Origin of the sequence: Nostoc sp. S13 (assembly GCF_029379315.1) — a bacterium.
Lineage (GTDB): Bacteria > Cyanobacteriota > Cyanobacteriia > Cyanobacteriales > Nostocaceae > Nostoc.
In genome coordinates this window covers 1-86,281 of sequence record NZ_JAQYWQ010000013.1, presented here as the reverse complement: position 1 = coordinate 86,281, position 86,281 = coordinate 1, and the positions used below count along the sequence as shown (strand labels likewise).

The 86,281-nt window shown below is 41.7% G+C and carries 71 protein-coding genes, 1 tRNA gene and 3 pseudogenes; 39 read left to right on the top strand and 36 right to left on the bottom strand.

What is annotated here, in order from left to right; translation table 11 throughout:
* Nucleotides 1-84: 84 nt before the first annotated feature.
* The 9 genes from PUQ00_RS07070 (at nt 85) to ureC (ending at nt 7,045) form a co-directional block, all read left to right on the top strand.
* Nucleotides 85-555 carry a hypothetical protein gene (locus PUQ00_RS07070; RefSeq protein ID WP_300414551.1) on the top strand — a complete coding sequence of 157 codons (471 nt, stop codon included), beginning with the start codon at nt 85-87 and terminating at the stop codon, nt 553-555.
* Nucleotides 556-825: 270 nt separating this feature from the next.
* Nucleotides 826-1,119 (top strand): hypothetical protein, encoded by a 294-nt coding sequence (locus PUQ00_RS07065; protein WP_300414549.1) that lies wholly within the window; start codon nt 826-828, stop codon nt 1,117-1,119.
* A gap of 77 nt (nt 1,120-1,196) precedes the next feature.
* A complete protein-coding gene (locus PUQ00_RS07060; protein WP_300414546.1) occupies nt 1,197-2,036 on the top strand; it encodes an urease accessory protein UreD in 840 nt (279 codons plus the stop codon).
* A 51-nt stretch (nt 2,037-2,087) separates the two neighbouring features.
* On the top strand, nt 2,088-2,390 hold the full coding sequence (gene ureA / locus PUQ00_RS07055) for an urease subunit gamma (protein WP_300414544.1): 303 nt from the start codon (nt 2,088-2,090) through the stop codon (nt 2,388-2,390).
* Between the two features lie 55 nt (nt 2,391-2,445).
* The gene (locus PUQ00_RS07050; protein WP_300414542.1) at nt 2,446-3,627 is read left to right on the top strand and encodes an AAA family ATPase; all 1,182 of its coding nucleotides are present in this window, start codon (nt 2,446-2,448) and stop codon (nt 3,625-3,627) included.
* Nucleotides 3,624-4,280 (top strand): DUF4276 family protein, encoded by a 657-nt coding sequence (locus PUQ00_RS07045; protein WP_300414540.1) that lies wholly within the window; start codon nt 3,624-3,626, stop codon nt 4,278-4,280. The genes PUQ00_RS07050 and PUQ00_RS07045 overlap by 4 nt, the downstream gene beginning before the upstream one ends.
* Before the next feature lie 17 nt (nt 4,281-4,297).
* Nucleotides 4,298-4,612, top strand: coding sequence for an urease subunit beta (locus PUQ00_RS07040; protein WP_300414538.1), 315 nt, complete (start codon nt 4,298-4,300; stop codon nt 4,610-4,612).
* Nucleotides 4,613-4,643: 31 nt separating this feature from the next.
* The gene (locus PUQ00_RS07035) at nt 4,644-5,174 is read left to right on the top strand and encodes a Coq4 family protein (RefSeq protein ID WP_300414536.1); all 531 of its coding nucleotides are present in this window, start codon (nt 4,644-4,646) and stop codon (nt 5,172-5,174) included.
* A gap of 155 nt (nt 5,175-5,329) precedes the next feature.
* Nucleotides 5,330-7,045: an urease subunit alpha gene (gene ureC, locus PUQ00_RS07030; RefSeq protein ID WP_300414534.1), complete on the top strand. Its 1,716-nt coding sequence runs from the start codon at nt 5,330-5,332 to the stop codon at nt 7,043-7,045.
* A 387-nt stretch (nt 7,046-7,432) separates the two neighbouring features.
* Here the strand turns inward: ureC and PUQ00_RS07025 are convergent, their stop codons facing one another.
* Nucleotides 7,433-8,440: an ABC transporter substrate-binding protein gene (locus PUQ00_RS07025; RefSeq protein ID WP_300414532.1), complete on the bottom strand. Its 1,008-nt coding sequence runs from the start codon at nt 8,438-8,440 to the stop codon at nt 7,433-7,435.
* Entirely contained in the window at nt 8,416-9,729 is a 1,314-nt protein-coding gene (locus PUQ00_RS07020; RefSeq protein WP_300414531.1) for an AAA-like domain-containing protein, read from the bottom strand. The genes PUQ00_RS07025 and PUQ00_RS07020 overlap by 25 nt, the downstream gene beginning before the upstream one ends.
* Before the next feature lie 339 nt (nt 9,730-10,068).
* Between PUQ00_RS07020 and PUQ00_RS07015 the strand changes: the two genes are divergently transcribed.
* Both PUQ00_RS07015 and PUQ00_RS07010 read left to right on the top strand, forming a co-directional pair.
* Entirely contained in the window at nt 10,069-11,214 is a 1,146-nt protein-coding gene (locus PUQ00_RS07015; RefSeq protein WP_300414529.1) for a hybrid sensor histidine kinase/response regulator, read from the top strand.
* Between the two features lie 184 nt (nt 11,215-11,398).
* Nucleotides 11,399-12,781 carry an aldehyde dehydrogenase gene (locus PUQ00_RS07010; protein ID WP_300414527.1) on the top strand — a complete coding sequence of 461 codons (1,383 nt, stop codon included), beginning with the start codon at nt 11,399-11,401 and terminating at the stop codon, nt 12,779-12,781.
* 87 nt (nt 12,782-12,868) lie between these two features.
* On the opposite strand, the gene PUQ00_RS07005 is transcribed toward PUQ00_RS07010, so the two are convergent.
* The 3 genes from PUQ00_RS07005 to PUQ00_RS06995 form a co-directional block, all read right to left on the bottom strand.
* Nucleotides 12,869-13,474, bottom strand: coding sequence for a sulfite oxidase-like oxidoreductase (locus tag PUQ00_RS07005; RefSeq protein WP_300414525.1), 606 nt, complete (start codon nt 13,472-13,474; stop codon nt 12,869-12,871).
* A gap of 468 nt (nt 13,475-13,942) precedes the next feature.
* Nucleotides 13,943-14,116 carry a 50S ribosomal protein L32 gene (rpmF, locus tag PUQ00_RS07000; protein WP_094328804.1) on the bottom strand — a complete coding sequence of 58 codons (174 nt, stop codon included), beginning with the start codon at nt 14,114-14,116 and terminating at the stop codon, nt 13,943-13,945.
* 183 nt (nt 14,117-14,299) lie between these two features.
* Entirely contained in the window at nt 14,300-14,800 is a 501-nt protein-coding gene (locus tag PUQ00_RS06995; RefSeq protein WP_300414524.1) for a hypothetical protein, read from the bottom strand.
* A gap of 199 nt (nt 14,801-14,999) precedes the next feature.
* On the opposite strand from PUQ00_RS06995, the gene PUQ00_RS06990 reads away from it, so the two are divergent.
* On the top strand, nt 15,000-16,892 hold the full coding sequence (locus PUQ00_RS06990) for a caspase family protein (protein ID WP_300414522.1): 1,893 nt from the start codon (nt 15,000-15,002) through the stop codon (nt 16,890-16,892).
* Nucleotides 16,893-17,019: 127 nt separating this feature from the next.
* Here the strand turns inward: PUQ00_RS06990 and PUQ00_RS06985 are convergent, their stop codons facing one another.
* From PUQ00_RS06985 to PUQ00_RS06965, 5 genes are all read right to left on the bottom strand, one after another.
* Complete coding sequence (locus tag PUQ00_RS06985; RefSeq protein ID WP_300414521.1) at nt 17,020-17,397, bottom strand: Mo-dependent nitrogenase C-terminal domain-containing protein; 378 nt, start codon at nt 17,395-17,397, stop codon at nt 17,020-17,022.
* Nucleotides 17,398-18,081: 684 nt separating this feature from the next.
* Nucleotides 18,082-18,642: a Uma2 family endonuclease gene (locus tag PUQ00_RS06980; RefSeq protein WP_300414519.1), complete on the bottom strand. Its 561-nt coding sequence runs from the start codon at nt 18,640-18,642 to the stop codon at nt 18,082-18,084.
* Between the two features lie 159 nt (nt 18,643-18,801).
* The gene (locus PUQ00_RS06975) at nt 18,802-20,574 is read right to left on the bottom strand and encodes a ribonuclease J (RefSeq protein ID WP_300414517.1); all 1,773 of its coding nucleotides are present in this window, start codon (nt 20,572-20,574) and stop codon (nt 18,802-18,804) included.
* Nucleotides 20,575-20,853: 279 nt separating this feature from the next.
* A complete protein-coding gene (dapA, locus tag PUQ00_RS06970) occupies nt 20,854-21,738 on the bottom strand; it encodes a 4-hydroxy-tetrahydrodipicolinate synthase (RefSeq protein ID WP_300414515.1) in 885 nt (294 codons plus the stop codon).
* Nucleotides 21,739-21,823: 85 nt separating this feature from the next.
* Nucleotides 21,824-22,876, bottom strand: a complete 1,053-nt coding sequence (locus PUQ00_RS06965) for an aspartate-semialdehyde dehydrogenase (RefSeq protein ID WP_300414513.1) — start codon at nt 22,874-22,876, stop codon at nt 21,824-21,826.
* Between the two features lie 562 nt (nt 22,877-23,438).
* Between PUQ00_RS06965 and PUQ00_RS06960 the strand changes: the two genes are divergently transcribed.
* The 5 genes from PUQ00_RS06960 to PUQ00_RS06940 all read left to right on the top strand — a co-directional run bounded on the left by PUQ00_RS06960 (nt 23,439) and on the right by PUQ00_RS06940 (nt 28,683).
* Nucleotides 23,439-23,678, top strand: coding sequence for a hypothetical protein (locus PUQ00_RS06960; protein ID WP_300414511.1), 240 nt, complete (start codon nt 23,439-23,441; stop codon nt 23,676-23,678).
* Between the two features lie 9 nt (nt 23,679-23,687).
* Nucleotides 23,688-25,127 carry a trigger factor gene (tig, locus tag PUQ00_RS06955; protein WP_300414509.1) on the top strand — a complete coding sequence of 480 codons (1,440 nt, stop codon included), beginning with the start codon at nt 23,688-23,690 and terminating at the stop codon, nt 25,125-25,127.
* 376 nt (nt 25,128-25,503) lie between these two features.
* Nucleotides 25,504-26,202 carry an ATP-dependent Clp endopeptidase proteolytic subunit ClpP gene (gene clpP / locus PUQ00_RS06950; RefSeq protein ID WP_300414507.1) on the top strand — a complete coding sequence of 233 codons (699 nt, stop codon included), beginning with the start codon at nt 25,504-25,506 and terminating at the stop codon, nt 26,200-26,202.
* Nucleotides 26,203-26,211: 9 nt separating this feature from the next.
* Nucleotides 26,212-27,552 (top strand): ATP-dependent protease ATP-binding subunit ClpX, encoded by a 1,341-nt coding sequence (clpX, locus tag PUQ00_RS06945; protein ID WP_300414506.1) that lies wholly within the window; start codon nt 26,212-26,214, stop codon nt 27,550-27,552.
* A 210-nt stretch (nt 27,553-27,762) separates the two neighbouring features.
* Complete coding sequence (locus PUQ00_RS06940) at nt 27,763-28,683, top strand: alpha/beta hydrolase (protein WP_300414504.1); 921 nt, start codon at nt 27,763-27,765, stop codon at nt 28,681-28,683.
* Between the two features lie 916 nt (nt 28,684-29,599).
* On the opposite strand, the gene PUQ00_RS06935 is transcribed toward PUQ00_RS06940, so the two are convergent.
* Complete coding sequence (locus tag PUQ00_RS06935) at nt 29,600-30,187, bottom strand: Uma2 family endonuclease (RefSeq protein ID WP_300414502.1); 588 nt, start codon at nt 30,185-30,187, stop codon at nt 29,600-29,602.
* A gap of 145 nt (nt 30,188-30,332) precedes the next feature.
* The gene (locus PUQ00_RS06930) at nt 30,333-31,316 is read right to left on the bottom strand and encodes a GntR family transcriptional regulator (protein WP_300414500.1); all 984 of its coding nucleotides are present in this window, start codon (nt 31,314-31,316) and stop codon (nt 30,333-30,335) included.
* A 342-nt stretch (nt 31,317-31,658) separates the two neighbouring features.
* Between PUQ00_RS06930 and PUQ00_RS06925 the strand changes: the two genes are divergently transcribed.
* The 3 genes from PUQ00_RS06925 (at nt 31,659) to PUQ00_RS06915 (ending at nt 34,594) form a co-directional block, all read left to right on the top strand.
* Nucleotides 31,659-32,399 carry a dienelactone hydrolase family protein gene (locus PUQ00_RS06925; protein ID WP_300414498.1) on the top strand — a complete coding sequence of 247 codons (741 nt, stop codon included), beginning with the start codon at nt 31,659-31,661 and terminating at the stop codon, nt 32,397-32,399.
* A 262-nt stretch (nt 32,400-32,661) separates the two neighbouring features.
* Nucleotides 32,662-33,564: a S1 RNA-binding domain-containing protein gene (locus tag PUQ00_RS06920; protein ID WP_300414496.1), complete on the top strand. Its 903-nt coding sequence runs from the start codon at nt 32,662-32,664 to the stop codon at nt 33,562-33,564.
* A 379-nt stretch (nt 33,565-33,943) separates the two neighbouring features.
* A complete protein-coding gene (locus PUQ00_RS06915) occupies nt 33,944-34,594 on the top strand; it encodes a transposase (protein ID WP_300414558.1) in 651 nt (216 codons plus the stop codon).
* 52 nt (nt 34,595-34,646) lie between these two features.
* Here PUQ00_RS06915 and PUQ00_RS06910 read toward each other — a convergent pair whose 3' ends face one another.
* Nucleotides 34,647-35,582, bottom strand: coding sequence for a GUN4 domain-containing protein (locus PUQ00_RS06910; protein WP_300414494.1), 936 nt, complete (start codon nt 35,580-35,582; stop codon nt 34,647-34,649).
* 832 nt (nt 35,583-36,414) lie between these two features.
* On the opposite strand from PUQ00_RS06910, the gene PUQ00_RS06905 reads away from it, so the two are divergent.
* From PUQ00_RS06905 to PUQ00_RS06890, 4 genes are all read left to right on the top strand, one after another.
* Entirely contained in the window at nt 36,415-36,570 is a 156-nt protein-coding gene (locus PUQ00_RS06905; RefSeq protein ID WP_300414492.1) for a hypothetical protein, read from the top strand.
* 275 nt (nt 36,571-36,845) lie between these two features.
* Nucleotides 36,846-37,721 (top strand): SDR family oxidoreductase, encoded by an 876-nt coding sequence (locus PUQ00_RS06900; RefSeq protein ID WP_300414490.1) that lies wholly within the window; start codon nt 36,846-36,848, stop codon nt 37,719-37,721.
* A gap of 8 nt (nt 37,722-37,729) precedes the next feature.
* Complete coding sequence (locus PUQ00_RS06895; RefSeq protein ID WP_300414488.1) at nt 37,730-37,915, top strand: hypothetical protein; 186 nt, start codon at nt 37,730-37,732, stop codon at nt 37,913-37,915.
* 6 nt (nt 37,916-37,921) lie between these two features.
* On the top strand, nt 37,922-39,418 hold the full coding sequence (locus tag PUQ00_RS06890; RefSeq protein WP_300414486.1) for an HlyD family efflux transporter periplasmic adaptor subunit: 1,497 nt from the start codon (nt 37,922-37,924) through the stop codon (nt 39,416-39,418).
* 88 nt (nt 39,419-39,506) lie between these two features.
* On the opposite strand, the gene PUQ00_RS06885 is transcribed toward PUQ00_RS06890, so the two are convergent.
* The 5 genes from PUQ00_RS06885 to fbp form a co-directional block, all read right to left on the bottom strand.
* A complete protein-coding gene (locus PUQ00_RS06885) occupies nt 39,507-39,665 on the bottom strand; it encodes a hypothetical protein (protein ID WP_300414485.1) in 159 nt (52 codons plus the stop codon).
* Nucleotides 39,666-39,982: 317 nt separating this feature from the next.
* Nucleotides 39,983-41,359, bottom strand: a complete 1,377-nt coding sequence (opcA, locus tag PUQ00_RS06880; protein ID WP_300414483.1) for a glucose-6-phosphate dehydrogenase assembly protein OpcA — start codon at nt 41,357-41,359, stop codon at nt 39,983-39,985.
* A 161-nt stretch (nt 41,360-41,520) separates the two neighbouring features.
* The gene (gene zwf / locus PUQ00_RS06875) at nt 41,521-43,050 is read right to left on the bottom strand and encodes a glucose-6-phosphate dehydrogenase (protein WP_300414481.1); all 1,530 of its coding nucleotides are present in this window, start codon (nt 43,048-43,050) and stop codon (nt 41,521-41,523) included.
* Between the two features lie 195 nt (nt 43,051-43,245).
* Entirely contained in the window at nt 43,246-44,391 is a 1,146-nt protein-coding gene (gene tal, locus PUQ00_RS06870; protein ID WP_300414479.1) for a transaldolase, read from the bottom strand.
* Between the two features lie 337 nt (nt 44,392-44,728).
* A complete protein-coding gene (fbp, locus tag PUQ00_RS06865; protein WP_300414477.1) occupies nt 44,729-45,778 on the bottom strand; it encodes a class 1 fructose-bisphosphatase in 1,050 nt (349 codons plus the stop codon).
* A 312-nt stretch (nt 45,779-46,090) separates the two neighbouring features.
* On the opposite strand from fbp, the gene PUQ00_RS06860 reads away from it, so the two are divergent.
* The 4 genes and pseudogenes from PUQ00_RS06860 to PUQ00_RS06845 form a co-directional block, all read left to right on the top strand.
* Nucleotides 46,091-46,162 (top strand) — tRNA-Val (locus PUQ00_RS06860).
* A 64-nt stretch (nt 46,163-46,226) separates the two neighbouring features.
* Nucleotides 46,227-46,865, top strand: a complete 639-nt coding sequence (locus PUQ00_RS06855) for a hypothetical protein (RefSeq protein WP_300414475.1) — start codon at nt 46,227-46,229, stop codon at nt 46,863-46,865.
* Between the two features lie 671 nt (nt 46,866-47,536).
* Nucleotides 47,537-49,705, top strand: coding sequence for a filamentous hemagglutinin N-terminal domain-containing protein (locus PUQ00_RS06850; protein ID WP_300414473.1), 2,169 nt, complete (start codon nt 47,537-47,539; stop codon nt 49,703-49,705).
* Between the two features lie 122 nt (nt 49,706-49,827).
* A pseudogene (locus PUQ00_RS06845) lies at nt 49,828-49,953 on the top strand (Uma2 family endonuclease); the annotation flags it as partial.
* 741 nt (nt 49,954-50,694) lie between these two features.
* Here the strand turns inward: PUQ00_RS06845 and PUQ00_RS06840 are convergent.
* Both PUQ00_RS06840 and PUQ00_RS06835 read right to left on the bottom strand, forming a co-directional pair.
* Nucleotides 50,695-53,451, bottom strand: coding sequence for a CHAT domain-containing protein (locus PUQ00_RS06840; RefSeq protein WP_300414471.1), 2,757 nt, complete (start codon nt 53,449-53,451; stop codon nt 50,695-50,697).
* A 1,206-nt stretch (nt 53,452-54,657) separates the two neighbouring features.
* Nucleotides 54,658-54,927: pseudogene (locus PUQ00_RS06835) on the bottom strand (aldo/keto reductase); the annotation flags it as partial.
* Nucleotides 54,928-55,006: 79 nt separating this feature from the next.
* Between PUQ00_RS06835 and PUQ00_RS06830 the strand changes: the two are divergent.
* On the top strand, nt 55,007-55,606 hold the full coding sequence (locus PUQ00_RS06830; RefSeq protein WP_300414469.1) for a DUF1802 family protein: 600 nt from the start codon (nt 55,007-55,009) through the stop codon (nt 55,604-55,606).
* A 96-nt stretch (nt 55,607-55,702) separates the two neighbouring features.
* On the opposite strand, the gene PUQ00_RS06825 is transcribed toward PUQ00_RS06830, so the two are convergent.
* From PUQ00_RS06825 to PUQ00_RS32730, 3 genes are all read right to left on the bottom strand, one after another.
* Entirely contained in the window at nt 55,703-56,899 is a 1,197-nt protein-coding gene (locus PUQ00_RS06825; RefSeq protein WP_300414467.1) for a glycosyltransferase, read from the bottom strand.
* 162 nt (nt 56,900-57,061) lie between these two features.
* Nucleotides 57,062-57,418 carry a hypothetical protein gene (locus PUQ00_RS32735; RefSeq protein ID WP_335029559.1) on the bottom strand — a complete coding sequence of 119 codons (357 nt, stop codon included), beginning with the start codon at nt 57,416-57,418 and terminating at the stop codon, nt 57,062-57,064.
* 376 nt (nt 57,419-57,794) lie between these two features.
* On the bottom strand, nt 57,795-57,995 hold the full coding sequence (locus PUQ00_RS32730; RefSeq protein ID WP_334741774.1) for a hypothetical protein: 201 nt from the start codon (nt 57,993-57,995) through the stop codon (nt 57,795-57,797).
* An 850-nt stretch (nt 57,996-58,845) separates the two neighbouring features.
* Here PUQ00_RS32730 and PUQ00_RS06815 point away from each other — a divergent pair.
* Entirely contained in the window at nt 58,846-59,109 is a 264-nt protein-coding gene (locus PUQ00_RS06815) for a hypothetical protein (protein ID WP_300414465.1), read from the top strand.
* Between the two features lie 69 nt (nt 59,110-59,178).
* On the opposite strand, the gene ggt is transcribed toward PUQ00_RS06815, so the two are convergent.
* On the bottom strand, nt 59,179-60,990 hold the full coding sequence (gene ggt, locus PUQ00_RS06810) for a gamma-glutamyltransferase (protein WP_300414463.1): 1,812 nt from the start codon (nt 60,988-60,990) through the stop codon (nt 59,179-59,181).
* 353 nt (nt 60,991-61,343) lie between these two features.
* A complete protein-coding gene (locus PUQ00_RS06805) occupies nt 61,344-62,741 on the bottom strand; it encodes a hypothetical protein (RefSeq protein ID WP_300414462.1) in 1,398 nt (465 codons plus the stop codon).
* A gap of 1,268 nt (nt 62,742-64,009) precedes the next feature.
* Between PUQ00_RS06805 and PUQ00_RS06795 the strand changes: the two genes are divergently transcribed.
* On the top strand, nt 64,010-64,783 hold the full coding sequence (locus PUQ00_RS06795; protein ID WP_300414458.1) for an MlaE family lipid ABC transporter permease subunit: 774 nt from the start codon (nt 64,010-64,012) through the stop codon (nt 64,781-64,783).
* A gap of 412 nt (nt 64,784-65,195) precedes the next feature.
* Here PUQ00_RS06795 and PUQ00_RS06790 read toward each other — a convergent pair whose 3' ends face one another.
* Both PUQ00_RS06790 and PUQ00_RS06785 read right to left on the bottom strand, forming a co-directional pair.
* On the bottom strand, nt 65,196-65,642 hold the full coding sequence (locus PUQ00_RS06790) for a hypothetical protein (protein WP_300414456.1): 447 nt from the start codon (nt 65,640-65,642) through the stop codon (nt 65,196-65,198).
* A gap of 318 nt (nt 65,643-65,960) precedes the next feature.
* Nucleotides 65,961-67,088, bottom strand: coding sequence for an ABC transporter ATP-binding protein (locus tag PUQ00_RS06785; RefSeq protein ID WP_300414453.1), 1,128 nt, complete (start codon nt 67,086-67,088; stop codon nt 65,961-65,963).
* A gap of 298 nt (nt 67,089-67,386) precedes the next feature.
* Between PUQ00_RS06785 and mrdA the strand changes: the two genes are divergently transcribed.
* The 3 genes from mrdA (at nt 67,387) to PUQ00_RS06770 (ending at nt 71,711) form a co-directional block, all read left to right on the top strand.
* Nucleotides 67,387-69,228 carry a penicillin-binding protein 2 gene (gene mrdA, locus PUQ00_RS06780; protein WP_300414451.1) on the top strand — a complete coding sequence of 614 codons (1,842 nt, stop codon included), beginning with the start codon at nt 67,387-67,389 and terminating at the stop codon, nt 69,226-69,228.
* Nucleotides 69,229-69,459: 231 nt separating this feature from the next.
* Nucleotides 69,460-70,002, top strand: a complete 543-nt coding sequence (locus PUQ00_RS06775) for a hypothetical protein (RefSeq protein ID WP_300414449.1) — start codon at nt 69,460-69,462, stop codon at nt 70,000-70,002.
* A gap of 659 nt (nt 70,003-70,661) precedes the next feature.
* A complete protein-coding gene (locus PUQ00_RS06770) occupies nt 70,662-71,711 on the top strand; it encodes a serine hydrolase domain-containing protein (RefSeq protein ID WP_300414446.1) in 1,050 nt (349 codons plus the stop codon).
* Nucleotides 71,712-71,925: 214 nt separating this feature from the next.
* Here the strand turns inward: PUQ00_RS06770 and PUQ00_RS06765 are convergent, their stop codons facing one another.
* The gene (locus PUQ00_RS06765; RefSeq protein WP_300414444.1) at nt 71,926-72,729 is read right to left on the bottom strand and encodes a D-alanyl-D-alanine carboxypeptidase family protein; all 804 of its coding nucleotides are present in this window, start codon (nt 72,727-72,729) and stop codon (nt 71,926-71,928) included.
* Nucleotides 72,730-72,831: 102 nt separating this feature from the next.
* On the opposite strand from PUQ00_RS06765, the gene PUQ00_RS06760 reads away from it, so the two are divergent.
* Nucleotides 72,832-73,827, top strand: a complete 996-nt coding sequence (locus PUQ00_RS06760; protein WP_300414556.1) for an AEC family transporter — start codon at nt 72,832-72,834, stop codon at nt 73,825-73,827.
* 114 nt (nt 73,828-73,941) lie between these two features.
* Here PUQ00_RS06760 and tsaB read toward each other — a convergent pair whose 3' ends face one another.
* Nucleotides 73,942-74,601, bottom strand: a complete 660-nt coding sequence (gene tsaB, locus PUQ00_RS06755) for a tRNA (adenosine(37)-N6)-threonylcarbamoyltransferase complex dimerization subunit type 1 TsaB (protein WP_300414441.1) — start codon at nt 74,599-74,601, stop codon at nt 73,942-73,944.
* 134 nt (nt 74,602-74,735) lie between these two features.
* Nucleotides 74,736-75,023 carry a hypothetical protein gene (locus PUQ00_RS06750; protein WP_300414439.1) on the bottom strand — a complete coding sequence of 96 codons (288 nt, stop codon included), beginning with the start codon at nt 75,021-75,023 and terminating at the stop codon, nt 74,736-74,738.
* A 1,484-nt stretch (nt 75,024-76,507) separates the two neighbouring features.
* Here PUQ00_RS06750 and PUQ00_RS06740 point away from each other — a divergent pair.
* Nucleotides 76,508-77,131 carry a hypothetical protein gene (locus PUQ00_RS06740; protein ID WP_300414433.1) on the top strand — a complete coding sequence of 208 codons (624 nt, stop codon included), beginning with the start codon at nt 76,508-76,510 and terminating at the stop codon, nt 77,129-77,131.
* A gap of 238 nt (nt 77,132-77,369) precedes the next feature.
* Nucleotides 77,370-77,594 (top strand): hypothetical protein, encoded by a 225-nt coding sequence (locus tag PUQ00_RS06735; RefSeq protein ID WP_300414430.1) that lies wholly within the window; start codon nt 77,370-77,372, stop codon nt 77,592-77,594.
* Nucleotides 77,595-77,668: 74 nt separating this feature from the next.
* Here the strand turns inward: PUQ00_RS06735 and PUQ00_RS06730 are convergent.
* From PUQ00_RS06730 to PUQ00_RS06720, 3 genes and pseudogenes are all read right to left on the bottom strand, one after another.
* A pseudogene (locus PUQ00_RS06730) lies at nt 77,669-78,265 on the bottom strand (Uma2 family endonuclease).
* Between the two features lie 155 nt (nt 78,266-78,420).
* Nucleotides 78,421-78,681 (bottom strand): hypothetical protein, encoded by a 261-nt coding sequence (locus tag PUQ00_RS06725; protein WP_300414554.1) that lies wholly within the window; start codon nt 78,679-78,681, stop codon nt 78,421-78,423.
* Nucleotides 78,682-78,736: 55 nt separating this feature from the next.
* Nucleotides 78,737-78,901 carry a hypothetical protein gene (locus PUQ00_RS06720; RefSeq protein WP_300414427.1) on the bottom strand — a complete coding sequence of 55 codons (165 nt, stop codon included), beginning with the start codon at nt 78,899-78,901 and terminating at the stop codon, nt 78,737-78,739.
* 36 nt (nt 78,902-78,937) lie between these two features.
* Here PUQ00_RS06720 and PUQ00_RS06715 point away from each other — a divergent pair, with 36 nt between their 5' ends.
* On the top strand, nt 78,938-79,081 hold the full coding sequence (locus PUQ00_RS06715) for a hypothetical protein (RefSeq protein WP_300414423.1): 144 nt from the start codon (nt 78,938-78,940) through the stop codon (nt 79,079-79,081).
* A gap of 171 nt (nt 79,082-79,252) precedes the next feature.
* The gene (locus PUQ00_RS06710; protein WP_300414421.1) at nt 79,253-79,468 is read left to right on the top strand and encodes a hypothetical protein; all 216 of its coding nucleotides are present in this window, start codon (nt 79,253-79,255) and stop codon (nt 79,466-79,468) included.
* Nucleotides 79,469-79,634: 166 nt separating this feature from the next.
* Here PUQ00_RS06710 and PUQ00_RS06705 read toward each other — a convergent pair whose 3' ends face one another.
* From PUQ00_RS06705 to PUQ00_RS06695, 3 genes are read right to left on the bottom strand one after another with little or no spacing between them, the layout of a single operon-like run.
* Entirely contained in the window at nt 79,635-80,474 is an 840-nt protein-coding gene (locus PUQ00_RS06705; protein ID WP_300414419.1) for a TdeIII family type II restriction endonuclease, read from the bottom strand.
* Between the two features lie 12 nt (nt 80,475-80,486).
* Nucleotides 80,487-81,923: a DNA cytosine methyltransferase gene (locus PUQ00_RS06700; protein ID WP_300414417.1), complete on the bottom strand. Its 1,437-nt coding sequence runs from the start codon at nt 81,921-81,923 to the stop codon at nt 80,487-80,489.
* Between the two features lie 19 nt (nt 81,924-81,942).
* Complete coding sequence (locus tag PUQ00_RS06695) at nt 81,943-85,929, bottom strand: magnesium chelatase subunit H (protein ID WP_300414415.1); 3,987 nt, start codon at nt 85,927-85,929, stop codon at nt 81,943-81,945.
* Nucleotides 85,930-86,281 lie beyond the last annotated feature (352 nt).

The window sequence follows — 86,281 nt, the reverse complement described above, 5'->3', positions numbered from 1 at the left end:
TATCTTCTTCGATTTGTCAAGTTTTATTTATACCAAATTAGATGAGCTTACCCTGCATCCCAGGAAAAAGCTAATCTAATATTAATGCCAGATGAGGAATTCGTTAAATATATCTATAAAGTTTTTAATTTAATACAACACGATCAATATAAACTGCAATCTACTGGTATTGATGAACGGATATTTGATGATTTTGAATCAAGGCTAGTTGAATATCTCAAAGAAGAATTTAGTAAGATTCCTGATAAACAGTTATTTATTAAGCTAGAAGACGCTTTTGATGATATTAATAACTTAAAAATTGGACACGATCCAGACTATCGTTTTAGTCTAACTCCTCATGTCTACTTTATGAAGTATTTTTTAGAAAATGTATATTGCATATATTTAGCTTGGTTTCTGATTTACCAAGATGCTTTATTACCAAGTAAGGTTAATATCCTTGATATTGCAGCAGGGCCAGGAACAGTTGCTTATGGTTTAGCTTTATTTCTCCAAAGTAGTAGCGGTTTTTTTCATATTCCGCAAATGCACATATCTTACTACTCTTTATAAAAACAAGATGCTTTTCAGTTTCGTGGACTTCAGTTTTGGCGACGATATATAGAGTCGCGTCTAAGCACAGTAAATGCTTACTTCCGCTTTGTTACTACTGATATTTTTACTTGGGAAACTCAATCAAATAATCTACCCAAAGACTTTTTTGACTTTATCGTAATTTCCCACTGCTTATTCGCAGATCCAGCTAAGAGGGTTGAAGCTAATAATACTTACAAGCAAATATTCACCACTAGCTTAAAAAATTCAGGTTATGTTCTACTAATTGTGCAAGATAAAAAATTATTCAAAATTTATGATGTTCACCAAGTTGAAAACCAAGAACAAGAAAAAAATGTAGTGCATAAATTTCTGGCAGAACTGGGATTAGAGTTAGTCTGGTATAAATATCTAACTTCAACAGGTTCAAGAACACCTTTGTCCGGTGCTAATTTTGCTAAGTTTGCTCAAGATAAATTACCTAAAAAACTGTATATGACTCCAATACTCCAACAGTATTTTGGTCAGAAGCATCAGTCAAACTATACATTAGATGATTATGTAATCCTGGCGAAAAAATAATGATAAGTTGTAGGTAAAGTAGCAGAGAATGTATTAAATAAATACAAGGGTTCTGAACTTTACTTTTGAATTTATAAATGACTTGCAACTCAGAAACAGCAGAAGGTTGGCATGGCAAACTTAAATTAGTCTATGCCGATCGCCAGGGTAAAACCCAATTAATTTACAATCACCAACAAGCACCCCTGAAGGTACAACGCCCATTTTACCCAGAAGGTGAAAAAGTTTGTCATAGCGTCATTTTACATACAGCCGGGGGAGTTGTGGGAGGCGATCGCTTATCCTCTAACATCCACCTCCAACCCCAAGCCCAAGCCTTAATCACCACAGCTGCTGCAAGCAAGATATATCGTAGTAATGGCTTACAAGCTAGGCAAACTATCCAAATGCAAGTTGATGCTGGTGGTTGTTTAGAATGGTTGCCGCAAGAGACAATTTTATTTAACGGTGCAATTTATCGGCAAGATTTACGGGTAGAATTAGCAACCGAGGGCAGTTGGTTAGGCTGGGAAATTACCCGATTTGGTCGCAGTGCTAAAGGAGAAAAATTTTACCTTGGAGAATGGCGATCGCACACAGAAATTTGGCAGCAAGGTGTTCCTTTATGGATTGATCGGCAATGGTTACGGGGTAGCGAAGACATTTTCCACAGTCCCCACGGCTTGGCTGGAAAACCAATTGTAGGTAGTCTAGTTTGGGTTGGTAGTGCAGTTTCCGCAGAAATTGTCGAAAAAACCCGAAATTTATGGAATGGGGAAGGAGAAGCGGGTGTTAGCCGATTACAACATGGATTATTGTGTCGATATCGCGGTTCTTCCACATCTGAGGTGAGAAACTGGTTTATTAATGTTTGGCAATTGCTGCGAGTTTCTTCTTTGAATCGTGGTAATTGTATACCAAGAGTGTGGCAGGTTTGAACGTAGACGAGTAGCGGCTTGCCGCAGGCTACCACAGAGGAGGAAGTACGAATGCAACTTACGCCGCAGGAAAAAGATAAGCTATTAATTTTTACTGCTGCTTTATTAGCAGAAAGACGTAAAGGAAGGGGATTGAAACTGAATTATCCCGAAGCGATCGCTTATATTTCTGCTGCCATTTTAGAAGGTGCAAGAGATGGGCAAACTGTAGCTGAATTAATGAGTTATGGTACAACTCTATTGACGCGGAATGATGTCATGGAAGGGATACCTGAAATGGTGCATGAAGTACAGGTAGAAGCTACTTTTCCTGATGGCACAAAGTTAGTAACAGTACATAATCCAATTCGTTAAAGAAAAAGAACTTAATATAGGAGAAAGAGAAAATTAGGGAAATAAAGGTAACGAGATGCTATCACCATACCGATTAACATCAGTCAAAATTCAGGGTTATCGACCTTTTAGAAATTTTGAAGCGCCATTACAACCATTAGAAATTATTGTTGGTGCTAATGGTGCTGGAAAATCTAGTTTGTTTGAATTTCTGAGATTTTTACGAGAAAGTTTATCTCAAGATATACCAGCAGAAATAGTTCCTGATTCTATTGGTCAACAGATTTTTCATATTCCAGGCCCAGCTAAGTTTCAATGGGATATAGAAATTGATACAGGTCGTCCAGTTGGGATTAGATATTTAGGGGAACTCATGGGGCCTGTTGGTCGAACTCAAGTTTCCTATGAACGTGTAGAATCATCTAAACCTTTTAGTGATAAATACACTAATCCATATATATATATGGATATTAAAGGTAATAAAGGTGTTGTTCAAGACCCTGACACCAAAAAATTTGCACAGCAAGAGATTGCGCTAAAGCGGCCTAATCAGCTTGCTTTAAGTGTAATGACAAATCCATCACTTGAGGATTTATATAACTTACGTGAATATATTCGTGATTGGAAGTTTTACAGTTCTTTTAATATAGCAAATCAGAAAATTAGTAAATCAGTTCTGATTGAACAAGAACCTGTTTTACGTGAAGATGCAGGCAATTTAAGTTCAATTTTGTTTTTCTTAAAAAATGAACATGAATCAGCCTTTTATGAGCTACAACAACACTTGCGTTCTGTAATTCCTGGTTTTAAAGAATTGACAGTAAAAGCGCGTGGTGGTCCAGGAGAAGTAATAGCTTTTTGGCAGGAATCAGGAATTGATCAAGACCTTAGCCTTGCTGATTTATCAGACGGTATTCTACGTCTAATTTGTTGGATTTGTCTTTGTGTGCAGCCAAATCCACCCTCTTTAATTTGCATCGACGAACCAGATCAAGGCGTTCATCCTCGAACGCTTCCTGTTCTTGCTGGTTTATTTGAAAAAGCTTCTGAACGCACCCAAATTTTCTTGGCTACTCATGCTTCTTATTTCTTAACTCAATTTGACATATCTCAAATTGCTGTACTCAGAAAAGAAAATGGGGAAGCAAAGTTTATTAAACCTGGAAATTCTCAAGTTTTAATAGATATGCTTAATGATTTTGGCTCAGATGAAATAGAACAGTTACACCGTAGTGATGAATTAGAGCGACTTCCATGAAAGTTGAGATTTATGTAGAAGGCACATCTGATAAGAATGCAATGGAAGCATTATTATCACATTTGATTGAGGAAAAATTAGAACAGGGTATCAGGATCGAATTTTTTCCTGTTAAGGGAAGTAACAATGATAGAGGAGGGAATGCTAAGAAAGATTTACTGACAAAGACACCAACTAAAGCAGTAGATATTATTCGGAATAATCCAACTACAATTGTGGTGATAATGCCAGACTTATATCCTCAAAATGTAGGATTTGACCATGAAACTATTCAAGAATTAGAAAATGGGATATTAGATAATTTTAATCAAGTATTACAATCTAAAAGAATTACTGATAATCGCTTAATAGAGCGTTTTAGAGTTTTTTGCTTTAAATATGATTTAGAAGCATTAATTTTAGCTGCCGAATCCCAATTAATCAGCGTACTTGGTGTTAATTCTCTGGCTAGAACATGGACAAGACCAGTTGAAGAGCAAAATCATAATATTCCACCTAAAAACATTGTAGAGGAAATTTTTAGAAGATGTGGCAAGAAATATAAAGGCACTCTAGATGCAGCAAGAATATTAGGAAATGCTAGATATGAAGACATTGCAGAACAATGTCCTCAAGCTTTTGGACTTTTCGTCCAGTTCTTAGAAAATATTTAAATTTGGAAAAATAAATTATGATTCCTGGAGAAATTGTCACACCAGCAGGTGAAATCGAACTAAATGTTGGTCGTCCGACTGTAAAATTACAAGTGTCAAATACAGGCGATCGCCCCATACAAGTCGGTTCCCACTATCACTTTTATGAAGTCAACACCGCCTTAAATTTTGACAGAGAACAAGCGCGAGGAATGCGTCTAGATATCCCCGCAGGAACCGCAGTCCGCTTTGAACCAGGCGACGAAAAAGAAGTGACTTTAGTCCCCTTAGTCGGTAGCCGCCAAGTCTACGGCTTCAACGCTAAAATTAACGGAAACTTGCCACTAATCTAAAATAGAGTCAGACATTCATTGAGGATTTTATATGTTAATACCAGAACAGCGACGCATCAGCCGTGATTTTAAAACTATATTGAAATCAATGGTGTGTCTGTTTAGAGAACCAACTAATCTAGACTATATTTACAATCTGGAAGATGAGTTGCGTTACACTCAGGCGAGTTTACTAGCTGTTGAGTGGTTAAAAACTAAACCGGAAGTATTATTGTTGATTCAAGAACGTTATATTGCACCAAATCCTAATATCGAAGTATTGCTGCAATATCCTGAAGACTCATTAGGATATGCTTACGCGTTTTATATTAAAAAATCTGGTTTTGACCCCAGTTTTTATCGTCAAATACAAGTAGAAGACGATGTGAGTTATGTGCTGTTACGCAGCCGTCAAACTCATGATATTTGGCATGTAGTTACAGGTTTTAAGACTGATGGACTGGGAGAATTAGGTCTTAAAGCTTTTAAATTAGCTCAAACCCGCAGAAATTTAGCTGTTTTTTTGGTAGGAGGCGGGTTATTATTTATCCATTCTCGTCAAATCGCCAGATGTTCTCCCTAATTTATTAGAACAGATAGCTGTCGGCTACACAATGGGTTCAAAAGCAAAACCATTATTAGCACAAAAGTGGGAAGAACATTGGGATAAACCTTTATTAGAATGGAGAACTGAATTAGGAATTGATTTAGATATTTTAAATTAAGAGGAATGAGATAATGAGTTACAGAATGAATCGCCGCGCCTATGCCGAAACATACGGGCCGACAGTAGGCGATCGCATCCGACTTGCAGACACAGAATTATTTATTGAAGTTGAACAAGATTTCACCACTTACGGCGATGAAGTGAAATTCGGCGGCGGTAAAGTCATTCGAGACGGAATGGGACAATCTCCCATTTCTAATGCCGATGGTGCTGTTGATTTAGTCATTACTAATGCCTTAATTCTCGATTGGTGGGGTATTGTCAAAGCGGATATCGGCATTAAAGATGGCAAAATTTTCAAAATTGGTAAAGCCGGAAATCCTTATATTCAAAATAATGTAGATATTATTATTGGCCCCGGAACCGAAGCTTTAGCTGGTGAAGGAATGATTCTTACTGCTGGCGGTATCGATGCCCATATTCATTTTATTTGTCCCCAACAAATTGAAGTGGCGATCGCTTCTGGAATTACCACTATGATTGGTGGCGGTACTGGCCCAGCTACGGGTACAAATGCCACTACCTGCACCCCCGGTCCTTGGAACATTTACCGAATGCTGCAAGCTGCTGATGCTTTTCCCGTCAACTTAGGATTTTTGGGTAAAGGTAATGCCAGTCAACCCCAAGGACTTGTAGAACAAGTAGCCGCCGGTGCAATGGGGTTAAAACTTCATGAAGACTGGGGAACTACACCCGCAGCAATTGATACTTGCCTCAGTGTTGCCGATGAATATGATGTGCAAGTAGCGATTCATACTGATACCCTGAACGAAGCTGGATTTGTGGAAGATACGATCGCTGCTTTTAAGAACCGTACCATCCACACCTACCACACTGAAGGCGCAGGCGGCGGACACGCACCAGATATCATCAAAGTTTGCAGCCAAGCCAATGTTCTACCATCTTCCACCAATCCCACACGTCCTTACACTGTCAACACTTTAGATGAACACCTAGATATGTTGATGGTATGCCATCACCTCGACCCAGCGATCGCTGAAGATGTTGCTTTTGCCGAATCTCGCATCCGTCGGGAAACCATTGCTGCTGAAGACATTTTGCACGACTTAGGCGCATTTAGCATGATTTCTTCCGATTCTCAGGCAATGGGAAGGGTAGGCGAAGTGATAATTCGCACCTGGCAGACATCTCACAAAATGAAGGTACAACGGGGAACTCTTAACCCACAAGGAACAGAGCAAAAAGCAGATAACTTTAGGGCAAAAAGATATGTTGCTAAGTATACTATTAACCCGGCGATCGCTCACGGAATTGCTCAATATGTGGGTTCAGTAGAAGAGGGAAAATTAGCAGATTTATGTTTGTGGCGATCGGCATTTTTTGGGGTGAAACCAGAGATAGTGATTAAAGGCGGAATGATTGCATGGTCGCAAATGGGCGATGCTAACGCCAGTATTCCCACACCGCAACCAGTGCATATGCGACCGATGTTTGGTAGTTTTGCTGGTGCCCGTCATGCCACATCATTAACTTTTGTTTCGCAAGCAGCTTTAGAGAAAGAAATTCCTAGCCAGCTAGGTTTACAAAAGGTAGCAGTTGCAGTTTCTGGGACACGCCAATTGAGTAAGCGGGATATGAAGCTGAATGATGCACTACCCCACATTGAAGTAGATCCAGAAACCTATGAAGTCAGGGCAGATGGTGAGTTGCTAATTTGTGAACCTGCGACAGTTTTACCAATGGCACAGAGGTACTTTTTGTTTTAATTCATGACCGAGCAACTTACTGATTACGATAGTCCTTGGAAAGAAGTCAAAATAATTCGTAATTCGTAATGACGCTTGATGACTCGCTACCGCTTCTCTACGAGACGCTACGCGAACGCTAACGTAATTATTATACTATGGTTAAAGTCACTTGATCGACTTGATACGAATGATAAATATCATAGTAACGGGTTCATTCAAAAATCTCGGCGGCTTTGGGTGCAAGTTGGTTGGCATCCTGCTCAGGAAGATCCGCGTCAAAAAAGTGATAATTAATTTAACATAAATTAACACTCAGTCAGTGCAAATTGTGTAATGGGAGCGAGCGCTTGTTTTGAGGTAAGAATTAAAAACTTACCAGCAATGAATTTACCCTTGATAAATTCTTCATTGCTTGATATCTTCATCTTTAACCTGTTCAAATATAAATCCGCTTTCAAAAGGCCCGCCGCGACCTCTTACTACTTTGACAAGAACAGGTTCTTGTTGGCGATCGCCTCTATCATCAAAATGGAGTGGATACCCTGAAGTTTCGGTTGGTGAAAGATTAAAATTATTAGATTTGAGATTTTGCAAAACAGTCTGGCGAGAGGGATTGTTAGACATAGATATAGCTTTAATAAAAGCCTGAGTTGCATCATAAGCTGTAGCTGTGCGCCAGCTAATTTGTCCTCCCCATCTTTTCCTAGCTTCTTTTGCAAATTTTTTTGAATTTTTCTCTTCTGCAAACCAATCTACAGATATAACCAAATCTTCAAAAGCGTCTCCACCTGATTTTAAAGTGTCTTGATTATACAAAGGATTTCCTCCTAGCAGAGGCAATTTTTTGCTTCCCTGAGCGCGAGCAATTGCAAGTGCCACAGAAGTTAACTCTGTATTCGGAAATAGAACAATTGCATCTGCTTTATCTTGTTCATTAATTTTTAAAATTTCGGCAGATGTATCCAGTGAAGCATCAGCCAAATTTATAGTACGTAGAACTTTCTCATTGTTATCTTTAAATAAGCTTTCAAACTGTTCTTTTACGTTCTTACTATAAGTATCATCAGGATTGTAGAAAATAACTACTCTTTTATAGCTTTGATTCTTAGCATAATCAGCTAACTTCCCAGCATTCACTTCAGTAGAAAGTACTGTTCTAAAAAATACTCTGCTATTTAGTGAGGTACTTGTACTTCCTGGAGATATCATTGCTATACCAGCGCTCTCATACTGAGGTAGTGCAGCTTGACTACTTGGACTAGTATAGTGTCCAATAACTCCTAGAATATTTTGATTTTTAATTAACTCTCCAGCAACTTTTTGAGCTTGAGTTTGATCGCTGCCATCATTGGCAATTACTATATTTAAAAATCGCTGATTTATTCCACCTAAACTGTATGCTCTCCATTCCAAGGAAGTTGGAGGCGCTGTGCTAAATTCTGCACCTGTAGCCGATTTAACTCTGGTATTTCAATACCTTTCCCGACATTTAACGGCGATCGATTTCTATCTCTAGGAATGTAATCTTCTTTAGAATAGGCTATTACCAAACGGAGCTTTTTCCAAATAGGGTTAGTTGTGCGCTTATCGTACCAAGCTCGTAGTAATGCAAGAAAATCACTAGCTATGTGATAGGAAAATATGACATCAATATTATCTAATCCCAAAACGAGCGGACTATTTATTGCTGGCAATAAATATTCTTCAAAGTAGTTTGTACAGTCTATATTGTTACTCACTGTACTTTTCCACTTCTCAGCCAGTTTATCTGGTAGATTTAATTTTCTGACTATGCTGGTGCAAAACCATTGCAAGAAAGGCTTCGGAGTATTGAACAGTTTTTTTTCTGGCTCTTGAAAGTCTACTCGTACTGCTTTATAGCCTTGCTGAGTTCCATAATCCAAAATCTGGCTCATTAAGTAGGTTTTACCCCATTGCAAAGGCGCTCTCAACCGAATTAATCCTCCTGGCCTATTTACTTCCTTGTAACAATTAGAATAAAAGGCTTTATCAAAAAACGGAAATTCCAGTTCTGGGGATGGTTCTGGATCTAACAAACCCCTCAAATCAGACCAATTTGAAGCTAAATTCACCTGTCCATCAGGCAATACTGGTTCTGCAACTGGCAAAGGAGGATGAGCAGATGAGGCGATGAGCGGAAATAATTGTTCGTCTCTCAATTCCCCATTTTCCGAATCTTCCACTCTTCTACTCTCACCGTCTGCCAGTAAACTAAAAATTTCGTGTAAAATCCTGGGAGTATCGGCGGGTGAATTCCACTCTCGCTGTTGAACCTGTTGTAAGTAGCCCCGCAAATCATAATTCAGTGGCATACTCCAAGGGAATTTAACACGAATGGGCAAAATCACTGGCTTATGCCGATCGCTGCTATCCTGTAACTCTTTGGCCTGTCTCACCTCTTCTGTCACCATCTCGCTAATTGCCGATCGCTCAGACAACAGCAACAAAAAATAATCACACAGTTTTAATTCTTCATCAATGCGCTGGGGCCATTTTTCTCCCAAACGAATACTCTCGCCCGCCATGAATGCTTCGTGTCCAGCAGCTTTAATGGCTTCATAAAAATTCTGGGCAAGGCTCAAGTCTGGATCTTGGCTGCGGTAGCTAATGAAAAATCTGGCGCTTTTGCTGGCTGCTGGCAAAGTTGGCATAGTCGGATAAATATCCAGAAATTTTGACAAATTTGACTATATTCTTGCAATTTACGGAATCGAAGCTAGTTTCTACTTTTCTATAAACAACTTGCTAGTAGCCGATACACGACCTACTGATACATTTGGTAACTAAAATGGTACTGCTATCCTCTGTATTCAGTTCTAGAAGTTTACGAGCCATAATTCAATTAGTTTGTGGCTATTTGTTAAAAAGGTAAGTAAAGTAGTTTTGAAAATACATTTATATAAATTTATTGGTAAACAATTTTTCTTGGGAGGGGGTTTACCTAAAAGTACTATTTAAAAAACTATACCAATAAACCAGTTTCCTAAAAAATTTACTTTTACCCCGTACCTTGCATCTATATGACTTCACAATCTTCTCGCTCTGACAAAATTCTGGTTGTTGATGACTCTCCTGATAACGTGTTTTTGATCAAAACTATTTTGGAGGAGGAAGGTTACACGATTAGTACCGCCGAAAATGGGATTTCCGCCTTGGCAGAATTGAAAGCTTCTCCTTGTGACTTGGTTCTGCTGGATCTGATGATGCCAGGTATGGACGGGTACGAAGTCACCAAACACATTCGCAAAGAGATGAAATTGCCGCAATACATCCCCATATTGCTGATCACTGCCCACGACGCGCCCAATGTCGCCCACGGTTTAGACTTGGGTGCTGATGATTTTATCCGTAAACCTGTAACAGTAGATGAATTACTGGCACGAGTGCGATCGCTCCTACGCTTGAAGCATAGTATGGATGAACGTGATGAAATTGCCCGCCAGCGAGAAGATTTTGTCTCCCGCCTCACCCACGACTTACGCACTCCCTTAGTGGCCGCTGATCGCATGTTGATGCTATTTCAGCAAGGTGCATTGGGAACATTATCACCACAAATGCAGGAAGTAATCGCCATCATGGCCCGTAGCAATATCAACCTGCTTTCTATGGTCAATACCTTATTGGAAGTTTATCGCTTTGAAGCAGGTCGCAAAACTTTAGCATTTCAACCGGTTAATTTGGAAAGATTGCTAGAGGAGGTGAATGGAGAATTAGCACCCCTAGCTCAAGAAAAAGCACTGTCCATTAATCTAGACAAAACTTCGGAATCAAGCACAAACACAGTGATGGGCGATCGCTTGGAATTGCATCGTCTATTCACTAATCTGATCGGCAATGCGATCAAATTTACCGATTCTGGGTCTGTGACTATTCGTTTTACTTCTCAACGCCAGTTCGACAAAAGTAGTCAATCTCAGTTCTCCGGAAAATCCAATTCGGTTGACTACATTAGAATTGAAATAGCGGATACAGGCCCAGGTATTCCCCCTGAAGAACAAGCCACCATATTTGAACGATTTCGCCAAGGCAGTCATAAGAGTTCTGGTAGTGGCTTAGGACTGTACCTGGCTCGTCGAATTGTCGAGGCACATCAAGGCATTATTCTGCTTAATTCGGAGTTGGGCAAAGGTAGTGTATTTATTGTGCTTCTACCCACCAAAACATGAGAAACTTACCATTTATAAAATATGGAATGATTTACCCTGATAATTCATAATTTATAAAATTACTACTTTCTACCAATAATTTAAAGTAAATATTAAAATTAGAAAGTCAAACCCGAAAAAGTGACGAATTAAATCTGCCGACATAGCAACGCTAATATTAAATAGTTTTTTAAGGGACAAAACAATGATTACTACTGAATTATCTAACATTGGTCTTATTATCCAGAATCAACGAGAGTTTTTTCAAACTGGCAAAACTAAAGATGTCAATTTTCGCATTGAACAACTCAAAACTCTCAAGCAAGCAATTATTGAGCATGAACAGTCAATAGTCGAGGCATTACAAGGGGATTTACATAAACCAGAATTGGAGACTTACCTTACAGAAATCGGCGTAATTAAGGACATTGATTATGCTATAAAACATCTTAAAATCTGGAGTAAGCCCAAAAAAGCAGCCGTTTCGTTTGATTTTTTTTCCTACTCAGCGAGAATTTATCCAGAACCTTTAGGGGTTGTCTTAATTATTGGGCCTTGGAACTATCCATTTCAGTTAATTATCTCACCGTTAATAGGTGCGATCGCAGCCGGGAATTGTGCAATTATCAAACCTTCAGAAATTGCTTCTCATACTTCCGGTATCATCGCTAAAATTGTTGCCAAACATTTTGACCCCGCTTATATTGCAGTTGTTGAAGGAGGCGTGGAAGCAAGTGAAAAACTATTGGCAGAAAAGTTTGACCATATCTTTTTTACTGGTGGTACAGCCGTCGGCAAAATCATCATGGCAGCAGCAGCAAAATATCTTACACCAGTTACTTTAGAATTGGGCGGTAAAAGTCCTTGTATCGTAGATAATGACATTAATCTTGAGCATACTGTCAGACGAATTACTTGGGGCAAATTTATTAATGCTGGACAAACTTGTATCGCCCCTGATTATCTTTTAGTTGATAAAAAAATCAAAAAAGATTTAATAGATGGGCTGGAAAAATGCCTAAAAGAATTTTATGGTGATAATCCCGCAAATAGTCCTGATTATGCCAGGATTATTAGTCAAAAACACTTTGATAGATTGGTTAACTTTCTCAAAGATGGTAAAGTTCTCATTGGTGGAAAAACTCAACCTTCAGAGCGTTATATTGCCCCCACAGTGATTGATAATGTCTCTTTGGAAGATTCTGTTATGCAGGAAGAAATTTTTGGCCCCATTCTACCGATCATTGAATATACTGACATTGCAGAAGCGATCGCTTTGATTAACTCTAAACCTAAACCCTTGGCGTTATACTTATTTTCTCAAAACAAAAACCTGCAAAAGCGAGTTTTGCAGGAAACTTCATCTGGTGGAGTTTGTATTAACGACACGGTGATGCAGGTTGGTGTCTCGTCTTTACCATTTGGTGGGGTAGGAGATAGCGGTATTGGCAACTATCACGGCAAAGCTAGTTTTGATACTTTTTCCCATGATAAAAGTGTATTGAAAAATTCTTTTTGGCTGGATTTAAAATGGCGATACGCTCCTTATGAGGGCAAATTGCCGCTAATCAAGAAACTTTTAGGTTAAAAGTAAAAGTTATGAGTTATGAATTTTTAACTCCTAACTCCTAACCGGAGGCGGAGCGTCTCCGCCTCCACTTCTAACTCCTAACTTTTAAAATCCAAAAGCGTTGCTGTAACGCTCCTCAGCCCAAGGTTCACCACGGCGATGGTAGCCATTGCGTTCCCAAAAACCAAGTTCTTCACCAGCTAAAAACTCTAAACCATTAATCCACTTAGCACTTTTCCAAGCGTAGAGGTGGGGTACAACTAGCCGCATCGGCCCACCGTGTTCAGATGGAAGGGCTTCACCAAAGACTTTAAAGGCAAAGAAGTTTTCTTCGCGCATAAAATCTTCTATAGAAATATTTGTAGTGTAGCCACCGTAGCAGTGTTCCATAATGTGGGCTACTTTGGGGTCTAGCTCAATCAGACCCATGAAATCTGCCACTTTAATACCAGTCCATTTGACATCCAGTTTAGACCAGCGCGTTACACAGTGGAAGTCTGCTGTGAATTCGTGTTGAGGCAGCGCCATAAAGTCTGACCAACTAAAGGTAGCAGGTTTTGCCAAACCCCAAACTCGAAACTCCCATTCCTCAATGCTGACTTGGGGAGTTGCACCGTAAGTTAAGACGGGGAAACCTTTAGCTAAGTGTTGACCAGGAGGGACGCGTTCGCCCTCTTCCTTGCCTGGTTTCTGAAAAAATTTTCCTAGCATAGTTGGAGAAAAATAAGTTTTCTCAAGATATTTACAAACTTTTTTGCAAATACTCTTTATACGATTACTTGATCATTACTCATCAATGATAGGTAATGGGTAATGGATGTTCCCAATTACTCACTACCAATTTTTTTGATCTAATGAGTTTGTGTAGAGTATCTATTATTCATAATCCAATCAGGAAAGCTAAGAAAAAGCGTTTATTCAGTGGTAATAAGATTTATTGGTGACTTTGACCATCAAATCTATTGGTGCTGTTCATGCTTTTCCTGACTGGGAAATTATCGAACAGAATTCAGGAGTCAGGAGTCAGAATACAGAATGAATTCTGTACGACTGGTGGATGAATAATTGGGTTTAAGACCCCCACCAAATTTTCTTGTTTTGTGGTCAACAAGAAAGTCGCGGGTCTGAATCCCCGACTGATTGATTCTGACTCCTGAATTCTGACTTCTGAATTCTTCTTCAAGATTCTTCTTCCTCTTCTTCAGCAGCTGGATAGACAAATGTAGAACGTCCAGTCAAAATTGACTTGCCCAAAGAGAGAGCTTTCTGAGCTTCGACGACGGCTTTATGCCTCCAGGTAGCTCGACGTTTATCTCGTTTTGATTTTGAAGTTTTCTTCTTAGGAACAGCCATGTCAGCAGGTATCGCGATTCTTGACAACCTTCTTATTCTAGGCCATCCATTGACGCTAAGGACAACAGTTGAGTTAGGAATAAGTAAGTTGAATTGATTCGGTTGAGACTGAAGTGGGGACACCGGCGCACCCTGCGGGAAGCAACTACGGACTTCTTTGGATGTCGATCAATACTAAACCCGCTATTTTGGGGTTGACAGACTGCTAGCTGCTGGAACTGTATTAGAGGTTGTCGGCTTTTTTTCAAAGAAAAGTAGCGATCGCGCAGTTTTGAAGTAAGTAGCCCAAATTTGAGCATCAGGGCGCGATCGCCATTGTGGACGACTGACTTCTAATGTCAGAACTGGTGCGATCGATCCATAATTTTGTACGGACACAATGATTGAAACATCTGTCACCAAGATATCTTGGTCGAAACTCCGTTGAGCAGCTGCCCTAGCGGCTGCTTCCGCTCTGGTGAGAACGGTTTCGTAGTTTTCATCTGGCAGGCGGTCAATAGCTAGATCAACTCTAGCGGTGTAAGCTTGCACAACCTTATGTGCGATCGCTTCCGTTAAAAACCACGCAGGAACAGTAGATATGAGCAAAACTACTAAAGGAACTATCCGGATTCTTCTGGCAATTTGGCTAATAACTGAAAAGGGAGTGATCGATGATGGTAGGTGAGCAGAAATCTTGCTCATGACCTTCTATCTCCTTAGTGATGATTTTTTATTGAAATTAGGTGAAAGTATTTTCCGAACAAATAACGTAATAAAAATTACATTCTAGCTGAAGATTCGATCAGAATCACCTAGACTACAAGACATAGGTTAGCTTTGTTTTTTGGGCAAAGCCAACCGCAATTTTAAGACCAGCAAACAATAACTGACAAAGAGCGGGATGGCAAATTACTGGGCGATCGCGATTGGCATCAATCAATATCAGTTATTTCAACCTTTAAGTTGTGCCCAAGCAGATGCTGAGGCAGTAGAGAATTTTTTGGCGACAGAGGCAGGTTTTGTCCCCAAACACTGCCTATTAATGACAGATACTTCGCCGCCGATTGGGGATAGATCCACCTATCCGACGAAGGAGAATATTCTGCTGCTGCTTGAGGATTTGGCAGCGACAAGTTGGCAACCGGAAGACTATCTGTGGTTATTCTTTAGCGGTTATGGGGTCAACTACAAAGGCAAAGATTACTTAATGCCAGCAGAAGGCAACCCGGAACTCGTGCCAGAGACTGGCATAGAATTGCGATCGCTAATGCAAAGCCTGCAACTTGCTGACCTAAATGTATTGCTAATACTCGATATCAACCGCGCTTTTGGCACCCAAGCGGATGCTCCCGTTGGTGAAGAAACAATAGAACTAGCCCAAGAGCTGCAACTGGCGACAATTCTTTCTTGCCAACCAGAGCAATTTTCCCATGAAAGTAGCGAATTAGGTCATGGATTCTTTACAGCAGCTTTGTTAGAAGCTTTGCGTTCTGGCAATGGCAGCAACTTGGCAGATTTAGAAAGCTACCTAAGCCTGCTCATGCCAAAATTATGTCAACACCACTGGAATCCTGTCCAAAACCCTGCCACTATCATCCCATCAAGGCAGCAAGTAATCTTGCCAAAATTGGCAATGGAAAGTGACTTTCAAGCAGAATCGGTGATTTATCCAGAAGAATCCTTTGCTGTTGCCCTTGCGGCTCCCCCTCTCGACGATTACCCTAGAACTTCAGCAGATCGGGGTAGATGGGGAGAAGCTACTGTGAACTCCTCCCAACAGGTGAAGGCTCACAAGGTCGAGAAATCTAAAGCTCAAAAAGTCCAGGAGTCGGCTACCGGCTTAGTTTCCCAGCCAATGTCGGAAACTTCCTTGGGAGTTAATACCAGAGGAAGATTTATCCCCAATTCCTCCCAAGCCTACGTCTCTCGATTGCCATCGAATCAGCCGGGTATCCCTTTTTGGAAACAGTTTATCTTATGGGGCGGAGGTAGCTTGCTGGTAGCAGGTTTAATTGCCGTAGTTTTTCTCCGTAATCAAGAAACTTTTAGAATTAAGCAAATATCAAACACATCACCCAATGCTACTGCTAGCGATCGCCAGGTTATCCAGAATTTACCAAGCGATGTCACTCCACCAATTAGACTCAACAATCAATCTAGCGCCCAAATAGCCTCTAGTTCCGAGTCAAAAAAGCGGAATCAAGCAGTATTAGACTTGGCGAAAATGTCCCTCAGACAAACTCAGGCCAGCGATTTGAGCATGGCGATCGCTACAGCCGGGAAAATTAAACCCGGTGAACCACTGTACGAACAAGCTCAGGAGAATATTAAGATTTGGAGCCAAATGATTTTAGATTTAGCAGATGGTCGTGCGAAGCAAAGACAGTATGCTAGCGCTATTGCTGCCGCTCGATTAATCACCAAAGATGAAGCCCCCTATGCCAAAGCACAAGCAGCAATTAACCTGTGGCGGCTAGAGGGCAAGCAGTATGTGAGTAACAAAACTCTTTTAGATGCAGCTAATGCCTTGATTAAGTCTGGACAGGCATCTACCTACAATCGGGCGATCGAAGTTGCCAAGAAAGTACCACCAAGTCAACCAGGCTTCGATACTGCCCAAAAATCGATCAATAACTGGAGCGAGAAAATTTTAGATTTGGCCAAGCGTCGCGCCGCCGAAGGAGAACGTAATGCCGCAATTTCGACCGCTGCTTTAGTACCAGAGGAGACAGGCGCTTACGAAGATGCTCAGGATGCTATCCAAAAATGGCAAAAAAATATAGTAAAAAAATAGTTATGAGTTAATAGTAAGGAGTAAGGAGTTAGGAGTTAGGAGTTAGAAGTTTTAATTCCTCACTCATCACTCCTCACTTTTCCTTCAGGACGGGCTAAACCCTAGCTATCCGCTAAAGCACTCTCTATTAGCAGTACTGCGACACATCTTCGCCACAATCGTCGGCTAGATAGCACATTGCTCGGAAACGTAAACCAACCACTTCTTCATATAAGGGATTAAGCTTGCACATGGGCGGAATGTGAAACAGAGTTTTCCCAAATAATTTGACATCTCGTTCAAAGGGACACTGAGATGGAATCAGTTTGCACAAGCGGTGAGCTACTTGGCGATCGCGGACTTGAATGCTGTCTATCTGCTGCCGTAGGGGTTGGAGAATATCCCAGTTAGGCTTGGAAACAGGAGGATTTAGCTGGGTTATTTTATGGTCACTAGTCTCTGCTTGATTGATTGATACCCAGCTTGCCAGAAAAATCTTTTTTGTGGTAATGTCGAATACCTTCATGGTTAATCCCCTGTATAATTGAGGCTATTCACCTTTTTGATGAATATATACAACGTGGCGACGACCTTTACCGGAAGAATCGCGTTCTGACTGCGATATAATGTAATACCTCAATCGCCACTTAAGTCAGAACTTAATTTATTACTACGTCAAGTTAATCCCAATTTTCCGGGGATCGGTAGTGTAATATTATGATCTTGTTCATAACTTGACATACTTAAGATTTTAGTAAAGACATCTGTCATTCAATAGGTTTTAGTGTAGCATTTACAAACCTTAATATAAGGTCTTGCTGCAACTATTTTTGCTAAGTATAAATATTGGTAATAGCCTAGTAGGCGTTTTTCCTCTCTGTATTCCCACCTGCCGACGTCGCCGCGTCCTGTTCATTGCTGGCTGTTTTGAATTTGCAGGAGGCATAACAGTCCATTGATGCCAATACCATCGTATTTCTCCTCTTGAGCATGATGGTAGTTAATGCCAACCGATGCTATTCAGGTTTAGGCGATCGCAATCAATAGACTTATCCGGAAATGAGAACTTTATTTGGCTGAAACCTAGCTCTGGAGAGGGTTTTAGAGGTTCCTGTTTTATATAAGCTAAAAAGCCAGCTATGTAAGGGTTTCAGCTATTTTGAGGTTTATTTGTGGATAAGTCTAATCAGTATTTTTTTGTCAAATAAGCTTAAGCTGAAAGCACCTGCTGGGCTGTCAGGGTTAATTCTGGGAACGTTAGAGAAACAATCCGTTCCTCTCCCATAAACAAAGTTTGCTTGTAACTGGACTGATTTAGCAAACACACAGTTACTTTATTTTCCAAGGGGTCAATAATCCAATACTCGACCACACCTATAGCTGCATACTCAGAGGTTTTTTGATTATAGTCCCGGTCAATAGATTCAGGGCTTACCACTTCAACTAAAAGGGGTGGAGCAGTTTTGAGAATAGCCGAGGTAGTCTCAATACTTTTTGCCTGTTCATTGGTAATTACACAAATATCAGGTCTTCTAAGTTGTTTATTGGTCAGCACTTCTGTACCGTTAGGGCGCGGTTGTAAAGGCAGTCCCATTTTTTGAATTTCTAAAAAAAAGCGAACTAAGAGTAGGGTGATAATCGCCTCATGTTTGCCAGTACCAGGAGGCATTTCTACCAGCACCTCATCCTCAATTTCATAACGCTTGTCTGTGCCATCATCAAAATTGATGTATTCCTCAAGAGTAGTAATTTTTATTGGTGTTTTAGTCATAGCGATCACCTCCAAGAACTATAGACAAGTTCTTTACCATCATAAAAGACCCTATCTCACGCCAAAGCGCAAAGACTTTGAGAAAAACTCTGCGTCTTTGCGCGGCAATCGCTGATGGGGAGCCACTGCGTTGCCTCTGCGTTAAATTTTTATCTTACCCTATGATGCTACCTGAGCAGCAGTCCGAGTCCGCCGTCTTCTTCCATCAGCAACTTTCACAGGCGGCTCATCAGGAATTTGCATCAACAAAGTCACAGATGGCTGACATTGCAATTCTCGGCGGATGGAACGTTGCAATTCTCGTTCTAAAGTACCTTGCAATCCACCCCAGTCTATATCTGCTGCTTCACCTTCCCCAGCAGCAAATTCTGACCAACGCACAGTGAGGATTTCTTCAATCCGTTGTTTTACCCAGGTTTGCAGGAGCGATCGCTCTACACTTGTGACTACACCTCGGAGGTGAACTTCTGGTTTTGCCAACAGTTTACCATTCCAATCAATGGCAGCTGCGATCGTAATAATGCCCTCTGAAGCCATACGTTGCCGTTCTTGTAAAACTTTGGCACTTACCATACCCGAACTAGTAGTATCCACCAGTTCTATACCAGATGGCACTTTACTAGCGGCGCGAATAGAATCTTCAGTCAGTTCGACAACATCACCATTCTGAATAATGATCATGTTTTCTGCGGGAATACCCATACTTTGAGCCGTTTCTGCGTGCTTCACTAGCATCCGATGTTCGCCGTGAAATGGCACAAAGAACTTGGGTCGAGTTAAGGCAATCATCAGCTTTTGCTCTTCCTGACAGCCGTGACCAGAGACGTGAATCCCTTTATCCCGACCATAAACTACTTTCGCTCCCTGAATCATCAACTTATCGATGGTGTTGACTACAGCGATCGTATTTCCGGGAATTGGGTTAGCAGAAAATACTACGGTATCTCCTTGGCGGATTTTAATGTGAGGATGTTCTTTGTTGGCAATGCGGGTCATTGCTGCCATCAATTCACCCTGAGAACCTGTAGTTAAAATTAGTACTCTCTCATCAGGTAGATTGCGGACTGCGTGCAATGGTTGCAGCAGATTATCGTCACACTTGATGTAACCTAAATTGCGGGCATGAGCAATCAAGTTCAGCATGGAACGCCCCACAATCGTCACTACACGGTTTTGCTTCTTGGCGATATCCAAAATCATGTTGATGCGATGCACGCTGGAAGCAAAGGTAGTGACAAATAATCGCCCAGTGGCTTGACTAAATACTCTTTCCAGATTGGGATAAACTGACCGTTCAGAAGGTGTAAATCCTGGCACTTCCGAGTTAGTTGAATCACTTAGAAGGCAAAGAACGCCTTTTTCGCCATGTTCTGCTAGGCGTTGCAAATCAAACTTTTCACCATCCACTGGGGTATGGTCAATTTTAAAATCCCCTGTGTGAATGACTACACCAAGGGGAGTATGAATGGCAACAGTGAAACTATCAGCGATGGAGTGGGTATTACGGATATATTCCACCAAAAAGTTTTTGCCAATCCGCACGACATCACGGGGTAGAACAGTTCTGATTTCTGTGCGATCGCGCACTCCTGCTTCTTCCAATTTACCCTCTAGCATTGCCATTGCTAGTCTTGGCCCATAAATCACAGGGATATCAAATTGCTTGAGATGAAAAGCAATCCCGCCAATATGGTCTTCATGACCATGAGTAACGATCATCCCTTTAATTTTGTGACGATTTTCCCGCAGATAGGTCGTATCTGGCAGAACAATATTTACTCCATGCATCGCCTCTGTGGGAAAAGCCAATCCGGCATCTAAGAGGATAATTTCATCGTCATACTCAAAAAGACAGGTATTTTTCCCAATTTCATGTAAACCGCCCAAAGGAATAATTTTCAAGGCGGAATTATTAGCTTCGTTTTTAGCCATTTTCTCCTTAGATTGTTACTTGTGGTTAATTAAGTTGATAGTTAACGAACTTCTATTTAAGACAACATCATCTGTCTGTTAAGTCAGTCCCAAAGCAATCAAGTTTTAATTGAAGATTTCAATTTTTTATTCAATAAAATCGACTGTACACTCAAGGATTCATAGTATATCTATCAGTCCTAGCACAGGTTTTTAAATTGCAGCTTATGAACAATTATGATCATTGTTTATATGTATCTTTGGCAAGGAGCAGATTATCAGCGCTTAATCAGCTGGTGGCTAGATTAAACTTAGTTCTTTCAGAACCGCTTCTAACTTTTGACTGACTTCTAAATCAGGTTCACATAGCGGCAGACGAGTTGAACCTACCTCCCAACCTTGAAGTTTCAGTGCTTTTTTCACTGGAATGGGATTTGAAGTGAGAAATAGAGCTTTAAACAACGGGAAGAGTTGGAGATGAATCTCGCTGGCTACCTCAATTTTCCCCGCACTAAAAGCTTGGATCATCTGCTGTAGTTGGTTTCCTACCAGATGAGAAGCCACACTTACCACACCCTTTGCCCCGATCGCTAACAAGGGCAAAGTCATGTAATCATCACCAGAATAGATGTGGAATTCTTTTGGTGTCAAGCGACGAATTTCGCTTGCCTGATCTATACTACCAGTGGATTCTTTAATTCCGACAATATTGCTAACTTCAGCTAACCGGGCAACTGTTTCTGGCTGAAGGTTTTGTCCGGTACGACTGGGGACATTGTATAACAACAATGGTAGGTCGGGACAGGCTTGTGCTATCGCCTGAAAGTGTGCCTCCAATCCCGCTTGTGGCGGTTTGTTGTAATAAGGAACAACTTGTAAGGAACCATGTACTCCTATCTTAGACGCTTTTTGGGTGGCAGCGATCGCTTCTTTGGTGGAATTTGAACCACAACCTGCGATCACCTTAGCTTTTCCTGCCACGGACTGCAATACTTCGACAAACAACTGGTATTCCTCATCCCAGCTTAGGGTTGGGGATTCTCCTGTTGTGCCGCACATCACTAATGTATCTGTACCGTTGTTAGCTAGATGCGCCGCCAGTTCTGCCGCTACATCATAGTTGACACTACCATCCGCTTTAAACGGCGTAATCATCGCGGTTAAAACATTACCAAAATCTCCCACCCTTTTTTCACTCCTAATTACCCATGTTTTTGTATCTTGGTGGTTTTCTACTGTAATAACCTATCTGCAAATTGCTTGTCATTTGTTATTTGTCATTTGTTTTTTGACTAATAGCTAATGGTTTGAGTAGATTTTTTTCTACCAACAACTCAGCAATTTGTATTGCATTCAATGCTGCGCCTTTGCGGATTTGGTCGCCACATAACCATAATTCCAAGCCACAAGGATGAGAAATATCTTGACGAATTCTTCCCACTAAAACTTCATCTTTACCTGTTGCTTCAATTGGCATCGGAAAATGATTAGTTCCCCAATCTTCGACCAATTTCACTCCAGGGGAGGAATTTAAAATTTCTCTGGCTTCCTTCGCACTAAAGGGAGTCTCAAATTCTAAATTAATGGCTTCTGAGTGGGCGCGGAGTACGGGAACCCGTATACAGGTCGCAGTAATTCTGATTTGCTGCGTGCCAAATATTTTTCGGGTTTCGTTGACCATTTTCATTTCTTCCTCACAATAACCCAAATCGTTTAATGGGGAGTTATGCGGGAATAAATTAAATGCCAATGGGTAAGGCAATATTTCGGCAACTGGCGGCTGTCCTTGTAGTATAGCGCTTGTTTGGGTTTTGACTTCTGCCATTGCTCGAGCACCAGCACCACTAGCAGATTGATAGGTTGAGGCTACGATGCGTTGCACTGGTTTAACTTTATGCAATGGCCAGACGACCAAAGTCATTAAAATTGTTGTGCAGTTGGGGTTGGCAATAATGCCTTGGTGATTAGCTGCGGCTAGTGGATTCACCTCTGGTACTACTAGAGGAACTTTCGGATTCATCCGAAAGGCACTGGAGTTGTCAATTACCACTGCGCCCTTTTGAACAGCAACTGCTGCCCAAGTTTTGGATGTGGAACCACCTGCACTAGCTAGTACTATATCGACATTTTCAAAGGCGCGATCACTAACTTCCTCTACTAGTATATTTTCCCCTTTAAACCGTAGCGATCGCCCGACACTCCGCTCTGATGCTAATAACTTTAAGTCAGCAACAGGAAAATTACGGCTTTCTAATAATTCCAGCAACTCTGTGCCAACTGCACCAGTCGCTCCCAAAATAGCTACACGATAGGATTTCGACAAACTTGCTTCCTCCTTTAAGGGATTTCTCTGGAATTTTTTGGAGCAATTGACAATTTACTTATATTTAAATAGCGATCGCAGTCTTGAAAATACATTTTGAATAGATTTAGATTTTTCTCTAATTTAGTCCATCTTTATAGATTTAATACATTTATTTTCTTGACTATTTAATAAGTTAACTATTGTTGCATTCTACAACAATAGTTATCCGATTTATCCATTGTTTTAAAGTATATATTATTATACAACAAACCGCCATTTAGCAGAAAAATAAAGATATCTGCACTTAGACGTTTAATAGACATCCCACCTGTAAGGCAACAAATATCTTGGCTGCAAAGTTGCTTACCAAGATGATGAATATACTAGGATCGAAGTGCATAAAACTAGCAGAACATAAAACTGAGCTATGGGGCTAGGCAACAGATGCGTTCTCGTACCACAACTTAATAATAACTTTAACTTGAGGGTACTAACCACTCGCTGAGAACCAGGATATCACGGCATTAGCCTAGTGAATAATTAATTCCTAAGTTTCAGAGTGAGTGGGGAGATCAGGGAGATGAGGGAAGAAAAAATAACTATGCCCAATCCCCAATGTCCAAATTGTTATGAAGGTAAAATGTTAAGTCCTTGGTCATTGGCAGTAAACTGGATCTTTGCCCCAGGACAAACATCCTTGGATGTCATCAGACCTTTTGGCAAACTCCCCATTGCCCGTAAGAGACATCAAGGGATAAACGCAAACAATTATTTTATTGCGTCTTGTGTGTACTCGGAGTATAAAATACCAGAAAACTAGAGACGAAGCATGAAAGTCACCCAGGAAAAACTTCCCGCCAGCCAAATTGGCCTGGAAATAGAGATTACGCCGGAAATTACCAAGCAAACTTACGAAAAGGTGATTAAAAACTTAGCGAGTACTGCCAATATTCCTGGGTTTCGTAAAGGCAAGGTGCCTCGCCCGATATTATTACAACGGCTGGGTACAACTCGAATCAAGGCAGCAGCGCTGGAAGAACTAATTCAAGATGGCATTGAGCAAGCAGTCAAACAAGAAGCTATCCTGGCAATCGGTCAGCCGCAGTTGCGCTCCTCCTTTGAAGATTTGATTAAGAATTATGAACCTGGAAAAGCCCTGACGATTTCGGCTGCTGTCGATGTAGAACCAGAAGTGAATCTAGTGCAGTACACTGATTTGCTTTTCCAAGCTGAAGAAGTCAAGTTCGATCCAGAACGAGTCGAGAACACACTGGATAAGGAACGTCAAGAATTGGCGACATTGATTCCTGTGGAAGGACGTGCAGCCCAAATCGCCGATATTGCCGTAGTCGATTTTAAGGGTGTATTCTCCAAAGTCGAGGGTGAAGACGAAACAGCCGAACCAGAACCTATTCCCGGAGCCGAAGCAACTGATTTTCAAGTTGAGTTGCAAGAAGATAAGTTTATTCCAGGCTTTATTTTGGGAATAGTGGGGATGAATCCGGAAGAAACCAAAGAAATTGCGGCGCAGTTCCCAGATCCGTATGCTAATGAAGAATTAGCTGGAAAAGCGGCAACTTTCACTGTAACGCTCAAAGAACTGAAGGAAAAGGAGCTACCAGAAGTAAATGACGATTTAGCCCAAGAAATCAGCGATTTTGAAACCTTAGATGAATTACGCGCTTCCTTGGTAGAGCGATATCAAAAAGAGGCGGACGACAAAACAAAGACAAATAAGCAAGAAGCCTTGTTAACGGAACTGCTCAAGCACGTAGAAGTTGACTTACCAGAAACATTGATTGAGCAAGAAGTCGATGCAATGCTAACGCAAACAGCAATCCGACTGTCTCAGCAGGGACTAGATGTGAGGAATTTGTTTACTCAAGATATTATTGCTCAGTTGCGACAGCGATCGCGCACTGAGGCAATTGAACGCATCAAGCGCTCCTTGTCCTTGCGGGAAATCGGTAAACGCGAATCTATCGAGGTAACACCAGAAGAAATCGCAGCCAGAGTCACAGAACTTTTACAGCAATACTCGGAGGAACAAGACGTTGATGAAGATAAACTGCGGTCAATCGTGGAAAACGAACTATTAACCGAAAAAATCATCGATTGGCTCTTAGAACACTCCTCAGTTGAACTTGTACCCGAAGGCTCCTTGAGTCCCACAGAGGAAACGGAAGCCGTAGAATCTGATGCGGATGCTGATGCACCTCAGACAGAGGAACAAAGCAGCGAAGCTTTCACAGAAGTCACAGAAGGATAATAAAAAATCCCACAGCCATGAGTTCACCAGTTCTGAGTTAAAGTACTGGTGAAATGGGTAAGCTAAGGGAAATGAGCGAGCAGGGAGAGAAATAACCAATGCCCAATGCCCAATGCCCCATAACCAATGCCCCATAACCAATGCCCCATGACTCTTAACTTCTCACAACTCAGGGATGAAGCCAGAATATTTAAAGAATTAATGAATTTTTAGCAAATAGTGACACCTGCTATCACCTGAGCTTGGTACTGTGTTAGACGAGAGGAAATTATATGAGGCATAATAGTTAACACGTAGCTTATAAAATCCCATTCATCGAAAAGGCAGCACATGCTGCTGAAACATTTGTCCTAAATTATCGTCAAAGAAAGCTTGTATGCTTCTATCGCAGTCAGGAAATTACCCCATCAGCAACTTAAGTCGAATAAACATTAACTCCCAGTTGAACAGCCCTAGCAACATCGTCCCGATGGTGATAGAACAATCTGGCATGGGAGAAAGGGCTTTCGACATCTACTCCCGCCTGCTGCGAGAGCGGATTATATTTTTGGGAACGCCAATAGACGATACCGTAGCCAACTCAATTGTGGCTCAGTTGTTATTCCTGGATGCCGAAGACTCAGAAAAGGACATCCAACTGTATGTTAATTCTCCTGGCGGCTCGGTCTACGCAGGGATGGCAATCTATGATACAATACAGCAAATTCGCCCTGATGTTGTTACCATCTGTTTTGGATTAGCCGCGAGCATGGGGGCGTTTCTGTTAACAGCAGGGGCTGCCGGTAAGCGGATGTCTCTGCCCGACTCCCGAATTATGATTCACCAACCACTTGGTGGCGCTCAAGGTCAAGCCATTGACATTGAAATTCAAGCCAGAGAAATTCTTTACGTAAAAGCTAAGTTGAACCAGTTAATGGCTCACCATACTGGTCAACCCTTAGAAAGAATTGAAGCAGATACTGAGCGCGACTTTTTTATGTCCGCAGAAGAGGCGAAAAACTACGGTTTGATTGATCAGGTCATTTCCAGGCAAAATCTTCCCGTAGCAGGGGAAAACGTCACCATTCTGAAATAAGAGGCTGGTATGTCTAAGTACGACTCCCATTTAAAGTGTTCATTTTGTGGCAAGTCTCAAGAGCAGGTGCGTAAATTAATCGCGGGGCCGGGAGTCTACATCTGCGATGAATGCGTTGACTTGTGTAATGAAATACTAGACGAGGAGTTACTCGATACTAATGGTGCGGCAGCACAACCAGCACCGAGAGCAGAACCACCTCAAAAACGGCGTACCCACTCTTCTAGTATTTCGTTTAATCAGATACCTAAGCCCAGAGAGATTAAGAAGTATCTAGACGAACACGTCATTGGTCAAGACGAAGCGAAAAAAGTGCTGTCAGTAGCTGTTTACAATCACTACAAGCGGCTGGCGGTCGTTCAGTCTAAAGCCAGTGGCAAAGCTGGGGCGGATGATGCGATAGAACTGCAAAAGTCCAACATTTTGTTAATTGGCCCGACTGGTTGCGGTAAAACTCTTTTAGCGCAAACCCTAGCAAAAATCTTGGATGTACCCTTTGCCGTCGCCGATGCCACGACGCTGACGGAAGCCGGGTATGTGGGAGAAGATGTGGAAAATATCTTGCTGCGACTGTTGCAGGTGGCAGATTTGGATATAGAGGAAGCGCAACGGGGAATTATTTACATTGACGAAATTGACAAAATTGCTCGTAAGAGCGAGAACCCGTCAATTACCCGCGATGTTTCCGGCGAAGGCGTGCAGCAAGCTTTGCTGAAAATGTTAGAGGGAACGATCGCCAATGTACCACCCCAAGGAGGGCGCAAACATCCCTATCAAGACTGCATCCAGATTGATACCAGTAATATTTTGTTTGTCTGTGGTGGTGCCTTCGTGGGCTTAGAAAAGGTTGTAGATCAGAGAGTTGGCAAAAAAGCAATAGGCTTTGTGCAACCGGGAGAAGGCCAATCGAAGGAGAAACGAGCAGCACACACTCTCCGCCATCTAGAACCGGATGATTTAGTAAAATTTGGCATGATTCCAGAATTTATTGGGCGCGTGCCAATGGTAGCAGTAGTAGATCCGCTAGATGAAGAAGCGCTGATGGCGATTCTCACTCAACCACGCAGCGCCTTAGTGAAGCAGTACCAAAAGCTGCTGAAGATGGATAATGTCCAGTTAGATTTTAAACCTGATGCTTTGCGAGCGATCGCTCAAGAAGCCTACCGCCGTAAAACTGGTGCAAGAGCGTTGCGGGGCATTGTCGAAGAACTGATGCTAGATGTAATGTACGAGTTACCGTCCCGTAAAGATGTAACACGCTGTACAGTAACACGGGAGATGGTCGAGAAGCGATCGACTGCCGAATTGATAATACATCCATCTTCACTTCCAAAGCCAGAATCAGCTTAAGAGTCATTAGTCATTAGTCATTGGTCATTTGTCAAAAACTAAGGAATAATAACCATATACTAAGAACAAGTGACTAATGACAACTGACAAAGCGCAAAGTCTGGGCGGAGGTTTCCGACGCTCGCGGACTCGCTAACGCTGCGCTATCCGTTGGCACAGCCCGCCGCAGGCATCAGAACTTTGTAACAGAGGACAAAGGACAAATGAAAAATGCCTTATATTAATGTTCGTGGGGTTGAGCATTACTACGAATGGGTGAAAAAACCATCTGGTTCCTTGGTAAAACCAGTGATGATTTTCATGCACGGTTGGGCTGGTTCGGCTAGATATTGGCAAAATACGGCTGATGTTTTATCAGAGCAATTTGATTGTTTACTCTATGATTTGCGGGGATTTGGCCGTTCTCGTGGTAAGGCAACTATAGCCCAAGCAAGTGAATCTGTTGCTGAGTCAGAGTCCCCACAGCAAGAATCAGAGGCAATCAGAGAATTAACCTATGAATTAGAGGAATACGCTGATGATTTGGCAGCTTTGCTAGATGGGTTACATATTCAGCGTGTGTATATCCATGCTCACTCAATGGGGGCATCTGTTGCTACTTTATTTTTTAACCGCTACTCGCAACGAGTGGAACGAGGAATTTTAACCTGTAGCGGCATTTTTGAGTACGACGAAAAATCCTTTAGTGCCTTTCATAAATTTGGTGGCTATGTAGTAAAATTCCGTCCCAAGTGGTTAAGCAAAATCCCATTTGTTGACCGGATGTTTATGGCCAGATTTTTGCATAGTTCCATACCAGATTCTGAGCGTCAAGCTTTTTTGCAAGATTTTCTCGAAGCAGATTACGATGCGGCTTTAGGGACAATTTTTACTTCAGTCAGTAAGGCTCAAGCTGAATTGATGCCGCAAGAGTTTGCCAAGCTGACTGTGCCGACTTTGCTAGTGGCAGGGGAGTATGACAAAATTATTCCAGCCGAGATGGGGAGTCAAGCAGCCGCACTGAGTGACAAAGTTGAATTTGCGATGATTCCCGGTACAGCGCATTTCCCGATGTTGGAAGATGCTCCAACTTACCTGCAACGGGTACAAGAGTTTTTGCAGATTACCACACCAGAACCTCAAGGGAGTTAACTTATTTTTCAGGTGTTACTGATTGAAAGTATGAATTAGCCTCACGCAAAGGCGAGGCAGTGTGCCCTTCTCCCAAGGGGGGATGCCAAGGGCGATGCGGTTTCCCGACTTGTACCCCTGCTCTTAAGCAAGCTACGTGCAACGTCTCCCTTAAGAAAAGCAACTGCCGTCGCAAAGAATTGTTATTTAGCCATATCGAAAAATGTCATTGCAGGTTTAAAAAGGTCGAGGTGCAATGCTAGTTACAGTATTTATCTCCAGGGACAATTCTCTCCAGATAAACAAATAGCACTCTTACCCAAGCTTGTTTAAGGAGTATCGGTGAGACAAAAAAATTCTAATGCATCTGAACCTCCATTCACACCAAAGTCATCTATAGAACCATCAAGTACAGTTGCGAATCGTCGAACATAGTAAAATGTATTACCAATTAACCTGTAGCCGATAACACCCTGGGTAAGTCCGTCTGTAACACAATCGGGTGTTTCTATTTTAGGTGCGGAGAATTGAACTTGAGCAACGAATTGCGTTGAAAAAAAGCCAAAGAAGAGTGTTATAACTATTACAAAACTAGTAATATATAAACCAGTTGATCTTTTAATCTTGAGTATAGTTAAAACCTTTTAAAACAAGAATAAAAGTAGCTGATCAAGGTATTATTGTAGAATTCTGCATTTAACTATTTTGGTGTTTATACGGTATTAGAAAGCCTTGATAAACTTTACAATATACTGTTAGTTGCCAGTTAATTGATGAGCTTTAAAAAATTTACACAATTGGACATCGTACCGAAATACGTGGTGCGATTCGTTCTGAAACCCATTTATGGTGGGATTCCAGGCTTCAGTAGAGTAACCTGACGGAACTGAGTTTGCACTTTAATCCTCTACTGATGACAACTTAATATCCCAAAATGTTATTTTCCGATCGCCTGTACAAATTCGGCAACAGCGTCGTATTGGTCAGGATGCCCGATATATTGCAGTAACAAAGCCGTGTCTAAATTCGGGAAGAAACTACTACGGTTTACTTCTTCATACTCGCCAGCCGCATTTAAACGGAATATCTTTATCTGGTTAGATTTCCAGAACCAAACTTCAGGCACTTTCTTGGGTTTGTATAATTCCTTACGGTTAATAGTGCCACTAGTAACAATAACTTCAATAACAATGTCTGGCGTTTCTTTATTGCTACCAATACAGTAAGATTCATCTGGTGTACCAGAAGCATATCCAGGTTCTTCCAAAGTAAAACCACCACGACCATAGAACCGGATTCCCAACTCTCTCATGTAAGCTTCTAGTAAGTAGCCGAGAGTTGTTTTTACGTACTCATGTTTATCTCCAATGGGCGACATAATTTCTAATATTCCTGACAAATAAGAGAGTCGGACATTGCGGTTCTCCTTTAACTGTGCCTGAATACCTTTGAATTCCTCCCAAGAAACATCTGCGACGGTCACTAATTTCTCTTGTATGGGATAGTCCAGAAGTGGAATGCTCATATCGCCTCTCAACAGTTTCAGATATACATCTACTTGATTGCTTCCAGCAAACCAACGTAGTGTTCCATTTGGACAATCATAATCCTGAGTTATTTGCTAGGTGTGTGCGCCTATGACATTCTTACCTCTCTTCAGTACCTTTGGATTAACTCAAACCTAGTTCTCGTTTTAGCAAGTTAATTGAGTTAGTGCCGATATAGTTCTCAACCTTAATTAGCTTTGGGCGCCGAATAATATCTTCATCAAATGCTTGCACGGCTGCTTGCACTGCGGTAAAACTGGCTTGATCGGTTATGATTACCTCAGCCCGTTTAACCATTGCTTGAAGTTTATAAGCATCTTTTGGTTGCGAAGTCATCACTAGTAGTTCATCCCCTCGCAGACCGTGGAGGATTACTTCTGCGGCTCGTGCAATCCCAGAACTGAGGCTAACTATGCCTACACAGTTTTCTTTTGGTAGGGTTTTTAATAGGTTGAGTTCTTTGCTGTAGTCGTAGATATCTAAAGGAATTACCCGTGCAGCTTTCGGAGCTGCGATCGCTTCCACATTACTGATAAAATACCGACTTGTGACTACTGTCGCAGAGGTAGTTTTATCTAGGACAGCTGTTAATTCTTCCATTGCTACCAACTGGACTGGGATTTTCAAAGATCGTTCTAATTCATACACCATCAACTCACCAGCACCCATGTCATAAGATGGGACTGCAACCAGTACCCGCGCACTACAACGCAAGCGCCAGTCAATTTCCGCTAAAAATAGCTCTCTGGCTTGATTGAGTGAACATCCTTGAGAGAGCAGATCATCAAGTGCTTTCTGGACAACTTGATATGCATCAGGATTTTGTTTGAGAATTGGTGATTGCAGCCTGCTACCGCCCTCATGACCTTGGGGACGAACATAAATTCCTGAACCAGCCATACTTTCAACAAATCCGTCTTCCTCCAGTTGACGGTAAACTTTGCTAATGGTATTACGGTGTAATCCAGTTTGCATTGCTAGCGCCCGTGTACTTGGCAATTTGTAAGCAGGGGGATATTGCCGGGAAGCGATCGCAAAGCGGATTTGATTAAACAGCTGGGTTGATGCGGGAATTTCGCTGTCTGGCTGAATACGAAATTGAATCATCAGCAAACCTCGTGAATAATATGTGCTGAATTTTGGAGTGGAGAACTTGGTGCCCCCTCTGGGGATAAAGGGTTATGGGGAGTATTAAGTGTTGCTTTACTACTCAGCACGGGCTAAACCCTAGCTATCCGCTACCAGCACTTTTAACTCAGCACTCTTTTGGTGTCCAGCTGCATTTGCTACATATCAAATATTCTATTTACATATAAAGTTTTTCGGGGAGAAATTTCTAATGCGTTCATTATTGGTAATTGATAATTTAATTGGAAATAATCTGGACATACTGGCATAGTTATATCAAATAAACACAAGCCTAATCACATAGCACTGGTAAAAATTATTATGACAGAGCAAGCATTAATTACCACAACGGTTAATCTTTTGCAAGATAACATTCAAGTCTCTGCTTATCTGGCAGAGCCAAAAGAGTCTGGATCTTACCCTGGAGTCGTGGTATTACAGGAGATTTTTGGTGTCAACATTCACATTCGGGAAGTTACAGAACGAATTGCCAAACTTGGGTATGTAGCGATCGCACCTGCACTTTTTCAACGTATTGCTCCTGGTTTTGAAACTGGATACACACCCGAAGATATTGAAACGGGCAGAAGCTACGCCATGCAAACTCAAGCCTCAGAGTTATTGAGCGATATTCAATTAGCAATTGACTACCTCAAAAATCTGCCTCAAGTGAAAAAAGATGGTTTTGGCTGTATTGGCTTCTGCTTTGGTGGTCATGTCGCATATCTTGCAGCCACCTTACCAGATATTAAAGCTACGGCTTCCTTCTACGGTGCTGGAATTACCACCCGCACACCAGGAGGTGGCGCTCCAACTGTCAGCCGCACCAAAGAAATAACAGGTAGTCTCTATGCCTTTTTTGGTAGAGAAGATACTAGCATCCCAGCCGAACAAGTAGATGAGATTGAAGGAGAGTTAGAAAAATATAAAATTCCTCATCGCGTGTTTCGCTACGATGGAGCTGACCACGGATTTTTCTGTGACCATCGTGGCAGTTATAATCCTAAAGCTGCTGCCGATGCTTGGGAGCAAGTAAAACAACTCTTTAGTCAACCGAACTAAAGTTTATGCAGCCAAGTTTGTTATTTGTCATTAGTAATAATCACAACGCCGTGTACAACTTTTACTCAAACCTAACCCCTCAGCCCCCTTCCCCATTAGAGAAAGGGAAAAATTTAAAACCTTTCTCCTAAAAGAAGAGAGGAATGGAAGTGAGGTCAGAACATTAAGTTGCATATCGCGTAACTACAGACAAAGGACAAATGACAAATGACAATCTAAACTCCAGTTGCACCTATCAAATAACAATTAATCTTCAAAAGTCATGAATTCCGAATCGAAACTTTCTCAAACAGCCAATTCGTCGTTTACGATGGATGATTTTGCCAAAGCACTAGAAAAACACGACTACCAGTTTCAAAAGGGACAGGTTGTGCATGGCAAAGTGTTCCAACTTGATCACGATGGAGCCTATGTCGATATTGGTGGCAAGTCGTCAGCTTTTGTGCCGCGCGATGAGGCTTCTTTGAGAGCTGTTACCGATTTATCGGAGGTGCTGCCATTACAAGAGGAACTGGAGTTTTTGATTATCCGAGATCAGGATGCAGAAGGTCAAGTCACCCTTTCTCGAAAGCAGTTGGAAATTCAGCACATCTGGGAACGACTGGCCGAAATGCAGGAAAATGCTCAGACTGTGCAAGTACGGGTTATGGGTGTGAATAAAGGTGGTGTCACCGTCGATATTCTCTCTTTGCGGGGATTTATTCCGCGATCGCACCTGGCCGAGCGTGATAATTTAGAAGCACTCAAAGGTCAAAATCTGACTGTGGGCTTTTTGGAAATTAATCGTAACACCAATAAACTCATCCTTTCCCAGCGTTTAGCAACTCGTTCTAGCAATTTCAGCTTATTAGAACTAGGTCAACTAGTGGAAGGTAAAGTTACTGGCATCAAACCTTTTGGTGTGTTTGTCGATTTAAATGGTATGGGGGCTTTGCTTCATATCAAGCAGGTAAGCCAAAAATTCATTGAGTCTTTAGAAAAGGTGTTTAAAGTTGGTCAGCCACTTAAAGCTGTAATTATTGACTTGGATGAGGGTAAAGGGCGGGTTGCTCTTTCTACTAGAGTTTTGGAAAACTTCCCTGGCGAAGTGCTGGAGAATTTTGATGAGGTGATGGCTTCGGCTGAGGCGCGTGCTAATAGAGCTAATAACAAAGCTTCTGAATAGTTTTGAAGTGGGCTGCTTGCACAAAGCGTTTAAATCCCCATCTGAAACAATTTTGAATTTTGTTAGCGGAGTGTTAGCGAGTCTGCAAGCGTCATTTTGAATTTTGAATTGTCAATACTCCCCCTGCATCTACAAAAGATATGGGGGGATTTTAAATTGAAAAACTTTTAATTACGAATTGTTTATGACTAAATACGGTTCACAGACGCGATAAATCGCCGTCTCTACAAGTGTTTTGGTCTTATCTGAACTATATTGCTTTATGACTCGCTTACCCCGAAATTTTCAACCTGGATTTTGCTATCACATCACCACTCGTTGTAATAACCGCGAATTTCGCCTCACTCGCCTAGAGTGTCGGGAGGTGTTTCTCTAGGCCATTAAGAAAGCAAAGGATAAATATGGGTTTAAACTCTATGCCCTTTGCATTATGAGCAATCATGTCCATTACCTAGTGGAACCAAAACAGCCAGAAGAACTACCCAAAATTATGCACTGGCTAAACTGGTACACTGCCATGTGCTTTAACCGAATGCTTAACCGTACCGGACACTTTTGGGAAAAACGATATTACAGTACGGGTTTTGCTAACACAGACACAAAAAGAGCATTAAATACTCTGCGATATATCCACGCTAACCCTAAAGCGGCAGGAGTGCAGCAAGGATTTTTCTATGATTTCAGCAACTATGGCATTCATGACAGATTGAGTAACGATGGTATCACTCAATGGCATCCGGCATTTTTGCAATTGGGAAGAACTTTGGATGAATGCGCTGCTAGATACCGAGGATTTTGCAAGAAATATCGACCACAGCCAAAGCCAGAGAAAAGAAACCACTGGGGGAGTCGCCTGTTAGCGGGAATGAAGATTAAAGTTAAGTCGAAAAAGTCACCGGGACAGTTGAGCTTGCCTTGGGATAAGCAGAGGGTGTCAGAAAGTACTGAGGTGCAGGAGGTAGCAGAAAAGTTTATTCAAGCAAATTGCTATCAGCCGCCAGTGCCAGGTATCGGATCTCTGAAATGTTGATTAACTCGTAGAAAACAACTCTGTTACAAATATTTATAAAAGTCTGAAGTGCTTATATGTTACACTTCACAAGTCTTAATGCGAGAAAAGAAGTACCCCTTATAATCAAAAAACCTCTCACACCACATAACCACGGGAGGTGTCCCTCTGGTGCTGAAGTGTTAAAAGCTACATCGCTACTATCTTTCATCCAGTTTCCTTTCACTTTCCATCCTACGCGATCGCAAAATTTGTCCCAGACTTCATCATCATATTCACCTCTCCCGTCAGCCTTCCCACCAACGCTTAAATATATTTTCTTCTGAATACTGAAGCCAAAGCGCCCATCACTATATTTTACCCATAGTTCGTCAATGGTGCGTAAGTCAGTACAGGGAAAATTATTGATGGATTCGTAATCAAACCAGCCTTCCTTTTCCCTGCTAGATGCCTTGAGCATGACAGCTAAAGTTTCCTCATTCGCTTCTTTCCACTTGTCTGCTGCTAGTAAATCTCGCAATCGCGTGTAGTTTACTCCCTTCTCAGAACTGAGGTCGTCGGCTTGAATTACTGGCTGTAGCTTTGGTTTTCGCTCTGGCGGTTTTCCAGTAATACCCCAAATTAAGTTCTCCATAGCCTCAGTATCTGTCCGAAAGTCAACCCACGTATGACCCCTAAGAAAAATTGGGAGTTTAGGCTGCTGTGGTGTATTCCTAAGCAAAACGGGAATCACGGGACAGCCTCTCTCTACAAATTCGTTTAAAAAAGCTCTCATCTCTGTACTTTGCCAGGGGCCAAGTCCACTGCTACCTACAAAAACTGCTGCTGATTTAATATTTTCTATTTGTTCCTCTAGTAAAGACTGCCATGCTAAACCAGGACGAAGTGCCCACTTATCTAGCCAAGGTTTAATTCCTTGTCTTGTTAATTCATGAGCAATTTCTATAACTTCAGGCTTGTCTTTGCTATTGTGGCAAAGGAAGACATCATACTGATCTTCGTCACTCATCTATAAGTCTCCTTACATACATCCACTTTTCTATACCAGCAAAACTTGTCAAGGCATTATACTTACTGCTCTAAATCCTTGTTCAACGATTTCAACTCAGCATATAGAATGCCGTAAATTCTAGATAAAAAGCAACTAAACCTGGGATATTAGTACTAATTTAAGCCCTAACCAAGGTCATTTGCAGCTATACAAACAAAGTTCACCTCTTCGGACTAATGAAAAATATAGCGCTTCTCGTTTGTTGCAATACAGTGTGACCTCACTTCCATTCCTCTCTCCTAAAAGGAGAGAGGCTTTGAGTTTTACTCCCCTTCCCTTGTAGGGAAGGGGCTGGGGGTTAGGTCTGTATTGAATTTAAGTTACTAGTTAATGCATCTAAAAAATGGATCAAGTCGAATTTAATAAGCAAAATGGCATTTGACTTATTCAAAATGGCATTTGGCTTACTCAAAAGCTGTGTTTGCTTTCTCATTTCAGTGTTTTCAGCAAGCAAAATGACCTTTGACTTACTCAAAAGCTGTGTTTGCTTTCTCATTTCAGTGTTTTAAGCAAGCAAAATGACCTTTGGCTTACTCAAAAGCTGTGTTTGCTTTCTCATTTCAGTGTTTTAAGCAAGCAAAATGACTTTTGACTTACTCATTTCAGTGTTTTCCGCAGGTAATCAGTTCTGCTATATAGCAATCCGATTTGATTTTTGAAAAAATCTAAGTATATGTAGGGTGTGTTATCGCGTAGCGTAACGCACCTGGAATCAGAGGTGGTGCGTTAGCCTTTGGCGTAACGCACCCTACGTATATTTCAAAAATCAAATATCAGTCCTATAGAGGAGATGAATTCACCCACAGATGAGCAAGCAGCACTAATTCGGATAACTTTAGAGGGCAGGAAAATGAGCTATCCTGACCGATACGACCAGGAGAACCTGCCGAACTTGCATAAGGCTAAGATGTCCCTTGAACAGGCTATTAACTTGTTGAGCCAGTAAAACTAATCCCGTTACCCTATCCCCCACATTTATAAAGATATGGGGGATAATTTTTAAAGATTAAAATAAATAAGGTGTGACCTATTGGCTAATAGAGACCTAACCCCCAACCGCTTCCCTAGTAGGGAAGAGGAGTAAGATTCAAAGCCTCCCTTCTTTTAGGAGAGAGGAATGGAAGTGAGGTCAGTATTGCATACAAATGAGCGTAGACGCGGAGCGGCTAGTCGTAAGACATCGCTATATAAACACTGTAACTATTCAACTTAGGTATTTATATGTTTCTAGTAACTGGAGCAACCGGAGGAATTGGTCGTAGAGTTGTGCGACTCCTACGACAACGAGAACAGTCTGTGCGGGCATTTGTCCGCCTTAGTTCGCGTTACAGCGAGTTAGAACACCGGGGTGCAGAAATTTTCCTCGGTGACTTGCTAGAAGAAAAAGATATAGAGAAAGCTAGTCGGGATATCCAGTATATTATCAGCGCCCACGGTTCTGATAGCGATGCTCTATCTTTAGATTACCGCGCTAATATTGAACTCATTGATCAAGCAAAAGCCAATGGTGTAGAGCATTTTGTCTTCATTTCCGTATTAGGAGCCGATCGCGGGTATGAAGATGCTCCTGTGTTCAAAGCCAAACGAGCAGTAGAGCGATATTTGGCAGCTAGTGGCTTAAATTACACTATTTTACGCCCATCTGGATTAGCATCTAACTTGCTGCCACTAGTAGAACGATTTCGGGAAACAGGATTGTATCTGCTCATTGGCGATCGCAAAAACCGTACTTCAATTGTTAGTACCGATGATTTGGCAAAGATAGTGGTGGATTCTGTGACAGTTGAAGCCGCTCGCAACCAGATTTTAGCAGTGGGAGGGCCGGAGATTTTATTACGAGAAGATATTCCCCGAATTTTTGGTCGGATCTTCAACAAACAGCCAGTAATAATTAACTCACCATTATTTGCCATTGATGGGTTACAGAGTGCATTAGGTTTATTTAATCCCCAAATCCAAAAAGCTTTGGGAACTTATCGCACATTGCTAGCAAATGAATTTTTCTGTACAAAAGATGAAATTGACAATTTAGAAGCGATTTTTAACTTCCAGTTAGAGACATTAGAAAATTTTTTGCGGCGCTATCTAGCGGTTTGAATTAGGTAATGGGGCATGGGGCATGGGGCATGGGGCATGGGGCATGGGACATAAACTTAATCTTCAATTCTCAATCCCTAGTGCCCAATTCTCAATTCTCAATCCCTAGTGTTCAATTCTCAATGCCCAATCCCCAATGCCCAATCCCCAATGCCCAATCCCCAATGCCCAATGCCCAATTACCAATAATCTAAAATTCTATGAAATCTTCCTTAGCTGCAAATGCTGCTCAAGCACGTCAGACAAAAGAGCGATTCGCCCAACCAGAGGAACAACTCACCTATGAATTGGGGAAGGCGGTACAGGAATTGCCACCTCTGTATACTAGATTATTAGCGGGAACGATGACCGCGATCGTATTTGGGGCGATCGCCTGGGCCAACTTCTCGCAAATAGATGAAGTAGCAACAGCACCAGGGGAATTAATTGCTTCCACACAGGTAAGACCGGTGACATCCTTGGGTGGAGGGTCAATTGTCGCCGTCAAAGTGCAAGAAGGCGATCACGTTACTAAAGGTCAAATTCTGATTCAAAAAGATCCAGACTTGCAAATAACCGATGTTTCTCGCCTAGCCCAATCCACTAGATTAATTCAAGACGATTTACAACGTTTGAATGCAGAACGCACTGGAGGCAAAACTGCTGGGACAAAACTGCAAGATGAACTTTTAAGCTCCCGTCTACAAGACTACCAAGCGCGTCAAGCTGCGGCTGAAGCAGAAGCAAATCGCCAAATAGCACTGATCAATCAAGCCAAAGTCCGTTTGACTCGGTTGCAAGACAACTTAGTTAATGCCAAAAGCAGCGTTGGGAATGCTCAAACCAACCTTGTGAATGCAGATAGCATCCGAATTAAAATTGAAAGTAATTTGGCACTTGCACAAGAAAGGGAAAAAAGCCTACGCACCCTAATTACTACTGGCGCTGTACCTCGTGTAGATTACTTGGATGCCCAAGAAAAATTAACTCGTGCAAAGACAGAAATCACTAGATCAAAAGATGAAGTGACTAACGCCCAGAATAAAATCACAGAGGCTCAAGATAAAGTCACATCATTAGAAAAAGATATTTCTGCCCAAGTCCAAGAAATTCACCAAGCAGAACAAGCTTACAACGGTGCACGCAGTCAGTCCCAGCGTGTAGCATCAGAACGCCAAAGTGAAATTTTAACCCAGTTCAACAAGCGTAAAGAAGAACTGACAACAGTTAAAGGTCAATTAGAGCAGGCGAGAAAACAGCAAGCTTTGGATACGATTCAGGCTCCCGTTGCTGGTACGATTTACAGAGTCAAAGCCACCAAGGGGCCAGTACAATCGGGTGAAGAATTAGTGTCAATTTTGCCGGAAGGGGAAGAAATGCTTCTAGAGGTAAAAGTTCTCAACCGCGATATTGGGTTTATTCGTCAAGGAATGAGGGCAAAAGTGAAAATGGCTACTTTCCCCTTCCAGGAATTTGGCATTGTGGAGGGCGAAGTTATGCAAGTCAGTCCAAATGCAATTATTGATAAAGAATTAGGCTTAGTTTTTCCTACAAGAATTAAGCTAAATAAACACTCAGTTAACGTGCGGGGCCAAGAAGTAGAATTTACACCAGGTATGAGTGCTACAGGTGAAATTGTCACTCGTAAAAAGTCAATTTTGACATTCATCACTGAGCCTGTGACACGGCGATTCAACGAGGCATTTTCGGTTAGGTAGGTTTGTAGCCTCTGCTGTTTTTATCGAAACAGAATTCAGGAGTCAGCCCCAACTCTTGGAGACGCTACGCGAACGGGGAAGTCAAAAGTCAAAAGTTAAAAGTTAAAAGTAAGAACCCCATAAATATTTCTTTCTTTTCTTCCTTTTCTTCCTTTTCTTCCTTTGGCTTCTTCTCTACGAGACGCACTCGCGTTTGCGGTTCGTTAAAGAATTGATTCTGAATTCTACATTCTTCTTCAATAGACATCTCCGAAAAAGAATGTAGAGACGCGAAATTTCGCGTCTCTACAAGGGTTCTAGATAACGCATATTTAATTTCTGGAGATGTCTAAGCTAAACCACATCTAGTTTACATATCTAAAATTTATATAACTCTTGTGGGGTGGGCATCTTGGCCGCCTTAATTATGCAAGTTAAATGTGTAACAGCTTAATAAGTTCAAAGCTTTTCAAGTAAAACCAAGGAAAATAGAAAAACCCTCCAGATTATGGAAATATCCAAAAATCTGAAGAGCTTGTGTTTGATTTTCGTAATTTTGGTAACTTTTATTCTTTCCAGGCGAAGCTAACTATTTGTTTCAAGTTTGAAAATATTCGCTGCCACTCCCAGGCTTTCTTCAAAAAGTGACTCACGGCCCCAACGTTGCACTTGCTGACTCAGCAATGCTTCCGCCTTTTGTTCCGAAAGTGAAGTCACTTGTTGAAACAAACCGGCAGATTGGGCACCACCGTGGGTTTCCATCCGCATACAACCACCAGTTTCCGAACAAATCACTGTACCACAGTCTGCCTGCGGATTTGTCGAACTGAGGCGCAAGGCAATTAAGTCACCGACAATCTCACCCACATCAGCAACCGGAACTCCTGCTAACTCGGCTTCTACTTGCCGTTGATCTTGAGCAACGAAGCGAATTCTAGTGATATCGTAATCTCCGGTTTCCTTTTGATAGGAAACTGGCAGCCATTCTAACCGACTTGCCAACCAGCCCAAAAATAGCAAAGCTTGGGCGGGGTTGCCTTTTTCGTAATCAATAGTTACTCGATCAACTTCTCTAAGCGCCGCACGACGGTGGGGTGAGTCGTAGGCTTCAGCTGTCAACTCTTGCCATGATGCAAGGCGACGCCAGTTCAAGTCAGCTAGAGGAATACCACTTTCTACCAACTCTTCTAGGCGGAGTAAATCACTTTCTGGCTCGTTAAAACGGCAAGAATCGACAATCACATTATTGCAGACTGCTGCCAACCGCTTGAATAGTGTGTTGTTTGGGTCTGGTGTTGCTTTCCACCAAATAAACTTTGGTAAGCCGCCAATTAATAATGCTGGAATCATGCCCCCAATCCGTTCCAAGGCAGCAGCAGTTCCACTGAGAGTTATATACTCGCAGCAGATTAGTGTGCTTGACGATTGCTTTTGGATGGGGCAATAGGCAGAAACTTGAGCCTTGACCCCTTTATCTTCGCCAGTAATGGGAAATAGCGCAATGATGCGGCAGGGGTTGCGGAGGGCGATTTCATCGGCAATTCTAGGGCTTGGAGCATTTAAGCTGGGAATACTAACAGAACCATTATCCCCCGTAGCCCCGTTTCCTTGACGTTTGGCGAATTCTTCTCTCAAGATAGCCAGGGTTTGAGGTGTTGCTATTCCAGTATCTGGCAGTGCATATTTTATCTGCACTTGCCGCAGCGCAGCTTGCATCTGAGGCCCTAAAATTCCGTCAAGCGGGCCGTTGTAAAATCCCAAAGAAGCCAAAAGATATTGGGTTTCTTCCGGTTCGTAAACCACTAAGGTAAATGTAGTGGCCCGAGTCGCAGCAGGAAGCCCACCGTTATCGCCACTAATGCCGTAGCTTTGCCAAATTTGACTCAGTTCCGCATCTAATTCGTCAAGCGAAATATCTTTTGGTGCCTGAAGTGAAAAAATTGTAGAAGCTTGGGGAGCCATAAGGAATTTTGGATTTTGGATTTTGGATTTTGGATTTGAGATTTGAGATTTGAGATTTTGGATTAAGAACTGGTAATTAGTAATTGGTAATAGTTTTTGATATTCCCTATTCCCTATTTTGCCGTCCCTAATCTAAAATCTAAAATCTAAAATCTAAAATTTTAGAGTCTGCGCCAGCGACGTCCATCCTGGTTAATTAAGAATTCTGCTTCTGCTGGTTCCCAGGTACCGGCTTCATATTGGGGAATAGTAGTTGCGTCGGCGGGTGCATCCCAAACGGAAAGGGCTGGATTTACTACCTGCCAAGCTGCTTCTACTTCGTCCGCCCGTGTGAACAATGTTTGATCACCCATCATACAATCAAGGAATAGGCGATCGTAGGCATCGGATGTTGCTTGGATGCCAAAGGAACCATAACTAAAGTCCATGTCTACGGAACGGGTGCGGAATTCTGCCCCCGGCATTTTGACATCAAAACGCAGGGAAATACCTTCATTCGGCTGAATCCGCATCGCCAAAATATTGGCGTTTGTCTGTTGGGCGGCAGATTGGAACATCCGAGAAGGAACTTCGCGGAAGTGAATCGAAATCTCACTGACTTTTTTCGGCATCCGCTTCCCAGTACGCAAGTAGAAAGGAACACCTTTCCAGCGCCAGTTGTCTACCAAAAACTTCATCGCTACGTAAGTGGGTGTGGTGGAGTTGGGATTAACGCCTGGCTCTGTATGATACCCTGGCACTGCTTGACCCTTCATCCAGCCAGCACTATACTGACCGCGTACTGCTGAACGTGATAGATTGTGAACATCAGCTAGACGAGTCGCTCGGAGTACCTTGACTTTTTCTGTGCGGATGCTGTCGGCATCCATTGCGTTCGGTGCTTCCATCGCCGTTAGGCAGTAAAGTTGCATGAGGTGATTTTGCAACATATCCCGCAGTGCGCCGGCACTTTCATAGTAACCAGCCCGGTCTTCCACTCCGACGGTTTCTGCCACGGTAATTTGCACATGGTCAACAAATTGACGATTCCACAACGGCTCAAAAATTGCATTCGCAAAGCGAAACACCAGTAAATTCTGGACTGTTTCTTTACCCAAGTAGTGGTCAATGCGGTAAACTTGGTTTTCTTTGCAAAATTTCTGTACCACTTGGTTAAGACTCTGGGCAGAAGACAAGTCCCGCCCAAAGGGTTTTTCAATTACTAGACGATGTTTGTAGGGATCTTCTAGCATCCCGGCGCTTCCCAGCTGCTTAATGGCTTCGGGAAAAAATGAGGGGGCAACTGAGAGGTAAAACATCCGATTCCCTCGCGTGCCCCGTTTTTCGTCTAATTCAGTCAATAAGTTTTTTAGTTTCAGGTAGCCTTCGGGGTTGTCTATATCCCCAGGACTGTAGAACAGTCCTTGAGAGAAGTCTTGCCAGAGTTCCCCTAAATCGACATCGGGATGTGCCTCTTCCATGCCTTTTTGCATCTGTTCACGGAAGTAATCGTGGCTCCACTCTCGACGTGCCACACCGACAATGGTAGTTTCTGGTGGAATACGCCGTTCTCGCCGTAATTTGTAAAGTGCTGGCACTAGTTTGCGCCAGGTGAGATCACCAGAAGCGCCAAAAATAACTATAATCTGGGGTTCGGGCATCCCTTGTTGTTGGAGACCAACGCGCAAGGGATTTTCTAGCAGACTAACCATAGGAATTTTGGATTTTGGATTTTGGATTTTGAGATTGGGGATTGGGCATGGGGCATGGGGCATGGGGCATGGGGCATGGGGCATGGGGCATGGGGCATTGGGAAAACACTTTCCTTATATCCTTGTCCCCCTTATCTCCCTTGTCCCCCTTATCTCCCTCATCCCCCTTATCTTGCTCATCCCCACTCCCTAGCCCTACACTGGTGACAATACCTTGATCTTTTCTTCTAAAGAGTTCATCAAGGACTGGAAGGGCTGGATAAACTTGTCAATACCTTCGACTAACAGTTCATCCATTACGGCTTCGAGATCGATGTTGATGTCGGGATCTTTGAGGTTTTCGATCAGTGTGTAAGCTTCTTCTACATTCGTTTCTAAGCGATCGCCTACGTTACAATGATCGGCACAAGCTTTAATTGTCGCTGGTGGTACGGTGTTGACGGTATCACGGCCAATCAACTCTTCGATATACATCACGTCTCTGTAGTTAGGGTCTTTGGTGCTGGTGCTAGCCCAAAGTAGCCGTTGTACTGTGGCCCCTTTGGCTACCAAAGCTTGCCAACGATCGCTTTTAATGATTTTCTTGTATTCTTGGTACGCAATCTTCGCGTTAGCGATCGCTACTTTCCCTTTAACAGTCCTGAGCTTTGCTTCCACGGCAATATCATCAACGCCTTTTTTCAACTTAGCATCAATTTTGCTGTCAATGTTGCTATCGATCCGACTCAGGAAGAAGCTAGCGACTGAAGCAATTCTACTGATGTCTTTACCCTCAGCCACCCGTTTTTCTAAGCCCCGAATATAAGCCCAAGCTGTGTTGATGTAGCTTTCTACAGAAAACAGTAGCGTAATATTGACATTTAGACCATCAGCGATCGCCTGTTCCACTGCTGGCAAACCAGGTTCTGTACCCGGAATTTTAATCATCAAATTTTCCCGACCAATTTCTTGGAAATAGCGCCGGGCTTCGGCTATGGTTGCTTCAGTATCTTCGGCGATGGTTGGTGGTACTTCGATACTCACATAACCATCTAGTTTATTCGAGGCTTCATAAACAGGGCGTAAAATATCACAGGCATTACGGATATCTGCAAAAACTAGGGATTCGTAAATTTTGTATATCGGTAAGCCAGCCCGAACTCCGGCTTCGATATCGGCATCATAAATAACGTTACCAGCGATCGCTTTTTCAAAGATAGCAGGGTTAGAGGTAATCCCAGAGATACCTTGCTTTTCAACCAGGTCTTTGAGTTCCCCTGATTGAATAATGTCACGGGTCAAATTATCGATCCAGATACTTTGACCGTATTGCTTAATTTCTAGTAGATGATTGGTAGTCATAGCTCTAATTTGTTTCACTCCTGTATAGTGATGTTTCTAAGTGAAGTTGACAAAACCCATCAACATTTGATGGTGACTTCTGAATTGTGGCGTTGCCAATCACTTATCGCATCGGCCAGCTGAGATAATTTTTAATACATCTTCAAGAAGTGCTATTCTCCATTTCCAATCCTAAATCACCATGATTAACTTTTAATTAATGCCATAGGCTAGACGCATCCTTGATGCTTTTGTCACCGTCTTCTAATGCAGTATGGCAAAAATAACTATCGAGTTGAAAAAGCTTAAAAAGCTTGTAAATAAAGCTTTATTTTCTTTTGTCTTCTGCCTTGCGATACTAATGTCCGTTTTGAGTAAAAGACTCCACCTTTGCGACATCCTCTTTACTACCAATAATTAAAGGCGTGCGCTGATGCAGTTTTTTTGGCACCACATCCAAGATATCCATCAGTCCTGTGGTAGCACGACCGCCTGCTTGCTCGATCAAAAAGGCCAGAGGAGCGGTTTCATAAAGCAAGCGCAATTTCCCATCTGGGTTTTGAATTGTACCTGGGTAGAGAAACACGCCGCCTTGAACTAAAATTCTATGGATATCGCTCACCATTGCCCCGCTATAACGAGCGCTGTAGCCTTCTGTGCGATGAACGTAGCGGATGTATTCTCGAATCGATTCTTCCCACTGCCAGAAATTACCTTCGTTGACGCTGTAAACAGACCCGTGGTTAGGAATGCGGATATTTTCTTGTGTGAGAATAAACTCTCCTAAGCTGGGATCAAGGACAAAGGAATGAACGCCCTTACCTATAGTATAAACCAGCATTGTGCAGGGGCCATACAAGATATATCCAGCAGCGAGTTGCTTACGTCCGTTGGTGAGGAGGTCAGTTGCTTTGCGATCGCTATCAGTTCCTTCTTGTTGGCGAATGGCGAAAATGGAACCTAAGCTGAGATTGTTATCAGTGTTGGATGAGCCATCAATTGGATCATACAGCAGAGTATAGCGCCCAATGGGGCAATTTTCCGGGATGTAATAGGGATTTTCCATTTCCTCAGAAGCGAGGCGACAAACTAAGCCGCTTTGCTTAAACACTGAGATAAACACATCATTGGCATAGACATCCATCTTTTTGACGGATTCTCCTTGCACATTAACTTCCCCAGTAAATCCGAGAACGCCTTCCATTAAACCGGCGCGACTCATGCGACGAGCAACCAGTTTCCCGGCCAGGGCGATGCGATTCATCAGCGCACTTAAATCCTGTGCATCTGGCGAAAAACTCTGAAGTTGCTGTAAAACGTGACGGGATAAGGTTGTACAATCACGATCTAGGGCTTTGTCTGTAGCGTCGTAGCTAGACAAGTCTAAAGATTCTGGCGCTTTAGTCATTTTTGTGTTATTCGCAGCCACTAGCTGTTAGTTGGGTTTTAGTCATGTATGACAACTTATAGTTGCTGCTTCTATCTTAGAAAGGTAATTTGATAACTTAGATGCGACTTTAGATAAACTAAAGAAATGAATCAGGCGATCGCACTGAAACACTTTATCTAGCATAATTGGGACGGACAAGATGTCTATCCTACAAAATATTCATAAAATCTAGCTATATAAAGAGCAACAGCTAGCATTCAGGTTACACCTTGTTTAAATGTATTTTTGCAACCGTAAATCTGAGTAAGTTTTGATAATATTAAAAATATTGGGCGATTATCACAGGGGTAGCGCACATCCTTCACACGGATGGGGTCACTGGTTCAAATCCAGTATCGCCCACTTAAATACTAATTGTTAGTTAAGATCAACAGTGGAAACACTCATTTATCTGCGAGTAAGGAACGTGGCAATTATTCAAGGCACCTCTGGAAACGACTATCTAACTGGGACTGAAGGAGACAATCAAATATACGGCTATGGAGGTAATGACACTCTAATAGGCGGGTCGGGTGACAACTACTTAGATGGAGGAGATGGTGATGACATTCTCACTGGTGGTACAGGTAGAAATACCTTTGTCCTGAATTACTCAGGTGGCGGGATTGATACAATTACAAACTTCTCAGTTAATGATGATCATCTTGAAATTACTACTTCTCCTATCCCTTTTATTAGCAGTGTCACTGACGCCATCTCTAAAGGTTATAAAGACGATGACACTCTAATAGCTAGATCAGGTAATGATATTCTCACTGGTGGCAAGGATTATGACACCTTTGCTTCTATTAAATCTTCTGAAAATGCTATTAAATTTACTAAGTATACAACTGATGCTTTACAATCAACAAGAGTTTCGAGTGAGAGTGTGACACTTGCTCCTTTTATACCTATATCTGAATATAAAGCTCCTGCAATAATAGTTGGTGGGGGTATCGGATTACCTGATTATTTAAGCTATAACGAAAACACTGGTGCTCTATATTATCTTAGTCAGCAGTTAGCTTGGCTACCTCCTAACCTTCACTTTGGTAATTATTTTTAAGCTAATCGTCATTCATTTTTCCAGAATGATTCGCTTGTATTAAGCGGCTCTATCCCTGCTTTTATACAACTTAAATGCTCATTAGCTTAGGACTTACGCAGTGACAGAAAAGCCAAAATAGCAGGTATGATTTTCAAGGCTTCTAATTAGATTTTTCAATTACCTTTTTGCGATGCCTGTCTTTAAAAGTGACGCTCCTGCGTCGCTAAAAGTTTGCCTTTGGCGTTGCCGCAGGCATCAGTGGGAACCGACGCGATACACTTTTCGCTGTGGTTTTGCTAGTTTATGCAAGCAATAAAGGGTGATTTGTAAAAGGCTAAAACGACGTATTTAGGTTGATATACAGGATGATTCTTTGGTAAAGCGCCTAAGTTCTAAAATTTATCCAGTCACTACTGTCACAACAGCGGATTAGTAATCAAAAACCTAACCTTCCAGCAGAGTTACCTGGAGAGGGGTAGGGGCAAAGGTTCGCACAAGCATTACTAAGGAACGTGAATTAAATAAAATGCAAAACTTTATCTTGTATCTAGCTTCCCTCTCCTTTATAAGGAGAGGGATTGAGGGTGAGGTAAGCCAAGGACATAAATTGTATGTTATTTAATTCTTATTCCTAAAGTGGTGTTCTATCTTGCAATGAAGTAACTTTCAAGGGTTAGGAGACAAGTTCTGTGAGTTTAAGAAACTGGTTTGGTTATGGTTGTCACTTAAAGTTGTTGGGCTTGGTGATTCTAGTCGGTGCGATTGGAATAGAAGGAGGCGATCGCACATGCGCTCAGGTGACTCCTGATCCATCTGTGGGAACTCAAGTAAAGCGAATGGATAACACAACCTTGGATATTACAGGGGGTACAACCGTTGGCAATACAAATTTATTCCATAGTTTCAGCAACTTTAGTGTTAAAAGCAACGAGGTAGTCAATTTCAATAACGCCCCTACCATCAACAATATTTTGGTGCGAGTTACAGGGGGAAATCCCTCTGACATCCAGGGAACACTTCAAACTGAAGGTAAAGCTAATCTCTTTTTAATAAATCCCAACGGCATTATATTTGGAGGATATTGCCAATTAATTATTGGCGGTTCATTTATCGCAACAACAGCCAGTGCGATCCGGTTTCCAGGTGGTGGAGAATTTTCTATGATTTCACCCGTCAATCCGCTTAACCCCTTGCTGAGAGTGAATCCTTCTGCATTTCTATTCAATCAAATTCTATCCCAGCCTATTAAAGTCAATGAAGCAACTCTATCCGTTCTTGAGAGTCAGAGTTTAGTGCTATTGGGAGGCGATGTGAATTTAGAAGGAGCGTTCATGTCTGCTCCAGATGGTCGAGTCGAATTAGGAGGATTGGCAGGAGTAGGAGCGGTAGGGTTGAACATTGATAACAACAATTTCCGCTTAAGTTTTCCTGATAGTGTAGCGCGAGCAGATGTATCTCTTACCAATCATGCAGCAGTAGATGCTAGTGGTGAAGGCGGTGGTAGTATTCAGGTACAAGGCAAGCGCGTTACACTCGCCGATGGTTCATATATTGCGGTTGATACCCTAGTCTCAAAATCGGGAGGAGTATTAGTGGTGAACGCATCCGAGTTAGTAGAACTCTTGGGAGGAAGCAGTCTGTCAACTGAGACAACAAGAACTGCAACTGCCGGAGAATTAAGGATTGAAACTGGGCGGTTGATTGTTCAAGATGGCTCGCAGGTTAGAGCTTCCACTAGTAACCAGGGACAGGGAGGAACGTTGTCTGTAACTGCGGACTCTATCCAACTCATTGGAACTTTGCCAGGAGATGATTATCCCAGTGGCTTGTTTACTGTAACACAAGGCGCTGGAAATGCCGGAGAATTGAAGATTAAAACTGGGCAGTTGATTGTTCAAGATGGGGCGGAGGTTTCAGCTTCCACTTATAAAGAGTCTACTGGAAATGGGGGAAGCATCATAGTTAAGGCTAAAGAATTAAATGTCTTAAATAACGGTGAGATAACTGTGAGCAGTCAAGGCACAAAAAAGGCAGGTGATTTAGAAATCACTGCTCGTTCTATCAATTTGGATAATGGCCAGCTCAGTGGTCAAGCTAACTCCGGTAATGGTGGCAATATTGATTTGAACCTACGAGACTTATTGCTACTGCGCCGCAACAGTCAGATTTCTACCTCAGCAGGCACTGATGGGGCTGGTGGAGATGGCGGTAAGATCACCATTAGTGCCCCTGACGGCTTCATCGTCGCTAAACCAAATGAAAACAGCGACATCACCGCCAATGCTTACAATGGTAAAGGGGGAACAGTCACAATCAAGGCTACTAAGATTTTTGGAATTGCGTCACTAACTAGCGAAGACCTTAAAAGGTTGCGCCCTAATGATTCAGACCCGGGTAAACTTCAGACAAATGATATTACGGCAATTTCTCAAATAAGTCCTAATTTAAGCGGCATTGTAAAAATTAACACCCTTGATGTTGACCCCTATCGAGGATTATTAATTAATTTACCAGCCGTACCTGTTAATACTAAAGTGTCGCAAGTCTGTCAAGCGGGTACAGCACAAAATAAGAGCAGTTTTACGATCACTGGACGTGGCGGTTTACCCCGCAATCCCTATGATCTTCTTTCTCCTAATGCAGTTCTGGTTGATTGGGTAACTCTCGACCCAAGGAATGAAAACCACATTAGTACAGATGTTTCTACTCAGGCAACTAGGCCGACATCAGCGCCGATTGTGGAAGCGCAAGGGTGGGTGAGAAATGCAAAAGGAGAGATTGTACTAATAGCTGATGCGCCCACAACCACGCTTCATAGTTCGTGGGAGAAACCAGCTAATTGCCGTAATGATTTTTAGATTTTAGATTGCGGAGTGGGTAGTTGCTCTATTACCATTCTTGAAAATAATCGTTTTTGGTTTTTCCCTGCCTCTTGTCAACTCAGCATCTGCCAAACGATCGCTATCAGCGATATAGCCAATTTCCCTTAGTTAATGGTGAATATATTTTATAACCAGGCGATAAAATCTGGATGCCGGAAATTGGTTTAGGTCTTGGACGTGAACGGGAAACTTACCAAATAATCACGCGAGAATGGTTGTATTGGTTAGGACTTAGGCATTGACAGGAAAAATTAAATATGTAGTATGGATTTCAACCATTGAACCTAGATTTTTCGACACTTTTTAGGCGATGCCTACGGCGGGCTGCGCCTACGCTATTTATCAAAGGATGATTTCTAAAAGCCTGAAACGACGTATTCTGCTTGATGCACAAGATAATAAATTTGTACAGTGCGAAAGTCCTAGAAAAAAATCATGATTTTAAGAAAAAAATCATGATTTTAAGAAAAAAATCGTGACTTTAAGAAAAAAATCGTGACTTTAAGAAAAAAATCATGATTTTAAGAAAAAAATCGTGATTTTAAGAAAAAAATCGTGATTTTAAGGCGCAAAGTTTAGATATAAGACGTAAAGAGTTGAAAAAAGAACGCTAGGGCATATAAAATCGAAAATATGCCGATAAATCTCAATTTTTTAACTTAATTGCCATAACGCACCGCAAGACTACGAAACTTAAAAAGGAAGATGTCAAGACACCTTGCGGTATTGCATCGGTGTTGTCTCAGAACAACCACAGCAACATCAGCAGACAAATCATTGAGTACTGCATAATAAAATCCGGCATTGCTGAATCCAGAGATGATTCTTGTACCTCACTCAACTGAGAACCGCTATATTCTTTATCAGGGTGAGATTAAGCTGTATCTGATTCTTATTAGGAAACGCTATATTTGTACGCAAACGTAAAACCGTGAATTTCTCTAACGATCGCCCCAGTCTCAAAATTACAACCAATTGCCAATCAACACATAGGCAGACCAAAAGCTTGGTGCTTTGTAGTTAGGATGTTTCAGCAGTTGTAGCTGGGCACGGTGGATAGCTTCGGCTTTGGATATATTGCCATTCTTGAGTTCTCGATAGAAGGCACTAACAAACATTGCCGTCGATTCATCATCAATCTGCCATAGGGAGGCGATGGTACTGCGTGCCCCAGCTCGTACAGCCGCTCCTGCTAGACCAAGTGCTGCACGGCTGTCTCCTGCTGCTGTCTGACAAGCACTCAAAACTAATAGTTCTACTATGGTTTTATCCTGACTGCGGAAGAGAGTATCAAAATCCTTGACATTGATCTCACCATCAAAATCTAAAATAAAAGTGTCTTCAAGGCGGGAACTAAACTGACCGTGGGTTGCTAAATGTACTATGTTAAATGAAGCAGCACCAATTTCCCTCACTAAATTCTTTTTCTTAAAATCGACATCTAGTAAGCTAGTTGTCGAGACTCCTGCTTTGGTAATGCCCTCGAATTCAGATTTGATCCCCAGTAATGGTGGAAAATTGGAAAACCCTGGCGGTGGCTGAGTTAATCCTGCGGTTAGCGCTCTTAGCTGCTGTTTTACTAGCGGTTTGGGGTCGAGGAGTTGCAGACCCACACTCAGAGCGATCGCATATTTCTCTACTAAATATTGCTTACCATCATAGAGAGCTGCCATTGGTAAATTGCGTAATGGCCCATCCAGGACGAACACTAGGGTATCTACGCCACTTTTTTGTAATTGTGACTCAATGGGTTTGAGCAGCCAGTTGTAAACTTCGTGTGAGTGAGTTTGGACGGCTTTGGTAGCGGTGGGATTAACAAGATTTTTTCGCAGTTCTACTAAGAGTTTCTCTACTTCTGTGTGGGAAATCTGAGTAGTGTAGTTTTGCAGGGGTTGTTTGGGAATTTTGACAATTACCTGGAGTTCGTTAGGAAGAATAATCGGATAAAGGATGGCAGCCGTGGGATTATCTTTGTCTACTACTTGATCGAGGGCTACTCTTTGACCTTGTAGGCAAGCTTCGCGGAAGAAGTCGTCCAATTCTGCTAGTTGGAGTGCTTCAATCCTCTGGCGTACTTTCTCCAATATTTTTTCATCTGATTTTCCTTCTTGGGATTTCAGCAGTAACTCTACTGACTGTCGGTAGATGGGTTCTACGCTGTCCCGGAAGTTAAATTGCACATCTTGGTTGACTATATCTTTATTGACTACTAAATCTTTGCGAAGAGACTGAAGAGTTTCCACAGCAGCATCATATGCCGCGATCGCCCCATTAATATCTTTTTGTGCCGAGAGCAATCTACCTAACTGCCACTCTAATATATAGGTAATTTCTGGTGCATTGCTGCTCTGTGCCAAAGCTAATCCTTGCCGGGTAAGGTCTTGGGCCTCTGACCACTGTCCAGTTTCTTCGTACAAGCCGCCTAAACTCTTCAGAGCATAGGCTTGTGCCCGATTGTCCCCTAAACTGCGGGATTGCTGGATGGCCCTGGCGAGTAATAGTGCTGAGTCTTTTGTACTGAATATTGAGTAGTAATTCTGACTTCTTGCTTGCAATACACCACTCTTGACTTTTGTTAGATTTTGTGAAAAATTAACCTGGGCGTAAATACTAGCACGGCTGAGGGGGAGTTGGTCGAGTTGGGACTCAATCAACGGCAAGAGAGTTTGAACCTTTGCCCATTGTTGATCTTCAATGATTAGACCGAGGTGATTCAGTTGCGCTTGGACTTTTGTCAGAGGTGAGGGAGATGCTTGGACTGTTTGTTGATAATAGGCGATCGCCTTTGCTTTGTCTTGTTGTTTACGGGCATTATTTCCCAGGCTAAACAGACTAGCCCCAATATCAGCGTTTGATTGCAGGTTTCGAGCAATCTTCAGACTTTCTTCTAGCACCTGGCGTGACTTTTCCAAATCGCCCAATACCAAAAGGGCATCACCGAGCGATCGCAAACTCACTGTTTTTTCTATAGAGTCTGATTGAGATTTTAACGTCTGACTAACCTGATCGAGTGTTTTGACAGACCGAGGGTAAAATCCTTGGGTTCGCCACGCCTGTGCTTGATTGATTAGCGATCGCACCACGCCACTTTTATTATCTAGTTCCTTGTAAATTTCTTCTGTCTGCCGCCAAGTTGCTAAAGCCGCCTCCGTCCGTCCCATTGTCAGTTGCAGACGACCTTGAATATCCAGTGATTGGGCAAATATTTGCAGATTTTGGTTTTCATCTTGTCCTTTGAGCAAATTTAAGCTCTCTGTAATTGCCTGCTGTGCCTGATTCCATGCACCGAGTTGCTGGTAAGCTAGGGAAAGATTACTTAATGTCGCTGCCAGTCTGAGGCTCTCCCCTTGCTGCTTATATCTTTGGACAGCCTGTTGTAACACTTCTACAGCCTTAGCAAAGTTTCCAGTATTATATAAAACTTTGCCCTGTTGTAGTAGTGAGGCGGGTTCAACGGCCACAGCTAGCGACATCAAACTGTTAATTGGTAGTTGGGATGAGGAATTATTTGAGCCAGAAACTTTTGCCAGCACGGGTGAACTAAGGGTGCATAGCAAAGCGATCAGGAAGTACAAAGGTAAACGTAAAAACTGAGCCAGCCTGGTTTTCTCCCAACCCGAAGCAGCGTCTTCAAGAGTTGGGGAACCACGCCCTAGCTGCTTTTGCCTTTTAACTTTTAGAGAATTCGCGCCAAAAATCTTAGTTGTTTTAGTCATAAGCATCGTCAGAAGTAAGCAATAACCAGAAATGCACAGGATTAACCGTAGATGTTTAGGCTACCAGGGTAATGTTAGCATTCGCATCCATTACTCATGCCTGAGCTTCCACAATTTTATTTTTGGTGGTTTCGATGAGGTTTTACTGTCTAAATCTCTACTTACTTACCTCAATTGTGACAGTTGAAGATGAAATTAGTTTTGTCAATAGTAATTACGCTGCAAATTAACGCAGTCAGTGGGTATGGAATTAAATACTGTATTGACCTTGTGGGTCAGAATAAGTGATGCTTTTTTTGATGACGCGATACCTGCTTTGAACGTAGCGATCGCTACGTCCAAAATAGTGTATTCCACCCCTGTTTTTGAGAAGATTTTGAGCAATATTACTTATTTACAAATAGTTCCATTCTTAATCTGTCAAGGATGGAACTTATGCCATTTTTGGCGAAGGTATTATAAATTAGAGAATACTTATTTCACCCATGAGAGTCTGTTAGTTTAATCTCATTTTGGTTGTACTTCACCAATTGAACAAGCTCTTTTTTTACACCAATTCGCAATTCGCAATTCGCAATTCGCAATTACGTTTTGTGACGGGGATTTTAATTAGGCATCAAAACATGCTGCCACAAGAGGCAGGGGAATTAAACTGAACATACTTTGTTAATTGCGGCACTTCCTGCCGTAGTGAGAAAAATTATATCACTATAAAATACCAAAAACCTAGTCGAGGTTGACTAGGTTTTATCGAGTTCACAAGTTTCAAATTGTTAAACTAATTAAGTAATTGAAAGTTAATAACTAGGGTGGATTAAACAACTAACAAACTCAGCATACTTGCGTTTTTCCCCTTTGGGATTTGGCTTTGCCTTCTACGTTAGGCTTTTTACCACTTCTATATTTGATTCTGCTGAAATTTGCTTGGGCTGATGACAGGGGACACTCAGTCATTTTCCCTTTTAGTTTGATTTTCTTTTATTTGGTGTCCTATTATTTAAATTATCACTTAGTTTATGAATTGCAACTTTTGGTTTACTAAAGTTGACCTTTTGTTAGATTTTGTAATCTACCTCTATAAATTTGATCCCCAACTATTTTTTTAAGAGAGTTGAAGGGATCTTTGAGAGTTAAACATGGCTAACTAAACAGCATTGTCACCAATTCCACATAATTTGACTGTTATCAAGATGGTCGGTGACACTACGTCTAATACTTGAGATGGTTAGCGAAAACTTTCGTTGCATACTCCACGCGAGTTCGCACATCAGATAAAGCTTCAGCGACAATTCGCTCAGAGTGTCCTTCACCATAAACTTCGGCAGTATCAATTGTCGTGATCCCAGCTTCAAATGCCGCTCAGATCGTTTTAATCGAGTCAGCATCTTCAATTCCCACCCACATTCTTTTACCTGCTTGTCAAGTTCCCATAAGGATAGGTGTGATTTTGACATCAGAAGTACCTAGACATCGCTTTTCCATAATTGCTTCCTAATTCACTTCCTTGGACAGGTGCATACTTTATCGGTTTAAGATTGAAATTAAATCAGAGTTACAGTAGATGCTGATGGAATTGACTACAACTTTTCATGCTCTCAAAGAATGGGCAGTCGCCGTAAATGCTTTAGAAGACGGTAAAACAATTATGTTGCTCCGCAAAGGCGGTATCCATGAACGAAATGGACATTTCCAAGTTGCCCACAAGGAAATTTTGCTTTATCCTACTTATGAACATCAGCAAGCTTTCATGCTGAAATCTGAGTATGCTAATAGTGTCTATCCAGTTACATCAGGTTGGCATCCAGAGACAGTTCGCATCGGCAGTTGGGCTGAAATTACCGATGTTTTGCCAGTGAGTGACGAGTCTATTGTCAACACTTTACTTCCCTTCCATATTTGGAACGAGCATTTTATTAGCGATCGCCTCAAATGGAAACCACGTCAACCCCTTTATATTCTCCTGCTGCGGACATATAAACTATCTCAAGAGCAAGAAATTCCCTATTACGCCAAATACGCTGGGTGTAAGTCATGGATTGATTTAGATCAACCAATGCAGTTGCAAGCAGCAAAACCAGTTTTATCTAACTTTGCATACACAGAAATAGTAGAGACAATTCGTGGCATTGTCGGTGATAAGTTGTATGCTCCATCTTTTTAATAACCCAAGTTGCTGGCTAGAACCCCAACTTATTCAAGAAGTCGGGGTTCTAAAGGGCGATCGCTACATATTTCCCACTACCAATTACTGAAATATCTAACGATATTGACTAATCAGCCTTGATGTACCACTACTACGAAGAATATCGCACCAGAAGTCTCGCGTACTTTCCCAGTTTTTGGGTAAAACTGGTTCAGTTTGCTGTCCTGACAATAATGCTATCCAAGACTTACAAATAGCTTCTGTTCCGAATTTATTTCTGACGAATTCTCCAGCTAATTTACCATTTTCTAGCACTAATTCATTATGGGCTAAACCATTGATAATTAGTTTGCTGAGAGCTTCAGTAGATTGCTCATTAGCTAATGATTTGAACTTACCACGATAGACAGTTTCTTTAAGTCCACCCTCTGCTAATGAAAATACTGTGCGATCGCACGCCTGGGCATCTACTGCTGCTACACAAAATGTTTCAATTATACTTTTGTTCCAAGAAGGATTAACAATCACAGCCCAAGATTTGCCTATTGCTTTCTGTAATGACTCAGGTGATAAAGCACCAAGGAAATCAGGCTGGTATTTCTCTGGTAAAGTCTTTAACCAAGGCTGAATATAGTTATTTTCAAACTCGGATGAGGCGACTCCTAAACTACCTTGTTGAAATTTAGACCCTTGGTGTAGACTCAGACTACCAGCAACCGCTAATTCCAAGTTTACTTCTTGTTGGACTAGATGAGACCACACTTGCATCAATTCTACAAAACCCTTGCTGGGTGTGACAGCTCCCACAAATAGTAATATTGATACTTGCTGTTCTAAAGTTGGTTTAAACGCAGGGCAGTAAGAATTATAAACTACATTTACTTTTCGTGCCCACTGTGGTACAGCCCTGTAAACATTAGCATGAGAAATTGAAGGGCAAATAATCCGATTACCACCCTTGTTTAAAAAACTACTCACAAAAGACCAAGATGTTCTGTTTTGCAGCCAAAGAAATGTTTTACTTAAAGACTGATTTCCAAAAGTAAGTTCATTACCATTCCAGTGAGATTGGTGTACTACTAAGTTGTCAAATTTACCAGCATCTACCAAATCATGCTTCACACAGGTTAATTTTGTACTCTCAATTTCAACCGCACTGCTAAGAGTAACATCAATCCCTGCATCACTCAGCATACCAGCCATGCGGATAATTGCCCCATCAGTACCAGAACAGGAAGCAGTACCGTCCAAAACACTATCAATGCTATTAAATTTTTGATGGTTGCGTGGTAGCGAAACTAAAATTTTCACAATCGGTTCTCCTGGTATAAACTTATATTTAATTTTCTTGAGAATATTTTCACAATAATATAAATGCCGATCATTATGGGCAGACTTGTGAGATGCTGATTTTAATTTTTTTCACAGTTTTATTGAATAATCTATTGGTTTTTGCAATCAAACTAGGTGGTTTTAGTCGTGTTGTTTTTTTTCTGGTTGTTTGAGAAAAGGATACTGTAAAAATTTGTCTCGATAGCGAATATTAATATCTTGTCCTTGACATAAGCGCGTGAAATCTCTAGAAGAATAGCTCATGTAATGAAGACGATAAATGGGTTTTAATCCATCTTGGTTGTAAAGAACATTATTAATATTCACAAAGGGATCTGCATTAGCACAGTTACCAGTTCTATCTGCACCATTAGGGCTAAGTGTGAAGTTGAAAAGTGAGCGATCGGATCTTAATGTCATGTAGTTGAACAAAAAAGCATCATCCCACCATTTGCGTACCGATTGAATTTCATCCTCTTCAATTAACAAATTCTTCAAAGATTCCAACTCCGACGGAGCAAAAATACATTTTTTAGCTCCAAATAAGCTAAAAAATGCAGTTTAGCAAGTACATCCTCCTCTTTAAACAAATCAGTCTTTTCTATAATAGATAAATTCAAAGCTGCATTTTATATGGATTTTTATGCTCCCAATCATCAAAGATAAAGTCGTAGCTATCAAGTTGATCTAATAGATTAGCTAGGGGTTTCATTGCTAAACTATCAGCATCATAGAACACGAACTTTTCAAATTCCCCATCAAAAGCGCAAAGCTTTCTTAATAAGGGCCTAAAATACCAATAATTGCGAGATAAATGCCCTTGTTTTGCTGCTGGATGTACAGCCCAAAGTTCATTGGCAAAATTATCCCACCGTTAAATAGATTCCCTATTTTCAAACAGGTTGACATTTTTTCTAGATTTAATTTCCTGGTTGACCTTTTCTAATTGGTCATTATAAGGAATAACACATACAGGAATGTTTTGGCTAACATTGATCTCAATGCTATTTAGTAAGGCAACTAACTGGTAAAATACAGCATCATTCGCAAGGGTGTAAATACCGACTGCTTTCATTTTGCTAAATCCTACTTGACTGACAAAATTACTTATGATGTTTATATTTTCCGATATACTTCTAAATAAAAGCAACAAGTTCACTGTAAATATACGGTAAATTAATCAGATTTTGCAATAATTGCGTTCAAGTTGTAAGTAGTCGAACAGAATTAATTACACAATCTCATTGAGAATGAAGCGTTCGCAGTAGCGTCTCGTAGAGAAGCGTAATGTTCGCCTTTGGCGTTCCCGCAGGGTAGCAATCACAAGGGTTGGGATTGCTTCATTACGCTCGCAAACAAAAACTATAAATATTTTTGTTCATCTATTTACATTCTTTGATTAAGACTGTCATTAGTCATTTGTCCTTTGTAAATACTTTTGACTAATGACAAACAGAGAAATCTGAGCAGAGGCTTCTGGCATTGGCGCATCCAGCTGTAGGCATCAAAACTTCGGGGACAAGCAGATGAAGTAATTGTGCAATCTAGATATGTTTTAGCTTAGTGTTTAATCAACCGAACTTTACAAGTAATTTCCAAAATCTGCGCTTATGTATCTAAGCAGAAAAACAAATAGTTTGATTGCAAACTCCAGTCAAAATAGTAGTTATTGTTACACACAAACAGAAAAAGCGCGGATAACATTAGAAAAATCTTCCCTAGCAAAGAAGTGAGGGAAAGCTGTTCATCTTTGTATCCTACTAGCAGCTTTCTCAAGTATGACTTGTTAAGCAAGTATCCCGTAGTGGATAGAACTTAATTACACTTTGTCTAAAGTATTAGGCAAAAAATTACCCTCAAGAGTAAGAAATAGCTTGACAAAAGTCTGCTATTATGCGTTATTAGCTAGAGCAAAGGAGTTTGCAATGCATCGACAAATGTGCTGGTTATCTAAGTCTGGTGGCGATGGAGAGAAAATTTTGTATTTGCAGACAGAACCCAATCAACCTTGGCGTCCCTACACAGCTTTTGGACATTTTGCAGTTCCAGATTATAAAATACAAGGCGGTTCCAAAGGTTGGGCAACTTATCAAAAACTTCTCAAAGCAGGTTGGACACTAGTACCTAGCACACGGGCAAACGAGTTTGGCAGCAGCAGCTACGCAGAGTCAACAGTCCAAAATCAATAGTCATTGGGCATTGGGTATTGGGTATTGGGCATTGGGCATTAGTTATTTTTCTCATCCCCCTCATCCCCCTCACCACCCTTTGGGGGAACCTTCACCGCGAGGATCAGCCGCCCCTTCTAGATTTCCATCGGGTGTGACAGCGATCGCATTACCATTACCCCAAGGAGGAGTTTCCTTAATTTTATGCCCTCGATGGCGTAATTCTTGCATAGTCAGAGCATCCAAACCCCAGGATTCGACGCGCAACTCATCGGGAAGCCACTGATGATGTATGCGTGGAACAGAAACAGCTGCACCAACATCCATGTTGTATTCCAGCACATTCAGGATCACTTGCAAAACCTGGGTGATGATGGTGCTACCACCAGGCGCACCTGCTGCCATGCGGAAATGACCATTTTCTGTAACAATTGTTGGAGTCATGCTCGATAGGGGAGTTTTACGGGGTGCAATGCTGTTGGCATCATTACCAACCAAACCAAAAGCATTAGGTACTCCTGGCGCAGAAGCAAAATCATCCATCTCATTGTTGAGGACAATTCCAGTTCCCGGTGTCACCACACCAGCACCAAAAATGAGATTAACCGTGAAAGTCAGACTCACGGCGTTGCGTTCTTCATCCACAACACTAAGATGACTGGTTTGGGGAGATTCATGCCGAGTCGCGTGCAATTTGAGAGATTGCTCAGATAAGGGGATGATATTTTCTCCCCATTTCTGATTATTGGCTTGACTAAAACGTTGTAGCGTCTGTTTATCTACTGGCTTGACTTCAGTCGAAGGTCTAGCCACTTGCATATTAATTTCTTGACGGCGTTTTTTGGCGTAAGCTGGACTGAGCAGTTCTTGTACAGGGACTTTGACAAAATCTGGATCGCCTAAATATTGGGAGCGATCGGCGTAAGCAATCTTCATTGCTTCTACCATTAAATGTATCGCGTCAGGATGATGCCATCCTAAAGATTTTAAATCAGTGTCACCGATAATATTTAAAATCTGCAATAGATGAACGCCTCCTGATGATGGTGGAGGCATTGAACAAATTTTAGCTTTGCGAAAGTTCCCACAAACGGGAGTGCGCCAGATTGGTTTATAGGCTTTGAGGTCTTCTAGAGTAATTAAACCACCATTTTTTACCATATCAGAAGCGATCGCCCGAGCAATACTTCCGGTGTAAAAACTTTGGGGATTTTGGGCAATTGCCGTTAAAGTACGTGCCAAATCACGCTGCACTAGCTTCTCCCCTGGTTGATAAAATTCGCCGTTGCGAGTGAAAATTTCTCGCCCTGCTGGATTGTTAAGAATTGCTTGCTTACGGGATTGGTTTGTTTGCAGAGAACGCCAAGTTGCGACATCACCCAGAATGAAGCCATATGCAGCGAGTGCGATCGCCGGTTTCATCACCTCTTGCCAAGAAAGCTTACCATAGCGACGATGCACTTCATAAAGTCCCGCCACAGTTCCTGGTGTCCCTACTGCCAAATAACCATTAATACTTGCATTCGGACGCACCTTTCCTTCTGCGTCTAGATACATATTTCTTGTGGCTTTCAGGGGTGCGCGTTCGCGGAAATCTAGCGCTTTAATCTCGCCAGTTTTCTCAGAGTGCATCAGCAAAAATCCGCCGCCACCGATTCCCGCAGAAAAAGGTTCGACTACGGAGATTGCAAAGGTTGTGGCTACGGCTGCATCCACTGCATTACCACCCTTGCGTAACATTGCAATTCCCGCTTCACTTGCTAGGGGATGGGCTGAAACCACCATTCCCTTTTTGCTGCGTAGGGGTAAAGTCAAGGCGGCTGATGCAATTTGGCTGTAAAGTAAGAGGGTAAGGGAAAAGATTGCGTAGGCAACCCGCTTAGGTTTGATAACAGTAAGCATTTTGATGGTATTTTGTTTGATATTTCTTAGCCTACCCTTTAGGTGTCTATTTGATAGACATTTTTATTGAAACAGAATTCAGGAGTCAGTCGTCAGGAGAACGGATTTAAGACCCTTACAAAATTTACGATTTTGTGGTTTTCAAGATGCTCAATGACTCGCTAACATCTTGATTCTGAATTCTGAATTCTGGATTCTGGATTCTTCTTCAATATTAGACCTATCCACAAATAAACCTCAAAATAGCTGAAACCCTTACATAGCTGACTTTTTAGCTTATATAAAACAGGAACCTCTAAAACCCTCTCCAGAGCTAGGTTTCAGCCAAATAAAGTTCTCATTTCCGGATAAGTCTATTGGTCTTTTGGGGGCAAACTATACCAGCCATACCAGTGACGAACTGCTAGCCAGACGGCTGAAAGAAAACCTGCTAGGCTGAGGATGAGGCCGCTCAACGGTACTAATAATCCAAAGATCGGTAATACTGCTCCAGCAATAGTGGCGATAATCGCAGCCAGGGAAGCACTGCGGCTTGCTCCCAATCCCCATGTTAAAATTAGTAAGATGATCGAAATTAAAGTCCAAGCCAACTGAGCATTTATAACGCGAGCTAGATAGGTCAAAATCAACAGACAAGCAAAGAAAATACTACCAGCGATCGCAATATTTCTGAAACTCATTGGTAGTGAAAAATATAACAATAATATCCACCACAAAAATATTGTTGGTGCTAGTAATAAAAGCCGGGGAATGACACCAGTGTGACGAATGGGGTCGGTGTTGGTAAACACTCCAAATGGATTTTTGACTGAAACATTATCGTCAAATATCCAAGTAAACTCAGTACTGCGTCCGTCAACTTTAATCTTATTAGGTACAACACCACTAGCAAAATCAGCTGGAGCAAAGTTGGCAATTGCTGTGAGGCTAAAATTAGAAAGCAACTGTCCTGCTGCGCTATAAACCCAGCGAGGCCCTCCTTGAGCTTGATAGGTGACTCGAAAGGTGGTTTGTTCCCCTGGTTGCAGCTGGAAGGGAAAACCATAATCTCCTGGATTGGTTTGTTGTAACCTAGTACCGTCACGCTCGACTTTGTAGCTAGCAAGCAACGTGTAGCCGTTAGGCGGCCGTGTTTCAAAAAAGAAATTATTAATATCCTTGAGTTGGTTAACTATTTTATAATCAGCAGTGTAATCCACCCGATAAATTGAACTGCGACCTGGAACATCTACGCTTTGGTCAAGCTTGACTTGAATTTGCGAACCACCCAACGTCAAGAAGCGGTTGATTTCTCGCGTATCATTAACCTTGACAATCTTGCCATTCACTTGGGTGTTATATGAGTATGGCTCTTGAATAGAGTAGCGCACTTGCGGGGCAGATTGTTCGAGCTTTTCACCTGCGACACTTTCGGCCACTTGAGCCACCCTTGCTTGTTCCCAGTAGTGATAGCGATTGCTTAAAGTTGAACAGAGAAAAAATCCAGGTACTAACAGAATTAATACTAGAGTTAAATGCTGTAATCCCCGTAGCAGTTGGGAATAACGAACAACCCATTCGCCAATGATTATCAGTTGTTCCGGCTGGTTGCGACGTAGAGAAAAACTTACTAGAGCGATCGCAACTCCCAAAGCTACGACCAAAAATACTAATAATAGTGAAGCTTTGACCGCCTGGGTTCCAAATTGGACAAGCTCAATCGGATGCGTCAAATCGGGTAATCCGGGAATACCTTGAGCAGAAGATGACATTGGTTGATTTTTGCAGAATTTAGAGAACCAGACCAATAAAATCTCTTAAAGGTTTCTGGAAAACAGTTTTATTTTATACGCAGATAGTTTCAAGAAGTGCTGGTGCGTAGCTTGCCCTACTTCGGTCTGTGTTACCACCGTAGTATCGCTCTGACCCGGAATTGCTTAACTGCAACTTGGTATAAACATTAAAAGCCCGGTCATGAAGACCGAGCTTTTAAAGAGAAACAATGGGGCTATATTCCCCGAGGCTTAGTTATAGAGGTTCAGTATAATATCGATGCTTTGATATGTACTACCACCCCGTTGTGATCGATTCCGGAAAATTCGCAAAGAATTTTTGAGTAGCTTTGCTTTATCTCCCAAAATACACTCAGGGACTGGCAACATCAACGTGTAAGATTTAAAAATATTGATTTTCCGGCTTTTGCTGATGAATAATGCATTTGGTAGCTGGCAAGAATGGCTAACAGTATTCGCCTATCTAGGCTTTACGGTCTTGATTATCTGGCGCGTGTTTACCGCCCAGAATAATTAAAAAAGCTGCATATCATCTCACCAGGGTCTTTTTGCTGAAAGGGCAACACAGTCCCATTTTGTTTAACTTTGACTCGTTGACGACAATTGTAAACCTCGACGGGTCTTTTTACTCCATCCACACTAACGGCTGCCCTGTATTCCCAATAATTTTTAGCACTTCGGTTAATGCTGAGAATGCAAATTCGGTGGCGTAGCCCGTCGTAGATATTGTAATTGCGGCATACAGATGCAAAAGCCGGATGTACCCCTGAAAATAGTAGTATCAATAGTAACATAAATATGATGTATTTAATCCTGTTCATAAAAAATTATTTAACATTACATTGTTTGGAAATATTATGAAATTTTTAAACCCTTTGAGTTAAGTCAATTACTTTTCCCTGTTTGACAGACCTGCGATCGCCAGTTCTAAGTACGTAAAGTATGCTAGCAGTAGCAAAAAGATTAAGATTCCATAAGTACTATTTTTCACGAAAGTTTACTAAACTAAGTTGAACCATGCCCAAACAGCTGCTCAACTTTCAGGGTAAACATCTAGTGCGTCTGTTCATGTACCATACCCTAATACCAATTCGTAATATCCTGCGGGAAGCCGCACTTCGTGGGTCTATATAATTGAGAAATTCAGATGACATCTGGCTGGGTTTCCACCATTTGTATCTGTAGTCTTATTTTGGAGAATTGATATAACATATGTGCAAAAAAAGTCAGTCTTAAGGACGATAAAATTGCGACTAAAAACAAATTTTGAGCAATCTGAGATTCTACGCTGTTTTGCAGCAATACTACTTTTCGGTCAAGTGTGGCTACATTTAATCCAAGGAAAAACCTACTACCGCAAGATTCTGCAACATCTGGTGACTGCTGGGCCGGTTTCTATCTCTCCAGTTCTCCTTGTCAGTGGTTTTGCAGGAATGATTTTTACTATTCAGACGGCGAGGGAATTAGTCCGATTTGGGGCTGTCAATGCTGTGGGAGGTGCTTTTGCCTTAGCTTTTTGTAGAGAATTGGCTCCAATTTTGACCGCTAGTATTATGGCGGGACAAGTCGGTTCTGCTTTTGCCGCAGAAATAGGTGCAATGCGGGTAACAGAGCAAATTGATGCACTTTATATCCTCAAAACTGATCCAATTGATTATCTAGTACTTCCGAGAGTAATTGCTTGTTGTTTGATGGTGCCTTTGATGACGATTTTGGCTTTAGTTACAGGCATCTTCGGCGGAATTTTTGCTGCATCACAGTTTTACCAAATTATTCCCGAAACATTTTTAGAATCAGTCAGAGATTTTTTACAACCGTCAGATTTATTTATTATTTTGCTCAAAGGGTTTATTTTTGGAGTGCTGGTTGCTGTGATTGGCTGTAGTTGGGGGTTAACTACTAAGGGGGGAGCAAAGGAAGTAGGAGAATCTGCAACCAAAGCAGTTGTTACTAGTTGGGTGTCAATTTTTATCATGGATTTTTTCCTCTCTCTACTGCTATTTGAAAAGCCTGTATTTTGAATCCAAGTATTTAAGAACAAGATTTCCGACTTTTTTAAGAAGTCGGAAATCTGAGCGAAAAATAAATTTTTAGGTAAGCAATATCGGTTCGGAAGCGACACCTATAGCGAACGCGAACAGCATCTCGTAAAGAAGGGGAGATGCCAAAGGCGATAGCGAAGCGTTAGCGAGTCATTGGGCGTCAACCCCTTCCGCGAATTAAAAATTAAAAATTAAAAATTAAAAATTAATAATCCCCATAAATAAATTTAGCGCAAAGTCTGAGCGGAGGTTTCCGACGCTCGCGGACTCGCTCTCCGTGGCGCTATCCGTTGGCGCAGCCCGCCGCAGGCATCAGAACTTTGTAAAAGAGGGGCTTGTACCCTTTTCGTTTTCGGTCACAGGCATCGCTAGCTTTTTTGGGTATACTTAATCACGTTAGCGGAATTTGAGAATATATTAACTTGTAGATTAGCGCACCCAAAGCTAAACCTCCCAATGAAAAGATAGACGCAGTTGAAAATGCTAGCCCTTCCCTAAGACCCGCTTTTTGAAAATCTATCCTAACTAATATAGTCGCTGAAATGATGAGTAAGGTATCAAGAAATACCTGAAACCAGGCAATCATGATAAAAAATAAGAAAGCTGCTAAAACGGCAACGCCGAAAGACCTGGTATTTGATTTAAGCAAAATACTGTAGTAATATGTCATCTTCGGCCAAGGAGCAGTCAACGTTACTATTAACAGTAAGATAGCAATTACAGTTGCCACCCACACAAACCGAGGAGCATGTGTTTCAGATATTACCCAGCCCAAAGTACTGTAACTAAGCAGCACTAGCGCCAGGGACACCCAAGGAACTCTTTTCAAAATTGACATTGGTTGATATTCCTAGTATGGGGTCACACAATGAAAGGATTTTGGATTTTAGATTGAAAACAGCAATCAAGTCACTGGCTCTATCATTTAATTTTAGATTTTGCGGAAAGTCTGAGCGTCGTCAGCCTCCGCTTAGAACTTTCCAAGACGGATTTTACATTTATTTTATGTAGCTTGCTTCTGGCAGAGCGAGTATAAATTCGCTTGCTCACAACCCTTTTTAAACTTTGGACTTTCCTGCGGAACGCCGTTCGCGTAGCGTTCCGCAGGAAAGCTTAAAACTCGGTCAAGGTATTATTCCATGACTGAATGTTATAACTATTGACTAATAGCTAAACAATCATTTTCTGTCCACCAAGCGTAGATGGGCGTGTTGCGGTCTGGTAAACCGCCAAAAGTATTAGGTTGCAACACATTTATGCTAATGCCATTTGTTAATTCCACAACATAATTAACGTGTGTGCCCAAATACATAACATTCACAAGCCGTCCTTCAAAGCAATTAGCTGGCAAATTGGGTGAATAAAGCGAAAGCTGTATTTTTTCTGGACGCACACTCACTACCACCGCTTGTGATATTTCAGTTGGTGTATCTTCAGCGCGGCTAATGAGAATTGAGAGTCCCGTTTTTGTCAAAATTTGCACATTAGAAGAGTCTACCGCGACAATTTCGCCACTGAATAAATTAGTATCGCCAATAAAATCAGCAACAAAAGATGTTTGGGGACGTTCGTAAATTTGGCTGGGAGTGCCAACTTGTTCAATTTTGCCTTGGTTCATCACGGCAATGCGATCGCTTAAACACAATGCTTCTTCTTGATCGTGTGTCACCATTACAAAGGTCACTCCCAAGCCTTTGTGTAAATTTGATAACTCAACCTGCATTTCCTTACGCAGTTTTAAATCTAACGCCCCTAAAGGTTCATCCAGTAGTACGACGGTGGGACGGTTGACTAAAGCCCTTGCTAAGGCGACACGTTGCTGTTGACCACCAGAAAGTTGATTGGGAAAGCGCGATCGTAAACTTTCCATTTTCACGAGTTTTAAAGCTTCTTCGACTCTAGCTTCAATTTCCAATTTGGGTATTTTTTTTAACCTCAGTCCAAAGGCGATGTTATCCCAAACATTCAGGTGGTTAAATAGAGCGTAACTTTGAAATACAGTATTGACGGGTCGGCGGTAAGGCGGCACATTAGTCATAGACTGACCCTGAATCAACACCTTGCCAGCGTCAGCGATTTCAAACCCAGCAATTAAGCGCAGTGTTGTTGTTTTACCACAACCGGAGGGGCCTAAAATACTAAAAAATTCTCCTTGTCTGACATCCAAATCGATTCCATGTACTGCTGGTTCTTGGTTAAAAAACTTGAAGACGTTACGCAGTTCAACATCAAGTGGCTGAAAAGTTGTTATCCCCCTCTGATTCTGCATGACAATTTGAGCCATAATCCTCAGTAGAATGCCGTGATCTTAGGTTATTTTGTCAATTAATCTAGTCTATTGTTCAGACTAGATTTGACACTTTGGTTTATTGTATCCGCCAAAAACAATTGTTCAAGAATATACTCGCCGGATTCTTTCATACTCATTACTGAGTATTCCCCCACCATAAAAGTATACACTTAGGAGACATTCTTTGATGAAGCTAACATGCCTTCAAATTACATTTTAGCAATTGCTAAAAGGCTAGCTAGGATTGCGTTTATTCATTTTTAATTTTGAATGCAAAAATTTTGAATTATTTATGTTCCCATCATTTGGCAGCAAAAAAGATACGCGTACAGTTGGACGTGGTTTCCAATCAATATTTTTAATTGTATTTACCCTATTAATCACCGTTGGGATTGAGGCACGTTTGGCATATTTGCAAATTGTTGAAGGGCCAAAACTCCGCCAAAGAGCCGAGGCGAACCGAATTCGGATGATTCTCAAACAACCGGAACGGGGCAATATTTTTGATCGGAATGGTAAGCTTTTAGCTAGTACTCGCTACCCTAGCTCTGTATATTTGTGGCCGATGGCACATACTAAGCCTTCCTGGTCTGTAGTCGGCCCGCGTCTAGCGCAAATTCTCAACATTTCGCAAGATGAGATGGAAAAGAAATTAGAACAAGCAGGTGCTAATTCTTCTTCACTCATCCGAGTTGCTCGTGATCTAAATGAAGCAGAAATCACGGCATTAAAAGAGTATAAAAATGAACTCCCGGAAGTGGAAATCAATACCGATTCTGTACGTTATTATCCCCACGGCAAGCTATTGGCGCATGTACTAGGTTATACGCGGGAGTTGACCGCCGACCAATTAAAGGACAAGAAGGAGTCAGGCTACCGACTGGGAGATGTAATCGGTCAGATGGGGGTGGAAAAGGCTTATGAGAAAACTCTGCGGGGCGAATGGGGCGGTCAGCAGGTGGAAGTAGATGGTGCGGGTAGACCAATCCGGGTTTTGGGAGAGAAACAGGCAAAAGCTGGTAACGATTTGCACCTGACCATAGATTTAGATGTGCAAAAGGCAGCAGAAAAAGCTTTGGGAAATCACCGAGGCGCGATCGCCGCAATTGATCCAAAGAATGGTGCTGTTTTAGCAATGGTATCTTACCCCACCTTTGACCCAAATATCTTCTCCAAACAAAAACTCTCCCAGAAAGATTGGGAAAGCTTGCAAGGTAAAGAGCATCCGTTGATCAATCGTGCCCTGAGTGCCTTTCCGCCCGCCAGTACTTTTAAAATTGTCACTACAACAGCTGGACTGGAATCAGGTAAATTCTCCCCTGACTCAGTATTACAGACCTTTGGTTCCCTGACTGTTGGGGGGGTGACTTTTGGTGAGTGGAACCACGCCGGATTTGGGCCATTAGGATTTCCCAGAGCGATCGCTATGAGTAGTGATACTTTCTTCTATCAAGTTGGTAGAAAAGTCGGTGGCCCAACTTTAATCGAATGGAGTCGCAAATACGGGTTTGGTCAAAAAACTGGCATTGAGTTTTCTAACGAAGAATCAAAAGGCTTGGTTCCAGATGAAATATGGAAGCTGAAAGTTTTAAAAACACCTTGGAGTGTGGGTGACACCATTAATATGTCAATTGGTCAAGGTGCTTTGCAAGTGACACCCCTGCAATCGGCGATTATGTTTTCTGTCCCTGCTAATGGCGGGTATCGAGTTCAGCCGCATTTGCTCAAAGACAACGAAGAAGCAAAAAGTTGGCGCTCATCGTTAAATATGAAACCGGAAACTATCAAAGTTCTCCGTGAGGGACTACGGAAGGTGGTGAGTGAGGGTACAGGTAAGAGCTTGAACGTGCCCACAATTCCCCCAGCGTCTGGAAAGAGTGGCACTGCTGAAGCCGGCGTTGGTCGCCCAAATCATACTTGGTTTGGTGCTTATGCCCCTAGTAATAAACCGGAAATTGCAGTTGTGGCCTTTGGTGAAAATACTGGCGAGCATGGTGGTACTATTTGTGGCCCGATGGTTTTACAAGTGTTGGAAGCTTATTTTCAGCACAAGTATCCAGGTAAGTATCAAAAACCTCAGCCTGAGCCATCAGAAGCTAAAACCCCCAATTCAGGACATGTGACTGGAGACTAGGGCAAGGAAGAATTAAAATAATTCTTAATTAGCGCTCTTTCATCACGCTCTCCAGATAAAAAACAATAATCCTTGCTAAACAAGACTTTCATTTCAAAGAGATGATTTTAGCCATAATGTTAGAAAATAAAGCTCAAAAGACAGAAACTGACTTTTGTAACTTTTTATGAAGCAGGTATGACCAAAGAGGGGAAGTAGCTAAGAAACGGACGATTGATTTCTTGAATTTGAATGTGCCTTACAGATTATTTCAACTATGCTTTCGGAATAACCCAAGATGACGATGTAGTTTCTTTAGTAATTAAACTTAAGCGTTTTACCAAAATCATGAGTAAGAATTATAAGCCAGGCGATCGTGTAATTGCGTCTACGGGAAAATTTAAAGATAAAGGTGGTGAGGTGATTTGTTCTGAAGTTATTGGTTCCCAGTGGGCATACATTGTCAAGTTAGATGAACAAGTCACTAAGGAAGAGATTCTAGAGAGGGATTTAGAAGCAGAATATCTAAAGCTGTTTGAAATAGATACCGAAATAACAAAGCTAAAAAAACTGGTTAATGAAAAAGCTGACAAAATTTCAGACAAAGTAGTAAAAGAACTACCTGAACATTTGACGTACCTTCAGAAGGCTCTAGAGTCTAAAGAGAAATTAGAATCTGAAAACGAGTACACTTACATATCAAAAGAAATGGAAAGAGTATTTGGCAGTGAGTTAGTACAAAAAAATATAAGCTTGAAAAAATTAGAGCATTGCTGGAAAAAATTGCTCAAATAAAAGGAAATTAGCCATCGTGTATATACACGATGGTTGTATTTTAAGTTATCGTGTATATAAAACCCATTTGATATCTTTTCAGGCGGTATTTGCGACAGCTTTATAAAGAACCACATAATCTAGGCTTATGCGTAAGCGTCTAAACTTGCTTCTTAGGAGAGAGTGCGGGTTTTTTGTTGGACATACCCATGTGTTATAGCTACAATACCAGAGTCGTAGCTAGAACACATGGGAACGCCGGGGAAGCTGACAACCCAACTGGGCTGGAAGATAATCAAAACTAATGACCAATAGCCAAAACCCGCACTCCTACGAGAGAGTGCGGGTTTTCCATTGATAACCAATGTCTATCAGCCAATGTCTAATAGCCGGCAACCACGCAGCTATATGGTTCGTAGTCTGGATGTGACAAAATGGGGATTTTGCAGCAGGGAGAAAGATAAGAGCCACAAAACTTGCTGCTTGTTATAAGCTGAAGCAACTTAAATCCATAGAATTGGTTAAAAATACATTAGACATCTCCAGAAATTAAATATGCGTTATCTAGAACCCTTGTAGAGACGCGAAATTTCGCGTCTCTACATTCTTTTCCGGAGATGTCTATTTTGTAATTTGGAATTATTTTGTCTCGCTATCGCCAAACAAAAATGAGGTGAATCGTGATTGACGACTACATTCGAGCCGCAATGACTAAAAACCAGATTCCTGGACTTTCTGTTGCAGTGGTGCAGGAAGGTGAACCTGTTTTAGTTAAGGGCTATGGATTGGCGAATGTTGAACACTCTGTTCCAGCTACTGAACATACAGTTTATGAAATTGCGTCTGTCGGTAAAACTTTCACCGCTACAGTCACAATGATGATGGTAGAGCAAGGGATAATTTCGCTAGAAAATGCGATCGCAGATTATCTCGATCATCTACCCATAACGTGGCAAAATGTCACAATCGGGCATATTCTGTCTCATCAGTCTGGAATTCCTAGCTATACCGATGCCCCAAACTACTGGGAAATTACCCATCTTGATTTATCTAAATCTGAAATTTTGGCTCTAGTTACTCAACTACCCCTCAAGTTCCAACCGGGTGAGTTTAGCGCCTATGACAACACAGGCTACTATCTACTGGGTTTGATGCTAGAAAAGTTAACTGGACAATCTTATGAAGATTTGTTGCAAGATCGTATTTTTGCTCCTTTGGGAATGAATGCAACCGTGATGAATGATCCCAAAGACATTGTGCTACACCGGGCTGCTGGCTATCGGTTGCTAAACAGCAAACTCGTTAATAAACCTTATTACAGTCCTTCAGTCACCTATTCTGCTGGAGGTCAACTCTCCAGTGTAGAAGATATGGTGAAGTGGGAACAGGCGCTTTGTAGTGCAACTTTGTTAAAGCAATCAACCCTTGATAAAATATGGACTCCTCATTTTTCAAATCAGGGGGATGATTGGGAAAAGTTGAGATATGTTGCAGGTTTAGGTTGGTGGGTATTAAATTATGGCGATCGCCGAGTAGTTAGTCATAATGGTTCGATATTAGGATTCGCAAGTAACATTACCCGCTTTATTGATGACAAAATTACCGTGATTTTACTTTGCAATCTAGATAAAATTTCCCGACCAGATGCGATCACTAAAAAAATTGCTGAATACTACTGTCCAGTTCTTAAGGAAGTGGCGCTTCAGCCTCCACTAGGAGAGGGGAGGTAAAACCAATGACTCCTGACGGAATAATTCCTAATTCGTAATTCGTAATTAAGAATTAATTATGAATTCTTAATTAATTCATTGAGGGTACAGAGCAAATCAATTTATTGATGAAAAAAATAAATTTGATTACTTATTCAGAGCAAACACATTTATGCGTGGGGTAATAATTACGAATTACGAATTAACAATTACGAATTATTTTGACTCCTGTCTTTTATGGCGATATCTTAGCGGGTTTCAAGTTTCTGGCTTTGTAGAACATTTCCAAACTATCGCGATCGCCTACAAAACGCCAGTGCCAAGGCTCATAACTCACACCTTGAACATTATCTTTAGGAAATGACATTTCAAAGCTGAAACGCGCTGCATTTGCTTGCAGCCATTGATAAGCCTTGGTATGGTCAAAATTAGGTTGGACATCAGTTGCTGGTACTGCTCCGTCTCCAATATCCACAGCATAACCTGTGTGATGTTCGCTATGACCAGGAGGAGCGCTGAGGGCGGCTCGTTCTGCTGGCGTTTGATTTCGTTGGGCACCGACATCAAAAAACAACGGATCTTGGTCTTTGACTGAGCGAAAGCCAGAAATTGGTACTAAAATTACACGTGCACTTCGCGCTGCTGCTACCATCTGCTCAAACTTTTGGGCAGCAGCTTTTCGCATTCTAATGCTCCTCTTTGCGGAGATAGTTACTAGTTCTGATTCAGGAGCTTCTGGGTATGGAAAATGCCCTAACACAGTATCGCTAGAATTATTTGATGCTGCTGGAGTTGTAGGAGCAGAATTAGCTGGCAAAGGTTGAGAATCGGCGGTTTTTTTGGGTGCCGTGACGAAAAACAAAAAACCGCTAATTAAAGCCAGCAGGACAAATCCCGTTACTCCCCCAATCAGCACAATTCGGCGTTGCAACCAAATTTTAGGTGTTGCATCAGGGGTATCGCGTACAGCCACTGGAATATCATCACCAAGGTCATTCGATGAGTTTTGCGGTTTTCCAGAAAACCCAGCCTTATTCAAGGGTAAACTCCTGTTTCTGTGGGATAGCCATAACAGATTTTGTACTGGACAAAAGTAGACGTAACAGCTAGCATTTTACATCTGTGGTTTTTAGGCGCAATTTTGATAAACCTTTTAGAACTATACGTCAAGCTGGGAGGATTAGTCCTGGTAGGTTTTATTGTGGGACGCAAACTACCTGTGACAGTTCCTACACGTTTGGGACAGTTTCTCTTTTGGGTGGGAGTACCCATCAGCATAGTATCGTTTTTGCGTCAATCTAGCTTGTCGGGGCAAATTTGGATTGCACCTGCGATCGCTTACCTAGCTATTTTACTAGGAGGATTTTTAGCTTGGTTAGGAATTAAAGCACAAGCCTATTTTAAAAATCCTGTCCCCCAAAAATCGACTCAGGCTAGCTTGATATTAGCAGCAATGTTAGGTAATACAGGTTATCTTGGCTTTCCCATTACCTTAGCAATGGTAGGTAAGGAATACTTTGCTTGGGCGCTATTTTACGATTTGTTAGGTTCATTCCCAGGAACTTATGGCTTGGGTGTGTTACTAGCAGCACGTTTTGGCGGCGGTATGCATAATTATTGGCAGACTGCTAGGGCTATCTTAATTAATCCTGCACTATGGGGTTTCGGATTTGGCTTGCTGTTTCGGGAGGTGACAATTCCCACAGTCGCGGAATTCTGGTTAGAGAAATTTGCTTGGAGTGTCGTAACTTTATCTTTGATGTTAATTGGGATGCGACTGGCGCTGCTCAAATCTTGGGGTAGCCTACCACAAGCAGGGATGAGTTTGGGAATCAAAATGTTGCTAGTTCCTTTGATATTGGGCAGTATATTACCACTGTTTGGATTAACTGGGCCGATCGCAAAAGTCATCGTGCTACAAATGGCCATGCCTCCAGCTTTCGCCACACTGGTAATTGCTGAGACATTCAATCTTGATCGCGATCTGGCGGTAACTGCTTTAGCTGCTGGGGCTATAGTATTGCTGGTTACTCTCCCACTTTGGCTGTGGCTGTTTTGCGATCGCTATTTGTACCATGTGCTATTTAACACTCACGTTTCACCTTTACCACTCTCCCTCTGCTATCAATATTTATAACTTCTAAATTCTTACTTGATACCTAAACAACCAAATTTTTCCACGCTTTATTAGTGGCTCAATTTCTGAATCTCACCATACGCACGGTAGAACCATCGCCTGCCGATTTGCCTGTTATACACCATCTACTGGATGCTGCCCATAATATGGCAAAGCCTCTGACCAATTAGAACATTTGCCCTCTTCCCAATCGAGATTAGCTAGTTCCAAAATACTGGTTACTGTCGCTGCTAACCCAGATTGGGCGTGAATTAGCTGATAATCAGTCTTCCAATTCGCTAAAGTTTCCTGCCATGCTTCAGGTGTCAACACTCTATCTGACAAACACACTCTTAGTTTAGAAGCATCTGGCTCAAACTGATAAATAGCAGCAAAAATTTGACCTCGTTGTGCTGGCATTTCCACAGCAAGAGTTTTTAGATTTTGACTTTTGCCTACTTCTGACCAAGCTACCCCAGCCAAAGTTGAAATCGCAAATACAGGAATATCTAACTGTTGCCCTAAAGTACGGGCAGTGACAACGCCAATCCGAGTTCCCGTAAAGCCGCCAGGGCCTTTTGCAACTGCGATAAAGGACAAATCTGCCCAACTTTGCGGTTTGATAAACTCAATTAAATATTGATGTATTAAGCTAGATAAATCACGTCCCAAATTCCAAACTTGAGAGCGAGTCTCGCCGGACAAATTACTAATTCCCAAACCCAATTCGGGAGTGGTGGTGTGTAGTGATAAAGCGTATTTTGTGGTTGTAAGATGTTTTAGTTCTGTGGTCAAAGTTAATTAAAATATTGATTTTTTAGAGTTGACTTGATTTATCTATTCAACCACATCATAGTCAAGTTGCCATCGTTGTGAGGGGAAGTGATTGAAAAACGTGCAGGACGCTGCAATCATTCTGACTTCTCCCGTTAAGTCTCAAAAAGCTTGCTCATAAAGGATTGTGGATAAAACACAGTACAGTAATTAAAATTCAGTGCTAAAGGTAACAAGCTGTTTATTGGACTGGTGGGAGAAAAATTTTGCGACCTGTGAATTGGGCGATATTCGTTTGAATCAGGACTTACGCAAAATTGTGAAAAAACGAACCGCAAAGGAGAGGCAGCGCGGTCTTGGGGAGCCAGTGCGTTGGGCGGCTTCGCCGACTTGTTCGCGTAGCGTCTCCCCTTGGGAGAAGCATCTGGCGTGGTCTTCCCCATGAGCGACTGCCGTCGCAAAGGACACAAAGGAATAAGCTTTCAGAGAGTTCGTCTGTCTGCGACACGCTATTCGCGTTCGTAGAAAGAGTTGGCAGCTTGCTAGAAACACTTAACGGGAAAAGTCAGATATAGGCGCGAAAAAGAATGTAGAGACGTAACAGTGCTACGTCTCTACAAGGGTTCTTGATAACGCATATTTAATTTTTAAACCATCTATATTGAGCATGGCTAAATCGAGCAGAATCACATCTAGATTGTGTTCAGTTGCTACCTATGTCGCGTGTTTGCAGGAAAATTGATCACTGTAAAACACTATATTTCACTCATAAATTCAGATGTGCTGACTCTGATTTACAAGGTTTCAGAGACTTTTTCATTTTGAGGAGAAAGAGAGCGAATTAACTCGCGAATCACATCGGTTGCTGGTCTCCCCGTAATTGAACAGTATTGTTCAAGCTTCTGTGCCTCGGTTGATGTGAGATTGATTGTAAGTCGTTTAGCAGCCCATTTTTTATTCATGTATTAGAGAGACAAGCGATATTTTTAAACTACTTCTCTAATATCAATCATTTAAGCTGCTAAAACAATGGTATAACTAATGACATCTAATTTAAGTAATGATGAAGCCGGATATTATTTTTTTCTAAGCAATAGTCAAAAGGTAGGGTAAATTCTCAAGTATGAAGTTTAGCTACTTTGAAGGCAGTAATTATGAATAGAAAGTAAAAGGAATATTAAAGTAACTAAACACAAAATAAGTATTTTCACCAACTGTCATTGAACTAATTATAGCAATCCGATTTGATTCTTGAACTTATTTGCGTAGGCAGGGAGTAGGGAGTAGGGAATGGGGAATCAGCCCTTTCGAGTTGTACGGAGTTTTTTCAAAAATCAAATAGGAGTCCTATAGCTCAGGACGTTCTTCCACCAGTTCCATCAAAGCATATGCTGTGAGAACTCTTTCACCAGCATTTCCTTGACTCACAAATGCTTCCATATCATGCTCACGTCATCAGTCAAATTCTGAGTACTGTAATCAATGGTCGCCCAATGTTGCACAGTTGGGGAGATATGGGAGAATACACATGGATAGTTGTTTAGGGTTTTCTGCCGATCATTATTGGACGGCTGACGCAATCTGTCTGGAAAAATCTATTTAGTGTTGCTCTAGCGGGAGTTTGTCTATTTAGCTACGGGTATGTGATGCTCCAGACTTACAAGTTTGGTTGTGGGAGTAGTTTTTTAATTAGCGCAGTCCCCGCATATGCTGAGTTTAAACCACGCGATCGCAAACCTATCAGTGGATATTCCCGTGCAGGTGGTTCGCGTGGATATTCGAGTAACGGATGGTTTATTTGTTAGAAACAACATATGCATAAAAGAGCGCCTTTAAAACAAATCAACATACCTATAATTAAGCTAAGTTGGCTTCACGGTGTGGAACAGTTAGGACGCTTTCTTATTAGCTATATGTCGGATTTATTATGTCTAAACCAAAAATTTTGCAAGAAGGACAGAGTTACACTTTTCGTTCTTACTTCGAGTTACCTTATGAAACAGAAGATATTTTAGCTGAATTGGGTTATAGCTTTTCACGTTCGCGTATGACCTTACCCTCTTCTCAACGTATACCACAACGTTTACCTGAATTACGTCAGCAAATCGAGGAGTTGTTACCACTAGTAACTTTATCGAGCGAAACTGCACGTCGAGAAATTATGGTGGCACCAGTACTTTCGGAACTAGCGCGTTTTTGTAAGTGTCAAATGCGTTTAGAATATCCTCTCCAGGTAAGTTACCAACTCAAAGGTAATCTAGATTACTTACTGCGAAGTACAAACACAGATGAAAGAGGTAAAAATTTTCTGGTAGTAGAGGCTAAAAACGACGATTTGTCAAGAGGTTTTACTCAACTATCAGCGGAGTTAATCGCTTTAGCAATAGCAGAAGAACAAGATATTCTTTATGGTGCAGTCACAGTAGGTGATACTTGGCGTTTTGGTTTATTAGAACAACAGCCTCTTCATATTACTCAAGATATTACTTTGTATCGTGTGCCTGATGATTTAGATGTTTTAATGCAGATATTAATTGGAATTATTGAATAATAATTACCTTTGGCATAGTCAAATATATTCAAACATCAACTAAACCTCGTCCATTTTCAAACATGGAGTAATGCGGGCAGTGTTCGACTGAGCGATGGTATCCCAAATTGCCTGTACAATACGGATTCTATCTTCAACACTAAGAGTTGCGATTTCGTTCAAAATAGCTGTGATATCCATGCTGATTAACTTGGAGTGAGGAAGCAACTGGTACACCTAAAATATAGCGGACAAGATTTTGTCCATCAAATCAAACGCTGCATCTGCTTTGATGCCCAACAGAGCGATCGCCTATTGCGAAAGAGTGAGGGATGTCAACGACGGACTACGCCTACGCCTTGCAGAAACCTCAAAAATAAAGCGTAGACGCTTCTTCGGCTTGTCGCTAGACATCGCTTGTTGTGGAAGAGTCAGCGTTAGTAAAGCTCACCGTCGGTATCGCCTTGCAGAAAACCTCAAATAATACTGCGATCGCCTGTTGTATATGTTGCTTAGGCGTAGCCCGTCGTAGACATCGCACTTTGTATTTTAATCAATTCACCAGATATCTTTAAGATTAAGCACAAATTCTGGTAGCACATCTTCTCCTGATAAACTAGCAGGAGATTGCAGCACTTCAACATCTCTACCAAAACGATAAATTTCTACTTGCCGAATCTCTAAATCAATTAACCAACCTAATCTAGTACCGTTGTCTCGGTACTCTTGCATTTTATTTTGTAGCCTTATTAAATAATCAGTATCAGAACGCAATTCCACGACAAAATCAGGACATACAGGCGGAAATCTCTCTTTTTGCTCACTTGTGAGAGAATCCCATTTGTCACGTTTTAACCAAGATGCGTCAGGCGATGTCTACGACGGGCTACGCCTACGCACTGCCCCATTTGGTAAAATAAACCCAACCGAAGAACCAAAAGCTATACCTAGTGATTCATCACGATTCCACACTCCAAGTTGAGCAGTTAAATTAGCATTGCGGTTGCTAGTTAAACCTCTGACTAGAGGCATTAGTAGCAATCTGCCATCAGCATTACCTTCAAATCTGATTAATTCATTTATCTGACATAACTGGAAGAATTGCTCATCTGTTATTTGAAGAACAGGAGCAAAGTTGATAATTAAGGCATCCATAGAAAAATTTAAACTTGAATATTCATTTAGAGTAGATCGCCATAGACATCATCCTCAGCATTATCCCAAACTGTATCCAGCGATCGCTTTGCAGAAAACCTCAAAAACAAAATGTCAGCCAAAAATTTGGCAATAAAAGGGTTTGTTATGCAGAGTTACAACTTATCGATCAACTTGTCATATTCTGCATGTGTACCGATCCAAAACCACGAAATTCCACCTTCTACCTCGACACCTAAAGCTCGGTAATTTAGTCCTGCTCGAACTGGCCAATACTTGTTGCCAATCTTTTTGAAATGGAGTGATAAATGGGACGGATCTGTTTTTAGTAAGTGATAGCATTGATCGACAGTCTGTTGCACATTTTCAGGCAGAGTATTGTAACATTGCCAGAAACGTCGCGTTGTATAGTGTATAGATTTCCCGACAGTGACCCGCCTTGAATTCAGCGATGTCTACGACGGGCTACGCCTACGCTTCCTGTGCTAAAGCTTCCAATTTTCCATCAGCAACGTCTTTCTCTAATTGCTTATCCCAGCGTTGATAGTCCAAATCAGCAAACCACTCTATGAGTTTTTTATACTCATCAGGTGACAGTTGAAGAATGGCGGACTCAATTTGCTCAAGCGTTAACATAAAGGGATATCAGTTTCACTTTGAATAAATTATAGCTTGCCTACAGATTGTCTTTGTGTTGTAACTAATGTGGCGATCGCCTGTTATAAAAGAGTGAGCGATCGCCTTGCAGAAAACCTCAAAAACAAAGCGATAGCCTGTTATGAAAGAGTGAGTGCGACGCCGAATAGCCCGTCGTAGACATCGCCTTGCAGAAACCCTCAAAAAAGCGAGCGCATTATTAGCTGCTTGAATTGTCTCACCAGTAAGTCGCAGACGTGATTATTCTAGTTGTAGCTTGGGGTAAACGCAGTGAAACCCAACGAATAAACTATGATCAAGAAGCAGACTTGATTTACTAGAGTGCTTTGCATGGTTTCAGCAGAATTAATCTCCACTTTGCGAGAACTTAGTCGAGCAGATAAGTTTTACATTATGCAGGTTTTAATCTCAGAGTTAGCCCAACAGGAAACTGATCTGATTAAGCCTGATCAGTCCTATCCTGTGTGGTCGCCTTATGATGCAGTTGAAGCCGCAGATACTATGTTAAAAGTGCTACAAGCTTCTAAAACTCAAGACCATGCGTAACGCTGAACGGTATTCCTTAAAAACAAAGCAATCGCCTGTTATGGAAGAATGGTGCGTAGGCGTAGCCCGTCGTAGACATCGCCTTACAGAAAACCTCAAAAACAAGGCGTAGACGCGTAGCGGATTGCCGAGCTTTTTACTGTTGGTTGTATTTGTTAAACAACTCTTAAAACCCAAAAGCTAAAGCATCCAACATATATTTGCTTTTATCCCGTCCCACTTCCAGATATATTTCTAATAATTCTTCATAAGCAGTTGCTCCCCCTACAATATTCCAAAATTCATTTCCAATAATTACAGCCTCTTCAAAAGGTAAATAGCTTTTTGCCTGTGTCCATTTATAATCCGCTTTGGTGATACCATATGGATTATAAGGCATAGCATAGTAAGCTTGTAATTGAGGACGATTTACACCGCGCAGTAAATGAAATCTAAGCAGACGTTGCAAGACTTCTAAACATTGTCCTTTGTTTGGTTTAGGAGCTTTGATTTCAAATAAGAATTCTGTGCCGTCTTTCGCTAGAATATAAAGATCAGCGCGAACGACCTTTATTTCTAAATCATCACTACGACAAGCATTAATAACTGCTGTTATCATCTGTTCAAAAGATGGCTTTGCTTGTTCTTTTTTAGCAGCAAATTCGTAATTTTGTTTTTGAAGTTCAGCTTGTGCAAAAGCAGCAATACTTACTTTCGATTTAATATCATAACTCCGACGCACATCTTGATGATGTTCTAGAGCAATTAAGCGAGCGCATTCTTCAAAACAATTACCTAGCTTTGTACTCAAACCTCTTTCAAATTGGTTGATACGTATTAATTCTGGTGGAATCAGTGCTGCTTGAAATGGTTTCAATTCTCCATTAGATGAAAATCTTAATAAATACTCTGCTGCATTATCTGGCTTTAAAATTTTACGCCCTTTATACTCATCTACAAGAGCCTTAATAAATCCTTCTAGATAACCTTTAATTACTGCACGAGTTTTTGAACTAATAGCTGCCATATTTAAATTTATTTAATCTATGGGGATTATTTTTAACAAAGCTTTTGCTAAATGGTAAACGACAGGAACAGAAACCGCATTACCAAATTGATGCTTGGCTGTACTCTCACTCTCAGCGATTTTAAAAGTTTCTGGAAATCCTTGTAATCTAGCGTAATCTGTAGCTATTAAATGTTTATAGTTCTTTTTGACATAAATTTCTTGAATAAAAGTTTGCTTATATGCTTCTGGCTCCTGACATTCTATAGATATAGTTGCAATAAAGTCTCTAGTTCCAGTTGCTGTTAAAGTTGCGATAGCCTCAGCATGAGGCAAGAATATTTTAGAAATGCCATTAATTCCTGAAGAAATTTTAGAATTAACAAATTCATAGCCTTTACCCTCGACAAGATGTAAAATTTCTTTGGCTACTAAAGTATTTATTTCTTCAATCTGTAAACTAGGAATGAGAGTTTGTAATATTGCAAATTCTAAAGGATTACCATCTTTGAGTCCATAAATTTTCTTTCTTCTATTTCTCAATATAGTTTTACAAATGAGCTTTTCTCTTAAAGTCGTTTCTATTAAGTCCCAAGAATGAATAGTAGTATGTCCATCTCTGATATCAGCAAAAGTGAAAAAATCATTTAATTCATCTATTTTTTGAAATCTGCCTCTAGAAGCTGGAATTTTACCATCAGGAAATAAAATTTCTGGTGAAAATCTTTTTTTGGTAAAATTACTATGTTGAATACCAGCAATTACGTTATAAAGCTTTAGCTGTTTATTTAAAGAGTTAGGAAACGTAAAAGCCCAGCATTTTTCAATATCATTTCTAATTCCAACAATAAATATCCTGTCTCTATCTTGAGGTAAACCAAAATCGTAGGAATTAAGCACCTGGTATTTTACTACATAACCATATGCTGTGAGATTATTAAGTATATATTCCAGGCTTTTTCTATTTCTTGGCTCTGTTAAACCTTTAACATTTTCAAATATAAATGCCTTTGGTTGGTTAGCTTTTACTACTCTAAAAACATCAATCCATAGCTTACCTCTGGGGTCGTCTAAGCCTTGTAATTTCCCAGCGATTGACCAAGGTTGACAAGGAACACCACCGACTAGTAAATCTATGTCAAATGGGAGCTTATTTAAATTAGTAATATCTCCTAAATATGCTTCATTAGCATTGGCATCACGAATAAAATTATTTTGGTAAACTTTAATAGCTTCTTTATCAATTTCCGAATAGCCTAGACATATTCCTCCTAACTCTTGCAGAGGAATTCTAAATCCACCTATGCCAGCGAATAAATCTATAAATGTAAATTTTGATTGAGAATTTATAACATTTACAGGTTCAAATAACTGAAATAATTCTAGTTGTTGAGCATAAACACCTGTTTCCATGTGTTTCTTTTTGATCATGCCGGATTCATAAATAAAATAGCAAAGTTGGGCAGGCATCTTGCCTGCCTAACTAGTACTATTCTATCCCTTCAATTCTGTCTTCAACCTCTTGGTACAACTCGCGCAGACGATCTAAATTATCCTCGCTAGTCTCCCAATAACCGCGTCCATTCACTTCCAATAAAGTTGATACAATCTTACGGAAAGAATGGGGATTAAGGTTCAGCAACCGCTTCTGCATTTCTTCATCTTTGATGAAGGTTTCGTTAGTATCCTCATAAATCCAGTTATCCACAGCGCCTGCTGTCGCACTCCAACCTGTTGTATTCACTAACCGCTTGGAGAGTTCGCGCACACCTTCATAACCGTGATTCAGCATCCCCTCGTACCACTTGGGATTTAATAATTTGGTACGCGCATCCAAACGCACGGTTTCTGATAATGTCCGCACTTGGGCGTTAGCTGTGGTTGTATCTGCAATATAAGATGCTGGTTTTTTACCATCACCCCGCAGACTTGCCACAAGCTTAGTGGGATCAGAATCAAAGTAGTGGGAAACGTCCGTCAAACTAATCTCGGAAGAATCAAGATTTTGGAAAGTTGCATCAGCAGTTTTCAATGTACTTTCAAAAATCTGCCGGGATTCGTCCATGATTCCGGGGTTATCGGAATTGAAGGAGAAAGATTTCCGGTTGAGATACATTTCCTGCAACTCGGCTTCGCTATCCCAAGTGCTGTTTTCTACCGCCAAGTTGATATTTGACGAGTAGGAACCAGAAGCGTTGGAGAAAACGCGCGTCGCTGCTTGACGCAGATTAATCCCCATTTCCTCAGCTTGCAGCAAAGCGTGTTTGCGAACAAAGTTCATTTCTAAGGGTTCATCTGCCTCCGCCGCCATTTTCACCCCTTGGTCTAGCAGGTTCATTTGGTTGATGAACAAATCGCGGAATACACCAGAACAGTTAATTACCACATCAATTCTGGGGCGTCCCAACTCTTCTAGAGATATCAATTCCAACTTGTTCACCCGTCCCAAGGCATCGGGAACTGGACGCACGCCCACCATCCACATAATTTGCGCTAGGGATTCGCCGTAAGTTTTGATGTTATCGGTTCCCCAGAGGACGCAGGCAATGGTTTCTGGCCATTTTCCTTCATTTTCCGCCTTATTACGTACCAAAAGCCTGTCTACAACGATTTTGGCTGATTGAACTGCTGCTGTTGTTGGGATGGATTGGGGATCGAGTGCATGAATATTCTTACCCGTAGGCAACACATCCGGGTTGCGGATCGGATCGCCACCAGGGCCAGGTAGGATGTACTCACCTTCCAAGCCTCTGAGTAATGCTCCTAGTTCGTTGTCGGCACAAACTTGTTGCAGGCAGAATTCCAAATACTCAAATAGGGGTTTTAGGGCTGCGCTATCCACTTTAGGATAACCTGCTTTATGCAATGCTTCTACCCAAGGTTCTTTTTTGCCCATGTTGAAGAAATTCAACCGGGAAACCAGGGAAACTCGTCCTTCCGCGTCGATTTGCTCTTGGACAAGAGCGCTAACTGCTGCACGGGTTGCCAAGGTAATATCTTGCAATAACTGGACATCTTCTAAAATGCCTCTGTCGTTACTTTGGTAGATATCGTCAATGTTACGCCCAATGCTGTTAGCGATAATTCCCGGTAAGCCTTGAAGTCCTTCTTCCTGACGATCTAGACTAGCAATGTTGACCAGAGTTGCGATCGCTTCTTCTGCACTTGGAGGTTTACCAATGACGTGCAAACCACAAGGCAACAACCGCGACTCAATTTCCATCAACTTGCGGTAGACGTTGCCAACAATATTATCCTGCTCATCGGCACTCATGTCTCTGGCATCGGTTTCTGGGAGGTTAATGTCCTTATCCAGATTCACGATCCGGCATTTATCCATGATGCTGTTGACAATGGGAATGCCGCGTCCACTATCTTTCAAGGTTTGGTAGGAAGCAATTAACTCGCTGAGTTCCTTCAAACCTTTATACAAACCAGCATTTTCTGCCGCAGGTGTCAAGTAGGAAATCGTTTCGGCATAACTCCGACGTTTAGCAATTGTCGCCTCACTCGGATTATTGGCTGCGTAGTAATACAAGTTGGGAATTGAGCCAATCAAGTTATCTGGATAACAATCACCAGACATCCCCATCTGTTTACCTGGCATGAATTCCAAAGAACCGTGTGTACCAAAGTGCAGTACAGCATCAGCTTTCCAAACTTGCTCTAGGTAAGTGTAGTAGGCAGCAAAACCGTGGTGAGGACTAGCGGAACGGGAGAACAACAGCCGCATCGGGTCGCCTTCGTAACCAAATGTGGGTTGGACACCAATGAAGACGTTACCGAATTGCTTCCCATATATCAGCAGATTTTGCCCATCGCTGTTGAGATGTCCGGGAGGTGGGCCCCAGTTTTCCTCTAGGCGTTGAGAGTAAGGGGTCAGCGCCTCATACTCAGGAACCGACATTTTGTAAGCAATGTTGAGTTCTGGGCTGTTGTACTGCGCTTGGGCATCATGGATGACTTCTTGCATCAACACTTCGGCTGATTCTGGTAATTCTGGCAAGTCGTAGCCATTATTTTTCAGGGCTTTCATCACCTCGTAGATTGAGCCGAATACGTCCAAGTAAGCGGCGGTTCCCACGTTGCCTTTATCTGGCGGGAAGCTGAAAACAGTGATAGCGACTTTTTTATCTAGCTTCGGCTTGCGGCGGAGGTTAGCCCATTTTAAGGCGCGTTCGGCTACAGCTTCAACCCGATCGCGCAGTGCGATCGCTTTCCCTGTAGTTCCATCTCTACCTGATAAAATTATCGGCTCAATTGCTCCATCCAATTCCGGAATCGCAATTTGCAAAGCTACTTGAATCGGATGCAAACCTAAATCGCTATCCATCCACTCTTCTGTGGTTTGGAATACTAAGGGTAAGGCCACCATATAAGGACGGTTTAAGCGTTTGAGTGACTCAATTGCCTTGGGATGGTCTTGTCTGGCTGGGCCTCCAACTAAAGCAAAACCAGTCAGCGATATGACTGCATCTACTAACTGTATGTTGGTATTTGGTTCATAAAAGTATGCATCCACAGGCTTGGAGAAATCCAAACCACCAGCAAAAACAGGCAGTACCCGTGCGCCTAGTGCTTCCAACTCCTGCACCATCGCTACATAATGGGCATCATCCCCTGTAACTAGGTGAGTGCGTTGCAATACTAACCCGACACAAGGAGCTAGGGGATCTTTGAGATCACTAGAAATATCCTTACGAGCTGTATACCAATTGAGGTACTCTCTGACATCCTCAAACATACTAGGAGCCAAAGGATGCCAAATCCCTAAATCGGGATAAACCACCGGCTGTTGATATGTAGAAGGTGCAAAATTTTGTTTCTCTAAACCTTTTAATACGTATTTATCAGCCAGCATCAACAAGAAGTTTTCCAGGTTTTCTGGAGAACCACCTAGCCAATACTGAAAACTGAGCATGAAATTTCGGGCGTCCTGTGCCTTATCCATTGGTAGGAACTTCAGCACTTGCGGCAGCGTTCGCAAAAGCTTCAGCATCCCATCTTGGAATCCCGCACCGGATTTTTCTTTGCGTTTCCGCATGAATTGCGCGATCGCACTTTTTGACTGACCCAACTGTGCCAAGGAAAAGCTGCCCATTTTACTCAGGCGCATTACTTCTGGCATGGAGGGAAAGACAACGGAAACGTCCAGGTGATCGCGGTGTGGTTCTACTGCTGCTACTACTTTCTGTGCTAAGTCTTCAATGAAAATGAGGGAAGCGATGAAGATATTCGCACTCTCAATTTCTCGTTTGAACTCTTTGTAGTTCTCTGGGTCGCGGAGTTCCTCAATCAAGTACCCGCTGATTTCAATCGCCAAGTTTGGATTGTTCGCGTTAATCGTGCGAACCGCTTGCGACAATGCACTCTGGTACTGGGACTCAAGCACGACATAGACCACCTTGATTAAATTACGTCCGCGTAAGTTATCAGGCGCAATGTGTCTAATGGTGGACTTGACGTGTGTGAACATGCTTCCTCGGCTCCTTTGATGCGTGTTCTCTCTGGAAGTTCTTAGCGGCATCAGCCGCCACAATTAACTTCTTACTTTTTTGGCAATATGTGTTTTTTATCAGAAAACGCTTGCCCACTGGGCATTTTATCCTGTATCTGACACAAATCGATATAAAAAACGAAATATTTCTTTGTAATTGTTGACTTTGTATAAAAGTATTGGCTCACTTTTTTGTAAATTTTTTGTAATATCTTCCAATCGTTAAATAGTTATTTAAAGATATTGTTCTCCTTACAAAACAAAGCCCGTATAAGCCAATACGGTTCAGTTAAGCCTGGAACTCAGATAAAATAAGCATTATTCACAAGCA

Excerpts from the sequence above, each read along its gene's own strand:
- PUQ00_RS07070 (WP_300414551.1), top strand. The coding sequence starts at position 85 with ATGCCAGATGAGGAATTCGTTAAATATATCTATAAAGTTTTTAATTTA.
- PUQ00_RS07060 (WP_300414546.1), top strand. The coding sequence starts at position 1,197 with ATGACTTGCAACTCAGAAACAGCAGAAGGTTGGCATGGCAAACTTAAA.
- ureA (WP_300414544.1), top strand. The coding sequence starts at position 2,088 with ATGCAACTTACGCCGCAGGAAAAAGATAAGCTATTAATTTTTACTGCT.
- PUQ00_RS07050 (WP_300414542.1), top strand. The coding sequence starts at position 2,446 with ATGCTATCACCATACCGATTAACATCAGTCAAAATTCAGGGTTATCGA.
- PUQ00_RS07045 (WP_300414540.1), top strand. The coding sequence starts at position 3,624 with ATGAAAGTTGAGATTTATGTAGAAGGCACATCTGATAAGAATGCAATG.
- PUQ00_RS07040 (WP_300414538.1), top strand. The coding sequence starts at position 4,298 with ATGATTCCTGGAGAAATTGTCACACCAGCAGGTGAAATCGAACTAAAT.
- PUQ00_RS07035 (WP_300414536.1), top strand. The coding sequence starts at position 4,644 with ATGTTAATACCAGAACAGCGACGCATCAGCCGTGATTTTAAAACTATA.
- ureC (WP_300414534.1), top strand. The coding sequence starts at position 5,330 with ATGAGTTACAGAATGAATCGCCGCGCCTATGCCGAAACATACGGGCCG.
- PUQ00_RS07015 (WP_300414529.1), top strand. The coding sequence starts at position 10,069 with ATGACTTCACAATCTTCTCGCTCTGACAAAATTCTGGTTGTTGATGAC.
- PUQ00_RS07010 (WP_300414527.1), top strand. The coding sequence starts at position 11,399 with ATGATTACTACTGAATTATCTAACATTGGTCTTATTATCCAGAATCAA.
- PUQ00_RS07005 (WP_300414525.1), bottom strand. The coding sequence starts at position 13,474 with ATGCTAGGAAAATTTTTTCAGAAACCAGGCAAGGAAGAGGGCGAACGC.
- rpmF (WP_094328804.1), bottom strand. The coding sequence starts at position 14,116 with ATGGCTGTTCCTAAGAAGAAAACTTCAAAATCAAAACGAGATAAACGT.
- PUQ00_RS06995 (WP_300414524.1), bottom strand. The coding sequence starts at position 14,800 with ATGAGCAAGATTTCTGCTCACCTACCATCATCGATCACTCCCTTTTCA.
- PUQ00_RS06990 (WP_300414522.1), top strand. The coding sequence starts at position 15,000 with ATGGCAAATTACTGGGCGATCGCGATTGGCATCAATCAATATCAGTTA.
- PUQ00_RS06985 (WP_300414521.1), bottom strand. The coding sequence starts at position 17,397 with ATGAAGGTATTCGACATTACCACAAAAAAGATTTTTCTGGCAAGCTGG.
- PUQ00_RS06980 (WP_300414519.1), bottom strand. The coding sequence starts at position 18,642 with ATGACTAAAACACCAATAAAAATTACTACTCTTGAGGAATACATCAAT.
- PUQ00_RS06975 (WP_300414517.1), bottom strand. The coding sequence starts at position 20,574 with ATGGCTAAAAACGAAGCTAATAATTCCGCCTTGAAAATTATTCCTTTG.
- PUQ00_RS06960 (WP_300414511.1), top strand. The coding sequence starts at position 23,439 with ATGAGGGAAGAAAAAATAACTATGCCCAATCCCCAATGTCCAAATTGT.
- tig (WP_300414509.1), top strand. The coding sequence starts at position 23,688 with ATGAAAGTCACCCAGGAAAAACTTCCCGCCAGCCAAATTGGCCTGGAA.
- clpP (WP_300414507.1), top strand. The coding sequence starts at position 25,504 with ATGCTTCTATCGCAGTCAGGAAATTACCCCATCAGCAACTTAAGTCGA.
- clpX (WP_300414506.1), top strand. The coding sequence starts at position 26,212 with ATGTCTAAGTACGACTCCCATTTAAAGTGTTCATTTTGTGGCAAGTCT.
- PUQ00_RS06940 (WP_300414504.1), top strand. The coding sequence starts at position 27,763 with ATGCCTTATATTAATGTTCGTGGGGTTGAGCATTACTACGAATGGGTG.
- PUQ00_RS06935 (WP_300414502.1), bottom strand. The coding sequence starts at position 30,187 with ATGAGCATTCCACTTCTGGACTATCCCATACAAGAGAAATTAGTGACC.
- PUQ00_RS06930 (WP_300414500.1), bottom strand. The coding sequence starts at position 31,316 with ATGATTCAATTTCGTATTCAGCCAGACAGCGAAATTCCCGCATCAACC.
- PUQ00_RS06925 (WP_300414498.1), top strand. The coding sequence starts at position 31,659 with ATGACAGAGCAAGCATTAATTACCACAACGGTTAATCTTTTGCAAGAT.
- PUQ00_RS06920 (WP_300414496.1), top strand. The coding sequence starts at position 32,662 with ATGAATTCCGAATCGAAACTTTCTCAAACAGCCAATTCGTCGTTTACG.
- PUQ00_RS06910 (WP_300414494.1), bottom strand. The coding sequence starts at position 35,582 with ATGAGTGACGAAGATCAGTATGATGTCTTCCTTTGCCACAATAGCAAA.
- PUQ00_RS06905 (WP_300414492.1), top strand. The coding sequence starts at position 36,415 with ATGAATTCACCCACAGATGAGCAAGCAGCACTAATTCGGATAACTTTA.
- PUQ00_RS06900 (WP_300414490.1), top strand. The coding sequence starts at position 36,846 with ATGTTTCTAGTAACTGGAGCAACCGGAGGAATTGGTCGTAGAGTTGTG.
- PUQ00_RS06895 (WP_300414488.1), top strand. The coding sequence starts at position 37,730 with ATGGGGCATGGGGCATGGGGCATGGGGCATGGGGCATGGGACATAAAC.
- PUQ00_RS06890 (WP_300414486.1), top strand. The coding sequence starts at position 37,922 with ATGAAATCTTCCTTAGCTGCAAATGCTGCTCAAGCACGTCAGACAAAA.
- PUQ00_RS06885 (WP_300414485.1), bottom strand. The coding sequence starts at position 39,665 with ATGTCTATTGAAGAAGAATGTAGAATTCAGAATCAATTCTTTAACGAA.
- opcA (WP_300414483.1), bottom strand. The coding sequence starts at position 41,359 with ATGGCTCCCCAAGCTTCTACAATTTTTTCACTTCAGGCACCAAAAGAT.
- zwf (WP_300414481.1), bottom strand. The coding sequence starts at position 43,050 with ATGGTTAGTCTGCTAGAAAATCCCTTGCGCGTTGGTCTCCAACAACAA.
- tal (WP_300414479.1), bottom strand. The coding sequence starts at position 44,391 with ATGACTACCAATCATCTACTAGAAATTAAGCAATACGGTCAAAGTATC.
- fbp (WP_300414477.1), bottom strand. The coding sequence starts at position 45,778 with ATGACTAAAGCGCCAGAATCTTTAGACTTGTCTAGCTACGACGCTACA.
- PUQ00_RS06840 (WP_300414471.1), bottom strand. The coding sequence starts at position 53,451 with ATGCTTATGACTAAAACAACTAAGATTTTTGGCGCGAATTCTCTAAAA.
- PUQ00_RS06830 (WP_300414469.1), top strand. The coding sequence starts at position 55,007 with ATGCTGATGGAATTGACTACAACTTTTCATGCTCTCAAAGAATGGGCA.
- PUQ00_RS32730 (WP_334741774.1), bottom strand. The coding sequence starts at position 57,995 with ATGAAAGCAGTCGGTATTTACACCCTTGCGAATGATGCTGTATTTTAC.
- PUQ00_RS06815 (WP_300414465.1), top strand. The coding sequence starts at position 58,846 with ATGCATCGACAAATGTGCTGGTTATCTAAGTCTGGTGGCGATGGAGAG.
- ggt (WP_300414463.1), bottom strand. The coding sequence starts at position 60,990 with ATGCTTACTGTTATCAAACCTAAGCGGGTTGCCTACGCAATCTTTTCC.
- PUQ00_RS06805 (WP_300414462.1), bottom strand. The coding sequence starts at position 62,741 with ATGTCATCTTCTGCTCAAGGTATTCCCGGATTACCCGATTTGACGCAT.
- PUQ00_RS06790 (WP_300414456.1), bottom strand. The coding sequence starts at position 65,642 with ATGTCAATTTTGAAAAGAGTTCCTTGGGTGTCCCTGGCGCTAGTGCTG.
- PUQ00_RS06785 (WP_300414453.1), bottom strand. The coding sequence starts at position 67,088 with ATGGCTCAAATTGTCATGCAGAATCAGAGGGGGATAACAACTTTTCAG.
- mrdA (WP_300414451.1), top strand. The coding sequence starts at position 67,387 with ATGTTCCCATCATTTGGCAGCAAAAAAGATACGCGTACAGTTGGACGT.
- PUQ00_RS06775 (WP_300414449.1), top strand. The coding sequence starts at position 69,460 with ATGTGCCTTACAGATTATTTCAACTATGCTTTCGGAATAACCCAAGAT.
- PUQ00_RS06750 (WP_300414439.1), bottom strand. The coding sequence starts at position 75,023 with ATGGGGAAGACCACGCCAGATGCTTCTCCCAAGGGGAGACGCTACGCG.
- PUQ00_RS06740 (WP_300414433.1), top strand. The coding sequence starts at position 76,508 with ATGTCTAAACCAAAAATTTTGCAAGAAGGACAGAGTTACACTTTTCGT.
- PUQ00_RS06720 (WP_300414427.1), bottom strand. The coding sequence starts at position 78,901 with ATGTTAACGCTTGAGCAAATTGAGTCCGCCATTCTTCAACTGTCACCT.
- PUQ00_RS06710 (WP_300414421.1), top strand. The coding sequence starts at position 79,253 with ATGGTTTCAGCAGAATTAATCTCCACTTTGCGAGAACTTAGTCGAGCA.
- PUQ00_RS06705 (WP_300414419.1), bottom strand. The coding sequence starts at position 80,474 with ATGGCAGCTATTAGTTCAAAAACTCGTGCAGTAATTAAAGGTTATCTA.
- PUQ00_RS06700 (WP_300414417.1), bottom strand. The coding sequence starts at position 81,923 with ATGCCTGCCCAACTTTGCTATTTTATTTATGAATCCGGCATGATCAAA.
- PUQ00_RS06695 (WP_300414415.1), bottom strand. The coding sequence starts at position 85,929 with ATGTTCACACACGTCAAGTCCACCATTAGACACATTGCGCCTGATAAC.